The sequence below is a fragment of the Phyllobacterium trifolii genome (assembly GCF_014192095.1).
Lineage (GTDB): Bacteria > Pseudomonadota > Alphaproteobacteria > Rhizobiales > Rhizobiaceae > Phyllobacterium > Phyllobacterium trifolii.
In genome coordinates this window covers 57,672-170,408 of the sequence record NZ_JACHXN010000010.1, presented here as the reverse complement: position 1 = coordinate 170,408, position 112,737 = coordinate 57,672, and the positions used below count along the sequence as shown (strand labels likewise).

At 57.0% G+C, this 112,737-nt stretch carries 118 protein-coding genes and 1 pseudogene (2 of these 119 running past the window's edge); 64 read left to right on the top strand and 55 right to left on the bottom strand.

Annotation, left to right across the window (positions count from 1 at the left end):
• Together FHS21_RS16645 and FHS21_RS16640 are read right to left on the bottom strand one after the other, a co-directional pair.
• Positions 1–838: the 5' portion of a D-TA family PLP-dependent enzyme gene (locus FHS21_RS16645; RefSeq protein ID WP_183663119.1), read on the bottom strand. The gene continues 221 nt to the left of window position 1, outside the view; 838 of the gene's 1,059 nt are visible here — the first part of the coding sequence; its start codon is at positions 836–838; its stop codon lies off the left edge, out of view.
• A gap of 1 nt (position 839) precedes the next feature.
• On the bottom strand, positions 840–1,625 hold the full coding sequence (locus FHS21_RS16640; protein ID WP_183663116.1) for an SDR family oxidoreductase: 786 nt from the start codon (positions 1,623–1,625) through the stop codon (positions 840–842).
• Positions 1,626–1,833: 208 nt separating this feature from the next.
• On the opposite strand from FHS21_RS16640, the gene FHS21_RS16635 reads away from it, so the two are divergent.
• From FHS21_RS16635 to FHS21_RS16575, 13 genes are all read left to right on the top strand, one after another.
• The gene (locus tag FHS21_RS16635) at positions 1,834–2,202 is read left to right on the top strand and encodes a RidA family protein (protein ID WP_181872577.1); all 369 of its coding nucleotides are present in this window, start codon (positions 1,834–1,836) and stop codon (positions 2,200–2,202) included.
• Between the two features lie 10 nt (positions 2,203–2,212).
• A complete protein-coding gene (locus FHS21_RS16630) occupies positions 2,213–3,682 on the top strand; it encodes a M81 family metallopeptidase (protein WP_183663113.1) in 1,470 nt (489 codons plus the stop codon).
• Between the two features lie 503 nt (positions 3,683–4,185).
• On the top strand, positions 4,186–4,815 hold the full coding sequence (locus FHS21_RS16625; protein ID WP_183663110.1) for a TetR/AcrR family transcriptional regulator: 630 nt from the start codon (positions 4,186–4,188) through the stop codon (positions 4,813–4,815).
• A gap of 11 nt (positions 4,816–4,826) precedes the next feature.
• Positions 4,827–5,081 carry a YjiS-like domain-containing protein gene (locus FHS21_RS16620; RefSeq protein ID WP_112531424.1) on the top strand — a complete coding sequence of 85 codons (255 nt, stop codon included), beginning with the start codon at positions 4,827–4,829 and terminating at the stop codon, positions 5,079–5,081.
• A gap of 230 nt (positions 5,082–5,311) precedes the next feature.
• Entirely contained in the window at positions 5,312–6,055 is a 744-nt protein-coding gene (locus tag FHS21_RS16615; protein ID WP_246411068.1) for a FadR/GntR family transcriptional regulator, read from the top strand.
• On the top strand, positions 6,052–7,239 hold the full coding sequence (locus tag FHS21_RS16610; protein ID WP_183663104.1) for a PLP-dependent transferase: 1,188 nt from the start codon (positions 6,052–6,054) through the stop codon (positions 7,237–7,239). The genes FHS21_RS16615 and FHS21_RS16610 overlap by 4 nt, the downstream gene beginning before the upstream one ends.
• A 34-nt stretch (positions 7,240–7,273) precedes the next feature.
• Positions 7,274–8,542, top strand: coding sequence for an ABC transporter substrate-binding protein (locus FHS21_RS16605; RefSeq protein ID WP_183663261.1), 1,269 nt, complete (start codon positions 7,274–7,276; stop codon positions 8,540–8,542).
• Positions 8,543–8,656: 114 nt separating this feature from the next.
• Positions 8,657–9,586 carry a carbohydrate ABC transporter permease gene (locus FHS21_RS16600; RefSeq protein WP_183663102.1) on the top strand — a complete coding sequence of 310 codons (930 nt, stop codon included), beginning with the start codon at positions 8,657–8,659 and terminating at the stop codon, positions 9,584–9,586.
• Positions 9,583–10,431: a carbohydrate ABC transporter permease gene (locus tag FHS21_RS16595; protein WP_183663100.1), complete on the top strand. Its 849-nt coding sequence runs from the start codon at positions 9,583–9,585 to the stop codon at positions 10,429–10,431. Before FHS21_RS16600 ends, FHS21_RS16595 begins: the two co-directional genes overlap by 4 nt.
• A 6-nt stretch (positions 10,432–10,437) precedes the next feature.
• Entirely contained in the window at positions 10,438–11,505 is a 1,068-nt protein-coding gene (locus FHS21_RS16590) for an ABC transporter ATP-binding protein (protein ID WP_112531430.1), read from the top strand.
• Between the two features lie 178 nt (positions 11,506–11,683).
• On the top strand, positions 11,684–12,454 hold the full coding sequence (locus FHS21_RS16585) for an amino acid ABC transporter substrate-binding protein (protein ID WP_183663098.1): 771 nt from the start codon (positions 11,684–11,686) through the stop codon (positions 12,452–12,454).
• Positions 12,455–12,535: 81 nt separating this feature from the next.
• Positions 12,536–13,216, top strand: a complete 681-nt coding sequence (locus tag FHS21_RS16580) for an amino acid ABC transporter permease (protein WP_112531432.1) — start codon at positions 12,536–12,538, stop codon at positions 13,214–13,216.
• Positions 13,216–13,986: an amino acid ABC transporter ATP-binding protein gene (locus FHS21_RS16575; protein ID WP_183663259.1), complete on the top strand. Its 771-nt coding sequence runs from the start codon at positions 13,216–13,218 to the stop codon at positions 13,984–13,986. Before FHS21_RS16580 ends, FHS21_RS16575 begins: the two co-directional genes overlap by 1 nt.
• On the opposite strand, the pseudogene FHS21_RS31815 reads toward FHS21_RS16575, so the two are convergent.
• From FHS21_RS31815 to FHS21_RS16545, 6 genes and pseudogenes are all read right to left on the bottom strand, one after another.
• A pseudogene (locus tag FHS21_RS31815) lies at positions 13,891–14,393 on the bottom strand (beta-barrel domain-containing protein). The gene FHS21_RS16575 and the pseudogene FHS21_RS31815 sit on opposite strands and share 96 nt — an antisense overlap.
• A gap of 330 nt (positions 14,394–14,723) precedes the next feature.
• Complete coding sequence (locus FHS21_RS16565; RefSeq protein ID WP_183663096.1) at positions 14,724–16,226, bottom strand: hypothetical protein; 1,503 nt, start codon at positions 16,224–16,226, stop codon at positions 14,724–14,726.
• Position 16,227: 1 nt separating this feature from the next.
• Complete coding sequence (locus FHS21_RS16560; protein WP_183663094.1) at positions 16,228–16,683, bottom strand: GtrA family protein; 456 nt, start codon at positions 16,681–16,683, stop codon at positions 16,228–16,230.
• Complete coding sequence (locus tag FHS21_RS16555; protein ID WP_183663091.1) at positions 16,655–17,356, bottom strand: class I SAM-dependent methyltransferase; 702 nt, start codon at positions 17,354–17,356, stop codon at positions 16,655–16,657. The genes FHS21_RS16560 and FHS21_RS16555 overlap by 29 nt, the downstream gene beginning before the upstream one ends.
• The gene (locus FHS21_RS16550) at positions 17,343–18,377 is read right to left on the bottom strand and encodes a glycosyltransferase family 2 protein (RefSeq protein WP_112531437.1); all 1,035 of its coding nucleotides are present in this window, start codon (positions 18,375–18,377) and stop codon (positions 17,343–17,345) included. The genes FHS21_RS16555 and FHS21_RS16550 overlap by 14 nt, the downstream gene beginning before the upstream one ends.
• A gap of 259 nt (positions 18,378–18,636) precedes the next feature.
• Positions 18,637–18,816, bottom strand: coding sequence for a Flp family type IVb pilin (locus FHS21_RS16545; RefSeq protein ID WP_183663088.1), 180 nt, complete (start codon positions 18,814–18,816; stop codon positions 18,637–18,639).
• 370 nt (positions 18,817–19,186) lie between these two features.
• Between FHS21_RS16545 and FHS21_RS16540 the strand changes: the two genes are divergently transcribed.
• The gene (locus tag FHS21_RS16540) at positions 19,187–19,342 is read left to right on the top strand and encodes a Flp family type IVb pilin (RefSeq protein ID WP_183663084.1); all 156 of its coding nucleotides are present in this window, start codon (positions 19,187–19,189) and stop codon (positions 19,340–19,342) included.
• Between the two features lies 1 nt (position 19,343).
• Here FHS21_RS16540 and FHS21_RS16535 read toward each other — a convergent pair whose 3' ends face one another.
• The 3 genes from FHS21_RS16535 to nikR form a co-directional block, all read right to left on the bottom strand.
• Entirely contained in the window at positions 19,344–20,027 is a 684-nt protein-coding gene (locus FHS21_RS16535; RefSeq protein WP_112531439.1) for a class II aldolase/adducin family protein, read from the bottom strand.
• Between the two features lie 44 nt (positions 20,028–20,071).
• Positions 20,072–21,109, bottom strand: a complete 1,038-nt coding sequence (locus tag FHS21_RS16530; protein WP_112551772.1) for an ABC transporter substrate-binding protein — start codon at positions 21,107–21,109, stop codon at positions 20,072–20,074.
• 166 nt (positions 21,110–21,275) lie between these two features.
• Complete coding sequence (gene nikR / locus FHS21_RS16525) at positions 21,276–21,695, bottom strand: nickel-responsive transcriptional regulator NikR (protein WP_112531441.1); 420 nt, start codon at positions 21,693–21,695, stop codon at positions 21,276–21,278.
• Between the two features lie 148 nt (positions 21,696–21,843).
• On the opposite strand from nikR, the gene FHS21_RS16520 reads away from it, so the two are divergent.
• On the top strand, positions 21,844–22,896 hold the full coding sequence (locus tag FHS21_RS16520) for a HoxN/HupN/NixA family nickel/cobalt transporter (RefSeq protein WP_183663082.1): 1,053 nt from the start codon (positions 21,844–21,846) through the stop codon (positions 22,894–22,896).
• An 8-nt stretch (positions 22,897–22,904) separates the two neighbouring features.
• On the opposite strand, the gene FHS21_RS16515 is transcribed toward FHS21_RS16520, so the two are convergent.
• The 4 genes from FHS21_RS16515 to FHS21_RS16500 form a co-directional block, all read right to left on the bottom strand.
• Positions 22,905–24,425: an ethanolamine ammonia-lyase reactivating factor EutA gene (locus FHS21_RS16515; RefSeq protein WP_183663080.1), complete on the bottom strand. Its 1,521-nt coding sequence runs from the start codon at positions 24,423–24,425 to the stop codon at positions 22,905–22,907.
• Positions 24,426–24,438: 13 nt separating this feature from the next.
• Positions 24,439–25,677, bottom strand: coding sequence for a cupin domain-containing protein (locus FHS21_RS16510; protein WP_183663078.1), 1,239 nt, complete (start codon positions 25,675–25,677; stop codon positions 24,439–24,441).
• Between the two features lie 160 nt (positions 25,678–25,837).
• On the bottom strand, positions 25,838–26,620 hold the full coding sequence (locus FHS21_RS16505) for a class II aldolase/adducin family protein (RefSeq protein ID WP_183663076.1): 783 nt from the start codon (positions 26,618–26,620) through the stop codon (positions 25,838–25,840).
• 73 nt (positions 26,621–26,693) lie between these two features.
• On the bottom strand, positions 26,694–27,020 hold the full coding sequence (locus tag FHS21_RS16500; RefSeq protein WP_210283544.1) for a non-heme iron oxygenase ferredoxin subunit: 327 nt from the start codon (positions 27,018–27,020) through the stop codon (positions 26,694–26,696).
• Positions 27,021–27,228: 208 nt separating this feature from the next.
• Between FHS21_RS16500 and FHS21_RS16495 the strand changes: the two genes are divergently transcribed.
• From FHS21_RS16495 to FHS21_RS16465, 7 genes are all read left to right on the top strand, one after another.
• Positions 27,229–28,515: an aromatic ring-hydroxylating dioxygenase subunit alpha gene (locus FHS21_RS16495; protein ID WP_112531446.1), complete on the top strand. Its 1,287-nt coding sequence runs from the start codon at positions 27,229–27,231 to the stop codon at positions 28,513–28,515.
• A gap of 34 nt (positions 28,516–28,549) precedes the next feature.
• Entirely contained in the window at positions 28,550–29,071 is a 522-nt protein-coding gene (locus FHS21_RS16490) for a 3-methyl-2-oxobutanoate hydroxymethyltransferase (RefSeq protein WP_183663074.1), read from the top strand.
• Positions 29,072–29,239: 168 nt separating this feature from the next.
• Positions 29,240–30,058 carry an IclR family transcriptional regulator gene (locus tag FHS21_RS16485; protein ID WP_224506490.1) on the top strand — a complete coding sequence of 273 codons (819 nt, stop codon included), beginning with the start codon at positions 29,240–29,242 and terminating at the stop codon, positions 30,056–30,058.
• 21 nt (positions 30,059–30,079) lie between these two features.
• Entirely contained in the window at positions 30,080–31,090 is a 1,011-nt protein-coding gene (locus FHS21_RS16480; RefSeq protein ID WP_183663071.1) for a 2Fe-2S iron-sulfur cluster-binding protein, read from the top strand.
• A gap of 36 nt (positions 31,091–31,126) precedes the next feature.
• Positions 31,127–32,077 carry a LysR family transcriptional regulator gene (locus FHS21_RS16475; RefSeq protein ID WP_183663068.1) on the top strand — a complete coding sequence of 317 codons (951 nt, stop codon included), beginning with the start codon at positions 31,127–31,129 and terminating at the stop codon, positions 32,075–32,077.
• 131 nt (positions 32,078–32,208) lie between these two features.
• Positions 32,209–32,412, top strand: a complete 204-nt coding sequence (locus tag FHS21_RS16470) for a hypothetical protein (RefSeq protein WP_183663065.1) — start codon at positions 32,209–32,211, stop codon at positions 32,410–32,412.
• An 80-nt stretch (positions 32,413–32,492) separates the two neighbouring features.
• Positions 32,493–33,428: a LysR family transcriptional regulator gene (locus FHS21_RS16465; RefSeq protein WP_183663062.1), complete on the top strand. Its 936-nt coding sequence runs from the start codon at positions 32,493–32,495 to the stop codon at positions 33,426–33,428.
• Positions 33,429–33,440: 12 nt separating this feature from the next.
• On the opposite strand, the gene FHS21_RS16460 is transcribed toward FHS21_RS16465, so the two are convergent.
• The 3 genes from FHS21_RS16460 to FHS21_RS16450 are packed head-to-tail and all read right to left on the bottom strand — an operon-like array spanning position 33,441 to position 36,123.
• Complete coding sequence (locus FHS21_RS16460) at positions 33,441–34,295, bottom strand: alpha/beta fold hydrolase (protein WP_183663059.1); 855 nt, start codon at positions 34,293–34,295, stop codon at positions 33,441–33,443.
• 2 nt (positions 34,296–34,297) lie between these two features.
• Complete coding sequence (locus FHS21_RS16455) at positions 34,298–34,975, bottom strand: RraA family protein (protein ID WP_183663056.1); 678 nt, start codon at positions 34,973–34,975, stop codon at positions 34,298–34,300.
• Between the two features lie 38 nt (positions 34,976–35,013).
• Positions 35,014–36,123, bottom strand: a complete 1,110-nt coding sequence (locus FHS21_RS16450; protein WP_183663053.1) for a zinc-dependent alcohol dehydrogenase — start codon at positions 36,121–36,123, stop codon at positions 35,014–35,016.
• A 153-nt stretch (positions 36,124–36,276) separates the two neighbouring features.
• On the opposite strand from FHS21_RS16450, the gene FHS21_RS16445 reads away from it, so the two are divergent.
• Entirely contained in the window at positions 36,277–36,573 is a 297-nt protein-coding gene (locus tag FHS21_RS16445) for a hypothetical protein (RefSeq protein WP_112531621.1), read from the top strand.
• 16 nt (positions 36,574–36,589) lie between these two features.
• Here the strand turns inward: FHS21_RS16445 and FHS21_RS16440 are convergent, their stop codons facing one another.
• The 4 genes from FHS21_RS16440 to FHS21_RS16425 all read right to left on the bottom strand — a co-directional run bounded on the left by FHS21_RS16440 (position 36,590) and on the right by FHS21_RS16425 (position 39,765).
• Positions 36,590–37,633, bottom strand: a complete 1,044-nt coding sequence (locus FHS21_RS16440; RefSeq protein ID WP_183663050.1) for an amidohydrolase family protein — start codon at positions 37,631–37,633, stop codon at positions 36,590–36,592.
• 32 nt (positions 37,634–37,665) lie between these two features.
• The gene (locus FHS21_RS16435) at positions 37,666–38,529 is read right to left on the bottom strand and encodes a substrate-binding domain-containing protein (protein WP_112531456.1); all 864 of its coding nucleotides are present in this window, start codon (positions 38,527–38,529) and stop codon (positions 37,666–37,668) included.
• A 116-nt stretch (positions 38,530–38,645) separates the two neighbouring features.
• Positions 38,646–39,185: a chromate transporter gene (locus FHS21_RS16430; RefSeq protein WP_183663047.1), complete on the bottom strand. Its 540-nt coding sequence runs from the start codon at positions 39,183–39,185 to the stop codon at positions 38,646–38,648.
• Positions 39,178–39,765, bottom strand: a complete 588-nt coding sequence (locus FHS21_RS16425; RefSeq protein WP_162702022.1) for a chromate transporter — start codon at positions 39,763–39,765, stop codon at positions 39,178–39,180. Before FHS21_RS16425 ends, FHS21_RS16430 begins: the two co-directional genes overlap by 8 nt.
• 473 nt (positions 39,766–40,238) lie before the next feature.
• On the opposite strand from FHS21_RS16425, the gene FHS21_RS16420 reads away from it, so the two are divergent.
• The 13 genes from FHS21_RS16420 (at position 40,239) to FHS21_RS16360 (ending at position 54,624) form a co-directional block, all read left to right on the top strand.
• Positions 40,239–41,750, top strand: coding sequence for a tripartite tricarboxylate transporter permease (locus tag FHS21_RS16420; protein WP_183663044.1), 1,512 nt, complete (start codon positions 40,239–40,241; stop codon positions 41,748–41,750).
• Complete coding sequence (locus tag FHS21_RS16415) at positions 41,747–42,283, top strand: tripartite tricarboxylate transporter TctB family protein (RefSeq protein WP_112531460.1); 537 nt, start codon at positions 41,747–41,749, stop codon at positions 42,281–42,283. Before FHS21_RS16420 ends, FHS21_RS16415 begins: the two co-directional genes overlap by 4 nt.
• 49 nt (positions 42,284–42,332) lie before the next feature.
• On the top strand, positions 42,333–43,337 hold the full coding sequence (locus tag FHS21_RS16410) for a Bug family tripartite tricarboxylate transporter substrate binding protein (RefSeq protein WP_112531461.1): 1,005 nt from the start codon (positions 42,333–42,335) through the stop codon (positions 43,335–43,337).
• Between the two features lie 76 nt (positions 43,338–43,413).
• The gene (locus FHS21_RS16405) at positions 43,414–45,192 is read left to right on the top strand and encodes a thiamine pyrophosphate-binding protein (protein WP_183663041.1); all 1,779 of its coding nucleotides are present in this window, start codon (positions 43,414–43,416) and stop codon (positions 45,190–45,192) included.
• A 33-nt stretch (positions 45,193–45,225) separates the two neighbouring features.
• Entirely contained in the window at positions 45,226–46,086 is an 861-nt protein-coding gene (locus FHS21_RS16400; RefSeq protein ID WP_183663038.1) for an NAD(P)-dependent oxidoreductase, read from the top strand.
• A gap of 98 nt (positions 46,087–46,184) precedes the next feature.
• Positions 46,185–47,414 (top strand): cupin domain-containing protein, encoded by a 1,230-nt coding sequence (locus FHS21_RS16395; protein WP_210283543.1) that lies wholly within the window; start codon positions 46,185–46,187, stop codon positions 47,412–47,414.
• 67 nt (positions 47,415–47,481) lie between these two features.
• Positions 47,482–48,987: an ethanolamine ammonia-lyase reactivating factor EutA gene (locus FHS21_RS16390; protein ID WP_210283542.1), complete on the top strand. Its 1,506-nt coding sequence runs from the start codon at positions 47,482–47,484 to the stop codon at positions 48,985–48,987.
• A 20-nt stretch (positions 48,988–49,007) separates the two neighbouring features.
• Positions 49,008–50,003, top strand: coding sequence for a LysR family transcriptional regulator (locus FHS21_RS16385; protein ID WP_183663034.1), 996 nt, complete (start codon positions 49,008–49,010; stop codon positions 50,001–50,003).
• Between the two features lie 72 nt (positions 50,004–50,075).
• A complete protein-coding gene (locus FHS21_RS16380) occupies positions 50,076–50,717 on the top strand; it encodes a YjbE family putative metal transport protein (protein WP_183663031.1) in 642 nt (213 codons plus the stop codon).
• 115 nt (positions 50,718–50,832) lie between these two features.
• Entirely contained in the window at positions 50,833–51,792 is a 960-nt protein-coding gene (locus tag FHS21_RS16375) for a Bug family tripartite tricarboxylate transporter substrate binding protein (protein ID WP_183663027.1), read from the top strand.
• 25 nt (positions 51,793–51,817) lie between these two features.
• The gene (locus FHS21_RS16370) at positions 51,818–53,320 is read left to right on the top strand and encodes a tripartite tricarboxylate transporter permease (RefSeq protein ID WP_112531467.1); all 1,503 of its coding nucleotides are present in this window, start codon (positions 51,818–51,820) and stop codon (positions 53,318–53,320) included.
• A complete protein-coding gene (locus FHS21_RS16365) occupies positions 53,317–53,835 on the top strand; it encodes a tripartite tricarboxylate transporter TctB family protein (protein ID WP_112531468.1) in 519 nt (172 codons plus the stop codon). Before FHS21_RS16370 ends, FHS21_RS16365 begins: the two co-directional genes overlap by 4 nt.
• A gap of 30 nt (positions 53,836–53,865) precedes the next feature.
• Positions 53,866–54,624 carry a class II aldolase/adducin family protein gene (locus tag FHS21_RS16360; protein WP_112531469.1) on the top strand — a complete coding sequence of 253 codons (759 nt, stop codon included), beginning with the start codon at positions 53,866–53,868 and terminating at the stop codon, positions 54,622–54,624.
• Between the two features lie 31 nt (positions 54,625–54,655).
• Here FHS21_RS16360 and FHS21_RS16355 read toward each other — a convergent pair whose 3' ends face one another.
• The 4 genes from FHS21_RS16355 to ltnD are packed head-to-tail and all read right to left on the bottom strand — an operon-like array spanning position 54,656 to position 57,984.
• Positions 54,656–54,940, bottom strand: a complete 285-nt coding sequence (locus tag FHS21_RS16355) for an acylphosphatase (protein WP_183663025.1) — start codon at positions 54,938–54,940, stop codon at positions 54,656–54,658.
• 33 nt (positions 54,941–54,973) lie between these two features.
• Positions 54,974–56,254, bottom strand: a complete 1,281-nt coding sequence (otnK, locus tag FHS21_RS16350; protein WP_183663022.1) for a 3-oxo-tetronate kinase — start codon at positions 56,252–56,254, stop codon at positions 54,974–54,976.
• Positions 56,255–56,257: 3 nt separating this feature from the next.
• Positions 56,258–57,034, bottom strand: a complete 777-nt coding sequence (gene otnI / locus FHS21_RS16345; RefSeq protein ID WP_183663019.1) for a 2-oxo-tetronate isomerase — start codon at positions 57,032–57,034, stop codon at positions 56,258–56,260.
• 14 nt (positions 57,035–57,048) lie between these two features.
• Complete coding sequence (gene ltnD / locus FHS21_RS16340; RefSeq protein ID WP_183663016.1) at positions 57,049–57,984, bottom strand: L-threonate dehydrogenase; 936 nt, start codon at positions 57,982–57,984, stop codon at positions 57,049–57,051.
• A gap of 190 nt (positions 57,985–58,174) precedes the next feature.
• On the opposite strand from ltnD, the gene FHS21_RS16335 reads away from it, so the two are divergent.
• The 6 genes from FHS21_RS16335 to ampC all read left to right on the top strand — a co-directional run bounded on the left by FHS21_RS16335 (position 58,175) and on the right by ampC (position 63,704).
• Positions 58,175–59,176, top strand: coding sequence for a LacI family DNA-binding transcriptional regulator (locus tag FHS21_RS16335; RefSeq protein ID WP_183663013.1), 1,002 nt, complete (start codon positions 58,175–58,177; stop codon positions 59,174–59,176).
• Between the two features lie 15 nt (positions 59,177–59,191).
• A complete protein-coding gene (gene otnC, locus FHS21_RS16330) occupies positions 59,192–59,860 on the top strand; it encodes a 3-oxo-tetronate 4-phosphate decarboxylase (RefSeq protein ID WP_183663010.1) in 669 nt (222 codons plus the stop codon).
• An 80-nt stretch (positions 59,861–59,940) separates the two neighbouring features.
• Complete coding sequence (locus FHS21_RS16325) at positions 59,941–61,011, top strand: ROK family protein (protein WP_183663007.1); 1,071 nt, start codon at positions 59,941–59,943, stop codon at positions 61,009–61,011.
• Positions 61,012–61,210: 199 nt separating this feature from the next.
• The gene (locus FHS21_RS16320) at positions 61,211–61,729 is read left to right on the top strand and encodes a DUF992 domain-containing protein (protein WP_183663004.1); all 519 of its coding nucleotides are present in this window, start codon (positions 61,211–61,213) and stop codon (positions 61,727–61,729) included.
• A gap of 118 nt (positions 61,730–61,847) precedes the next feature.
• Positions 61,848–62,447 (top strand): DUF922 domain-containing Zn-dependent protease, encoded by a 600-nt coding sequence (locus FHS21_RS16315; RefSeq protein WP_183663001.1) that lies wholly within the window; start codon positions 61,848–61,850, stop codon positions 62,445–62,447.
• Between the two features lie 60 nt (positions 62,448–62,507).
• Entirely contained in the window at positions 62,508–63,704 is a 1,197-nt protein-coding gene (gene ampC, locus FHS21_RS16310) for a class C beta-lactamase (RefSeq protein ID WP_183662998.1), read from the top strand.
• Between the two features lie 124 nt (positions 63,705–63,828).
• On the opposite strand, the gene FHS21_RS16305 is transcribed toward ampC, so the two are convergent.
• Complete coding sequence (locus FHS21_RS16305; protein ID WP_183662996.1) at positions 63,829–64,188, bottom strand: hypothetical protein; 360 nt, start codon at positions 64,186–64,188, stop codon at positions 63,829–63,831.
• Positions 64,189–64,605: 417 nt separating this feature from the next.
• On the opposite strand from FHS21_RS16305, the gene FHS21_RS16300 reads away from it, so the two are divergent.
• The 8 genes from FHS21_RS16300 to FHS21_RS16265 all read left to right on the top strand — a co-directional run bounded on the left by FHS21_RS16300 (position 64,606) and on the right by FHS21_RS16265 (position 75,327).
• The gene (locus FHS21_RS16300) at positions 64,606–65,193 is read left to right on the top strand and encodes an ANTAR domain-containing response regulator (RefSeq protein ID WP_183662994.1); all 588 of its coding nucleotides are present in this window, start codon (positions 64,606–64,608) and stop codon (positions 65,191–65,193) included.
• 11 nt (positions 65,194–65,204) lie between these two features.
• Positions 65,205–66,491 carry a CmpA/NrtA family ABC transporter substrate-binding protein gene (locus tag FHS21_RS16295; protein ID WP_183662992.1) on the top strand — a complete coding sequence of 429 codons (1,287 nt, stop codon included), beginning with the start codon at positions 65,205–65,207 and terminating at the stop codon, positions 66,489–66,491.
• Between the two features lie 355 nt (positions 66,492–66,846).
• Positions 66,847–68,145 carry a CmpA/NrtA family ABC transporter substrate-binding protein gene (locus tag FHS21_RS16290; protein ID WP_183662991.1) on the top strand — a complete coding sequence of 433 codons (1,299 nt, stop codon included), beginning with the start codon at positions 66,847–66,849 and terminating at the stop codon, positions 68,143–68,145.
• Between the two features lie 31 nt (positions 68,146–68,176).
• Positions 68,177–69,049, top strand: a complete 873-nt coding sequence (ntrB, locus tag FHS21_RS16285; RefSeq protein ID WP_376772128.1) for a nitrate ABC transporter permease — start codon at positions 68,177–68,179, stop codon at positions 69,047–69,049.
• A gap of 11 nt (positions 69,050–69,060) precedes the next feature.
• Positions 69,061–69,858, top strand: a complete 798-nt coding sequence (locus FHS21_RS16280; protein WP_112531485.1) for an ABC transporter ATP-binding protein — start codon at positions 69,061–69,063, stop codon at positions 69,856–69,858.
• Between the two features lies 1 nt (position 69,859).
• Positions 69,860–72,325 carry a nitrite reductase large subunit NirB gene (gene nirB, locus FHS21_RS16275; protein WP_183662989.1) on the top strand — a complete coding sequence of 822 codons (2,466 nt, stop codon included), beginning with the start codon at positions 69,860–69,862 and terminating at the stop codon, positions 72,323–72,325.
• A 4-nt stretch (positions 72,326–72,329) separates the two neighbouring features.
• Positions 72,330–72,662 (top strand): nitrite reductase small subunit NirD, encoded by a 333-nt coding sequence (nirD, locus tag FHS21_RS16270; protein ID WP_183662987.1) that lies wholly within the window; start codon positions 72,330–72,332, stop codon positions 72,660–72,662.
• Position 72,663: 1 nt separating this feature from the next.
• Positions 72,664–75,327, top strand: a complete 2,664-nt coding sequence (locus FHS21_RS16265; RefSeq protein ID WP_183662985.1) for a nitrate reductase — start codon at positions 72,664–72,666, stop codon at positions 75,325–75,327.
• 45 nt (positions 75,328–75,372) lie between these two features.
• Here FHS21_RS16265 and FHS21_RS16260 read toward each other — a convergent pair whose 3' ends face one another.
• Positions 75,373–75,735, bottom strand: a complete 363-nt coding sequence (locus tag FHS21_RS16260) for a CAP domain-containing protein (RefSeq protein ID WP_224506651.1) — start codon at positions 75,733–75,735, stop codon at positions 75,373–75,375.
• 338 nt (positions 75,736–76,073) lie between these two features.
• On the opposite strand from FHS21_RS16260, the gene FHS21_RS16255 reads away from it, so the two are divergent.
• The 3 genes from FHS21_RS16255 to FHS21_RS16245 all read left to right on the top strand — a co-directional run bounded on the left by FHS21_RS16255 (position 76,074) and on the right by FHS21_RS16245 (position 77,275).
• Positions 76,074–76,415, top strand: coding sequence for a hypothetical protein (locus tag FHS21_RS16255; protein WP_183662979.1), 342 nt, complete (start codon positions 76,074–76,076; stop codon positions 76,413–76,415).
• 83 nt (positions 76,416–76,498) lie between these two features.
• Entirely contained in the window at positions 76,499–76,774 is a 276-nt protein-coding gene (locus FHS21_RS16250; RefSeq protein WP_158482250.1) for a hypothetical protein, read from the top strand.
• 111 nt (positions 76,775–76,885) lie between these two features.
• Positions 76,886–77,275: a DoxX family protein gene (locus FHS21_RS16245; RefSeq protein WP_112551770.1), complete on the top strand. Its 390-nt coding sequence runs from the start codon at positions 76,886–76,888 to the stop codon at positions 77,273–77,275.
• Here FHS21_RS16245 and FHS21_RS16240 read toward each other — a convergent pair.
• The 14 genes from FHS21_RS16240 to FHS21_RS16175 form a co-directional block, all read right to left on the bottom strand.
• The gene (locus tag FHS21_RS16240; protein ID WP_112531492.1) at positions 77,272–78,048 is read right to left on the bottom strand and encodes an amino acid ABC transporter ATP-binding protein; all 777 of its coding nucleotides are present in this window, start codon (positions 78,046–78,048) and stop codon (positions 77,272–77,274) included. The genes FHS21_RS16245 and FHS21_RS16240 overlap by 4 nt on opposite strands.
• Before the next feature lie 10 nt (positions 78,049–78,058).
• Positions 78,059–78,721, bottom strand: a complete 663-nt coding sequence (locus tag FHS21_RS16235; protein WP_183662976.1) for an amino acid ABC transporter permease — start codon at positions 78,719–78,721, stop codon at positions 78,059–78,061.
• A 4-nt stretch (positions 78,722–78,725) separates the two neighbouring features.
• Positions 78,726–79,388 carry an amino acid ABC transporter permease gene (locus FHS21_RS16230; RefSeq protein WP_183662973.1) on the bottom strand — a complete coding sequence of 221 codons (663 nt, stop codon included), beginning with the start codon at positions 79,386–79,388 and terminating at the stop codon, positions 78,726–78,728.
• Positions 79,389–79,456: 68 nt separating this feature from the next.
• Complete coding sequence (locus FHS21_RS16225; protein ID WP_183662970.1) at positions 79,457–80,302, bottom strand: transporter substrate-binding protein; 846 nt, start codon at positions 80,300–80,302, stop codon at positions 79,457–79,459.
• Positions 80,303–80,518: 216 nt separating this feature from the next.
• Positions 80,519–81,022: a YciE/YciF ferroxidase family protein gene (locus FHS21_RS16220; protein WP_183662968.1), complete on the bottom strand. Its 504-nt coding sequence runs from the start codon at positions 81,020–81,022 to the stop codon at positions 80,519–80,521.
• Positions 81,023–81,146: 124 nt separating this feature from the next.
• Positions 81,147–82,019, bottom strand: a complete 873-nt coding sequence (locus tag FHS21_RS16215; protein WP_376772126.1) for an SMP-30/gluconolactonase/LRE family protein — start codon at positions 82,017–82,019, stop codon at positions 81,147–81,149.
• 2 nt (positions 82,020–82,021) lie between these two features.
• Positions 82,022–82,663, bottom strand: a complete 642-nt coding sequence (locus FHS21_RS16210) for a 2-dehydro-3-deoxy-6-phosphogalactonate aldolase (RefSeq protein ID WP_183662963.1) — start codon at positions 82,661–82,663, stop codon at positions 82,022–82,024.
• Positions 82,664–82,668: 5 nt separating this feature from the next.
• Complete coding sequence (locus tag FHS21_RS16205) at positions 82,669–83,586, bottom strand: 2-dehydro-3-deoxygalactonokinase (RefSeq protein ID WP_183662960.1); 918 nt, start codon at positions 83,584–83,586, stop codon at positions 82,669–82,671.
• On the bottom strand, positions 83,583–84,350 hold the full coding sequence (locus FHS21_RS16200) for an SDR family NAD(P)-dependent oxidoreductase (protein WP_183662957.1): 768 nt from the start codon (positions 84,348–84,350) through the stop codon (positions 83,583–83,585). Before FHS21_RS16200 ends, FHS21_RS16205 begins: the two co-directional genes overlap by 4 nt.
• A 240-nt stretch (positions 84,351–84,590) precedes the next feature.
• Positions 84,591–85,217, bottom strand: a complete 627-nt coding sequence (locus FHS21_RS16195; RefSeq protein WP_183662953.1) for a nucleoside triphosphate hydrolase — start codon at positions 85,215–85,217, stop codon at positions 84,591–84,593.
• Between the two features lie 246 nt (positions 85,218–85,463).
• Positions 85,464–86,153: a D-lyxose/D-mannose family sugar isomerase gene (locus tag FHS21_RS16190; RefSeq protein ID WP_183662949.1), complete on the bottom strand. Its 690-nt coding sequence runs from the start codon at positions 86,151–86,153 to the stop codon at positions 85,464–85,466.
• Positions 86,154–86,260: 107 nt separating this feature from the next.
• The gene (locus FHS21_RS16185; RefSeq protein WP_183662946.1) at positions 86,261–87,031 is read right to left on the bottom strand and encodes an ATP-binding cassette domain-containing protein; all 771 of its coding nucleotides are present in this window, start codon (positions 87,029–87,031) and stop codon (positions 86,261–86,263) included.
• The gene (locus FHS21_RS16180) at positions 87,031–88,110 is read right to left on the bottom strand and encodes an ABC transporter permease (RefSeq protein WP_183662943.1); all 1,080 of its coding nucleotides are present in this window, start codon (positions 88,108–88,110) and stop codon (positions 87,031–87,033) included. The genes FHS21_RS16185 and FHS21_RS16180 overlap by 1 nt, the downstream gene beginning before the upstream one ends.
• Positions 88,111–88,360: 250 nt before the next feature.
• Positions 88,361–89,377 carry a sugar ABC transporter substrate-binding protein gene (locus FHS21_RS16175; protein WP_183663250.1) on the bottom strand — a complete coding sequence of 339 codons (1,017 nt, stop codon included), beginning with the start codon at positions 89,375–89,377 and terminating at the stop codon, positions 88,361–88,363.
• A gap of 314 nt (positions 89,378–89,691) precedes the next feature.
• On the opposite strand from FHS21_RS16175, the gene FHS21_RS16170 reads away from it, so the two are divergent.
• The 3 genes from FHS21_RS16170 to FHS21_RS16160 are packed head-to-tail and all read left to right on the top strand — an operon-like array spanning position 89,692 to position 92,216.
• Positions 89,692–90,840, top strand: a complete 1,149-nt coding sequence (locus FHS21_RS16170) for an ROK family transcriptional regulator (RefSeq protein WP_112531506.1) — start codon at positions 89,692–89,694, stop codon at positions 90,838–90,840.
• Positions 90,841–91,281 carry an RbsD/FucU family protein gene (locus FHS21_RS16165; protein WP_112531507.1) on the top strand — a complete coding sequence of 147 codons (441 nt, stop codon included), beginning with the start codon at positions 90,841–90,843 and terminating at the stop codon, positions 91,279–91,281. It abuts the gene before it with no gap.
• Between the two features lie 2 nt (positions 91,282–91,283).
• The gene (locus FHS21_RS16160) at positions 91,284–92,216 is read left to right on the top strand and encodes a carbohydrate kinase family protein (RefSeq protein WP_112531508.1); all 933 of its coding nucleotides are present in this window, start codon (positions 91,284–91,286) and stop codon (positions 92,214–92,216) included.
• Between the two features lie 142 nt (positions 92,217–92,358).
• Here FHS21_RS16160 and FHS21_RS16155 read toward each other — a convergent pair whose 3' ends face one another.
• From FHS21_RS16155 to FHS21_RS16115, 9 genes are all read right to left on the bottom strand, one after another.
• On the bottom strand, positions 92,359–92,757 hold the full coding sequence (locus FHS21_RS16155; protein ID WP_210283541.1) for a type II toxin-antitoxin system VapC family toxin: 399 nt from the start codon (positions 92,755–92,757) through the stop codon (positions 92,359–92,361).
• On the bottom strand, positions 92,754–92,993 hold the full coding sequence (locus FHS21_RS16150; protein ID WP_112531509.1) for a type II toxin-antitoxin system VapB family antitoxin: 240 nt from the start codon (positions 92,991–92,993) through the stop codon (positions 92,754–92,756). Before FHS21_RS16150 ends, FHS21_RS16155 begins: the two co-directional genes overlap by 4 nt.
• Positions 92,994–93,070: 77 nt before the next feature.
• Positions 93,071–94,699: an ABC transporter ATP-binding protein gene (locus tag FHS21_RS16145; protein WP_183662940.1), complete on the bottom strand. Its 1,629-nt coding sequence runs from the start codon at positions 94,697–94,699 to the stop codon at positions 93,071–93,073.
• A complete protein-coding gene (locus tag FHS21_RS16140) occupies positions 94,674–95,813 on the bottom strand; it encodes an ABC transporter permease subunit (RefSeq protein ID WP_112531511.1) in 1,140 nt (379 codons plus the stop codon). The genes FHS21_RS16145 and FHS21_RS16140 overlap by 26 nt, the downstream gene beginning before the upstream one ends.
• The gene (oppB, locus tag FHS21_RS16135; protein ID WP_112531512.1) at positions 95,806–96,729 is read right to left on the bottom strand and encodes an oligopeptide ABC transporter permease OppB; all 924 of its coding nucleotides are present in this window, start codon (positions 96,727–96,729) and stop codon (positions 95,806–95,808) included. Before oppB ends, FHS21_RS16140 begins: the two co-directional genes overlap by 8 nt.
• A 224-nt stretch (positions 96,730–96,953) precedes the next feature.
• Positions 96,954–98,552 carry a peptide ABC transporter substrate-binding protein gene (locus FHS21_RS16130; RefSeq protein WP_183662937.1) on the bottom strand — a complete coding sequence of 533 codons (1,599 nt, stop codon included), beginning with the start codon at positions 98,550–98,552 and terminating at the stop codon, positions 96,954–96,956.
• Positions 98,553–98,790: 238 nt separating this feature from the next.
• Entirely contained in the window at positions 98,791–100,239 is a 1,449-nt protein-coding gene (locus FHS21_RS16125) for a cryptochrome/photolyase family protein (RefSeq protein ID WP_183662934.1), read from the bottom strand.
• Between the two features lie 113 nt (positions 100,240–100,352).
• Positions 100,353–101,978: a cisplatin damage response ATP-dependent DNA ligase gene (locus FHS21_RS16120; protein WP_183662932.1), complete on the bottom strand. Its 1,626-nt coding sequence runs from the start codon at positions 101,976–101,978 to the stop codon at positions 100,353–100,355.
• Complete coding sequence (locus FHS21_RS16115; RefSeq protein WP_183662929.1) at positions 101,979–102,995, bottom strand: ligase-associated DNA damage response exonuclease; 1,017 nt, start codon at positions 102,993–102,995, stop codon at positions 101,979–101,981.
• A gap of 108 nt (positions 102,996–103,103) precedes the next feature.
• Between FHS21_RS16115 and FHS21_RS16110 the strand changes: the two genes are divergently transcribed.
• Genes FHS21_RS16110 through FHS21_RS16095 form a run of 4 tightly spaced genes read left to right on the top strand, consistent with a single transcriptional unit; the run spans position 103,104 to position 106,939 of the window.
• A complete protein-coding gene (locus tag FHS21_RS16110) occupies positions 103,104–105,623 on the top strand; it encodes a ligase-associated DNA damage response DEXH box helicase (RefSeq protein ID WP_183662924.1) in 2,520 nt (839 codons plus the stop codon).
• Positions 105,624–105,640: 17 nt separating this feature from the next.
• A complete protein-coding gene (gene pdeM / locus FHS21_RS16105) occupies positions 105,641–106,336 on the top strand; it encodes a ligase-associated DNA damage response endonuclease PdeM (RefSeq protein WP_376772127.1) in 696 nt (231 codons plus the stop codon).
• Between the two features lie 59 nt (positions 106,337–106,395).
• Entirely contained in the window at positions 106,396–106,614 is a 219-nt protein-coding gene (locus FHS21_RS16100) for an AbrB/MazE/SpoVT family DNA-binding domain-containing protein (protein WP_112531518.1), read from the top strand.
• A complete protein-coding gene (locus FHS21_RS16095; RefSeq protein ID WP_183662919.1) occupies positions 106,601–106,939 on the top strand; it encodes a type II toxin-antitoxin system PemK/MazF family toxin in 339 nt (112 codons plus the stop codon). The genes FHS21_RS16100 and FHS21_RS16095 overlap by 14 nt, the downstream gene beginning before the upstream one ends.
• A gap of 5 nt (positions 106,940–106,944) precedes the next feature.
• Here the strand turns inward: FHS21_RS16095 and FHS21_RS16090 are convergent, their stop codons facing one another.
• Entirely contained in the window at positions 106,945–107,406 is a 462-nt protein-coding gene (locus FHS21_RS16090) for an Lrp/AsnC family transcriptional regulator (protein WP_112531520.1), read from the bottom strand.
• Positions 107,407–107,527: 121 nt separating this feature from the next.
• Here FHS21_RS16090 and hppD point away from each other — a divergent pair, with 121 nt between their 5' ends.
• From hppD to FHS21_RS16075, 3 genes are read left to right on the top strand one after another with little or no spacing between them, the layout of a single operon-like run.
• The gene (gene hppD / locus FHS21_RS16085; RefSeq protein WP_183662917.1) at positions 107,528–108,640 is read left to right on the top strand and encodes a 4-hydroxyphenylpyruvate dioxygenase; all 1,113 of its coding nucleotides are present in this window, start codon (positions 107,528–107,530) and stop codon (positions 108,638–108,640) included.
• A gap of 58 nt (positions 108,641–108,698) precedes the next feature.
• Entirely contained in the window at positions 108,699–108,929 is a 231-nt protein-coding gene (locus FHS21_RS16080) for a type II toxin-antitoxin system Phd/YefM family antitoxin (protein ID WP_183662915.1), read from the top strand.
• Entirely contained in the window at positions 108,926–109,303 is a 378-nt protein-coding gene (locus tag FHS21_RS16075) for a type II toxin-antitoxin system VapC family toxin (RefSeq protein ID WP_112531521.1), read from the top strand. Before FHS21_RS16080 ends, FHS21_RS16075 begins: the two co-directional genes overlap by 4 nt.
• Before the next feature lie 29 nt (positions 109,304–109,332).
• Here the strand turns inward: FHS21_RS16075 and maiA are convergent, their stop codons facing one another.
• From maiA to hmgA, 3 genes are read right to left on the bottom strand one after another with little or no spacing between them, the layout of a single operon-like run.
• Positions 109,333–109,977 (bottom strand): maleylacetoacetate isomerase, encoded by a 645-nt coding sequence (gene maiA / locus FHS21_RS16070; RefSeq protein WP_183662913.1) that lies wholly within the window; start codon positions 109,975–109,977, stop codon positions 109,333–109,335.
• Entirely contained in the window at positions 109,974–110,993 is a 1,020-nt protein-coding gene (locus FHS21_RS16065; protein ID WP_112551768.1) for a fumarylacetoacetate hydrolase family protein, read from the bottom strand. The genes maiA and FHS21_RS16065 overlap by 4 nt, the downstream gene beginning before the upstream one ends.
• Positions 110,990–112,321 carry a homogentisate 1,2-dioxygenase gene (gene hmgA, locus FHS21_RS16060; RefSeq protein WP_183662911.1) on the bottom strand — a complete coding sequence of 444 codons (1,332 nt, stop codon included), beginning with the start codon at positions 112,319–112,321 and terminating at the stop codon, positions 110,990–110,992. Before hmgA ends, FHS21_RS16065 begins: the two co-directional genes overlap by 4 nt.
• A gap of 78 nt (positions 112,322–112,399) precedes the next feature.
• On the opposite strand from hmgA, the gene FHS21_RS16055 reads away from it, so the two are divergent.
• Positions 112,400–112,737 carry the 5' portion of a MarR family winged helix-turn-helix transcriptional regulator gene (locus FHS21_RS16055; RefSeq protein WP_183662908.1) on the top strand. Its footprint extends 121 nt past the window's final position, so only the first 338 of its 459 coding nucleotides appear in the window; its start codon is at positions 112,400–112,402; its stop codon lies beyond the right edge, outside the window.

The window sequence follows — 112,737 nt, the reverse complement described above, 5'->3', positions numbered from 1 at the left end:
ACCCGAACCCATCCATTCCAAACGTATCGCTGGTAAGGGCTTTAGAACCGGCATCGACAATTACACGATTCTCCGTTGGGCGGCTGACCACCGTCGTGAGTACTGTAAGCGCGCAATCATCCCATGTGCCGACCCCTTTCGCGACCTGAAAGCGGTCCATGTAGATATACGTGCCAGGCCGATGTTCCGTTGCGCTCGTGACTTCGTGTGCCCGCCACATATCCGGAGAACCGCCATTGGAAATGATGCGCGGGTCAAGTCCGGCGGCGATGGCCTTTTGTTTGGCGGCAGACAGAAAAGCTTCATTTTCGGCAATCGCACCGGTCTTCGGATAAGTCATGAAGCCTGCGAAACGAAGGCCCCTGGCCGCATCGATCAGTTTTGCCAGCGCAACAGCTTCGTCGGCCGATTGTACGCCGCAACGTCCCATGCCGGTGTCGCATTCTACGAGTACGGTGAGCGGCTTTGCCGCATCGTTGAACGTTTCGGAAAGACCGCGGACGGTAACTTCACTGTCGGCGGTGACAGCCAGCGTGACGCGTTTATTCAGCGCCATCAGCCTGCCGAGTTTCGCTTCGCCGATAATGTTATAGGGCAGAAAGATATCCGTCAGTCCTGCATCGGCCATGACTTCTGCCTCACCAAGTTTCTGGCAGGTTATCCCGACTGCGCCCAACTCAACCTGGCGCTTGGCAAAACGCGGCAATTTATGCGTCTTGATGTGCGGACGCACCGCCAGTCCGTGTTTGTCGGCATAGGCTTGGAAGCGCTGCATGTTGGTCTCGGCGCGATCGATATCAATGAGGACAGCCGGTGTGTCGATTTCGGACAGTTTCATTTCAATCTCCAAGCACATCGTTGATGAAAGGCAGATTTCCGGCCGTCAGCCCGGCATCGACGTTAAGCGTAGCACCCGTGATACCCGATGCAGCACTCGAGCTGAGGAATACTGCTGCTTGCGCCACTTCATCAGGGGTCACCATGCGCCCAAGCGGGTAGTGCGGCAGGACTTTTGCCAGAAGCTCGGGCTCCCTTTGCAGCCGGTGATCCCACGCTGGTGTTCGTACGGAACCTGGACAGACTGCATTGGCTCGTATGCCAAATCGCCCACGCTCCACAGCGAGCGCTTTCATATAGGAGATCAATCCCGCCTTGGCCGCCGAATAGGCCGGATTACCGTAGTGGCCGAGCGCGTTGACCGAGGAGATAAACACGATATTGCCGCTGCCGCGTTTGCTCATGTTAGCGACGATGGGGGCCGTGACGTGGAATACGCCGTTCAGATTGGTGGCGATTTCCTGTTCCCATACATCGCCATCGACTTGATCGAGCGTTTCGCCGCGCGTGAAACCGGCATTGTTGATCAGTACATCCGGAACGCCACGGTCCGCGATGAAATCACCGATCGCCTTGGATGCAGCCGCTTTGTCATTGAGATCGAAAACCAGACGGTTTGAGAGAGGAAGGCTTTCAATCAGACGTCGTTGCTGATCGGCGCCGGACACAATAGCGCCCAAGCCATTGTAAGCTTCGATAAGTGCTTGGCCGATACCCCCACCGGCGCCGGTGATGAGCACGTGTTTGCCTTTGAGGCCAGGTTCACCGTGCGATGTTGGAGAAGTCATGCGCGCATCCAGTTGATTTTTTGCTCATTAATGACTGCAGATGGAAAAAAGCAATATCGAGTTTCGCCATTGTAACCAAGACAACTACCCGCGTCCTTTCGTTTGCGGCCGGGTGCTGTACCGTGGATTGGCACTATGGTATGGCCGAGCCTTCGCCGTATTTCGGGTCTGGCTACCATGAGCAGTCTGGACACAGGATAGGATCACGATCATGACCAAACAACATTTCGGCCATGCACATGTGCCGTTGTCGCCCGCAGTGCGCGCTGGGGATTTCATCTATATTTCAGGGCAGGTTCCGGTGGGCGCTGACGGCACGGTCATCGTCGGCGGTATCGAAGCCCAGACGCGACAGGTGATGGAGAACGTCAAATCCGCTTTGGCACTAGCGGGCGCAGACCTTTCCGATGTGATCAAGACCTTCGTCATTCTTGAAGACGCCCGCGAATTCGGGGCATTCAACAAGACCTACGCCACATACTTTCCCGCGAATCCGCCTGCTCGCACCACCATCGAATCCCGGCTGATGATCGATATCAAGATTGAAATAGAAGCCATCGCCTATAAGCCTCTCTGAGATCACATTCATGCGCATTTTTACCGCGTCGCTCGCGACGGAAACCAACACTTTTTCCCCTGTGCCAACAGACCGTGCCAGCTTTGAAATGGCGTTCTATGCGGGTCCGGGTGAACATCCGGAGACGCCCACCTTGTGCTCGGCGCCAATGGTGGTTTTACGGCGCAAGGCGCGCAAGGAAGGGTTCACCCTGATCGAAGGAACCGCGACCTGGGCCGAGCCCGGAGGATTGTTGCAGCGGCAAGCCTATGAGGGTCTGCGTGATGAAATCCTTGACCAGCTCAAGGCTGCGCTGCCCGTCGATGGGGTCATCCTTGGCTTGCATGGTGCCATGGTTGCGCAGGGCTATGATGACTGCGAGGGCGATCTTCTCGAGCAAATTCGCAATGTCGTCGGGCCGGATGTGCTTATCGCATCTGAACTCGATCCGCACAGCCACCTCACGACGAAGCGCGTCGCCAATGCAAATATACTTGCTGCCTTCCTCGAGTTTCCGCACACGGACTTCTACGAACGCGGCGAGCATGTAGTCGACCTTGCCATGCGCGCGCTGCGCGGCGAGATCAAGCCGGTCATTTCTACCTTCGATTGCCGTATGATCGGCGTTTATCCGACCAGCCGCGAGCCGATGCGTTCTTATGTCGATCGTCTGAAGGCCCTGCAGGGCCGCGATGGCATCCTGTCTGTCTCGCTCATTCATGGCTTCATGGCTGGAGATGTCCCCGAGCTCGGCACTCAGCTTATGGTTATCACCGATAATGAGCCGGCAAAGGGTGCGGCGCTCGCGAAGAAATTGGGTATGGAGCTGTTCGCGATGCGTGGAACGACGGCAATGCCCATGTTCGACACGGAAGCCGGCCTGAACAAGGCCGTTGCGCTCGTTGCGCAGAAGCCGGATAAGCCGGTCGTCATTGCAGACGTCTGGGATAATCCAGGGGGCGGGGTTGCCGGAGATGGCACACTGGTTCTGCGAAGGATCATCGAACGCGGTATTGGCAACGTCGCCGTGGCGACGATCTGGGATCCGATCGCAGTGACCTTCTGTCTGGCAGCAGGCGAGGGAGCGCACATCCAGTTGCGCTTTGGCGGCAAGGCCGGGCCGGATGGCGGAGCTCCAATCGATGCGCGTGTCGAAGTGCTCAGGGCCGTGCACGAAGGCTGGCAGAGTTTCGGCCAGAGCCGGGTTACGCTTGGACCCGCAGCAGTCATTCGCCTCGAGGGCACGGATATCGAGATCATCCTCAACACCAACCGGACGCAAACCTTCGAGCCGGACATTTTCTCCAATCTCGGTATCGACCCCGGGTCGAAGGACATTCTGCTCGTCAAGTCGACGAATCATTTTCACGCGGGTTTCGAGCCTGTGGCTGCGGAAATTATTTATATCGATGCGGGCGCGCCCTATCCCTCCAATCCCAGAAAGACCGACTATCGCAAACTTTCTCGTGAAATCTGGCCTCGGGTGGAGATGCCGTTCTGAATTGTCAAAGAACCGGGTGTGGATTTCCCTTGCCACGCCCGCTTTCGCGTCTGGCCACTGCTTGCATGCTGGGAAGACGGGCGGTCGTCGAAGCGCGTCTTTGTAGAATAAAATGCGATCCGAAGACCGCCCGTCCGGCGTCTTTTGATCCCGTCCGTTCCGCTTGGGAGGCTTTGACGTTGGGTGAATTGCTTCGCCCGCTGCCGAAAGCCCCTTTCGAAGTGCTCGTCCAGCACACGCCAGTCGTAGTACCGGCAGGGGAACCCTTGGACAGAACTTCCCCGGACAGCGGGTCCGTTACCCGCCATCGGAGGCGCCGATCCTCTCCCCACTTCGAACGGCTCCGGAAGCAGTTCCCGTGGAAAGGACGGGGAGAAGAATAACCGAGGTTTGGAGGTGTTGGATAAGTTTGTGGAATTTTGTTTGGAGTGGTCTTTCGGAAGCCGTCGCCAGGTAGTTCGCCAGCCAGTGCAACGCCGCTTTTCCATACTGGTAGAGTCAGCTTGCATTTACTAGACGACTGGTCTATTATTTACAGCATGGGTAAAACCGACACACGAGCAGTTTTGATCGACGAGGGCATAAAGGCGCTTCTTTCCCACGGCTATGAAGGGGCGGGGATCGGCCCGATCCTCAAATCGGCGGGCGTGCCGAAGGGTTCGTTCTATCACTTCTTCACAAGCAAGGAAGAGTTCGCTTCTGCGGTACTCGCCTCCTATTGTAACAACAACCAGAAGGTGCGGACACAGCTTCTGCTGGAAGACAAGACGAGATCGCCGCTGCGGCGTCTGCGCGACTATTTCGAATATTATGAAAAAGAATACGGGTCGGGCGATCCAACCTGTGGTTGCCTTTTGGGCAATCTATCCCAATCCATTGCGGCACATAGCGAAGTGCTCCAGCGTGAGTTACATCGCTCGTTCACCGCTTGGCAGGGTGATTTCAGGGCCGTACTGCGCGAAGCGCGTGATGCCGGGGAATTGCCGGAATATCTTGATCCGGATGAAACCGCTGCCTTTTTGATCGACGCCTATGAGGGCGCGCTGGTCAGGATGAAGGCAGAGGGAAGCATCAAGCCCCTTCAACGGTTCAGGGCCATGACACTTGATGTCCTGCTTACACAGAAAGCATAGGAGCCAATATTATGACATATTCAGAGACGACTGGTCTACTAGAAATCCGTCGCCATCGTCAGGGCCGGAGCTTTTCTGCCAGGGACGTTGGCACGCCACCCGATCTTCTAGAGCGTCTGTTGGGCCTCATTGGCAAGGTCTTTGCTTCTGGCCTACACGCCGAACCGACGGGTGACCCGCTGACAAAGCTGAGTGATCGCCTGCTTCAGGATATCGGGCTGACACGAGCCGAGGCAATTGAACTTGATAAGAGGCGGCATACGTGAAATCCGTGCCGCCGGCGCCGTAGGTATTCGACAAGGTGACGTCTGTGCCGAATGGCGTGAGACCATTTTCGCAGCGGTGAAGATCCAGGCAATGCGAGGAAGAAATTGCCAGACGGATCTCCAGGTCCTGCAATCAGAATGATTTTGGAAAGACTCCTGGGAGCATTTGACTCCTCCTTCCATTCATGCTGAATTGGCACAATGGTCCAACCAATTCAGGTGATGCTTCGTTGATCAGTCCGATCCTTTCCCCGGTTCATACCGCATCCCGCGATGACGCGGTGTTGCATGCGCTGGTGGATTTCGTGACGGGAGAGGCCTTGAAGCCGGGAGACCGCTTACCGACCGAGCGTTTGCTTGCAGAACACCTGAGAGTCAGCCGTACAACCGTGCGTGAGGCGCTGACCCGCTGGCAGGAACTCGGCCTTGTCGAGAGGCGCCAGGGCAGTGGCACCTATCTGAAGGCTGCCGTTACGCGCAATATGCTGCATATGCCGCTGACGCTGCCCTCCGGCAATGATTTCAACAGTCTGATGCACACACTGGAAATTCGCCGCGGTCTCGAGGCGGAAGCCGCCGTTCTCTGTGCGGAGCGCGCTACCGATGCCGATATTGCCCTGATCGAGCAGAAGCTGATCATCATGGAAGAGGCGTTCCACGTACGCCACGGCATGTCTGCCGATGAAGACTGGGACTTTCATCTTGCTGTGTTCCGCACCTCGGGCAATCCGCTGTTCGAACAGATCATTGCAGCCATGTACGAGATGTTCCACCGGTTCTGGGAGCATCCGCTGGGGGTGCGGGATTTTGGCCACGCCAGCTTTCCCTACCATCGGACCCTTTTCAATGCGATCGCCGCACGCGACCCGATTGCCGCACGCGGCGAGGCATTGAAGCTGATTGCCACCGTCGAGGATGACCTCAAGCGCGGGGCGGCAAACCTGAAAAAGCAGAACAAGAAGAGCCAAGCATGAGCGACAACCCGTATTTTCACGACCAGGACATGATGGCGCAAGCTGCAACACTGCTTGCGCATGACGAGCCTTTCCCAGGCGGTTCCGTCGTTCCTCCGATCTATCAGACGTCGCTTTTCACCTTCGACAATTATGCGGCGATGGCCGATGCATTCGCGGGACGCAAGCGCCAGCCGATGTATTCACGCGGCGATAATCCGACGGTCATGGAGTTCGAGGCCAAGATTGCTGCACTTGAAGGGGCGGAAGCCGCTCGTGCCTTTTCGAGCGGCATGGGTGCGATCAGTGCCATGGTGCTGGCCTTTGTCGGCGCGGGCGATCGTATCGTTGCGGTGCGCAATTGCTATGGCGATGCTTACCGTTTGTTCGAACGGCTTCTGCCGCATCTTGGCATCAAAGTGGATTACGTGGACGGCTCCGATCCTGATGCAGTGGCTGCCGCCTTGCCGGGGGCAAAGCTGCTCTATCTCGAAAGCCCGAGTTCGATGATGTTCGAGCTGCAGGACATCGCGCACTATGCGAAGCTTGCCAAGCAGCACGGCATTGTAACCACGATTGACAATTCCTGGGCGACGCCGCTGTTCCAGCAGCCGATTGCCCACGGCATCGATCTGGTCATGCATTCTGCTTCGAAATATCTCGGTGGGCACAGTGACACTGTTGCCGGTGTCGTCGCCGGATCGCGCGAAATGATCGAGCGGATCAATGGCCGCACCTATTCTTATCTCGGCGCCAAGCTATCGCCATTTGAGGCATGGCTGCTGCTGCGCGGTCTGCGCACGCTGACCCTCCGGCTGCCGCATCATATGAAAAGCGGACTGACCATCGCCGAACGCCTCAAGGCGCATGGCGATGTCGAGCGCGTGATGCATCCGGTCTATTCCAATCATCCGGGTAAAGTGACGCTTAGCGGCTATTCGGGCTTGTTTTCCTTCGAAGTTACGGAGGACGTCGACGTACCGACCTTTGTCGATGCGCTGAAGCTGTTCCGCATCGGCGTCAGCTGGGGCGGTCACGAAAGTCTCGTTGTTCCGGCGCTTGCTTCCTTGCAGCAGACGCCGGATGCAAATTCGATCGGGCGCTTCGGTGTCAGCCCCCGGACGATCCGCCTTCACGTGGGACTCGAAAGTGTAGAGGAGCTTTGGGCGGACCTCGTGAACGCACTGACAAAAGCCAAACGCTGAACTTAAGAATGGGAGCTTTCTAATGCAAAAACGAATGGGAACATTTCTGGCGGGCATCGCAGCCCTGTCGATGACCGTTTCGGCGGCTTTCGCCGATACGACGATCAAGATGGTGGAGGTGATTACCAGCCCGCCGCGCACGGAACTGCTCAAGAAGCAGATCGCCAGCTTCGAACAGGCCAATCCCGGTACTAAGGTCGAGCTTGTCTCGTTACCGTGGGGGCAGGCTTTCGAAAAATTCCTGACCATGGTTCAGGCAGGCGACACGCCAGACATCGTCGAGATGCCGGAGCGCTGGATGGGTCTTTATGCAACCAATGGTCAGCTCGAGGATCTCGGGCCCTATATGACCAAATGGAAGGACGCCGGAACACTCGGCGATCGCGCCAAGCAGTTCGGCTCGGTGGTCGACAACAAGCAATACATGATCCCTTATGGCTACTATATCCGGGCCATGTTCTGGAACAAGAAGCTGTTCGCCGAAGCCGGTCTGAAAGAAGCGCCGAAGACGCTCGACGAATTCATGGAAGCCAACAAGAAGATCTCGGCGATCCAGGGCAAGTATGGCTATTGCCTGCGCGGCGGTCCCGGCGGTTTCAATGGCGTGCAGATGTTCATGAACATCGCCAATGGCAAGGGTGGATACTTCAATGCGGATGGCACAGCGACTTTGAACGAGCCAGGCGCTGTCAAGGGCCTCGAGATGCTGGCTGACATCTACAAGAACGGTTATGCGCCGAAGGATAGCGTCAGCTGGGGTTTCAACGAGGTCGTGACCGGTTTCTATTCCGGGACCTGCGCCATGCTCGATCAGGATCCGGACGCGCTGATCGGTATTGCCGAGAAGATGAAAGCGGAAGACTTTGGCGTTGCGCCGCTGCCGACCGGACCGAACGGCAAGTCCTATCCGACGCTCGGCTATGCCGGCTGGGCGATGTTTGCCAATTCGAAGGTCAAGGACGAAGCCTTTAAGTTGATGGGCACATTGTTGTCACCGGAAGACAATCTCGAATTCGCCAAGAATGTCGGTGTTATCCCTATCCACAATGGCGCCGACAAGGATCCATATTTTGGCGCTGACAGCTTCAAGGGCTGGTTTGAGGAAATGAATGACCCGAAGACATTCGAGTTCGTCACGCCTCCGACATATCTCGAGAACCTCGGCAATTTCTACGACTCCGTTTCAGTCAAGAATTTCCAGGAAGTGCTGCTTGGCCAGAAGACGCCGAAGGCCGTCGCTGACGAGTGGGCTGCATTCCTCACCGAACAGCAGCAGGCCTGGATGGCCAAGAACAAGAAATAACAAGCAATGAAAAGATGCTCCGGTGCCTATGTGCCGGAGCATGTTCTTTTTGCGCATGACCCGTTATTTGCCGGGCGAGCGTAAGAGGAGCCGACTAATGAGGGGCCGATCAACATGGTGATGCAATCGACGACGGCAGGCCTGCCGCACAACAGGGAAAGGGCCGGCAAGCGTGGCTTTGCCAGCGCGTTCGAACCATGGCTTTATTTGAGCCCTGCCATGGTTTTGCTCATGCTGGTGCTGGTGGTGCCGCTGGTCTTCGGCATCAGCTATTCCTTCCGCAAATTCTCGGCTTTCAAATCCGAATATGTCGGACTCGCGCAATATCAGGCCTTGCTGCACGATCCCAATCTCGGGCAGGCGCTGATGAATACCCTGTGGTGGACAGTCGCCAGCCTGTTTTTTCAATTCTTTCTTGGCCTCGGACTTGCTCTGCTGCTCGACAGGGATTTCGCAGGCAAGAAAATCGTGCAGGCAATCGTCTTTCTGCCTTGGGCCGTGCCGTCCTTTCTTTCGGGGCTGACATGGGCATGGCTGTTCAACCCGATCGTCGGACCTTTGCCGCACTGGCTCTATGCGCTTGGTATCCAGTCCGCTCCAACCAACATTCTCTCCAATCCCGCCACCGCGATGTGGGGGCCGATCATCGCCAATGTCTGGTTTGGGGTGCCTTTCTTTGCGATCACGCTGCTGGCGGCACTGAAATCCATCCCGGGAGAACTTCATGAGGCAGCGGCGATCGACGGCGCCAATCCATGGCAACGCTTCACCAAGGTGACACTGCCATTCCTTGCGCCGACCATCGCGATCACCGTGATGCTTCGGACGATATGGATCGCGACCTTCGCCGATCTGATCTACGTGATGACCGAGGGCGGTCCCGCCGGCGCGACCAACACAGTCGCCACCTATATCTATGTCAGCGCCTTCAAGACGCTGGACAAGGGCTATGCCTCCGCCGTTGCGGTGCTGTTGCTGGCGCTTCTCATATTATACGCCATCGTTTTGATCCGTATCCGCAAGTCACTTGTGAGGTCGTCATGATCGCAGGACGCTCACGCAACGCCCGTATTCTCGGTGGCATCGGTCTCTACACCGCAGTTGGTGCCTACGTCATTTTCGCACTGTTTCCACTGTTCTGGACGCTGAAGATTTCGGTGACGCCGCAGTCATTGCTCTATTCGGAGGGCATAACCTTGTGGCCTTCCATCTCGACATGGGAGAACTACAAGACCGTGTTGCGCGCCACGGATTTCCCGCGTTATTTCATGAACAGCGTGATTGTTTCGGTGATTACGGCCGTCCTTGTCACAATCGTCGCTTCGGCCGCTGGCTATGCCATGTCCCGGTTTTCCTTCCGGGGCAAAACCACTGTCGCGGTAACGCTGCTTCTGACCCAGACCTTTCCATTGGTCATGGTGATTCCGCCGATCTATCGCATCATGGGTCAGCTGGGGCTTACCAATAGCCTGACGGGCCTCATCATCATCTACATCGCTTTCAACATCGCCTTTGCGACCTTCCTGATGCAGTCATTCTTCGACGGCATTCCAAAGGATCTGGAAGAGGCAGCGATGATCGATGGTTGCAGCCGTTCACAGGCGCTGCGCAAGGTCATCATCCCGCTGACATTGCCGGGCATGGGTGCGACGCTCGGCTTCGTCTTCACTGCCGCGTGGAGCGAACTGCTTTTCGCGTTGATGCTTATCAGCAGCGACAGCCAGAAAACCTTCGCCGTTGGGCTTTTGACCTTCATCGGCAAATTTGCGGTCGACTGGGGTCAGATGATGGCAGCTTCGGTGCTCGCACTCATCCCCGCATGCCTGTTCTTCGCCTTCCTGCAACGATATCTCGTCACCGGTCTGACCGCTGGCGCAGTCAAGGGATAACAATCGATGGCTTCCGTCACAATCTCCAATGTCCAGAAAAACTATGGCGCCATGAATGTGCTGTCGGCAGTGGATCTCTCAATCGCCGACGGCGAGTTCGTCGTTCTCGTCGGACCCTCTGGCTGTGGCAAGTCCACACTTTTGCGGATGATCGCCGGGCTTGAGGAAATTTCGGCTGGGGAGATCAAAATTGGCGAGCGTGTCGTCAATGACGTAGCGCCAAAGGATCGTGATATCGCCATGGTGTTCCAGTCCTATGCGCTTTACCCGCATATGGATGTGGCGTCGAACATGGGCTTCAGCCTGCTGCTGCGCAAGACGGCAAAGGAACTGGTCATGAGCCGCGTCGGCAGTGCAGCCAAACGTCTGGGACTTGACGTATTGCTGCAGCGCCTTCCGCGTCAGCTTTCCGGCGGCCAGCGCCAGCGCGTTGCCATGGGCCGTGCCATCGTGCGCGATCCGAAGGTCTTCCTGTTCGACGAGCCCTTGTCAAACCTCGATGCCAAGCTCCGTGTCCATATGCGGACAGAAATCAAGGCTTTGCATCAGCAACTGAAGACCACATCGGTCTACGTCACGCACGATCAGGTGGAGGCCATGACGATGGCCGATCGCATCGTCGTCATGCATGACGGTGTCATCCAGCAGGTTGGAACGCCACTCGAACTCTATGATCATCCGGCTAACCTGTTCGTGGCAGGGTTCATCGGTTCGCCGGGTATGAATTTTCTTCCTGCTGTTGTCGGCCGCGAGGGAAAGAAGGTTGCTGCAGAACTCACCGACGGCCAGATGATCGCGTTGCGTCCTGAACTCAAGGTGGAGGATGGCGACCGGGTGACCGTTGGCATACGCCCGGAAAATATCGAGGTCGGCGGCGAGGGGCTGAAGGCAAAGATCGAGGTGATAGAGCCACTCGGTCTCTCGACGCAGTTTTATACCAAACTCGCCGACCAGCAGGTCTGCATCTTCGCCATGGGCCGCACGGATCGTGGCCCTGGGGACGCGATTGGGCTTGGTATCAAGGCGGCAGATGTGCATCTCTTCCATGGCGTGACCGGCTTGCGGATCGCATAGACGAATCCGGATAAGTATTCGTAACCGCAGGCGGAATAAAATTCCTACATTCAGCCGAAATCTGGTATTAATTTTGCCGGTCTGCTCCTGGCGGCGGCGTCGAATGCCTATACAGCGCCACGGCAAAGTGACACTTTCCGGTCACGCCCAAAGCAAATTACAAACGGATGGAAACACAATGAACTGGTTGAAATCACTCCTCGTCGTCAGTGCCCTTGCAATCGTGCCTGCCCAGGCACAAGCCGCGTCCAATCTTGAGCAGATCAAGGCGGCAGGCGTTCTCAAGATCGGCACGGAAGGCACCTACGCACCGTTCACCTATCACGATGCCTCGGGCAAGCTCGTCGGTTTCGATGTGGAGATCGGTGAGGCGATTGCCAAAAATCTCGGCGTCAAGCCCGAGTTCCTCGAAGGCAAATGGGATGGCCTGATCGCCGGTCTCGACGCCAACCGCTATGACACGGTCATCAATCAGGTTGGCATCACCGAGGAGCGCAAGGCAAAGTATGATTTCTCCGAGCCTTACATTGCTTCAAAGGCAGTTTTGATCGTCAAGAGCGACAACGAGGAGATCAAGGGCTTTGCTGATCTAAAGGGCAAGAAGTCTGCGCAATCGCTCTCCAGCAATTTCGGCAAGATCGCCCAAGAAGCCGGTGCAGAGCTGGTTGGAACAGACGGTTTCGACCAGTCGATCCAGCTGGTCCTCAATGGCCGTGCCGACTCGACGATCAACGACAGTCTGTCTTTCCTTGACTTCAAGAAGCATAAGCCTGACGCCAATGTGAAGATTGCGGCGCAGCAGGAGAATGCCGATTTCTCCGGCATCATCATCCGCAAGGGTGAACCGGATCTGCTCGCCGCCATCAACAAGGCACTCGAGACGATCAAGGCGGACGGTACGTATCAAAAGATCGCCGACAAGTATTTCGGACAGGACGTTTCGAAGTAACAACCGTTTACGATCGGGATTATTTACGCTCTAAGAGGGCAGGGGGTTCGCTCCCTGCCTTTATTGTTGGGGAGAACGATTTTGACACATTGGTTGTCATTGATGCTCGAATCGCTTCCGTCGCTATTGTGGGCGGGTTTGATTTTCACCATTCCGCTGACGCTGTTGTCATTCGCGCTTGGACTTACCGTCGGTCTTATAGCTGCGCTTGTTCGGCTATTCGCACCAACTCCGTTTGCGGCGGTCGTCAAGTTCTATGTCTGGATCATTCGCGGTACGCCGCTGCTGGTCCAACTTTTCCTGATATTCTATGGCCTGCCGAGCGTTGGTATCGTGCTTGATGCGTTCACAGCCGCGCTCATCGGTTTCACCCTGAATATCGGCGCCTATACGTCGGAAATCTTGCGCGCGGTTATATCTTCGGTTCCAAAGGGCCAGTGGGAGGCCGCTTACTCGATCGGCATGAACTGGCGCCAGGCAATGCAGCGGACTATTTTGCCACAGGCGGCCAGAGTGGCTGTTCCACCGCTATCGAACACCTTTATTTCTCTTGTCAAAGACACTTCACTTGCGGCGGCCATCACTGTGCCGGAGTTGTTCCAGGCGGCTCAACGCATTGTTGCTACGACATATGAACCGCTCATTCTCTACGTGGAGGCGGCACTGATTTATCTCGCCTTGAGTTCGGTCCTGTCGTCGCTGCAAGCGCGGCTTGAAACCCGCCTCAATCGCTACGGCGGCTTCCTGGAGGCAGGATCATGATGGTCGACCTCAAGAATATCGAGAAACGCTTTGGCGACCACATGGTACTCAAAAACGTTTCCCTCAGCGTGGCCGAAGGCTCGGTCATGGCTCTCGTCGGTCCTTCCGGCGGTGGCAAAAGTACACTTCTGCGTTGCATAAACCTTCTGGAAATTCCAACATCGGGTTCAGTAGAAGTTGCCGGTGACCGGTTGGACTTTCAGCCGGGTGTGCGGATGGGCACGAAGCAGATCCAGCTGGTTCGCCGTCATACCGGCATGGTGTTTCAGAACTTCCAACTGTTTCCGCATCGTACGGTTATCGAGAACGTTACGGAGGGGCTGACCACAGTCCTCAAATGGCCAAGGGAGCGGGCGAGGGAACGGGCAATAACATTGCTTGAGAAGGTTGGGCTTGCGCATAAGGCAGAGGTCTGGCCATCGACGCTCTCCGGCGGACAGCTGCAGCGTGTGGCAATCGCCCGGGCGTTGGCGCCATCACCCAAAGTTCTTCTATGCGATGAACCGACGTCAGCGCTTGATCCCGAACTCTCCGGGGAGGTGGTCGATGTGCTCGCGCAATTGGCGCGGGAAGGTACGACAATGGTCATGGCGACGCACGATCTTCGACTGGCCTCGAGGATTGCCAATGAGGTGATCGTGCTGGATGGGGGAGTGGTCGTTGAAACGGGTTCCTCACGGGATATCTTCACCAACCCGAAACGGGAGCGCACCAAGCGCTTCATCGCTACCCTGACACACGAAGGCCATACGCATGGTGAGGGCATTTGACGGTGCATATGCTCTAGCGTGCTTCAATACCTCGTTGGTCAACCTTCGCGGAACGCGGCGCTTTGCCTGATCTATCATTGGCTTGATGAAATAGGACGCGACGCTCCTGTCGCCAGACTCGATAAATGTTTCAACGGGCATCCCCGGTACAAGTTTGATTGCGCCAATTCGTCCGACCTCGGCGGGAGTGATGGCCACGCGCACGGTGTAATGGCTGAGGCCAGTGCGGGTGTCCGTTGTCACATCTGCGGAAATTTGTTGCACGGTGCCATTGACTTCCGGAGTGGTGCGTGGCTGAAGGCGGTAAAACGCAATCCAGCCGGTTGCCCGACAAAAAGCTGATCCACATCTTGCGGCTGCACCTTCGCTTCGACGACCAGCAAATCAGCATCGGGCACAATCAACATCAGCTGTTCACTCGCGGGGACCACGCCGCCGACAGTGTGGACGGAGAGTTCGTGCACGGTGCCGGTTTGCGGCGCCCTTATGTCGATGCGTTTGAGCTGATCTTGGGCAGCAATACTGCGCTCGACATATTCTCCGATCTTCGCATCGATGTCGCGCATGTCTTGCGCGGATCAGGTCGAAACATCCTTGAAAGGCGTAAAGGACGGCAATAATAATAACCGTGAGGCCTACTACAACCTACAGTAGAACAGCACTCGTCATTAAAGTTATCAGAACCTTACTCTACAGGGAGTGTCTACATTATTGCACGCGAAATGACACGCGGCTCATCATTCCCGGATAAAGATGACGGCATTCTCATCGGAATACGCACGTCGCCAGCCGGTTAATTCGTTGAAGAAAGGGATGCGGCTGTCGCCAGTTGCTAGCAAAGCCCAGCCGATTGCATAGGTTTTCATCTGTTCTTCCAAAATCGGTTTTCCACCACTGTTGCCCGCCAACATAGTTTTCTTCATGAAGCCATTCAGAAAGAGCTGATCGGTTCGGCCATCGATGAATGTCTTGATTCCATGGAAAATCAGCGTGCCGCCAAAATTGTAGGAATTGAAGACGTTCCCGGAGAGATTGTGCTGCTGGGCAAACGCGAGCGCACCTTTTGCCGATGTCTTCGGGCTTGGTTCGACCCCTGAAACCGAGGAGAATATTGCAGCCGTAGACACGATCAATATGCCGATCGCTGCTGAAATCGAGTGAAAATGGCTGGCAAGAAATTGCTCCAGGCGGTCGAGATGCCCCTTGGCCCATTTGTGGGCCGAGACCCAAGAGAATTGTTCACCGATTTCTGCCGCGAGAATGAGCGGTACCAGCAGAACAAAAAGATAGGCAAAGCGCTGATGCGTGAGGAGGAGATGCAGATTGAAGAGGAGAAACAGTGCCTTGGGCCATCCGATTTGCACTCGTGAGACGAGCAGCCCGAGAAGAGCTACCAGGAGGAACGCCTCCATAAGGTAAGAATCCGAGGCGTTGAAGGGCTGCCATTCGTCGATATAGGCTACCGCCTCGTTGCCGTAGGCAACTGAAAAGGTCGCGAGGATGGCCTTGATACCGTAAGGGTTGAGCAAGGTCACAAGCGGGCAAAGCACCCCAAAGGCAATCCATTTGCCGAGGAGACCTGGCTTCGTCAGGCGTGTCCGCGCCAGAAAATCCAGGCCCGCGAATGCCGCTATGATGAATCCGAATGTGAATGTTGCGTGGAGATTCGCCCAAAGGCATATGAGTGGTAGCAACCACAATGGCGGGGCTCGTTCATCGCGGGCAGCGCGGAACAGCTCAGCAGTCCAGATGATGATGATGGGAAGTGTGAAGACGAGTGGACGTGCGGTCAGGATCGGACCGATGAGGAGCGACAGTATGAAGGTCAGGCCGAACGCTACCGTCGGTTTTAGGGAGGCGCTGAGATACCATGCAAGCAGGAAGACCGTTAACGTGCTCATGGCGATGGTCAATAATGTGACCCCGTTCCAGCCGTTCAGCGAATAGGCGAGTGCAAACAGTATCTGCCCAAGCCATTCTTTTGCTATCCAGGGACTGCCAGCAAAAGTATAGGAATAAGTGTCGACCGTGGGAAACGTGCCGCTTGACAGCATGTCCAAGCCCACCCGCACGTGCCACCAATTATCAGGATCCTGCAAAAGCCCGCCAGCGGCGTAAATCAGCGTTGCCGCTTTGAAAATTGCAACAATCAAACAGAAGAGCAGCCTGACGCGCTGGTCTTCTGCGGTCGAGGAGCCCGAGACGGTTGCTGCCCGTGCGCTGTAGGTGTCGTCGACCATTCTATCGGGGCTCACTTCTTCCGTTGATTGCATGCCGATTGTTAATCGAAATTGGTGTGTTTTCTGCAAACACGAAATGGACCGATCCCAGGTAGAAAAGGATTGTGTAGGCACCAATGCCCAGCAGATGAATCATCGGGCCGTCCATCAGTCCGGTTGAACGCGCCGCGAGAACAATTCCAAGATTGACCGCATAGGCCACCAGAAACGTTGCGACGTATCTTGCGATAACGCTTGGCGACGCATTTTGCTTTTTCCCGAAGGTCCACCGGTTGTTGAGGCCGAAGCTCAAGACGAGACCCGCAGCGTAGCCGATCAAGTTCGAAACGACGTCACCATTTCCAAGCCAAAGGGCAAACAGAATTACCGTGTATCCGAACGCTGTGTTCAGAACGCCAACGGATGCGAAACGCGCGATCTGCAGGTAGTCAAATGGACGATTTGACCGCGTGGACATAGTACTGCGCTCCGATCGGAATTTTGGCGAGATAGCGCTCGAGCGACCGCAGCCTCGCCAACAGACGCGGAAAAAAGATGCGGTAGACGACACGGGATCTGGACAGGCCGGCGTCAGCGATCTCTGCGCGCATATCTTTCGCCTTGATAAGAACTGCGTTCTCGTCGAACGGACAATTGCGCACAGCATGCAATGTGAGCGGGTTCCACGGATTGTGCTCGAAGAGAAAGAAGTTTCCGCCTTTTGTCAGAACCCTGCTGATTTCCTGGAGAAGGCCCAAATGGAGGTCGCCAGGGATATGATGAAAAACGCACGCAACAAATATGACGTCGAAGTGCCCGTCGTCATACGGGATCGTTCTGCCATCGAATTGCTGGAAATGCGCTTGGCCCGGGAACCGCTTCTGAGCGATATCGAGGGATTGCGAGGAAGGATCGAGCAACACTATTTCGCTCTCGGGAAACGCAGCTTTGAGATAACCCAGTGAATTGCCCACACCTCCGCCGAAATCGAGTATGCGTCGTGGTCTCACACCCGCGGATGCGAGTACGGCAGCCACGTCGTCAATCTTGTACTTGGCAAAGAAATCCGGAGTTTCACCGCTCAGACGAATGCTGGCGGCGTGCTGCTGGTGATATTCCGACGCGAACTGGTCAAATTCAGCCTCGAGCATGCACAACCTCCTTCACACGTTCCTGAAGCCGGTGAATGGGTAGATCCTGGCGAGCGCTAACTGCGTCGTAAGAGACGATCTCATTGACGAGGTAAAGCGGACGCCGCTTCGTCTCCATGTACATCCGCCCGAGATACTCGCCAAAGATACCGAGCACCAGAAGCTGAACGCTGCCAAGTATGAGGACTATGGCTGCCAGACTGGTCCAGCCGGGCAAAACGTTCCCGGCAATCCAGGAACAGAAAGTGTAACCCAGCGCGAAAAGTCCAAGAATCCCGAAGATCATGCCGAGGTGCGACGCGAAGCGGAGCGGAGCGATGGAAAAGCTTGTCATTGCGTCCATCGCCAGCAAGAGCATTTTCTTGAACGGGTAATGCGTGGTGCCAGCAAAGCGCCGGCACCTTTCATAAGGGAGGGCGACTTGCCTCAAGCCGATCCAGCTGACCATTCCGCGAATGAACCGATAACGCTCCGGCATCGAATTCAGATGATTAAGGGTCCGGCGGCTCATCAGGCGAAAATCGCCGGTGTCAGGAGCAATATCCACGTCGACCATCTTGCGCAACAACCGATAAAACATCGCCGCCGAAGCGAGTTTGAACCAGCTTTCTCCCTCGCGTTTCAGGCGTTGGCCATAGACGACATCATAGCCTTCATCCATCCTGGCCATCATTTGGCCGACAAGTTCCGGGGGATCCTGCAGATCGGCATCGAGAATAAGAATTCTTTGGCCACGACAAATATCCAGGCCTGCGCTGAGCGCAATTTGGTGGCCATAATTGCGGGCAAGATCGACTGCGACGAGGTGAGGGTCTGTTGCCGCTAAATTGAAGATCGCCTGGCGAGTGCCGTCTGTCGCACCATCGATGACGAGGACAATCTCGTAGGACTGGCCAACCTGTTGCTGACACGCCGCGGTTACGCGTCGATAAAGCTCATCGATGCCGTCCACTTCATTGTAGCAAGGGATGACGGCCGAGAGCGCAATATTCTGTGGTTGATTTAACTTTGTCTTTGGCAACGACCTTACCCCAGATTTTCACGATATTCATACTAGTTCGGGTAGAGATTAAGCATCTGACTTCGTTGCCTGATTGCCCGCACCCAAAGGTCGTATGGACAGGGTGCTTGGCAGCAGAAGGTTGCCAGTCTGGTCTCTCGATCAAACGGTGTTCTGGATTGCCGCGAACATCGATGATCGGGACAAGGCGAACTCGGGTAAACCCGGTTACAAAGATTTGGTGGAGCTGCCCGCGATCGGGCAGCTCCACCAACTAAACTTAGTTAACGGCGGTGTTTGCCATCTTGCCACCGAGCTTGGTGAACAGGCCATTGATGCCGTTGCCGAGCGTGCCTGCACCGGCAATGATGCCGACGGAGATAAGGGCAGCAATCAGGCCATATTCGATGGCAGTTGCGCCGGATTCGTCTTTAAGGAAGCGTGCGAAGAGAGTGTTCATTTGATTGCCTATCCTGTTGTTGTGCATGGTTTCGTTGAACCGTCCTCAACATAGATTTCCAGCAATTGCAGTTTCACTAATATAGATGGTTACTGAAAAGTGACTGAATTTGTTGCTTAAATTAGTTTTACGGAAGTCGATTAAATTCAGTTAAATTATTAGGTACTTGTAATTCCAACTGGATTCATCTGTCGGCCGCTTAGAATTCGAGTTGACGTGTGATCTGGTCAGAATATCCCGATTTGAGGAAAATTTTACTTAAATTGACGCGCCCGTCTAAAGTAAAAATTAACCAATAACAACAGTCTCTTTTGCTAATTTACTCAATGAGGAGGACGATTCAACGGGACTTTGAAAGGAGAGGCGAACAATGACAAAGCTCTTCGCGCGCTTCCTCAAGGACGAAACCGGCGCAAGTGCGGTTGAATACGCACTGATCGTTGCTCTGATAGCAGTTGCCATCATCGGCGCTACCAGCAAACTTGGAACCAGCATTAAAGATATGTTCGAGAAGCCCAGCCCATAGGTCAGACAGGGCCCAATTTACCCGCATGATAGTCCCAGACCTTTTGCAAGAGGTTGGGCTTCCAGAGATTGGCTGCGATCGTGGCGACCTGTTCAGGCGTCAGAACCGTTGGTGTGCCGAGGCTTTTGGCCAAATACTGCCTTTGCGTATTTTCCTCGAGGTACACTGCAAGGACGAATGCTTCGAGAATACTGGCCGCAGCGATCACCGATCCATGCGATTTCAACATTGCGATGCGATGCGCACCAAGCGTTGTGGCAAGCGCTTCACCGAGTTCCTTGGTGTTGATTGATGCTATCTCGCCAAACTGCATGATCTCGCCGATCACCGCTGCCTGCATGATCACCGGTTCAACGGGATTCCCCGTCATGCTGAAGAGCGTTGACCACAGCGGGTGAGCGTGGATGACCGAACCCACGTCCGCGCGGCGACGGTATATCTCCGAATGGATGTGGAATTCCATCGGCGGGACTGCGCCGCCATCGACCGGCTTGCCGTCGAAATCGGTCATGACGATATCGTCGATGGTGAGTGCCGAGCGGACCGATGCACCGGAATTGATCAGCATTCGATTTTCGCCAGGAACACGCCAACTGGCATGGCCGTTGAAATCTATGATTCCCGCGCGTTCGAGCATAAGGATCGCATCGACCAGCATGCGCTTCTGTTGAGTGTAGTTATCCATGTCCTGCCAGTTCCATGCCAGATTGTGTCTGAGATACCCCGCGCTTATTTTCTTTGTTGATACGGCCCCAGTTCCTTGACTGCTGCATCGGCGAACGACGCGTCGAGGATTTGGGCGACAGTTGCGCTTGCCGGTACGAGACCTTCGCTCTGGAAGTATTTGAGATCGTTTTCAAGGCTGGCGGTGTTGAGCTTGCCGTCGGGATCGATGCCTTGCGGGACAATGGCGCGATAGACGGAAGCATCCTTGATCGGTGTATATTCGGTCAATATGGAGATCACTTCGTCCGCGGCCGGGCCGGCCAGCTTGCCGTTGGCAAGCGCGTCATTGTAGTCGCGAAGCGCATGGATATAGGCGCGCATGAATGCTTTTGCGGCATCGGGCTGTTCCCCGATGAACTCTGCCGAGTACAGGACAACCGCGAGCTGGTGATTGGGGTAAATCTCGTCATCGCCCATGATACGAACGGCGGCACCACGGCGTACGGCTTCTGTTGCGGAAGGTTCGGTTGTCAAAGCCGCGTCAACGGCCTTGTTCTCCAGCGCGATGATATGTTGGGGAAATGAGAGGAATACACGCTCGACATCGCTGGGTTTAAGCCCCGCCTTTTTCAACGCCTCGTTCATGGTCGATGTCGATGCGCTGCCAGTGGCACTGCCCGCAACCTTCATGCCTTTGAGATCGGCGAGCGACTTGTACTTGCCGCTTTCCACGAGATCCTTGCGAACCAGAAGTGGCTGATAGCCGTAACCTGGGGGCGTCGAACCCTTGTCGGCGACAACCTTGATTCCGATCCCTCGTGCCACGGCATTGTACAATCCTGCCGATACCGAGCCGCCGGCAACGTCGAGTTGGCCGGCTCCAAGCGGAGCAACCATCTTCGCGCCGGAATCGAAGGGCACGAACTCCGCCTCGATACCTTCTTCGCGGAAGTAGCCTTTTTTGTCGGCGATGAAGAAAGCGATATCACTGCTGGCGTTGACGATACCGATTTTCACCTTGGTGAGTTCCGCCGCCATCGCGCTCATCGCATTCAATGACAAACAGGCGATGAGCGCTGCTCCCAGCAAAAGTTTCTTCATGATGCCACTCCCGATATCCGTGCAACCACAGACGCAGCCAACTGTTCCGCTATAAAGAACAACGTTCCTCTAAAACGAGCTTAGCATTGTGAAGGATGATGTCAACCTGACGCGAGCGCGCACACATGCTCACCACCTTGCGGAACCCTGGAGCAATGTTCTCAAGTCAAAGCTGGCTTTTTGGCAATCCCGCCGGCACCACGTGCAGATGTCCGTACCTTACTGCACGCTCCGAAATGACGTGTTCAGCGAAATGCTGAACCTGGTCCGGCGGTCCTTTGAGGACACCGATTTCGAGGCAGTTGTCATGATCGAGATGGACATGCATGCTCGATACCGCAAGTGAATGATGATCATGGAAGGTATTGGTCAACCGGCGTGCAAGATCGCGTGCCCCATGATCGAAGACATAGCTCAGAACACCGATCACCTGCGTTGCTGCACCTGTTTCGATTGATGTCAGCTTCATCCCGGCCCTCGCAAGGTCGCGGATGGCCTCGGAGCGATTTTGATAGCCCTTTGCCGCGATCACCCTGTCGAGTTCCTCCATCAGATCGTCATCGAGGGTGATCGTTATTCTTTGCATCTTCGGCTCCAAGTTTTTTTAAACGGGCGAGTAAGATTTTTTCGCGTAGACATCATACTTTGCGATTTTCTATGGTTGCTTCCGATACAACGGCCCTCTGCGCATGTTTACCAGCACACGCGATACCTGGCCAGCGGAGGAGGCTTATATGATCCCCAATCCTTTCGACGATCAGCCGGCGCGGCTGAAGGCCAAGGTCATCGTGACCTATGTCATCCTGATCGCGGCCAACGTCGGCGCCTGGGCTTGGGCGTGGATTGCCTTTTCCGATCGCCCTTCATTGCTGGGGACTGCTCTTCTCGCCTACATGTTCGGTCTGCGCCATGCTTTCGACGCCGATCATATTGCCGCGATCGATAATGTCGTCCGCAAGTTGATGCAGGAGGGCAAGACGCCTTATTCGGTCGGCTTCTTCTTTTCGCTGGGGCACTCAAGCATCGTCGTCATCGCTTCCCTGATCATTGCCGCGACAGCCGCTGCGATGCAGAGCAATCTTGAATCGTTCCATGATGTCGGCGGTGTCATCGGCACATCTGTGTCGGCCGTGTTCCTCCTCATTATCGGCCTGGCCAATCTTTTTATCCTGCGGGGTATCTGGTCAGCTTTCAGCCGCGCGCGGCGCGGCGAGAAAATTGTCGACGAGGACCTCGACGCACTGCTGTCAGGACGAGGACTCATCGCTCGCATCTTCCGGCCGATTTTCCGCGTGGTTTCGCGGTCCTGGCATATGTATCCGATCGGCTTCCTGTTCGGGTTGGGTTTCGACACCGCAACGGAAATCGGCCTGCTCGGAATTTCGGCAGCGCAAGCGACGCAGGGCATGTCATTCTGGACGATCCTCGTGTTTCCTGCGCTCTTCACAGCGGGCATGTCGCTCATGGACACGACCGATAGCGTCCTGATGACTGGTGCCTATGGTTGGGCGTCGATCAACCCCATGCGCAAGCTTTGGTACAATCTGACAATCACCGGAGCGTCTGTCATCGTCGCTGTCTTTATCGGCGGCGTGGAAGCTCTTGGTCTGATCAGCGACAAGCTCGGACTTCAAGGAGCGTTCTGGCAGTTCGTTGGAGGGCTGAACGATAATCTGGCCAATTTCGGTTATGCAGTCGTCGGTATATTCGTCATGAGCTGGATCGTTTCGGTCATCGTCTATCGTGCCAAAGGCTATGACAATCTGCACGTCGAAGTATCGGCGTGAAACTTTTCTCACGCCGGTTCGACTGGTTCGAGACCCTTCTGGCCAAGGCCCATATTGGGAAATACCAGTGACTTTATGACGACGGGCACAGCGCCGGACGTTTCGAGCATGGCGCCGATATCAATGAAATCGAATTCGTCGAGCTTGATGCCGTCGATCGAGATGATTGAATTGACGCCGTCCGCACTGACGAAATGCATCCCCACCAGTCCCCCGACGTCGCTGTCGCCGACGAGGATCAGGGGGTGACCTTTGGCAAGGATCTGTGACAAGCCCTCTCGTATCCCCCGACAGAAATCATCGAGGCGCCTGTAGCTTGCCGATCCCTGCCATTCGTAGCAAATGGCCACAGGGCTGTCGCCGTGGGTCAAATCGAGCCGTGCCAGTGCTTCCTTCACCATTAAGCCAACACGTTCGGCGTCGATATCATCATCGAATGCGAATGCGGGCTTTATGACGGGAACATTGCGAACGGGCAGGGCATCGAGTGGCCTGACGAAGATCGTACTGCCGCTGACCTGTACAGTATATTGCGAGGCGCCGACGACGGTCGCCCGGATACCCTGTTCGGGACGTTCAAGGCGCGGCCTCCAGTCGTCGAGCCGCTTGCGCAATTGCCGGGCCAGCAAGGGTCCGAGATCGCTGAACCCTGCATTGGTATCGGCATAGAGAAATTCCGAAACGCCGCCGGAAATCGTGACTATGTCCGGTGGTGGTCCCTCGGGCAGGGCAGGCAGGCGATGGAGACCAGCGGTTTCGCTGCGCATTGCGCCACCCTTCATAGCTTCGAACAGGTGGTCGACCATGGACGCCGCGAGTTTTCCGGCATCCTCGGGCGTGAGAACCGCGCCGAGCACCAACGCCACACCTGCTTGTTTCGCAAAATATTTGCCGGCTTCTTCCAACCGCGTAACCCGCCGGTCAGTATCGAATGCGACGACACGCGCGCCAATGTCGATGGCACTGATATGGCGAATGGCGCCGTTTTCGCACAGTGCGAGTTTTGAGGTGCCTCCACCGATATCGACGTTGAGCACGCGCTGGCGCGTTCTGCCGGATAGAGCAACCGCGCCAGACCCGAACGCAGCCAGAGTGGTTTCGAGGCCGTCCCCCGCGCTGACCACGACAAATTTGCCGGTCTGCGCCGAAAAGATTTCGCCAATGGCGCGCGCATTGCTGCGCCTGACGGCAACGCCGGTGAGGATGAGCGCCCCCGTGTCGATATCCTCGGGCTTCAGGCCGGCGGCTTCGTATTGGGCTTCGAAAAACGATGCGAGTGCCTCCGCGTCGATAGCATCATCGCTGCGATAGGGCGTGAGCAAAACATCGGATTGGTGCAGTAGCGTCCGCTCGACTACCATGTAGCGCGTATCGAGACGCTCCAGCACGATGCGGGAGAAGGCGAGGTGAGACGTCGATGATCCAATGTCGATACCGACACTGGTCAACTGTATCTCATCCTCGAGTTCCATACTGCGGCCGATATTGGAGAAGAATATCCGGCCGCCTTCCTCTGGTTCCTCTGACATTGAAATTAGCTGCTCAGACGACGGTGGACATTTTTTTCGTCGTGTCATCCGGCGTGACGTACCATTCCGGCTTCATACGGATTTCGACCCCATTGCGGTTCAGCTTCTCCTCATATTCCTTGCGGATATAGGGGTCTTCCATCCAGTACGGGATAGCCGTGCCGCCTTCATTGACGTCGATTGCGGTATAGTCGGTGTGCTTTTCACCAGGAGCGCCGGGATCGCGGCCAGGATTATGCGGGCCGAACCACGCCATCAGGCGGAAAGGCTCCTTGGAAACACTGAAGTGCTGATGATACCAGCGCGCACCACCCGGGGCGGCGGACACCATGCCGAAAGGACCGTAATCAAGGCGCTTGATCTTGTCGGCATGGCCATCCCTCCAGGGATTGACGCCGTATTCTTCGGGCCAGGTATAGGTGTAGCCTTCGCCTTTCAGGCAGATCAGAATTGCCGCCGACGTATGTGCGTGCGCTTTCGAATAACGGCCATTCTCATGCTGGCCGATCCAGTAGTAGAAGGTGTTGTTGGTCATGAACGGCTCAACGCGGCGGTAACCTGGCGAGCGTCTGTTGTCGAGCGGCAGTTCGCAATTGACGGCGTCGGGCATGAAGTTGGTCCGCCGCATGGCGAGCCCGCGAACGGGATCCGGCTCGATTTCCTCGCGATACTTGTAAAAGTCGTCGGCTCCGGAAAAACGGTCGCGGAAGACATATGGGTTGTTGAAAACCGCATCGGCATTCTGGATCTGGTTGAGGACGTTCGGCGCCGTTGTTCCGCCAAGCAGAAGTGCCGGACTGTTGGTTGCGTTGACGATCCGATGCATGGCGTTCATCGGTATCGAGAACATCGACCCTTCCTGCCATTCGAAGACGTGTTTGCGACCTTCGCCCTCGAGCCACACCTCGGTGGAGCCGCGTCCTTCGACGACGATGTATATTTCCTCAAACATGTGCTTTTCCGGATGAAGCGCGCCCGCCGCTGGCACCTCCACCAGATGACAACCCCATTTGGTTTCTGTCCCGAGCAACTGGATATATGTGCCGCGTCCGCCGGTACGCTTCCACGGTTTCAAGGGAAGGTTTTTGACACTCGATACGCCGAGGTCGCGAAAGACAGGAATGTCTTCTTCCACCATGAACTGATCATAGGGGGTCGGCTGCTTCTTGAACTCACCGAAGCCGGCTTTCTTCGTGCCAGCGGGCTCATGCCAGTGGGTGCCGGTGCCGCCGCCTAATGGATCCTGGTGCATTGATTCCTCCTGTCGATGCATTTCCGCTGCGCCTGAAGCGCTCGCGGATGTAATATTTGCGTCAGCCTACCAGCTGCTCGGAGCGGCGGTAGCTTGATTTCGGAAAGACCATCTTTCCGGTTTTGTCCGGGCAGGGGACGTCAGCCCCCGCTGGCGTTTTCTACTTCTGTTCGCTCCAGCTCTCCGGGAACAATCCCTCGCGCAACGCGCCGCGCACATAGTAGCTCCAGAGCTTGCGAATGTGATGATCGCGGCGAAAGCTGTGGGCAAATGAATCAAGCTCGGCGTCCGTCAACGGCTTGACCTTGCCGATGGCGGCAGCGCGATAAGCCGCTTCCGCGTTCTCTACGAGATGAAGCGAATCGATGAATGCCCCGCGCACCGTCTCCGCGGTCACGATCTGGCCATGGGCGCGTATCTGCATGGCATGGTGAGCGCCGAGCGTGGCGGCGACACTGCGGCCCTGTTCACTGTTGCTGACATGGGCCGGGTCCGCATGAACGGGAATGCCGCTCCGCCAGCGTATCGCGTGATTCTTGAAGGGTAGAAGGTGCATATCTTCGACAAGGGTGAAGACATTGGTTGCATCATTATGGAAATGCGCAATCGATTTCACATCCGGTCGTGCGCGATAAATCTCACAATGAAGGAAAACTTCTGAAGGAGGTTTGACGCCTTTTGGACCTGCCACAACCTTGCCGTCCATATCGCAGACCAGAAGATCTTCGGGTGATACTTCGGCGCGGCTTTTCTCCTGGGGCTGTACGAGAAAGGTCTCGTTACCGGGCAGGAGGGCGCTGACGTGACCGCTGTATTCGAGTATTTTCAGGCTGTTCAGGAGCCGCGTGGCAATCGCGATTTCAGCTCGCAATGACGTTTCCGATGGAAGCGCTATCCCCGCCTTTTCGGGGTTTCCATCTGTTGTCCGCGCATGAGAATCCATAATCCCTCCCGTCGTGTTTCTAATAAAATCCCATATTATACAAATCTGTTATGCCCGCGATATCACATATGCTTTACACCTCGATCATCACGTCGTCGTTCTCGACGACCACTTTGTAGGTTCGCACGGGTACCATGCAGGGTGGGGCGACGACCTCGCCGGTGCGAAGATCGAATGCACCATTGTGAAAATCGCATTCGATCGTATGGCCGTCGATATATCCTTCCGACAGCGAGCCCGGGCCGTGGGTGCAGGCATCGTCTGTCACGTAGAACGTCCCATTGACGTTGAAAACGGCCAGCACGAGATCGCCGGATTCGACTCTGATGGCGCTGTCGAAATCAACATCATCCGCAGAACAAAGCCTTATCCTCGAACGCGTTTGCGTCATCTGGTTCATATCCTTTCTCCCTACTGCCGCCGCGCGCTTGACTAGCTCGCCAACAGCCTGTAGTTTTCTAAAAACGAAACAGCGTTCTGTATAAAGGAACGAGATGCAAGAATAACCGATCAGAGCGGGACGTCAACTCGAAACTGACGATTAACGTTCTGGCTCGGCCAAACAGCAGCCGGATTTCGTCGCGACTGGACGATTCGAGGAGGATTGAATGCTTAGAAAAGAACAAAACGACCTTCTGACGCAGACTGGCCCGGCCACACCCATGGGCGACATGTTTCGCTGCTACTGGATACCGGCGCTGCTTGCGGAAGAACTGCCGGCCAATGATTGTCCGCCGGTTCGCATAAAACTGCTCAGCGAACGTTTGCTGGCGTTCCGGGATAGCGAAGGCCGCTATGGACTGATCGACGAGTTTTGTGCCCACCGGGGTGTTTCATTGTGGTTTGGCCGCAACGAGAAGGGCGGATTGCGCTGCCCCTATCATGGCTGGAAGTACGACCACACGGGTCAGTGTATCGAGGTTCCGTCGGAACCCAAGGAAAGCGGCTTCTGCAACAAGATCAAGCTGAAGTCTTACCCACTCATCAAGATCGGCGATATTCTCTGGACCTATATGGGGCCGGCCGACAAAGAGCCGCCGCATCCGGAATGGGAATTTGCGCTTGTGCCACCCGAGCAGACGTTCACATCGAAGCGCTGGCAGGAGTCAAACTGGTTGCAGGCCATGGAAGGCGGCATCGATTCGAGCCATGTTTCCTTCCTTCATAGCGGAAGTCTCAACAGCGACCCGCTGTTCAAGGGTGCCCGCGGCAACAAATACAATATGGCCGACTCCAAGCCATTTTTCGAAGTCACTGACAATGAAGGCGGACTATTCATCGGCGCTCGTCGGAATGCCGAAGAGGGCCACTATTACTGGCGTGTAACGCCGTGGGTCATGCCGTCGTTCACCATGGTGCCGCCGCGCGGCAACCATCCTGTCCATGGCCATTTCTGGATCCCGATCGATGACGAGAATTGCTGGGCATGGAGCTTCGATTACCACCCAGTCCGGGCTCTGACGCCCGAAGAGCGCCAGGCAATGCTCGACGGCAAGGGCATTCATGTCACATACGTTCCTGGAACCTTCCGTCCCGCCGCCAACAAGGACAATGATTATCTCATGGATCGCGAGGCCCAGCGTCTTGGCGTAACCTATTCCGGCGTCGAAGGCATCGCCATGCAGGATGCCTCATTGCAGGAAAGCATGGGACCCATCGTCGACCGGACAAAGGAAAACCTGGTATCGACGGATAACGGGATCATCATGGCGCGTCACCGTTTGCTGAAGGCTGTCCGGGCATTCAAGGACAAAGGTATTACCCCTCCGGGTGTCGATCCTGCCCACCACCGCGTGCGGTCGGCGGCTGTCGTGTTGCCTGTCGATCAGTCTTACATCGATGCAGCCGCCGAAGCGTTGACAGTGATTGAGGGGAAAGCGCCGGCCTCTGTCTGAGCCACGGTGACGGTCCGTTCCAAAGGAGAACGATATGCAGCTTGGTCTCAGTGAAAGTGCGCGCGCTACCACGGCAGAGGAAGCCCGGTTCAGAATTGGTTACCCCAATTCCAGGCCGAGGAAGTCGCGCATCATTGCTCTCGATTCTGACAGCGTCGCGGCTCTGAAGTCGTTGGTGGATCAAGCTTCGGATGGTGCCCACTTTCTGCGATATATCGAACCAAAGGGCGCTACGAACTCGCTGAAAATGTTGTCGGTCGATGCAATACTCGAGGATATTGATGGAAAGCGGACCAATCTCGTCGACGAAATTGCCGACGCGGATGTTATCGTCATGGTCACATCCGCCGGAGCATCGGCTGAAGCCGCCGAGGTAATCGGCAACGCCTGTTTCGTGCGCAGCAAGATGACCACAGGTCTGGTCCTCAATTCGGCCAGCGTTCCTTCCGAACAGTTGAAGCGGACATTGACCACGATGCGTCCCTTCGCGGCAATGCTCGTTGTTTCGACGGGCGCTGAATATGTCAGCGAAATGCTGAGCGCGTTGCGAGTTTGAGATGCTGCTGCCAAGGGACGGAGATATTGGCACTAGCATGACCGGGGGTGGTGGGTTTCAAAGGAATTCTGGTCTCGGAATGGCTATCGAATGGGTGGTCTGGGAAATTGCGAGGGCTGTGTTATGAACGGCACTGTTGTCCACGCGATCAAACGGAACAGTGAACCCATGAACCCACCTTCCAAAGACACGTCCAGTTCAAAGAAAACGCCATCGTCCAAGCGCAATCGGCTGTCGTCCGTCACGACGGCAATACGGTTGCTGAAAGCCTTTTCAGAAGACGAGGTGGAGATCGGCGTCAGCGCATTGGCATTGAAGCTGAAGGTGGCAAAGAGCACCGTTCATCGCCTTGCCGTGACATTGGTTTCGGAAGGGCTGCTGGAGCAAAACCCGGAAACCGAGCGCTACAAACTCGGGGTCGGGTTATTCGGTCTTGGGACGCTTGTACGCCGGCGTATGAATGTTTCCAATGAAGCGCGCCCGTTTCTTTTCGACCTGCGCAAACACACCGGCGAAACCATCATCCTCGGCATCCCGACAGACATCGAAATCATGCATGTCTATGATTTGGAAAGCCCGCAGGCATTGTCGATAAAATCGGATCTCGGCGTCCGCCGCCCCGCACATTGCACGGCAGTCGGTCGCGCTATCTTTGCATTCGCCCCGGAAGAGACGATCGAACACGTTCTGGCAGGACCGCTCGCCCGCCGTACGCCGCGTACGCCGGTCGATCCCAAGCAGATACGGAAGATATTCGCCGAAGTCCGTGAGCGCGGTTATGCCATTGAAGACGAGGAAAGCGAACCGGGGATCCGGGTCATCGCTGCACCGGTCCGGGATTCAAATGGTGTGGTCGTCGCTGCTGTCGGGATTGGCGGACCCTTGCAGAGATTGTCGATCGAGGCGCTCGAAGGGTTTGCACCACCACTTTTGGAAACCGTTGCAGCGATATCGGCGCGTCTCGGATACTCGGCAAGGCATCGATAGGCAGAAATGGGAAGCCCACGCATGGCAGTCATCACGCTGAATGGAAGCGACCTCCGCTGGGAGTGCGACGAAGGCGACACGATCATGCGATCGGCACTCCGGGCAGGCCTGGGTTTTCCATATGAGTGCAATGTCGGGTCATGCGGTAATTGCCGCTTCGATCTCCTTGAAGGTGAAATCGAAGAATTGCGTGCGGATCCGCCGGGCTTGAGCGAACGGGATCGCGCGCGCGGCCGCCGACTGGGCTGCCAGGCCAGCCCCTTGTCCGATTGCGCCGTCAAGCTGCGGCTGATGCCGCAGTATGAGAGCCTTTTCAGGCCGCAACGCCAGGCTGCGACCTTGGTTGCAACGTCTGACATCACGCATGACATCCGGGAGTTTCGCTTCCGGTCGGAGGCAACGAGCCGTTTCCTTTCAGGTCAATATGCCTTGCTGCATCTGCCCGGAATACCGGGTGGTCGCGCCTATTCAATGGCGAATACCAGCAATGATGACGGGGAATGGCACTTTCAGATACGCCGTGTGCCGGGCGGCGAGGCAACAGGATACTTGTTCTCGCAACTGCGCGTTGGGGATCGTATCGAGCTCGATGGCCCCTATGGCATGGCATATCTTCGCGAGAACTCGCCGAGGGATATCGTTTGTATTGCCGGCGGTTCGGGGCTTTCACCGATGGTGTCGATCACGCGCGCGGCGGCTGTTGCACCGAGCCTTGCCGGAAGACGCATAGACTTCGTCTTCGGCGGTCGCACGGCGCAGGATATTTGCGGCAAGGAAATGCTGCAAATGCTACCGGGATTTGGTACAAATATTCACTACCATCCGGTCGTTTCCGGCATGCCTGAAGCCGATGATGGCTGGGATGGTTACAGAGGCTATGTCCATGAAGTCGCTCATAGTCTTTTCGCCGCACGGCTTCCTTCGTGCGAGATCTATTTTGCAGGTCCCCCCGCAATGGGACAAGCAATACAGAAAATGCTGGTCGATCTTGGTGTCGACTCAACCCAAGTGCATTTTGACCAGTTCTATTGATCATTTGGCTGCAACCGACAGCCGCTGAAAGCCGCAATGAAACCTCGTCAGCTGATATACTTCATAAAGGTCGTTGACGTAGGCAACATTACGAAGGCGGCGGAACAGTTGAATCTGGCGCAGACCGCTCTCGGGATACAGATACGCAATCTCGAGGAATCGCTTCATGTTCAATTGCTCGACCGCCATTCGCGGGGTGTCAGCGCGACACCCGCGGGACTTTTGCTTTACGAACGCGCGCATGAAATTCTGCAGCGGATCGAGGACACGCGCCGCGACCTGATTTCACTGGCGGGCGAGCGTGCGCGCATCAGGCTTGGTGCTACGCCAAGCATCCTGAAGCTGATTGGAACCGAACTGGTGGTGGCCGCAAAACAGCAACTGCCCGGAATCGCGTTGCATGTGGTGGAGGAGTTGAGTTTTGTCCTGACCGACGCGCTGGAGCGCGGCGAACTCGACTACGTTCTCGCCTATGACATCGAGGAGAATCCCGGTCTCAGGCGTCTTGCCCTGATGAAGGAAGACTTGCTGCATATTGCGGTACCGGGAGGAGATCCCGCCGAGGGTGGAATATCGTTCAAGCAGGCGGTTGCAGGCGATCTGGCCCTTGTGTCCAGCCGGGATATTATCTGGCGCCGTATTCATAAGACGGCCTCCCGCTTGTCGCTGGATGTAAACGTGACCTATCAGGTCCAATCGATGGAAGCAATCAAGGCGCTGATCCTTCATGGTCTTGCAGAAAGCATCATGCCGTTCGGTATTGTGTCGGAAGAAATTCAATCGGGAGCATTGATTGCCCGGCGTATCGAACGGCCGTCGGTAAGGTTGACACTCTATCTGGCTCACGCGGCCCACAAGGGGTTGAGCGACGACACTGCATTCATCGCATTTGTTGATGGAATGATCGACAGGCTCGCCGCTACAATTGGGCCGTACGCGCACCCGATTGACCGCTCGCAACCGCCGCAAATAGAAGCAGACCATTGAAGGCGATCGCATAGGCAATCGCAGCCGTTCATCTGCTATGCAAAATCGATATACCAGCCTTGCCAAAGCGTTGTTTCCGGCGTCGTCCACCTGATTTATATTGCGGTGCACAATGCCAGGAAGGACGTGTCGTGACTATACTTACCGAAGACCGCAATGCTGGAACGAGTTGGTTCCGCACCGTTCTTTCAAGCATCGCCGAAATAGCGAATTGCCTCAGCGCCGCAAAAGAGTGTGCATTGGCCATTGAAAACAGGCGCACGCCGCCGGCCTCGGCATTGCAGACCTTGGGTATTGACCCGGCGTCGCTCAAGGATGTGTTCAAGCGTAGCTAGAAGCTGATTTCGTACCGGATTTTCGAGGCTTGACGGTCAAATCCCTTTACTCAGCCATTAAGTTTTTTTATTGTGGCTGAATGAAAAACGTCACCTTTCGAAAGCTCCAGTCGCTGCTGGCGATCGAGACTCATCGAAAGATTGTAGATGCGGCGAAGGCCCTGGGGCTGACTGCACCGGCTATCACATTACAACTGAAACAGCTGGAAGAAGATGCAGGTGTGACGCTTTTCGAGCGCACGCCGCACGGCATGTTTCCGACTGAAGCCGGAAAAGTTTTCCTTGAGGCGGCGAAAGAGATCGATGAGCGTTTGCAGCGACTCGATGACGATGTCAACGCCTTTCGCCGCGTGAAGCGCGGGCATATCACGGTTGGGGCAGTATCCACGGTCAGATATTTTGCGGCGCCATTGTTTGCAGCCTTCTCCAAAGAATATCCCGATGTACATCTTGAACTGATCATCGATCGCCGGGACGAGACGATTGCCCGGCTAAAGGATCGCGCCGTCGATATCGCTCTGCTTGGACGTCCGCCGCGGGATATATCGGTTCGTGCCACCGTATTCGGCGAGCACTCACTGGTCGTTGTCAGCGCGCCCGGTCATGCCTTGGCAGGCAAGCGCGATATCACCAAAGCAGAGATTGCCAACGAACATTTCCTGCACCGGGGGAGGGGGTCCGGCACCAGAACGTTTTTCGAGCGTTTCCTGAAGGATATCCCCGGCCGGCTTGATGGCCCGAGCACGGAGATGGAAACTGTCGAGGACATCAAGCAGGCCGTCATGGCGGAGCTCGGCATTGCCTTCCTGTCGATGCAAAGCATTGCCGCCGAGGTTCAGGCGGGCCAGCTCGCCGTTCTCGATGTTGTTGGACTGCCAATTCGCCGTCAATGGTTCGCGATCAGCCGCAGCGACCGCGCAGTCACGCCTGTCATGGCGGCTTTTCAGGCGTTTCTTGCCACGCGCGGTGAAACGTTTCTGCCGAATTTTAGCGACCCGGCAAAGGTGCCCGCCTGAACGGCATCAATTTTACCTGAGAATCGCCTGCAGAAAATCGAGCACCTTGGCATTGCAGTTCGCTGCACTCTGCTCCGGGACCGGCATATCCCAATAGTCTGAGTTTGGAATACATTCCTGCAGATAGCGCGCAGCGGAAGTTGCATGCGAAGCGTCGGCGCCGGGAATGATCAACGTCGGAATATCGAGACACAGCAGATCTTCAGGTTCGGCGCCGGGAGACGTATCGCGATCGAGCAACGTTCGTACCATCCCGGCTACGATAGCCTTGTAATGGTCGAGGTTGAGCCGCGGATATTCGGCCGCAAAATCGGGAAAATTGCGGATGACCGACACCCAGGGGCCGCCTCTCGGATCTGCGCCGAAAGCCTTGTTGCTTTCCTTCGCCAGGCTGACGACAGCCTCGAGCCCGTTCTGGTTGACGAAAGCAAGGTGTTCGGCAAACCGCTGGTGACCGGTCATGCGATATCTCGCCCCGCCAACTGGCCAGAACAGGATCATGCTCAGCGTCTTTTCGGGATAGGTTGCACCGAAGGCGGAAACGGCGCTGCAGCCCATGCACCCGCCCATCAGATGGGCCTTGTCGATGCCGAGATGGTCAAGCAAGCCCTTGCCCTGTTCGACATAATGCGCCCAGGTCACCCGCTCGACGCGCCCGCCCGATTGGCCTGTTTCCCGGCGGTCAAAGACAATACAACTGTACTTCTTGGAAAGCTGATCCAGAAACTTGATCTGCGCATAAATGCCCTGGGTGGACCACTTTTCGATCGTTGCGTCGAAGCCGCCCGGCGAATACATCAGCAAAGGCTCACCCGAGCCAACAACTTCGTAGCGCGTCGATACTCCGTCGATAGTGGCCGTCGCCATTTTCAAACTCCTTCGCAACCGAGCCGCTTCAGGCTTTCATCGACCCAAAGTTTGGGATCGAGCTTGCCCGCGAGCGTATTGGCAACCGTTTTTAATTCGGCTTCATGCTTTGCCTTGGCAAGCGGATAAATCTCGCCAGTCAGTTCATATGGAACACAGAGCAGTCCGTCATCATCGCCCATGATCAGATCGCCCGGATTGATGACCATGCCATCGAGCGAGATCGGCGCGTTGATTTCGCCCGGACCGTCCTTGTAGGGACCGCGATGCGTGATGCCTGCTGCAAACACCGGAAAGCTGTTGTTCTTGATCCAGCCGTAATCACGAACGGCACCATTTATCACAACGCCGGCAACGCCGATCTGGATGGCGTGCGAAAGCATCATCTCGCCGACAAGCGCATTTGACAACTCTCCGCCGGCATCGACGACGATCACGTCGCCGGGCTTCGCCATCAGCAGTGCCTTGTGAATCATCAGATTGTCGCCGGGCCGGGTCTTTACCGTGAAAGCTGGTCCCGCCAAAGGCCCGCCTGCGTGCAACGGGCGGAGATTCGGTCCGCCCGCGGTCAGCCGCGACATGACATCGCTGACATTGGCCACCGGCAGCTCGCGAAACTGCCTGACCGTTTGTTCGTCCACCCTGCGTGTTCGTTCGAGAATTCGAAATCCATGTGCCATGGCGGTGTTCCTTTCCAGATTCTGCTTAAATATCGAGGCTATTCCCAGGGTAGCAATGATGCATGGATCACATCCGGCACGCCGTGTCCGCCGACGGACCGGATGGCGAGGGCCGCGTCCTTCAACCCGAAACGGTGGGTCGTGATCTTTTCGAGATCGAAGCGTTTGGAGGCGATCTGTTCGAGAGCAAGTTCACAGGCCTGATAGCTGTGGCCTCGGGCACTCTTGAGTGTGATCGCCTTGACGGTCATCTTCTCGAGGGGAAAGTTCGGAAATTCCTTCAGTTCGCCCTGAACGAGAATGGTGCCGGCTTTACGCACCAGAGCCTCGATGCCGAGCAGGATCGGAATCGTACCTGCACCCGCCGTACAATCCAGTGAGACATCAACGCCCTTTCCGCCTGTAATCTCCATGATGCGGGCAAGCGGGTCCTCTTTCTGCACGTCGATGACGTAGTCGGCTCCGAGCGACTTTGCCACTTCGAGGCGCGCCGCGTCCTTGGTGGTTCCGGTGACGATGATGAGCGAAGCGCCCGCCTGCTTGCATATGACGGTCTGCGAAAGCCCTTGCTGACCAGGTCCCTGGATAAGCACCGTGGAATTGTAGCCGACATTGGAATCGAAAAGTGACCATTCGACACCGTTGGCCATGGGTGTTACCAGGCCTGCAAGTTCGGGTGTCACGCCTGCCGGAACGCGGTGCACCACGGCATTCCACGGCAGATAGACGTATTGCGCAAAGCCTCCCCAGAGATGCGGGGCGCGTTCTGCACTGGTATAGCCATAGCGAATACCGTCCGGATTATTGCGCCAATCGGTGTTTTCGCAATGGCGGTATTGGCCTTGATGGCACCATTTGCATTTGCCGCACATGACATAATGCTCGACGAAAACCAGGTCGCCTTCCTTGAAGCCCTTGCGCCGGGTGAATTCACGGCCTGCCTTGGCGATATAGCCGATGTTTTCGTGGCCCATGATGGTCGGAGCATTTGAGGGCGGCGTTTTGAACAGCTTGACATCGGTCCCGCAGATACCCGCCACTTCCATCTTCAGCAGCGCCGCGTCTTCAGGAATATCGGGCATCGGATATTCGCGAATCTCCATCTGGCTTGGCCCGGTGCGGACAGCAGCTAAGACTTGTTCTGTCATTTCAAACTCCCTGGAAGTTCTCGTCGCTGACTGGCGAACATGCAAGTTCTGTCAGTGGTGCGGTTCTGCGTTCAGTTTTGACAAATTCGCGTTTGTCATCCTATTTAGATGTCCGGTACCGGCAGCATTTGCGCCGGCCCTCAGGTTGAAACCATGCTCAAATCCGCTATTCCCGACCGCGAACGACTTACCGCTATCAGGCGCGTAAAGACCTGGACGGCGGAGCGTTTCAGTCTTTCGGACGACATGACAGTCTCGGTGATCGAGGTCGCTTGCGGATTGCCCGGATGCCCGCCGCTCGAAACCATCGTGACATTCTGGACCACGAGCGATAGCCGGCACGCATTTAAGGTGTTCAAACCCATCAGCGAGGTCACGCCGGAAGACTTGCCGCCATCGTGGATGAAGCAGGCCATCGTCTCGAATGGCGATGACCTGTCCTGCTGCTGAGTGCAGTGACCTCATCTCAGTTTGCCGGCTTGGCGGGATGCCCGCGTTTCGTCAGCTGCGCGTCAAGGCGCGGATAGACCCGCCGTGCATTGCCTTCAAAAATCTTGTAGCGGCTTGGCTCGTCCAGTGTCGCAAGCTGGTCGATATAGCGCTTGGTGTCGTCATAGTAATGGCCGGTTTCCGGATCGATGCCTTTAACCGCGCCCAGCATTTCCGAGGCGAATAATATGTTGTCGACCGGGATGACCTTGGCCATCAGTTCGATGCCTGGATAGTGGTAGACACACGTGTCGAAGAAGACGTTCTTCAAAAGGTGATCGGCCAGCAGCGGTTTCTTCATCTCCTGCGCAAGACCGCGATATCGGCCCCAATGGAATGGTACTGCGCCGCCTCCGTGCGGTATGACGAATTTCAGCGTCGGAAAATCTTTGAAAAGATCGCCCTGTATGAGCTGCATGAAGGCTGTCGTATCGCCGTTGATGTAGTGCGCGCCTGTGTGATGGAAATTCGGGTTGCACGATGATGTCACGTGGATCATCGCCGGCACGTCGAGTTCGCAGAGCTTTTCGTAGAGCGGGTACCATTGAGGATCGGTAAGCGGCGGATCCGTCCAGTAGCCGCCGGACGGGTCGGGATTGAGATTGACGCCGATGAATCCAAGCTCGTTAACGAGACGCTCCAGTTCCGGAATACAGTTCTTCGGGGGAGATCCGGGATGCTGCGGCAATTGACCGACGGCGGCGAAATTATCGGGGAGCAGTTGGCAGATCCGGTAGATCAAATCATTGGAAAGTGTGGTCCACTGCATGCTGACAGCCTCGGTTCCCACATGGTGGGCCATACCCGCAGCGCGCGGCGAAAAGATCGTCAGGTCGCTGCCGCGTTCGCGTTGAAGCCTGAGTTGCGGCTCGACGGACTGGCGCAGCATGTCATCGGTGATGCCAAGATCCGTGCTCGTCGGGCGCCGCATGGGATCAGCGAGGCCGGCCAGCTGCTTGTCCCTGAACTGGTGCAGTGCCTGGGGTTCCGTGGTGTAGTGACCGTGAATATCGATGATCATGAAAATTGCCCAAGAATGAAGTTGTGTTGGATTCAGATTTTCCAGAAAAGCTCATCGACTTCGTAGGGTCGTGAACTGAGCCGTTGATCGAAGGCGTAGTCGAGCAGCGTCTGCATTGGCTTGCGTGTCGCTCCCAGTCCGTAGGGCAAAGCAGCTGTCCCCTTGGCACCGGATTTCACCCGCGCCTCTTCAAAGAGCGCCATCAGTTCACCGCCAAGCCAGGGATGCTGTTCGAGAAGTTCTTTTCTGACGGAAACGATGTGGTTGACCGGGAATATTCCCGTTTTTTCGGACCACTTCAGTGCTGCATCTTCTGCATCCCGTATGACAGGACGCACATCGGCGGGATCGACATTGCGTTCACCCATGATTGCTGCAAGTTCGCCCGACAGCAGGAGTTCACGCAGACCCTTGCCGCTGGTGTTGCGGACCGCATTTTCCGGATCCCTGTATTCGGCGACATGGGCATCTTCCATGGTCACCCATGTGATGCGATTGAGGTCCACGCCATATTCCGATTTGAGAATACCGCGGATCCAGACGCCGGTGGTCTGTGTATAGGCGCGCACGCCAACCTTCTTGTCTTGAAGTTCGGCCGGATCGCCGAGGTCCGATCCTGCAGCGCAAACCAGATTGTCGTGATGCAGCCTGCGCCAGAGCGGGATGGGAAGCGCTGTAATGGGTTTGCCCAGGTCAACGGCAACGAGGTGGGTCGTCAACGCCATCTCGCTGACATCGAGATCCCCGCCCCGGACCATCGTCCGGAAAGCCTTCGGCAGGGGATCAAACTCCTCGAACTCCAGTTTGAGACGCGGCGATTTTACGCTGCCATCCTTGAGCGGCCGCCCGTGATCGTGCTTGCCAAGGGCTATGCGTAATACCAGTGGTTCGACCATTTCTGCCTCCTCCCGCAGCTTTAATAAAGATAGCATGTTCTTCTATGAGGAACTGCGTTCTATTTTACGCATAATACCGCGAATTGCGCGCCGGTCAATTGCCGAGAAGGGCGTAACTAGATTTTGCCGGCTGCACTCAGGCAGAAATAGAGCGCTCCAACGGTGCCAAGGACCGGATAGGGACCAACCCTTGTGAGTGTGAGAAACGCCGCGGCGGCGAGAGTTGTAGCGATTTCGAAAAGACTCAGCCCCGCAGACTGCGAAACCGCCAGCCCGCCTGCGACGATCAACCCAACTGCAATCGGTGTCAGCCCTCGTTCGACGGCGCGTCCCCACGGGGAAAGGCGATGTTGCTGCCACCAGCTGCCAAAAATGCAGATCAATGCCGAGGACGGAATGAAGATCGCCAGCGTGGCGATGACTGCACCCCAGAAACCGCTGATCCCCCAGCCGATCAGCGCCACAATGAGCGTGCTAGGACCGGGCGAGGCGCGCGAGATGGCGTAGAGATCAGTGAACTGGCGGCTTGTCAGGAGGTGCTGCACATCGACGGTCTGGTGCTGCAAGCTGGCAACGATGGTCTGACCCCCGCCAAAGGAGACGAGAGAGAGCGGAACACACAAAAGGACGAGGCCGAGGAGCTTGTCGTCATCCATGCTTTTTGTCCCTGCTCAACAGGTAGGATACCAGTACGCTGGGCGGAATGCTTGCGAAGACGACTGGAACGAGCGGCCAACGCAACACACCAACCATGATAAATACGGCTAGTGCAATAATAATGGGTAGCGTCTGTCCATGCAGTCGCCGCGCCGTCTTCATCCCCATCGTCAGCGTCGATGCTATTCCGACGCAGGCAAGTCCACGCAGAACCGAATGCGTCTCGGGATACGCACTCAATTGCCGGTAAACCGTGCTCAGCAGGATGATGACAGTGAAAGCCGGCGCCACCATCGCGAATGTGGCAATGATGGCCCCTGGAAGGCCGCGCAATTTCAGGCCGATATAGACCGCGAGATTTACCGGATTGGCTCCTGGCAATATCTGGGCGATGGTTTGTGTCTGCAAGAAATTCTCATCGGTCATCCAGCCGCGCCTTTCGACGATCTCCCGATACGTCCAGGCTGCCATTCCTCCGCCAAAGGACGAAGCACCGAGTTTGAGAAAGGACACGAGCAAGGATCCGAGCGATGCGTGCGGCTCCTCTGGTGGGCTCGATGCGTCGACACGTTGTTCCAAGAAATCTTCTCCCCGCCGCAAGGCCAGCTGCCACCCGATCTCACCTGATATGCTGAAGCGGCGAGGGCGCCGATGACACTGATTGGAATCTTTGTAGCCGTGATGCCGGGGCACACAGACTTATAAAAATCACATAAAAACTTTGCCTCTAATGCAGAGGAAGTCCACGCTATTTCGCCTTAGCGGCCAACTAAGAAAAACTTAGTGCGTTGGGATTTCCCCTTATCTTCCGTGCGGCGGCGACAAACTCGTCAGCTAAGCCGCTGCGCCAGCCCACACAAAAACAACTGGTCTGAGCGTAATATTTTGCTTTGGACAAAATGCATCGGATTGACCCTAATTGGAGAGCCGCTGCCGTTTTAGCCAGCGCAATAACCGTGCATGCGCCCTGCTCGTGGAGGAGCTTAGCAGCAATTGCATGACGGACAGCAATCCAGGATTGCCGTTCGTTGGATGGGAGGATTGATACTGCAATGATCGACACCATGTTTGCCGCGCTCTACGGCCTAGTGAGCTCGCCCCACATAATGGGCCTCATGCTGATAGCCGTGATCTTCGGATTGCTGGTCGGTGTCACGCCGGGTATTGGCGGGAAGCTTTCCATCGCAATGGCCATTCCATTCGTCTACGGCATGGACAAGGTTTCAGGAGCGGTGTTCCTCCTGACGATGCACGCCGTAAACGGCACCAGCGGCCAGATATCCAGTATCATGTTCGGCATACCCGGTGACGGTGACGATGCCGCGACGACTCTCGATGGATATCCGCTAGCCAAGCAGGGGCAGGCGGCGCGGGCACTCGGTGCCAGCATCACTGCATCCGGCGTCGGGGGCATCATCGGCGCGATCGTATTCGCCATCATGATACCCGTTCTCGAACCCGTCATCCTGATGTTCAGTCCGGCAGAGTTCTTCTTGATCGCGCTTCTTGGTATCAGCTTCATCGCGTTTCTTTCCAGCGGCAAGAAGATCGTCAAAGGCCTGATCGTCGGCTTTTACGGCTTGATGCTGTCTACGATTGGCATGGACCCGATCACGGGTACGCCGCGCTATGCCGGCGACATGCTGTTCCTGTGGGATGGCGTCAGTCTCGTCACCGCCGTACTCGCTCTTTTTGCAGTGCCGGAGATGATCGCGCTCAGCACCAAGGGCGGAGCCATCTCGGCGGTGCCAATGGATAAGGGCTTCAACTATCAGCAATTGCTTTCGGGCGTCATGGAAGTGCCGCGCCATTGGTGGCTCGTCCTGCGCACGTCGGTAATCGGCGCTGTGATCGGCATGATACCGGGCCTTGGCGGTTCGACTGCTGCCTGGCTTTGCTATGGCCATGCAGTGCAAAGTTCGAAGACGCCGGAGCGTTTCGGCAAGGGCGCTATCGAAGGTGTGATCGCGCCTGAGACCGCAAGTAACGGCAAAGAAGGCGGCTCGCTGCTGCCAACCCTCTTCTTCGGTATTCCCGGAAGTTCCGGAATGGCCGTTCTGCTCGGAGCGTTCCTCATTCTCGGCATCCAGCCGGGTGCGACGATGGTCACGCAGCACCTTGACCTCGTCTGGACGTTAATATGGGCATTGGTCGTCGGCAATCTGATTGCGGTCGGCATCCTGCTCGTCGTTTGCCGCTGGGTCGCAGTGCTTACCTTCGTCAATGGCCGCTATCTGGTGCCGTTTATTCTCGTCTTCGTATCACTTGGCTGCTTCGTCAGCGATTATCAGTGGCAAAATCTCATCATCCTCGTGCTGTTCAGCGCGATTGGGTATGGCTTCCTTCGGGCCGGGTGGCCACGCTCGCCTTTCGTGATCGGTCTCGTTCTTGGAGGCAAAGCCGAAGCGTCACTCAATCAGGCGCTGCAGCTCTGGGGTTACAGCTTCTTCCTGCGTCCCATCTCGCTTGTCCTGATCGCCATGATCGTTGGACTGATGGTCTATGCGTTCTACCGCAATTTCAGGCCGCATCGCGCCAATTCAAGTGTTGGAGTGAACCTATGAAACAGCTCAGCTTCAGCACCTGGCTTACCTTCGTCATGCTCGCGATCTTCGGCACGATGGTGGCAATGGCTACTCAGTTCCCGCCGAACGCACGGTTCATGCCATTCGTGGTCGGCATTCCGGGCATCGCGCTGTGCCTGCTGCAACTCGGCATGGATCTGTTGCGCGCACCTGGCAACCAGCTGGCCGAAAACTTCCAAGCGGCATCGAAAGCTGGCGTGCCGGCCAATCTCGTCCCCGAGGAAGAGCCGGAGTTCGGTCCGCACACCGTGTCGGGCGAACTGACGATGTGGGCTTACTTTGTCGGCTTTATCGCGGCGGTCCTCGTCTTCGGCTTCTATATCAGCGTGCCGGTGATGTTGTTGTCGTTCCTCCGCAGGCAGGCCGAGGCGAGCTGGAAGTTCGCACTGTTCCTCGCGGTAACGGCGACAGTTGTTCTCTACTCAATGTTCGGCCTGCTCTTACACGTACAGCTCTTTCACGGCTTCCTGACGCCAATCGTTTTGCGGGCCCTGGGGTTCGAAGTGAGTTAACCGACTAAATATCTATTCAACAAAAGGCAGTAAAAAGGGAGGGAATGGAATGATCAGACAATCAATTCGCACGGCAGTTTTTGGTGCCGTCTTAGTCGCCGGGCTCGGGTCCGCGATAGCGCTGGCGGACGATGCCGCCGACTTCTACAAGGGTAAAACCGTTACCTATATCGTCGCGACGGCCCCCGGCGGCGGTTACGATACGAATGGCCGTCTCATCACTGAGTTCATGCAGAAGCACCTGCCGGGATCGACGTTCGTCGTGCAGAACATGCCAGGCGCCGGCCACCTCATCGGCACAAACTATATCTATGCTTCCGACCCGGACGGTCTAACCTTCGGTACTTTCAACACCGGCCTTATATATGGACAGTTGGCCGGCGATCCCGGCATCAAATTCGATCTGACCAAAATGTCCTGGATCGGCAAGGTATCCTCCGATCCGCGCGTCATAGTGGTTTCGAAGGATTCCGGAATCACGAGCTTCGATCAGCTGAAAAACCTGAAGGAACCGATAAAGTTTGCGGCCGCCGGTGTTGGCAGCGCGTCGACGATCGAAACGACGATGCTGGTCAAGTCGATCGGCCTGCCAATCCAGGTCATCACCGGCTACAACGGCAATGAAGATCAGCTGGCGATGCGCCGCGGCGAAGTGCAAGGCATCGTTGGGTCGCGCTCGACGTTCCAGCAGTTCGTCGATGACGGAAATGGCAAGTTCATCGCGCAGATCGGCGGCTCCGAGTCCGACGTTCCGCAGCTTGCCTCGATGGTTACGAGCGAGGAGGGCAAGAAGGCCATCGCGCTGGTTGAATCGCAGAGCGATATTTCGCGATTGACCGCTGGACCTGCGGGCATTCCAGCCGATCGCCTGAAAGTGCTGCGCGACGCCTATGCCGCGGCAACGTCCGATCCCGAATTTATCGCCAAAGCCAAGACGCTCGGTCTGCCGCTTGATCCGCTGATCGGCGATGCCGTGGGCGATTCGGTGAAAACGGCCATGGATCAGACGCCGGAAATCGTGCAGTTCCTCAAGGACTCGCTGAAGAAGGAATAGCAGAACTTTCTGCCGACATGGGGCGACCGGACCACCCTGGTCGCCCTAAATTTGCTCAACTGTACAAGGACTGAAGATGGATAGCTCGGCGCCAACAGCATCAGTGACGCAGAATGACGGACTCGGGTGGCAATCCGATATTATCGCTGACCTGATCAAGCAATACGGGTTTCCCTTCATAACGCTCAATCCTGGCGCCAGCTATCGCGGGCTGCATGATTCACTCGTCAACCACAATGGCGATGAGCCGCCAATGCTGCTGTGTCAGCACGAAAAAATCGCGGTCCAGATAGCGCATGGCTACGCGAAAGCGTCCGGCCAGCCTTTGGCTGTCATTGTACACAATGTCGTCGGTCTCCTGCACGCCACCATGGGTATCTACTACGCCTATACGGATCGCGCCCCGGTCTTCGTTATCGGCGCTACCGGGCCGATGGACGAGGGCAAGCGGCGACCCCGGGTCGATTGGGCCCACTCGGCGAACGTTCAGGGGACGCAGATCCGCGACTATGTGAAATGGGATTATCAGCCGGGCGGCATGGGCGGCGTTGTGGACAGTTTTGCCCGCGCTTACTCGATCATGATGACCGAGCCGCAAGGCCCGATCTACATGTGCTACGATGCCGCCTTGCAGGAAGCGCCGCTATCCGAACCGATTGCGTTGCCATCGCTGAAATCCACGAAAACACCGAGCCGGATCGCTCCCGATCCCGCCGCACTTGAAGAGGCCGCAGACCGCTTGGTCGCAGCGGATTGGCCTGTGCTGGTGCCGCAATTCGTCGGTCGCGACAAGAACGGCTATTCGGACATGGTTGCCCTTGCGGAAACGCTAGGCGCCCCCGTCGCCGACACGCAATGGCGGCTTAATTTTCCAACGGAGCATTCGCTCGACATGCGGATGAACCGGGATGTCTTCAAACAGGCCGATCTCATTACCCTGCTCGACTGCCGGGATTGGGAGCGGCCAACGCACGAAAATGATCGTATCAATCGTACGCTGAAGCCGCTATTCCCCGAGCATTGCGAGTGGCTGGATATTGGCTTTGCCGACATCGAGATTTCGAAATGGGCAACCGACTATCAGCGGTTTCCCGAATGCGCGCAGCGCGTGCTCGCCGATACGGCTCTTGCCCTGCCTGCACTGACATCGATCATTGGCAAGCGTGCCAGGGATGACGCGAAACTTGCCCGGAAAATTACGGAACGCGGGCAGGCTGTTGCCGAAATGCATGACGCACAGCGGGCGAAATGGCGTGAACAGGCAAAGGTCGATTGGGATGCAAGCCCGATCACTTTGCCCCGGCTCGCCACCGAAGTCTGGAACAAGATCCAGCACGAGGATTGGGTTTTAACGACCAACGCATTCGAGGACTGGGCGCTGAAGCTCTGGGACTTCGATACCCCCTACCGCTGGCCCGGCAAGGCGCTCGGAACAGGAACACAGATCGGCATGGCGACAGGCGTGGCGCTTGCCCATCGCGGCACCGGGCGTCTCGTTGTCGATTGCCAGACCGATGGCGATTTGCTGTTCGATGTCGGTGCTCTTTGGTTTGCGGCAAAACACAAAGTGCCGTTCCTTTGCGTCATGCACAATAACCGCGCCTATTACAACGATTGGGAGCACCAGATCACCGTGGCGCGCCAGCGAGGAACGCCCGTCGAACGCGCCTATATCGGCATGGACATCATGGATCCTGCCCCGGACTTTTCCACGATAGCCCGCGGATTTGGCTGGTACGCCGAGGGCCCGATCGAAGATGCCAAGGACATCGCCAGTGCGCTCGACCGGGCGATAGCGCAGGTCAAAAGCGGTGTTCCCGCGCTGATCGACATCATCACCCAACATGCCGGGTGAACCGTTGGAGTATCGACTTATGGGGAGGCAGACATGAGGGTTGGAGTCGTGGGAGTTGGAGAGATGGGGCTGGCGATGGCCGGCCACATACTCGACCATGACATCGAAGTTGCTGTCTTCGACGTCAACCAGGAAAAACTCGGAAAGGCTCGCGAGCGCGGCCTCGCAACGAAGGAAAGCCTCGCCCAACTGGCCGATGTGGCGGATGTGTTCATTCTTGTTGTGGCAACGGATCAACAGGTGATCGACGTTTCGCAGGAACTGGCCGAAAACGCCGCCGACGGAGCTATCATCGTCGTAGCCGCCACTATTAGCCCCGAGACAATGCTCGAGCTCGGACCGCAGATCGAAGCCAGGGGCAAGCGGTTTGTAGACGCGCCTGTCGTCTACGGAGCCTCAGGCGCCCGCGAAGGTACCCTGCTTTCGCTGTGCGGCGGTTCGGAACAAGATATCGAGCGCATTCGGCCAGTATTGATGAGCTACAGCCACGACCTCATTCACGTAGGGCCACGCGGAGCCGGTCAGATTGCCAAATCCTGCAACAACCTCCTGCATTGGGTTCACTGCGTGGCCAACTTCGAGACGCTGCTGATCGCCAAGCGTTACGGGATCGATGCACAGCGAATGCGCGAAGTGCTCCTGCAATGCCCGGGAACCAACGGCACCCTCAGCCGGTGGGACAGCACGCGCTTCACCTGGCAGGAAAAGGATATGGACGTGACGCTGGACCTTGCCCAGAAGGGCGGCCTGATGCTGCCGCTTTCCGGACAAGTCGATCAGATCATCAAGACGTTGCATGCCGATGATGTCAAAGCACTGCTGTATGGGCCTGAGGCAAGCTATCTCGGCAGGGTGGTGCGGCCATTGTCCGCGTCGGAAGGCGGCGTTGGCTGACGGGAAGACGGTTTTTCCGAAATGGCGATAGCGAAGCCCCGGCCAGAAACGGATACTTCCGCAATCAGGAATAGAAACGTAAATCGAGAGTGAGTTCTATGGCGACCAGTGCTGAAAAAGCGACGACATTTGCTTCCGAACCCGTTGCGGTTCAAGACCCGAACAATTCGAAATTTCTCGTTGATCCTTACAAGGATTGGTCGACGGGTGAGGGAATCCCTATCCATTTCGATTTTGGTCACGACCTGCTCGAACTTGAGACAGGACCATGGGATCGTTACGATGCCCGCGGTTGTTTTGCGCATACCGTAGGTATGGGCGACTTCATGGCCAACTATGTCATCGAGGTTTTGCCCGGGCGCAAGACCAGTCCCGTCAAGCACCTCTATGAAGCATTCTTCTTCGTACTCTCCGGATATGGCTCGACGACAGTCTGGCTACCGAACGGCGAAGTCCGGACCTTCGAATGGGGACCGAAGGCGCTGTTCGCCATACCGCTGAACTGCACCTACCAGATACACAACGGATCGGGGCGCGAACCGGTGCGGCTGTCCTGCACCAATGATGCACCACTGAGCATCAACCTTTATCACAATCTGGATTTCATCTTCAAAAACGACTTCGCGTTTCCCGAGCGGACCGGGCAGTCGAAGCACTTCGAAGGCGAAGGCGTGCTTTATTCCTACGGGAGCGAGTCAGCCCGCAAAATCCAGAATGTCTGGGAAACCAATTTCGTCCATGACCTCACCAGCTTCAAGCTTTACGAGTTCGAAGGACGAGGCAAGGGATCGCTCAACGTCAACTTCGTGCTCGCCGACGGTACGATGCACGCGCACGTGTCACAGATGCCCGTAGGCCGGTACAAGAAGGCACACCGCCACGCCGCGGGTACACATGTTCATGCGGTCGATGGTACGGGCTATTCGCTGCTCTGGTACGAGGGCGAGTCGGAGTTCAAGGAGTTCCCGTGGAAGCACGGCTTCATGTATACGCCGCCATTCTGGATGTATCATCAGCACTTCAACACGGGGCCTGAACCAGCGCGCTATGTCGCGTGCAGCTTGGGGAGCCGACGCTACCCCTTCATATCACTCCGGCGTAAAAGTGCGGAGGGCAAGGGCGCAACGTCTGTGAAGGACGGCGGCCGCCAGATCGAGTACGAGGATCAGGATCCGCGCGTCCATCGCAAATTCCTGGAGGCGCTCAAGGAGACGGGCGTGCCGTCTGCCATGGGCGACACCTTCGACGAAGCCGCAGTATTGGCGCTGCCCAAGGAATCGCTGACGGGTGTCATCCAGACCCCTGTTTTGGTGGGACCGGCCATCTAGTTCTTCGTTGAGGAAGTCGCGCTGACCGGTGCGACTTCCATTGCAATTCGTATAGCAGGAGCAACGCGTGCACGATTTTGATCTGGACCATGAGCACGAGGATTTGTCGGAATCCGATCAGCTGGCGATTTCGCGGTCGATTTGGGAACAGGAAAACCTCGAACTTCTCACAGTCGGTATCGATATCGGCAGTTCCACCTCGCACCTGCTGTTTGCCCGTATCGTTCTGCAGCGGGAGAAGGATGATCTGTCGAGCCGGTTTGTGGTTGTCGAACGCACTGTTCTGTGGCGATCGCCCATTCTCCTCACGCCCTTCCTGCCAGACGGCACGATCGATGCCCATGAGCTTCGCCATTTCTTCCATCATTGCTATCACGATGCCGGCTACAAGCGGGCCGATGTTGATTCAGGCGCGGTCATATTGACCGGTGAGGCGATAAAACGGACGAACGCCCGCGCGATCGATGAAATATTCGCGAATGAGTCGGGCAAATTCGTTTGCGCAACCGCTGGCCACAAACTTGAATCCATCCTGGCTGCACACGGCTCGGGCGCTACGGCTCTCTCGAGAAAACGCAATGCTTGCGGGCTTCACGTTGATATTGGAGGCGGCACGACCAAACTTGCGCTCATCGACAAGGGGGAAATCCTCAGCGTTGCCGCTTTCGCCGTCGGCGGACGTTTGCTGGCAAAAGACCAGCATGGAAAATGGTCTCGCATCGACGAGTCGGCAAGGATCGTCGCGCAATCGTTCGGTATAGAAATTTCCGGTGATGAATTGCCCGACGAAGCGTCCCGCCAAGCCATCACGAAGCGGCTCGCCGCGCTTGCGGTCGATCAGATTTTGGGACAGCCGCTTGACGATCTCGGCGAGAAATTGCTGCTGACCGACGCCTTGGAGAGAGCTGTCACGCCGACTTACATCACGTTCTCGGGCGGCGTTTCCGAATATATTTTTGGTTATGAGACCGAGGATCACGGAGACATCGCACAAACTCTGGCACAGGAGATCGTGGCGCAGCTGGGTCCGCGCATCGACGTGCCGGTTATCGACGCAGGGCAACGCATCAGGGCAACGGTCATTGGAGCGTCGCAGTTCACCGTTCAGGTTAGCGGCAAGACGCTCTACATGAGCGGCATCAAAGCATTGCCTGCCCATAATATTCCTGTCGTTCACTTGGGGACCACTTTACCCGAAGTCATCGACGCCGATGAGATCGCAGGGATTTTCAAGGCAAGTGCAGAACGTCAGGACCGGGATCTGTCACTACCCTTGGCTCTGGCATTCTCATGGAGTGGATTGCCGGACTATCCGCGGCTTCTGGCCATGGCCACCGCCATCAAGTCGGTAGCGGCACCGGCAGGACAGCGCGAGGAACTGCTGGTGTTGGTGATCGACGGCGATATCGGGCAGACGATCGGCCGTATTCTCGAGAAAGAACTCGATCTTGGATCAAACCTGGTTTCCATCGACGGCGTGCAGCTCAAGGATCTGGATTTTGTCGATCTCGGCGAATTTATCGACCCGCCCGGTGTGATCCCGGTCGTCATCAAGTCGCTGCTCTTTTCATGATCTGCAGCGGTTGACAGGCAATGGCAAAAGCCCAGGAACCGAGCCAGTCTGCCGGTGCTGCCCGGTCAAGTTTCGATGGGCTGGACCTCAATGACATCGTTATATTCACACGTGTCGTCCAGTATGGCAGCTTTACCGAAGCGGCAAAGATCTTCGCAAAGTCGCCGTCCTATATGAGCAAACACGTCACTCAGCTCGAAAATTCTCTGGCCCTGACACTGCTGCACCGCTCGACGCACAAGGTGTTTCTGACCGACGCTGGCAGTGTGCTGTTCGAACATTGCGTCCGGATACTCGCGGAACTCGATGCGGCCAAGGCGGATGCCAGCGGGCTCAGCAGTGAGCTGATCGGAAATCTCAGGATACACACCACACCGGGGGTAGGGCAGGGGCTGGTCGTCCCGGCCATCATCGATTTCAATACGGGATACCCTGCCGTGAAAGTGGAACTTACCGTCAGCGTGAATTCGGTGAGCCTCATGGAGCGAGGGGTGGACGTCGTCGTCGGCAGTCGTCATTTTGAAGATGATGAGTCGTTTCACAGCGGCCTTTTCGAACGCAAACTCGGCCCGGCCCCCTATGCCATTTGTGCGGCGCCGGGTTATTTTGTTCGCCATGGAATGCCGAATCATCCGCTCGATCTTCAAAACCACAATTGCCTTGTCCATATGACGCAGAAACGAGATCCCAAGATCTGGCAAATCAGATCCGATGGCGAGGATGTTGCCGTTCCTGTCGACGGAACGTTTCATTCCAACCTTGAGGGCGCGATTTTGCTCGCAGCGGTTGAAGGGGCCGGCATCGTGCGCCTGCCACTTTATAGCGTTGCTGCTGAAATCCAGACGGGGCAACTGGTTTCGATTTTTGACGGAGACGTCGTTTCTGATCGGGTGATCAAGGCATTCTATCCGAAGAGCCGGTTCGTACCAAAGAAGGTACGCGCATTTCTGGCCATCCTGGAAACCAGATTGAAGACGCGTATGCAGGACTATGAGAAATCGAGCGTCGCCAGTTAGCGCCTATATCAGGCGGACAATTCCCCAGACTGTGATGCGTTTCACCCACAACTAAAGCGAGACTACCCAACGATGCCGTTCCATTTAGATCAAGCCACCATTACCGCTTATTTCGAAGTGATTATGATCAACGTGCTTCTGTCAGGAGACAACGTGATCGTCATCGCCATGGCGGCGGCAGGTCTCGCCAACGATATGCGTGGCAAGGCCATTGCCGCCGGCATTGCAGCAGCTGCGGTCATTCGGATCGTTTTCGCGGTGACGGCGGTCAAGCTCCTCGCAATCACTGGTATCACATTCGCCGGCGGCCTGCTTCTCCTGTGGATCTGCTGGACGATGCTGCAGGAGCTACGTGCTTCTGGGGAGGATGATGAAGGTCATCGTGCAGCAGTCGATGGCGGCGGCGCGCTCGCCATCAAACCCAAGATGTTCCGCCAGGCCATCTTTCAGATCATACTTGCCGATGTATCCATGTCCCTCGACAATGTGCTGGCTGTCGCCGGGGCGGCCAAGGAAAATATGCACGCGCTGATATTCGGATTGATCCTGTCCGTTCTGGTGATGGGACTGGCATCGTCGTTCGTTGCGAAGCTCCTCAACAGATACAAGTGGATTGGCTGGATTGGCTTGGCGATCATCGTCTACGTCGCCCTCGACATGGTCTGGCAAGGTGGCAATGAACTCGCGACACTCTACGGGATTCACATAGCCTGATCGAATCGATCGAAGCTTGCCAGCTAATTTCCATGGGGCAGATAGCTAAAATTTGTTCTTGTCACCGCTAGGTCACGATGTGACGTTCCCCGCGGAGGACATGGAGGAGAGATTAATGAACAAGTTGCTCGCAGCACTTACCACCTGCGTCGGCATGGTGACTGCCCCTGTGGCGATGGCTGCGGATTTTCCGGCCAAGAACATCCAATTCGTCATACCCGTCAGCCCGGGCGGTGGTTTCGACACCTACGTGCGGGCCGTTGCGCCAATCCTTGAGCGTCACCTGCCGCAGTCCGTCAACATTGTCCCGACAAACATTCCAGCCGCGGGGGGTGCGCGGGGCGCCGCACAGGTCTATCGCGCAAAACCCGATGGCTACACGATCGGCATCTTCAACATACCGGGCATGCTTGTTCCACAGATCAGAGGCGACAGCGATCTGCAGTATGATCTGAAAAAGATGACCTGGCTCGGCAGTTTCGGGCAGGATGGTTACGGCGTCGGCGTGCCTACAGCGTCGCCCTATAAAACGGTCGCGGATTTGAAGGCACTTGATCGTCCGGTGAAATTCACCGCTTCAGGACCTTCGTCGACCGCCTATTCGGCGACGATGATTGCCACCGACATGCTTGGTATCAAGCGTGAAATCATCTCGGGTTACAAGGGCAGCAATGATTATGTGCTCGCGGTCATTCGCGGCGACGGGGATGCTGTGATCGGTCCTCTGCCGGTCATGGAGAAATTCGTCGAATCCGGCGAATTGCGGATCATCGGAACCTTCGAGGAAAAATCGTCGGTACCGGGCGCTCAAAACGCCATCGAAATGGGCCAGCCCGATCTGTCGAAACTGTCAGTCGGACGTCTGGTAGCCGGTCCTCCAGATCTGCCGCCAGAGGTGGCCAAGACCCTTTCCGAGAGCCTTATGGCGGCGATGCAGGACCCGGCGATGGCGACATGGTCGAAAGAAAGCGGCATTGCGGTCGAACCTGGCGATGCAGCATCCGCCAAGGGAATCTTGGAAGGCCAATTCAACTTCTACGAGCGCTACAGCAAGTATCTGGGCCCTGCCAACTAGGCTGTAATCTGTTCGAGGAATATCCATGCTTGATGTCGCGCTAACCGCTGCTGGCAACGTATTTACATTCCAGTCTCTGCTTTTCCTGACCATTGGAATGTTGATTGGGCTTGTCGTCGGTGTCGTTCCCGGTATGGGCGGCACCACTGCGCTTGCCGTATTCGGACCGATGACGGTCGGTCTTGATCCGTATTCAGCACTCTCGCTCGCCGGCGGGCTCATGGGCGCCGTATCCTTCGGTGGGTCGGTCACGTCGATCCTTATCAACCTGCCGGGTGGCGCTCCAAATGCAGCAACCTGTCTCGATGGCTATCCGCTCGCACAACAAGGCAAGGCAGGACTGGCGCTTGGTGCTTCCGCCAGCGCCTCGTCGGTGGGCGGGGTCATCGGCGTGTTCACGTTGTTGCTGGTTATTCCCATATCCAAGAAGATCGTGCTTGCCTTTGGTCCATCGGAATTCTTCCTGCTGGCAACCCTTGGCCTTGTGACGATCGCAGCCTGCGCACCAGGGCGCATGCTTCGCGCCATGATCGTCGGCGGCATCGGGCTGCTATTCGCGTTTATCGGCTTCGACAATGTCAATGGCGGGACGAGGTTCACATTTGGCATAGAGCATTTGTGGGAAGGCATCCCGCTCGCACCGGCGATGATCGGCCTGTTCGCTTTTCCTGAAATGATCGAGCTTTCGGCCAAGGGCGGCTCGATCGCCAAGGACAAGGGGCAGGTCGGCCTGACGGGAACACTCGATGGCGTCTGGGCTTCGTTCAAATATTGGAAGACCCTTCTGCGCGGTTCGCTGATCGGAACGCTAGTGGGGGCCATACCCGGCGTCGGCGGCACCGTTGCTGCGTTCCTCGCTTATTTCAGTACGGTTCAGGCATCCAAAAATCCGGAAAGCTTCGGCAAGGGCAACATCGAAGGCGTGATCGCACCGGAGGCCGCCAATAACGCCAAGGATGGCGGCAACCTCATCCCGACGCTCGCATTCGGCATTCCCGGTACAGCCGAAATGGCGGTGCTGCTCGGTGTTCTCGTGCTGCACGGGATGGAACCCGGACCAACGATGATCCTGCATCATGAGGCGGAGATCTACGGTCTTATCCTCACCCTTACGCTGTCGTCGATTCTCGCATCGGTGATCGGATTGATGATGGTCCGGCCTCTCGCGATGATTACGCGGCTCGATGCGCATATCCTGGTTCCGTCGGTCATTGCGATCTCGTTCGTCGGTGCCTACGCCAATAACTCGCTGCCCGGTGATATCGTGCTTGCCTTTGTCTTCGGCGTGATCGGTTATCTCTTGATCCGTTTCGATTATCCGCGGTTGCCGCTGGTCATCGCATTGGTGCTCGGCGAGCTTGCCGAACGCAGTTTCGCGCAGGCGATGATGATCTCGGGTGGCAGCTGGTCGATCTTCGTGACACGGCCGATTTCCGCGCTGCTGTTTGCCCTGATCGTCATGGCTTTGACCTATCCAATGATACGTACGCTCTTGCAGCGGCGCCATTCAGTCGAGGAAGTATCATGAGCGCTCCCCGAAAGAGCTTTTCGGCGCTTGCCGAGAATTTTGGCCCGCCGCTGGTGTTTCTTGCAGTTACGCTGATATTCATTGTCGCGGCCTATGGCTATCCTCCGGCTTCGCGAGAAGTCCCGCTTCTCATCGGTTATGTCCTGATCGTCTTGATTGCGCTGGATATACTTTCGCGGACCTCCACCTCGACCGGAGAATTGGTCCGGCGCTATCTCAACCCGGCAAGCGGATTGCCGGGCGTTCCGAAGTCGGCAGGCGATGAAGGCGAAGAACATCCTTCAGGGCAAAAGGAACTATTGGCCGTCGGTTGGGTCGCTGCATTTACAGCTGCCGTCATGATAGTCGGCATTCTCCCTGCAGTGCCGGCCTATGTCGCATCTTACATGATCGTCGAGGGCCGCAAGAGCGTCAAGTTCAGTATCCTGATCGCAGCTTCGATCGCACTGTTCCTTTGGCTCAGCTTCGAGATGATCCTCTCCATCCCCCTTTACCGCGGCATGCTGTTCGAATGATGCGCATGAAATCTATGCCCAGGAGCTACAATGACCATTAATCAGCCACCCCTGTCTGGAAGCGTTGAGCAGAAATTGCGCGAAGAGGTCGCCGCTTGTACGCTTATCCTCAACAGTCTCGACATTCTTGGCTATAGCGGCCATGTGAGTGCGCGGCTGCCGGACGGAAAGCATCTGTTGATCCAGTCGTTCGATCAAAGCCGTGCTTCCTTGCGGCGTGACGACCTGTTGATCTGTGATCTCGATGGTGTCGTGGTGGCCGGTCCGGAAGGTATTCGCGCCCCGGCTGAAGTGTACCTCCACACCGAAATACTCCGGGCAAGGCCGGATGTTCAGGCTGTCGCGCATTTCCACGATGATCTCGCAACGACGTTCACGATTGTTAAGAACCGGCCGCTTTTGCCTGTCAAAAACCATGCAATCCGCTGGGCGAGCGGTATTCCCGTTCACCCGGATCCAAGTCACGTGAGCGATGCCACTCTTGGCAGGGCGCTCGCGAAGACGCTGGGGCAAAAGCAGGCGCTGCAGATCAGGGCCCATGGTCAGGTGATTGTCGCCGAATCGGTCAAGCATCTCTTGATCGATTCGATCCACTTCGTTGAGAACGCCAAGGCATTGTACGACGCCCACATGCTGGGAGAGGTTGAGCCGCTTACGGCGGGCGAACTGGAAGACTTTGGACGTACGTTCAATCGCGACAGACATGTCCACAAGCTTTGGAAATATTACGCGGGAAGAGCGATCGACTCGGGTATTGTTCCCGCGGATTGGTCTTACGCGGCACCCTGAGCGTAGGGCAAATCATTGTAGGCAGGCAGTCCTAACTGACGATGTTGAAACCGTCAGCCGGCTGGTCGCCATCGACGGCTTCGCTGGTGACGCTCGAAACCGAAGCTGCTTGCGGTCCTTCTTTGAAGCGTTGCAGCATCGTGGATACAGCTTGTTCCGGCCCGGCGATGCGGGCGGTGACCGAGCCGTCACTGCCATTGCGCACCCAGCCGCTCAGGCCGAGCTTTTTTGCCTCCGACTGCGTCCAGTAGCGAAAACCTACGCCCTGCACCCTTCCGCAGATGTGAACCATCAATGCTTTGGGTTCGGTCGTCATCGCCGCCTCCATCAACTGCCCGCGCTATTGTCTTTAACGCATCATGGTCAGAGCGGTTGCAAAGAAGTCCTTGCCTCCAAAGTTTCCCGATTTGAGAGCCATGAGCATATCTTCCTGCGCATTCCCCACTGTACGCAGGACTGGCACGCCCGGTGCAATTTCGGGCCCGATCAGGAAAGCCGGAATGGCAAGCCGATCCACCACTGCGCCTGAGGTTTCGCCGCCTGCGACCACCAGACGCCGTACGCCCCTTGCCACGAGTTCGGCTGCGATAGTCGACGTTGCGGTCTCGATCGCATGGCCCGATGCCTCACGTCCGTATCGCGACTGGAGCCAGGAAACCGTTTCGGGTGACGCACTTGCCGCGATAGCGACAGGACCAGCTGAAATGCGTTCGCCAGCCCAGCTAAGAGCCGCCGCTATTTCGTCTGAACCTGCAATCAGCTTCTCGCTGTCAAGCCTCAGAACGGGCATGGACCGCTCGGCAACTTCCAGCTGCTCGAGTGTCGCCCGGGAGCAGCTGCCGGCAACAATGGCGGCCAGTCCGCCGACGGGACGCATGGCACCATCTGTCGTTCCCGTCTGCAATGGCACCTGACCGGATTTTACAAGAGCGCGGGCAAGTCCAAGCCCCAGACCGGATGCTCCGGTTGAGATCCCCATTTCGACCGCGACATCACCGAGTGTTTCGAGATCGCGTTCAACGATTGCGTCGGCGATTGCTGTGGTGAAGCCCTGCACGCGTAAGTCATCGAGACGCGCCTTCACAGCCGCTGGTCCGGCCGCGACCGTCGTCAGATCGACGAGGCCCACGGTACCCTGCGACTGCCTTGCCATGACGCGTACCAGATTGGCATCGTGCATCGGATTGAGAGGATGATCTTTCAGGGGGCTTTCGTTCAGCGGTTGTCCGTTAACGAAGAGATGGCCGAAATAGACCGTGCGCCCCGTCTCCGGAAAGGCCGGCGTCACGAAGACTGTCCCGCTTTCTGCTATGTTACGGAGTGCTTCAGTGACCGGACCGATATTGCCCGCATCCGTCGAATCGAATGTCGAGCAGATTTTGTACATTACGTGTTTGGCACCATGCCCCTCCAGCCATCGATACGCCTGCGATGCGGCGGACACAGCATCCGCTGCAGTCACGGAGCGGATCTTCAGCGCGACCACGACTGCATCGACGTCGGGCAGGTCCAACGCGGCGTCGGGTATGCCTACGGTCTGGATCGTACGCAGGCCACTTTTCGTCAGCGTATTGGCGAGATCGGACGCCCCTGTGTAATCATCCGCGATTGATCCAAGCAAGATAGCCATCGTCTAGCTCCGTCTGAAGGGTTCGAACCAGTTCAAGCCATCCAGTGTTTTGGCTCTCGGGATGTATTCGCAGCCGATGAAACCGCCATAGCCAAGCCGGTCGATCTCACCGAACAGATAGGGATAGTTCAACTCCTCCCCATCTGGCTCGTGGCGCGAGGGAACGCTGGCAATCTGGATGTGTCCGACGATCGGCATGAGGCGTCGCAAGGCCATGGCCACATCGCCGTGCATGATCTGACGATGATAGATATCGAACTGCAGTTTCAGGTTCGGCAGATCGAGTTCGGTGATGAGCTCTTCGGCTGCGCTGAAATCATTGAGGTAATATCCTGGCATGTTCCTCCCGTTGATCGGCTCGAGCAACAGGTCGATACCGGCTTCGGCAAGCTGGCCGGCTGTGTAGGTGACCGAGCGCCGGTAACAGGATGGGGCCGTCTCGTCATGGGGATCCGCAATGCCGGCCATCAGGTGCAGCCGCTTTACGCCGGTCGCCAATGCATAGTCGAGCGCCCGCTCCACATCCGACTTCAAGGCATCGAACCGCCCGGGCAGCGCGGCTATACCGCGCTCACCCGCGGCCCAGTCGCCCGGGGGAAGGTTGAACAGGGCTTGCTGAAGATTGTTGCGGACGAGCCTTTCGGAGATCGCTTCTGGCGGAAACTCGTAGGGAAACAGATATTCAACCGCAGTGAAACCGGCATCGGCAGCAGCGGCGAAGCGATCAAGGAACGGCCACTCGTTAAACATCATTGACAGGTTGGCGGCAAATACCGGCATCAGCGCTTTCCTTCTCAACCCTTGGGTTTCGCATCCGGCAGCCTTGCACCGGACAGGCTGGCATATATCCGTGCAAGAGACGCGTCATCATCGTGACCCATGCCGGCATCGGAGGCTGCCAGATACATTTGCAAAGCCGCAGCGACGAGCGGCACCGGATAACGCTCTGCCCGTGCCATATCCTGGACGATGCCAAGATCCTTGACGAAAATCTCGACCGTGCTGAGGGGTGTATAGTCTCCCGCCAGCACGTGCGGTACCCGGTTTTCGAACATCCAGGAGTTGCCGGCGGAAGCGGTAATTACCTCATATACCTTGTCGAGATCGAGCCCCTGTTTGGCAGCGAAGGTTATTGCCTCGCAGGCGGCGGCGATGTGGACGCCGGCTAGCAGCTGGTTGACCATCTTGAAGGCCGCACCGGCTCCGGCTGCATCGCCGAGTTCGTAGACCTTGCCTGCCATGGCATCAAGAGCCGTACGGGCAAGCTCGAAGGCCTGTCTGGAGCCTGACGCCATGATCGTCAGTTCGCCGCTCGCCGCCTTTGCCGCGCCTCCGGATATCGGGGCGTCCAGATAATGAAGGCCGAGAGCCTCGACTCGTTGCGCAAGATCCCGTGCGACAGCAGGATCCATCGTTGCGGACGAGATGAACACAGCGCCGGGTTTCATTGTAGCGGCGATGCCGTCTGGCCCGAACAGTATGGCCTCGGTTTGCGCACCGTTTACGACCACGGACACAACGATATCGGCACCTTTGGCGGCGCCGGCGGCTGTGGTCGCGCCACGCCCGCCATCCGCTATGAACCGATCGACGGCCGCGGGTGCAATGTCACAGCCGATCACGTCAATACCGGCATGGTGCATGGATTTGGCCATCCCCATCCCCATTGAACCAAGTCCGATTACCGCCGCCACAACGGCATTTTGGCGGACCGCATTGGGCTCTGACATAAACATATCCTCCGGTCTGGGGTTATCCGAGTGGCGCACCACGGGATCCAACGATCGCCCCTGAAGTGATAAACCACGGATGGCAGCGCTGCCAACCATAAAATGGTAGCGCTGCCAAAAAAACTTTACTAGGGAAGTAGTTGAGGCAAATGCTGTCTGTCGACCGCGCGTTGGAAAGAATAGAAGAGGGATGGGTACCTCCAGAAATCAGACGGCAGTAACGCTTGCGCAGGTCGCGGAGGCGGCCGGCGTTGGAGAAAGCACGGTTTCGCGCGTCTTAAGAAACCATGGCTCTTTTTCCGGCAAGACAAGGGATCGTGTCATGACAGCCGTTGAGCGGCTCGGTTATGTGCCGAACCGCATCGCCGGTACGCTGGCCTCGACCGGGTCTCGCCTCGTCGCCTTTGTCATACCGTCACTGTCCAATATCGTTTTTGCCGATGTTTTGAGAGGCGCGGGCGCAACGCTTGAGGAACATCAATATCAGGCGGTTTTTGCTGTCACTGATTATGATCCCGCAAGGGAGGAGGCGCTGGTTGCTTCTATGCTCGCCTGGCGGCCTGCGGCCGTGATGCTGGCAGGCTACGAACATACCGAGCGCACGATCAAAATGCTGCGCGCCGCCAATTGCCGGGTGGTGGAAATGCTCGATGTGGATGGTACCGCGCTGGACCTTGCCGTTGGCTTTTCGAACCGCGCCGCCGGCCGTGCGAGCGCCGAGTTCCTGTTGAAGCGTGGTTATCGCCGGATAGGCTATGTCGGCCATGATCTCGACCGCGATACCCGTGCCGGCAAACGCTATTCGAGCTTCTGCGAGACATTGAGTGCGAATGGCGTGCCGCTTGCAGATCGGGAAATTTATCGGGAGGCTTCGTCAGTCGAAAGAGGGCGTTTGGGTCTCGATCTTCTGCTGGCCAGAACCCCTGACCTCGACGCCGTCTACTTTTCCAATGATGATATGGCGCTCGGTGGCTATTTCCACTGTTTGGCGCTAGGAATTGTCATCCCGTCCCAACTGGCGATTTTTGGCTATAATGGCCTTGATCTCGGCCGGGTTATGCCGCAAGCCCTGTCGACGATACGCACGCCGCGCGTCGCCACCGGGCAGTTGGCGGCAAAGCTCATCGTGGACAACGCACCATCACAGGTTATCGATCTCGGTTTTGAGTTGATCGAAGGTGCAACTGCCTGACACCGGAGGATTCGAATGTCTGATGCACGCCTGCGTGAGGAAATCTGCCGATACGGGCGTTCGCTATTCGAGCGGGGGCTGACACCCGGTTCGTCGGGCAATATATCGTTGCGGCTTGATGATGGCGGCTGGCTGGTGACACCGACGAATGCCTCGCTCGGCTTTCTGGACCCGGCCCGGCTTTCTCGTCTCGATGCTGCAGGAGCCTTGGTTTCAGGCGATAAGCCGACCAAGGAAATTCCGCTGCACAGCGCCCTTTACGAGACTCGCGGAAGTGCGCGCGCGGTCGTCCATCTTCACTCGACGCACGCCGTTGCCCTGACAATGCTGCCCGAGATCGATCCACGCGCCGCACTGCCGCCAATGACACCCTATTATCTCATGCGCGCCGGCCAGACCGCCCTCGTGCCCTATTACCGGCCCGGCGATCCTGCAGTTGCCGGCGCGATCCGTGGGCTTGCGGGCAAATATTCCTCCGTGCTTCTGGCCAATCATGGCCCCGTTGTGGCCGGCGACAGTCTGGAAGCTGCCGTTTTTGCCACCGAAGAGCTGGAAGAGACAGCGAAGCTTTATCTCCTCCTGCGCAATCTCAATCCACGTTACCTCAGTCCTGCCCAGGTCGCCGATCTGATCACGACTTTCGGCCTTGATCTCCCCGTTCATGACGAGCACGATCACAAGTGAGTGCGACATCCGGCTGGAACTTCGGGTAAGCCGCCGCGTTCCTGTCACGATCATCGTAGAAATTTGTGCAAGGGGCAGGCATGACGAAACACCAGGACAACTTGAAACAGGATAATCCTGTGCCAGTTGCGCACGGCGCCCCTTCATTGCCGTCAGTAACGGTCGACGGCTACAATTTGAAGCTGCGCGACAAGGACGGTTTCATTGGCGACAAGGCCAGTAAATCGGCATTCCAGCAGAAACTAGACGATTGGCGCAAACGTATCCGAAACGGCGGCGATGATCCGCTTGGGAATACGCCGACAAAGGATCTGTCGAAGAAAGAGATCGATGCGTTGGTGCAGGGTAAGGACAAGGAAGCGGCCGCCCTCATTCTCGGCGCTGTCGATGATTTCGCCGGTGAGCTCGCCCAGGTGCTTGCCCGTTTCCTCAAGGAAAAGAGCTGGAAGGGCACTGAACGCGTCGTCGTCGGCGGGGGCATGAGAGAAAGCGCTTTCGGGGAACTGGCCATTGCCCGGGCGATGGTGCTCTTGAAATCAGATGGCTTGAAAATCGAGCTTTTGCCGATCGCGCATCATCCGGATGAAGCCGGACTTATCGGTGCAGTACAACTCATGCCCGCCTGGATGCTTGAGGGTCACGATTCGCTGATCGCCGTTGACATCGGCGGCACTAACATTCGCGCTGGTGTTGTCGAAACACGCCGCAAGGACAAAGCCGATCTATCGAAAGCCAGAGTTTGGAAATCGGAACTTTGGCGCCACGCCGATGATGAGCCCAACCGCACCACAACCGTAGAGCACATCGTAAGCGTGCTGGAACGCCTCGTCGCCAAAGCGCAAAAGGCGGGTCTTATGCCGGCGCCGGTCATTGGAATTGCTTGTCCAGGTACGATCCTGCCGGACGGTTCCATCGCGAATGGCGGGCAAAATCTTCCCGGCGGGAATTGGGAGAGCAAGAATTTCAATCTTCCGGCGGCTCTCGTTGAAGCCATTCCGAAAATCGGCGACCATCCCACCTTTGTCATCATGCACAATGACGCGGTGGTGCAGGGGCTCTCACAGGTTCCGTTCATGCGAGACGTTGAGCGTTGGGGCGTCGTGACGATAGGCACAGGCTTGGGAAATGCCCGTTTTACCAACAAGGAGTGACCAGATGAGCACAGTGGGATGCGAATTGTGGAACAGCAAATCCGACCAGCACAATGCCTTCAAAATGTCCCAATGGCGCTGAACTGTGCGGGCTGTCTGCTACTGCGCCCTCACACATCCATTGACCTATACAGCTTGCTGAATTTGTCGGCTGAACGACCGATTGCGGTGCACCGGTCATACTAAAAAGGAGAAAATCATGAAAAAGACTCTTGCGATGGCATTTACGGCAGCGTCGCTGACTCTTGCCGGCACGATGGCTGCCAATGCGGCAGACACCATCCGGACCTATCAGGAACCGGATCTGCACAGTGGTGTGAAGATCGGGTACCTCGATTGCACTATTGGCGGCGGCATTGGTTATGTGCTTGGCTCGGCCAAGGAGATTGAGTGCGATTTCCGCTCGAGCCTCAGCGGCGAACGTTCGGACCACTACAGCGGCGCAATCAAGAAGCTCGGCGTTGACGTAGGCTTCACCACACGCAGCCGGCTTATCTGGGCCGTGTTCGCACCGACAGCCGGCTACCATCATGGCTCGCTCGGCGGCATCTATCGCGGCGCTACGGCGGAAGCGACAGTTGGCGCTGGTATCGGCACCAATGTGCTGTTTGGCGGCACGGCAGGCTCGATCCATCTTCAGGCCATCAGTGTGACGGGTCAGATCGGTCTTAATCTTGCTGCCACCGGCACGTCGATGACACTCGCCTCGGCGAACTGACGGCATTGTTTTTATAGCTCCCTTTCGCCCCGGCGGAAGGGAGCAAGTCTCTAGGCGCGCCGAACGCCGATAGGTGAAGGCGTCATGTTCACGATTTTGATAATCCGGGGGGATTCTGGTGAAAACAGTCGTCCAACTTTCGTTGCTGGCTGCCTGTTGCGCCTTGTTACCCGAAATTGCACATGCCGAGTGGCAAGCAGTCGAAAAAGTAGAGAGCTACGCGGTTTCAGGAAAATCCGGCGCTGAGCTTTACGCATCGATCGGGGAGAGGGGGCCAAGAGCCGGTGACAACGGGAGCGCCATCGCGCATACGAATTTCCGCCTGACATGGTCGAGGAAATACGAGAACCAGGGCAATGCCTGCACGCTCGTCTCCGCAAAGCCCAAACTTGTAATCACTTACACTATACCGAAGCCGGCGGGAAAGCTGCCGGACGCTGTCGCCAGCAACTGGGAGACCTTTATCGCCGGGATCCGCCGTCATGAAGCCGTGCACGGCGATATGATCCGCGACATGGTAAAATCAATCGAGACTGCAACGGTCGGCTTGTCCGTGCCCGATGATCCCAAATGTACCAAGATCAGAGCGGAGATGACGAAGCGCCTTTCCGAACTGTCTCAAACCCAGCGGCAGCGCAGCCGTGATTTTGATCGAACTGAACTCAGGGAAGGCGGAAATATCCACCAGCTCATCCTCGCATTGGTCAACGGGACGTAGACAGATGCTTGTGTACCGTCACGCGGCACCGGACGTGTATTTTTTGAAGGATGAAAGCTGATGAACCTGAAACTTCTGGCTCCGATCATTGCGACTGCATTCGTTTCTATCACAGCAGCAAGCTCTGTTGGCGCAGCGGAGAATCAACGGGATGACGTCGAAGTCTGGGTAAATGACGCCGTGCAGCCGGTCATGAGCCAGTACGATATTCCAGGCATGGCTGTCGGGGTCGTTCTTGATGGGAAATCTTATATTTTCAACTATGGGAGAATGGCGAAGGAAGGCAGCAAGCCGATAACAGACAAAACGCTGTTCGAGATCGGTTCAATCAGCAAGACGTTCACCGCCACGCTGGCTACCTACGCACAAGCCAACGGAGATCTCGCCTTGACCGAGCCGGCAGGCAAGTACGTTCCAGCCCTGCAAGGCAGCCCCTTTGGCGATGTGGAAATTCTGCATCTGGCGACGCACACGCCGGGAGGCTTTCCGCTGCAAGTACCGGACAACGTCACGAACGAACGGCAGATGCTGAAATATTTCAAGGAATGGCAGCCGGCTTACCTGCCCGGCACCCACCGGACCTATGCCAATCCCAGTATTGGCATGCTCGGCTACATAACGGCGCACAGCATGAAAGGGGATTTCCCTACACTGGTCGAACAGAAGCTGTTTCGACCGATGGGCATGGCCAACAGCTATATCAACGTCCCGAGGGACAGGATGGCGGACTATGCGCAAGGGTACACGAAAGCGGGCAAGCCCGTGCGCATGAGCAATGCAGTCCTGTCATCGGAGGCTTACGGTGTGCGAACGACGGCCGCTGATCTGGTCCAGTTCCTCAAGGCAAATATGAACCTCGTGTCTCTGGATGAGAAGCTGGCGCGCGCAATAAGGGATACGCATGCCGGTTATTTCAAGGTCGGCGAGATGACCCAGGACCTCGTATGGGAACAATATAGCTATCCGGCCGCGCTTCCCGCATTGCTCGAAGGCAATTCCCAGAGAACGTCAAGGCCGGCGCTTCCCGTTGAGCGGATAAATCCTCCGATGTCACCGCGTCAGGACGTCCTCATCAACAAGACAGGATCGACGAACGGATTCGGCGCCTATGTCGCTTTCGTACCGGAGAAGCGGATGGGCATCGTGATCCTGGCCAACAGGTTCTACCCCAACGAAGACCGGGTGAAGATCGTTCACCAGCTTTTCGCCCGCTTCGACAGTGACGGTGCGCGTCATGAGCCAGCTCCCGTCGAATAAGACGTCCTCTCTGCGCATCGTTTTGGGGCGGCTAACGCGGTCCACAGCGATGCAATCGAACCAAATAGCAACGCCCCCGGGCCGTTCCCGGAGGCGTTGTCCAGATGGGAGGAAGCCGGTGTATCTAGTTTAGATGGTCCCACCGATAATACGGTTCGCCGAATAACTGACCATTCACCTTCTCGATTTTCCCCATCAATGGCCGATACTCTCCCATCGGGATCACACCATCCCTGTTGACGGCGATTGCGTCTTTACGGATCGAAGACAGTTCGGCCTTGAGACCATGGGCCTCGGCGGGTGTCATCAACCTTTGGCTGCGTTCTTGAGAAATCCGCGTGTCCGCATTGTTAACGTCGGTAAGAATGGAATTGAGCTGGCCACTTGGTACATACCGGGTAGGGCCGGGCGCCGCGAAGGCCATTGTAAGGGGAGCGGAAGTGATGAGTGCGGCAAGAGCCGCTTTCAGAATAGTTGAGCGCATTTTGCGTCTCCGGTTTTCATGGAGCGACAGGTCGCTCCATCGTCAGCCGCCCGTCTCGATCCGTCGGGTCGCGATGTGATCATCGCCGGCGGTTCCCGGGTAGCTGGCCAAGGGTAGATCTTGCAGGGGCCGGATAAAACTAGCCATAGGTATTGACGGAGGCAAACTTGAGTATGACAGTGTCGAACAGCCGATACTATCCGTCTTGGTAGAGTTGTATGCCTGCTGCTTTTTCGGCATAGGAATGCTTTGATACATGCGAATCTCACCCTGCCGATTCTCACACAAGAAATCCCGAATCCGGGATGAAAATTTCAACCCCAAGAGGAAATTTAGTTGCGCAAAGTTGATATTCTACTCCATCAGTGTGGCCTAATGTAGCATTGCACAATATTCGTGCATGCGCAAAAATAAGGCATGAATGCAGCCCTGTCGATCATGATTTTCGACGAGAACCGTATCCGCGCCGCTATTATCGAAGAGGGCTTGCGGGAGGCGGGGCATACGCACGTGGTGGTGCTGCACGATATTGTCGGACTGGCGCGGCAGATAGAAATTATCGGTCCGGATGTCATTGTTATCGATATCGAAACGCCCAACCGCGATATGCTTGAGCATTTGTTTCAGCTAACGCGCTCTGTACGCAAACCTATTGCGATGTTTGTGGATCGCTCGGATAGTTTATCTATTGAAGCGGCTGTTGAAGCTGGTGTTTCGGCCTATGTGGTCGATGGTTTGAGGAAAGAACGTGTGAAGCCCATCCTTGATATGGCCGTCAGCCGTTTCAAGGCGTTCAGCCGGTTGCAGCAGGAACTGGCCGACGCCAAGAGTGCCCTTGAGGAGCGCAAGATCATCGACCGGGCCAAAGGAATCCTGATGAAATCGCGCAAATTAACCGAAGATGAGGCCTATGCGCTTTTGCGTCAGACAGCCATGAACGAAAAGAAGAAACTTGCCGATATTGCCCAAAGCGTCGTCATGGCGGCGGCAATTCTGGGAAGTTAGGAAGAACTAGAATGAGTTTCATCCCGACCGGAATTGATCAGCACAAGAGCGGGCTAACAGCTCCTGCCACGATCCGCACGGAAAGTGCCAAGCTGGTTCGCGCCGGGTTCATCCCGCTCGTCGATGCCGCTGTTCTCATTGCCGCGTCGGAATTCGGATTTGCCGCTCGCGAAGGTATCCAGATCGACCTGGTCAAGGACGTTTCATGGGCCAATATCCGCGACCGGCTGGCGTTCCGCCAGTTCGACATCGCCCATATGCTAGCTCCGATGCCGGTCGCCTCAGCGCTAGGCCTCGGGTCCAACCCTTCTCCGGCAATTGCTCCTTTCATGCTCGGGCGTGGCGGTAACGCCATCACGCTTTCCGTAGAGCTCTATCGTCGTATGCAGGAAAAGGCAGGTCTTGCTGGACATGAAGATGCCCTGACCAATGCCAAAGCGCTCAAACTGGTAATCGAGGAAATGCGAGCAAAGGGCGAGGCTTTGCCGGTCTTGGGGATGACCTATCCCTTCTCCTCGCATAATTATGAATTGCGCTATTGGCTGTCAGCTGGCGGTCTTCATCCGGAAGAGGATGTAAAACTGGTCGTGGTGCCACCACCGATGACATCCGACGCCCTATCCGCGGGAGCGATCGACGGGTTCTGCGTAGGGGCACCGTGGAATATGGTAGCAGTGTCGCGCGAAGTCGGGCGCATCGTTGCCGTCAAGGAAGATATCTGGCCTTCCAGTCCGGAAAAGGTCATCGGCGCCAGACCGGAATGGGCAGAGCAGAATCCCGAAACACTCTCACGGTTGATTGTGGCGCTCGATCGCGCGGCAGCATGGTGCGATGTTTCGGACAACCGGCGTGAACTGGCGCAGATCTTGGCGGAACCCCGTTATCTCGACGTGCCATTCGACATTCTCCACCGGGTGCTCGTGGGACAATTCACTACTGATCCGAACGGGACCGAGCGGACTGTTCCAGAATATTTTACCTTCCATCGCCAGGGGGCCAATTTCCCGTGGATCAGTCAGGCCCAATGGATATTCAGCCAGATGGTGCGATGGGGGCAGGTCGCCTATTCGCTGGAAGCCCATCGGCAGGTTGCTTCAGCCTTCCGGCCGGATCTCTATCGCAACGCGCTTGGAAGCCGCGCCGATATCCCCGTGACGGATGTGCGCATAGAGGGAAACGCTGAGGATGACGTGTTCATCGATGGCGCCACGTTCGATCCAGAAGATATTCGTGGCTATGTTGCAAGTTTCCCAATTCGGAATACCGGCTCCGGAACCACGAACCAGAGTGACGTTTAGGACCGCACATGTTTTGTGCTGTGCACAATAAATTCGCACTCGACTGACGTTATCTGCACAAATCTGTTGCTTTGATTATTCGTAGGCCCCTCGCTTCTTGCAAGGCTAAACTAAAAAATATGTAATTTTTTCAGCTAGTTGCTGTTTTTATTAAGAGTTGGCACGCCGTTTGCATTGATAATTTTGTTCCGTCAATGACGACAGGAACCGCAGGCACCGGCATCGGGTGCTTTCAAAGACACAGACGTCGCTCGGCGAGTTCATTCTGCAGGTATGCCTGGAATGCACTCCATCCAGCGGCGTTTTTTTATGGCTCAACCGGCTGCAAAGGCCGACGCATTTCAGGGGAAATACTATGAAAGACATTCTGTCGACTGGCATGCACAGACGAAAGCTTCTGAAAGCGGGCGGAACGCTGGCACTGTTTGCTGCCGCCAAATCTGCTTTTCCTGGTGGCGCTTTTGCGGCAGCTGCCGGTCCCGAGACCACAAAGGCAACGCTTGGCTTCATTGCGCTCACCGACTCCGCACCATTGATCGTCGCCAAGGAAAAAGGTCTGTTCGCAAAATATGGCATGCCGGATGTCGAGGTAGTCAAGCAGGCCTCCTGGGGCACAACACGCGACAATCTCGTATTGGGTTCGGCCGGTAACGGTATCGACGGCGCACATATCCTCACTCCGATGCCGTACCTTATCAGTACCGGCAAGGTGACCCAGAACAATCAGCCTCTACCGATGGTCATTCTCGCGCGGCTCAATCTCGACGCGCAGGGGATCTCCGTTGGTGCCGCCTATGCGGATATCAAAGTCGGCGCGGATTCTGGTTTGCTGAAAGAGGCTTTTGCCAAGAAGAAGGCAGAGGGCAGCCCAGCCAAGGCCGCAATGACATTCCCGGGCGGTACACATGACCTCTGGATTCGTTACTGGCTCGCAGCCGGCGGAATCGACCCCGACAAGGATGTCGAAACCATCGTGGTTCCGCCGCCGCAGATGGTTGCCAACATGAAAGTCGGTACTATGGACTGTTTCTGTGTGGGTGAGCCGTGGAATGCGCAGCTTGTCAACCAAGGCATCGGTTACACAGCAATCAACACGGCGGAAATCTGGGCCAAGCATCCGGAAAAATCGTTCGCCATGCGTGCCGATTGGGTCGAGAAAAATCCCATTGCGACCAAGGCGCTGCTAATGGCCGTCCTCGAAGCCCAGCAATGGGCTGACGATATGGCGAACAAGGACGAACTGGCTGCAATCGTCGGCAAGCGCGCCTGGTTCAATGTTCCCGCTACCGATATCGCTGGACGGTTGAAGGGCGATTATGACTATGGCTCCGGGCGTGTCGAGACGGCCAGTCCGCATTTGATGAAATTCTGGCGCGATCACGCATCTTATCCGTTTCAGAGCCATGAAAAATGGTTCCTGACCGAGAATATCCGATGGGGCAAATTTGCGCCGGATACGGACATCAACGCATTGGTTGGCAAGGTCAATCGGGAGGATCTCTGGCGCGAGGCGGCATCGGCCCTTGGCGTTGCCGCAACGGATGTCCCCGCTTCGACATCGCGAGGTGCCGAGACCTTTTTCGATGGCAAAGTCTTCGACCCGGACAACCCGCAGACCTATCTCGCCAGCCTCGACATCAAACGTTTTGCGTGAAGGAACCGGTATGATTGCCAGCCCCGTACGGATGAATCCACAAAAACAGCCACACACCCAAGCAAAGGTCGTGACTTTGAGCACTCCCAGATCATCTGTTGCTCGGCGGCGCTTCCCGCAGCGGCTCTCCGCCCTTGCAGGACATATACTGCCGCCGCTGGTAACGCTGGCGTTTCTGCTGGTTCTTTGGGAAGTCATTTGCTCCTCGCCAACGGCGAGTGTTCCCTCGCCGTCGCGCGTTGTATCCGAAACCTGGGAATTGATTGTCCATCCATTCTATGTCGGACAAGGCGTCGACCAAGGTTTGTTCTGGCACATCCTCGCCAGTCTCAAGCGTGTGGCCCTCGGCTATTGCCTTGCGGCCATCGCAGGGATCGCTCTCGGTGCGCTGGTAGGTCAGAGCGACTGGGCGATGCGCGGTCTTGATCCGATCTTCCAGGTCTTGCGCACCGTTCCACCGCTGGCCTGGCTGCCGCTGTCATTGGCAGCTTTCAAGGACGGCAACCCCTCGGCAATCTTCGTGATCTTCATTACGGCCATCTGGCCGGTCATCATCAATACGGCGGTTGGTATCCGCAATATTCCGCAGGATTACCGGAACGTTGCAAGGGTGCTGCGTCTCAATCAGTTCGAGTATTTCACCAAGATCATGATCCCGGCCGCCGCGCCGTACATCTTCACGGGTTTGCGCATCGGCATCGGTCTGTCCTGGCTCGCCATTGTTGCCGCTGAAATGCTCATTGGCGGTGTCGGCATAGGCTTTTTCATCTGGGACGCATGGAACTCCTCGCGCATGAGCGACATCATTCTCGCGCTCATCTATGTCGGCATTGTTGGCTATCTCCTCGATCGTGCCATTGCGTCCATTGCCAAAGTCGTCACCCGCAACACGCTCAGCGCCTGAAGGAAATAATCATGTCAAAACCCTATCTCTCGCTCGAACAGATCGACATGGTGTTCAGTCGCGGTGGTGCGAGCACACAAGTTCTGAACCAGGTCTCCCTCGACGTCGACAAAGGTGAGTTCATATCGATTATCGGCCATTCCGGCTGCGGGAAATCGACGCTGCTCAACATTGTCGCCGGCCTGACAGAGGCAACGCGCGGCGTGGTGCTTCTTGAGGGCGTTGTCGTCGATGCACCGGGACCAGACCGGGCGGTGGTGTTTCAGAACCATTCTCTGCTTCCGTGGCTGACAGTTTATGAGAACGTCAAACTGGCCGTGGACAAGGTTTTCTCGGGCACGAAAAGCCGGGTCGAGCGGCATGAGTGGACCATGCGCAACCTCGAACTGGTTCAGATGGTTCATGCCAAGGACAAGCGCCCGTCGGAAGTATCGGGCGGCATGAAGCAGCGTGTCGGCATTGCTCGGGCATTGGCGATGGAGCCAAAAGTCCTGCTTCTCGACGAACCGTTTGGGGCTCTTGACGCACTGACACGTGCACACCTTCAGGATCAGGTGATGCAGATTCATGCCGAACTTGCCAATACAGTACTGATGATCACTCACGACGTGGATGAAGCGGTGCTTCTTTCTGATCGCATTGTCATGATGACAAACGGACCATCGGCCAAGATCGGAGAAGTCCTGGACGTACCGCTTGTTCGTCCGCGCCGCCGCATCGAACTCGCGTCGGATGCTACCTATATTCGCTGCCGCTCGGCAGTGCTGAAGTTCCTCTACGAACGTCATCGGCTTGTGGAGGCTGCGTGAGATGGAAGCACCTGAGAAAAAGCAGAAGCTGGTTATCATTGGCAACGGCATGGCACCGGGCCGCGCGCTGGAACATTTGTTCGAACTGGCGCCAGACGCTTATGACGTGACGATTTTCAATGCCGAACCGCGTGTCAATTATGATCGGATCATGTTGTCGCCGGTGCTTTCCGGCGAAAAGGCATTCGAGGAAATCATTATCCATGGCGATGGCTGGTACATCAAGCATGGGATCATGCTGTATAAGGGCCACAAGGTGGTCAATATCGACCGCGTTGCCAAAACGGTTACATCCGATGCGGGAACGACCGAACCCTACGACAAGCTTCTGATCGCCACCGGGTCTTTACCTTTTATCCTGCCGGTGCCTGGCAATAACCTTCCAGGTGTTTTGACCTATCGCGACCTCGATGACGTCAGGGCAATGCTGCTGGCGGCGCAATCGCGGGCAAAGGCCATTGTCATCGGCGGCGGATTGCTGGGTCTCGAAGCGGCGGCTGGACTCAAATCCCGCGATATGGACGTGACCGTCCTGCACGTCATGCCGACATTGATGGAGCGGCAGCTCGATCCTGCAGCGGGCTATCTCCTCGAGAAGGCGGTTGAAGCACGCGGCATCAAGGTCCTCACCAAAGCCAGCACCAAGGAGATTATCGGGGAAAAGAAAGTCGAGGGTGTCCTGCTTGCCGACGGGACGGTGCTCCCCGCCGATCTTGTGGTGATGGCTGTGGGCATCCGGCCAAGTGGTTCGCTCGCCAAGGAGGCGGGGCTTGAATGCAATCGCGGCATTGTCACGGATGCCGGAATGCGTACATCCGATCCGGACATTTTTGCCATTGGCGAATGCGCGGAAGTCGGCGGCCAGTGCTACGGACTTGTCGCACCGCTCTACGAGATGGCGCGGGTGGTTGCGGCCCAGCTTGCAGGCAATAGCGAGGCAGCCTTTGTCCATAGCGAAACGCCGACCAAGCTGAAGGTCACCGGCATTAACTTGTTTTCGGTCGGCGATCTGGGAGAGGGGGACGACCGGCAGGAAATCGTGTTGCGCGATGCCTCTGCGGGCGTTTACAAGCGCCTCGTTCTCAAGGATGACCGCATCATCGGGACCGTTCTATATGGCGAAACCTCCGATGGTGCCTGGTTCCACGATCTCACCAAAAAGCGCACCGACATTTCGGAGATGCGCGAGACCCTGATTTTCGGCCAGTCCTATCAGGGAGGGTCCCCGCTGGACCCTATGGCGGCCGTTGCAGCCTTGCCAGATGATGCGGAAATCTGCGGTTGCAACGGCATTTGTAAGGGAAAGATCACCGGCGCCATTACGGGCAAAGGACTGACATCGCTTGACGATGTGCGTGCACATACCAAGGCTTCCGCCTCCTGCGGAAGCTGCACCGGACTTGTCGAGCAGCTTTTGTCGCTGACATTAGGAGATAGCTATAACCCTTCCGCAGTCACGCCCATGTGCAGCTGTACCGATCTCGGCCATGACGATGTGCGCCGCCTGATCAAGGCAAAGAGTCTGAAATCCATTCCTGCTGTGATGCAGGAGCTTGAGTGGAAGACCTCCTGCGGCTGCGCCAAATGCCGCCCGGCGTTGAACTATTATCTCGTCTCGGATTGGCCGGATGAATATGCCGACGATTACCAGTCACGTTTCATCAATGAGCGCGTCCACGCCAATATCCAGAAAGACGGGACCTATTCGGTCGTTCCGCGCATGTGGGGTGGCATGACCAGCTCGAAGGAACTGCGTGCCATCGCCGATGTCGTCGATAAGTTCGAGATACCGGCGGTGAAGGTCACCGGTGGTCAGCGCATCGACATGCTCGGCATCAAGAAAGAAGATTTGCCCGCTGTCTGGGCCGATCTTGGCAAGGCTGGCTTCGTCTCAGGCCAGGCCTATGCCAAGGGTCTGCGCACCGTGAAGACCTGTGTCGGGACGGACTGGTGCCGGTTCGGTACGCAGGATTCCACTGGACTGGGCATCCGCATCGAGAAGTTCATGTGGGGATCGTGGACGCCAGCCAAACTGAAAATGGCGGTATCCGGCTGCCCACGCAATTGCGCCGAGGCGACCTGCAAGGACATCGGAATTATCTGCGTCGATTCAGGCTTCGAGATTCATTTTGCCGGTGCAGCCGGGCTCGATATCAAAGGAACTGAGGTTCTGGGACTTGTCCATACGGAGGATGAGGCGCTGGAGCACGTGGTGGCACTGGCTCAGATGTACCGCGAGCAGGGCCGTTATCTGGAGCGCATCTATAAATGGGCCAAGCGTGTCGGCCTCGATGAAATCCGCCGGCAGATCATGGGCGATGCGGATAAGCGCAAGGGGTATTTCGACCGCTTCGTCTTCAGCCAGAAATTTGCGCAGGTCGATCCCTGGTCCGAGCGAGTGTCCGGCGTGGACAAGCACGAGTTCCAGCCCATGGCGACCATAGCTTACCAGCAAGCAGCGGAGTGAGGGCATGAACGACTGGATTGAAATCGGTGCGCTCAACGATATTCCTCGGCGTGGCGCGCGCTGTGTGATGACACCGCAAGGCAAGATCGCCGTATTCCGCACGATGGAGGATCAGGTCTTCGCCATTGACGATCATTGTCCGCACAAAGGCGGGCCGTTGAGCCAAGGGATTGTCCATGGTGCTTCGGTGACTTGCCCGCTGCACAATTGGGTGATTTCGTTCGAAACCGGCAAGGCGCTTGGGGCCGATGAGGGCAGCGTCAAAACCATTGCGATAAAGCGCGATGGCGAGCGGATATTTGCCCTGCTTGAGCGCACTGCCGTGGCGGCGGAATAGAATGCTTGAATCCCCCGTTACCGTTCGCACCACCTGCGCTTATTGCGGAGTGGGCTGCGGCGTTCTCGCCACAAGGGAGGAGAGCGGAGCGGTTCGCATCAAGGGTGATCCCCTGCACCCTGCCAATTTCGGGCGTCTTTGCTCGAAAGGCTCCGCTCTTGGCGAGACGCTCGATCTGGAGGGGCGGCTGCTCGAACCGCAGATAGGGGGCCAGCCCGCAAGCTGGGATACAGCGCTCGATCTCGTGGCAAGCCGCTTTACTGAAACCATAAGCGAACATGGCCCTGACAGCGTAGCCTTCTATGTCTCCGGCCAATTGCTGACCGAAGATTATTATGTCGCCAACAAGCTGATGAAGGGCTTTATCGGTTCGGCCAATATCGACACCAATTCGCGGCTGTGCATGTCGTCTTCGGTGGCGGGACACAGGCGCGCTTTCGGGTCGGATACGGTTCCCGGAACCTATGAGGATCTGGATCTCGCCGATCTCATCGTCCTGACGGGCTCCAATCTTGCCTGGTGCCATCCTGTGCTCTATCAGCGCATCGCCGCTGCAAAGGTCAGGCGTCCGGAGATGCGCGTCGTGCTTATCGATCCGCGCCGCACCGTGACCGCCGATATTGCCGACATGCATCTCAAAATAAAACCGGATGGCGATACGGCATTGTTCGTCGGTCTGCTCGGGTTTCTCGCAGCGCAGGGCGCGGTCGAGCGGCATTATGTCGAGCGATACACGTCGGGGTTCGAGGCGGCATTGGCTATCGCCAACAGTCACGATCTGCGCAGCATTGCCGCACGGACCGGGATCTCTCCCGAAGAACTTCGTGCGTTTTTTGAACTGTTCACGCGAACCGAGCGAAGCGTGACGGTTTACAGCCAGGGTGTGAACCAATCCGCCAGCGGCACCGACAAGGTCAATGCCATTATCAACTGCCATCTGGCAACGGGTCGCATCGGTCGTCCGGGTATGGGGCCGTTTTCGATCACCGGTCAGCCCAATGCCATGGGCGGCCGCGAGGTTGGCGGATTGGCGAACATGCTGGCGGGCCATATGCATCTGGAAAATGCCGGGCACCGCCAGCTCGTGCAGGCGTTCTGGGACGCTCCGACCATTGCGTCGAAGCCGGGACTGAAGGCTGTCGATCTTTTTGATGCGGCGCGGGCAGGGAAGATCAAGGCGCTATGGATCATGGCGACCAATCCGGTGGATTCTATGCCGGAGGCGGATCTTGTCATCGAAGCCTTGGAAACCTGTCCTTTCGTCGTTGTTTCCGACATCAATGCGATGACAGATACGACATGCTATGCCGATGTGCTTTTGCCGGCGGCCGGTTGGGGCGAGAAAGATGGCACCGTCACAAACTCCGAGCGGTGCATTAGCCGGCAGCGTGCGTTCCTGCCGCTGCCGGGCGAGGCGAAGCCGGACTGGTGGATTGTTACACAGGTGGCCCAACGCATGGGATTTGCCCCTGGTTTTCCATATGAAAGCGCAGCGCAGATTTTTGCCGAACATGCGGCGCTTTCGGGCCACGGAAATCACGGCACACGCGACTTCGACATCAGCGCGCACTCCGCCATAGTAGACACGGACTACGATGCACTTTCGCCATTTCAATGGCCCCAGGGCAGGGATGAGCCCGCGACCGAAAAGCGCTTCTTCGGGCAAGGCGAGTTCTATACCGACGACCGCCGCGCCCGCTTCGTGGCGGTGCGACCGGCGAATGAGGAAGCAATCGATCCGCGCTTCGCCTTCACGCTGAATACCGGCCGTGTCCGCGATCATTGGCATACCATGACCCGCACAGGAAAAAGCGCGCGTCTTTCCGCCCACTTTGCCGAACCCTTTGCCGAGATCAATCCGCTCGATGCCGCAGAGCAGGGCATTGCCGACGCCAGTCTGGTCAAACTCGGTAACGATCATGGTAAGATCGTCGTCCGGGCATTGCTGACGGACCGGCAGGAGAGGGGCAATATCTTCGTGCCCATGCACTGGAACGGGCAATTTGCCGGCAATGCGCGGGTGGACAGGCTGGTTACCGCCAATGTCGATCCGGTTTCCGGGCAACCCGCTTTGAAGATGGCACGCGTCGCGGTCAAACCGTTCGCTGCCCGCTGGTATGGCTTTGCCGTATTGCATCATAAGCCTCTGCCCGATGCGGAATATTGGGCGATGGCCCTGACGGATGGAGGCTACCGGCTGGAACTGGCAGGGCATAGCGTGCCTGGGGACTGGAGCGCCTTCGCGCGGAACCTATTTCAGGCAGAGAGGGATATCGAATTGCTTGCCTACCACGATACACATCAGGATCAGCATCGCATCGCGGCATTCGATGGTGAGAGGCTGCTCGGCGCACTTTACGTGGCGCGCGAACCGGTGACAGTTTCGCGCAGCTGGGCCAGCGAACAACTGGCACGGCAATTCACAGATGCGCGACAACGCTTCCAGCTTCTGGCGGGGCGACCGGGCAAGGATGTGCCGGACAAGGGTGCAATTGTCTGCGCCTGTTTCTCGGTCGGCTGTAACGAGATTGCCTCTGCCGCCCATGAGGGTTGCACGACTGTGGAAGCAATAGGCGAACGCCTGAAGGCCGGAACCAATTGCGGGTCCTGCCGCGCCGAAATCCGCGGAGTTATCGACGCATGCAAAATCGTTGCGGCGGAATGACGTCTGCCAACGGGTGTCCTGGCTGTTCGCGGCAACACTCTGCCGTTATCCGCAAGCAAAGAAAGTCGAATAAGCTCCGTACACAGAAACTCCGGCGTATCGCATGTTGGGCCGAAGCATGTTCGTGTTGTGACCTGCGGAATTCCTCCATCCAGAAAAAAGAGCCTGTGCACTTCTATATCTAACACCGACGTTTTCCGTACACACTCCACTCAGTCCGGCTGCTTTTGCTTGGGCTGATCTCTGGCGGAAGCCATCATGGCCGATAGTTCCCCGGGCCGCTTGCTCCCGGCTATGTTGCCGTGCCAGGGCTTTCAGCGTGCCATTGGCGGCCAGCGGCGATAGGCCATGGCTCGTCCTGTAGGAATTGATAAGCGTTAGCGTCTGGGGGCCAAAATCGCCCGCCATTGCGATGGGCTGTGTCGTACCTGCACATCCAGAAACCAGAACCGCAACTGCCATCGTGTATAAGATTTTCATTCTCGGATTTCCCCCTGTGTCGTTTACTACGGCTTGAGACACTGTTGCGGCAGGGCCGCAATCAAACTTGAACCCACCGTTTTACATGTGTCTGAGGCATAAGAATGGTTATGGAACTACGGTTCTCGCTAGAAGCATAGACCGGCAATCCCAGCGAGCTCCCGAAAGAAGACGGCATTTGAAGCCCTGTAGTCATCGATAAGATATCCAAGCATGGTTGATTGTCACACAAAAGGATGGATAGTCACCAGGATGGAGACCCGAAAATGAAGCCCAACGATGACGACGAACACCTGATAGAAACGCTTTTCCGCAATGGCACGATTACCGTCGTGGGTGTGGTGCTTTCATTTTCCCTGGGCTTTCTTACGCAGTGGGCCAGCAATCCAATACCGTGGAGACTAACCGACCTGCCGACGCTGGTGGTCATAGCTATAGGTATCGTCTTTCAACTGCGTTCCCTCGCTTTACTTTTGCAAACGTCGTCACTGAAAAAAGTCGTCTACGACAAGGCAAGCCGGCTGTTTCTTAATGGCGTGATCATCACCGGGGCCGGCGTTTTTCTGGCGATCCTCATTGACACGTTCCGGTTGCTGATGGAGCGTTAACCGACACTTGCGATTGAAGGTTTGCGCCACTTGATTTGCAACCGGCCGCCTGTTGTGTTGCCGGTTATCAAGGAGACCCTTCAATGCGATTAGAGACTGACTTTCCCGATCACCGCAACGGCCGATTTTCACGCGAACCTGTGCCATCCCATTGGCCCCGGAACGTAAGGCAACTATCGCTGAAAGGCAGTGCTTTGTTCGGCATCAATGAAGAGACCGGCAATCTCTATTGGGATGGCAAGTTGATCCAGACCTCCAATCGGCTCGGCAATTTTGAGCGGGGCCTTGGCATTGTCCTGACCACAGCGATTGTTGTGATGGCTATACTTGATGCAGCCGGGTTCTTTTTCGGCCATTAGTTGCCTTCGGACAAGGACGGGACCCTGTTTTCATTCTTTGTTTCGAATAGAATGGGCATTTTCGGTGTCATTGGCAGACACCCTCGTGAAGTGTTGTTAGCGGAGGATAGTATGGAAGGTTTTCAGGCCCCTGTCGCGCTACTGGCCAGGCTGTTTCTTGCTTATATTTTTGTCATGGAAGGCTGGGGCAAGATTGCCGACTATGCCGGTACTGCCGCCTATATGGAGACCAACGGCGTTTCAGCCAAGCTGTTGCCGCTCGTCATTCTAACCGAACTCGGTGGCGGGATTCTCGTCGCTGCCGGTTTCATGACTCGCTATGCTGCTGTCGCGCTTGCCGGGTTCTGTTTGCTAACGGCTTTTTTGTTCCACACCGACTTCGGAAATCTCGAACAATTGATCAACTTTAACAAGAACATCGCCATTGCCGGGGGTTTCTTAGCTTTGTTGGCTTTTGGTCCGGGAGCGTGGTCAGTCGACGCATGGCGGAAACGAGGCTAACGCTCCCCGAAACTCGATGTCTTGAGAAATTCGGAAAGCCGTTCGCTCTTCGGCTTGTGAAACATTTCACGCGGGTTCCCCTCTTCACCGATCCGCCCCTGGTTCATGAAGATGACGCGGTTGGAGACCTCGTAAGCAAACCGCATCTCGTGGGTGACGAGCAGCATGCTCATGCCGTCTTGAGCCAGCGACTTGATGACCTGCAAGACCTCGTTGACAAGCTCGGGATCGAGCGCTGATGTCACTTCGTCGAAAAGCATCAGTCTGGGGTTCATGGCGATAGCACGCGCGATCGCCACGCGTTGCTGCTGGCCACCAGAAAGCTGGCCGGGGAAATGATCGGCACGTGAGCGCAGACCGACGCGATCGAGCCATTTCTCGGCAATGGATCGTGCTTCATCTTTGCTCAACTTCTTCACCTTCATCAGCCCGAGCATAACGTTGCGAGCGGCGCTCATATGCGGGAAGAGGTTGAATTGCTGAAAGGCCATGCCGGTCAATGCCCGCTGGCGCGCGATCTCCTTTTCCTTCTTACGGCGGCGCTGTCCACCTACCGTCTCATAGCCGATCTCCTCGCCATCGATACTGATCGAGCCGCCCTGAAATTCTTCCAGCATGTTGATACAACGCAACATGGTCGTCTTGCCGGAGCCACTCGATCCGATGATGCTGATGACGTCACCCTGCGCCATGGTGCAATCAACGCCTTTCAGGACCTCGACATCGCCGTAGCTTTTGTGCAGATCGCGGATTTCTAGAAGATGGTTTGGCATCGTTATCGCCTCAGGACGGAATAGCGGTCTTGCGTTCGACATACCGGCCGAAACGCTCGATGGCATAATTGATGATGAAATAGAGAAAGCCGGCGAAGAAATAGAATTCGAGGCTGAGAAACGATCGCGAGATAATTTCCTGCGTACGCAGCAACAACTCGGCAACGCCGATGATGGAGAGCAATGTCGATGCCTTGACCATTTCTGCGGCCGTATTCACCCAGGCAGGGAGAATCTGGCGCAACGCTTGCGGCCCGAGCACATAAGCAAAAGTTTGCGGGAACGTCAGGCCGATCGCCTTGGCAGCTTCCGTCTGACCCTTTGGGATGGCTTGAAGCGCTCCTCGGACTATCTCTCCGACATGGGAACTGCAGAACACAGCGAGGGCCAATACGCCGGCCTGAAACGGGCTGAGATCAAGACCGATCGTGCTGAGCACATAGTAGCTTGCCAGCACGAGAACCAGGACCGGCGTACCGCGAATGAAATCCGTATAGCCTCGCACGATCCAGCGCAGCGGCCGGACGCCATAGGTCAGAGCAAGGCCGACAAATATTCCAAGTAGTGTGCCAAAGCAAATCGCCAGCAGGGAAATCGAAATGGTGAAACCAAGACCCTTGAGGATCGGTATGCGGGCGAGCCAGAGAATATCGAGGAAATGAGCAATATCCATCACATCACCTCGGCACTGACAGGCGACGCTCGAGGGCACGCATCAGCGCGGCGAGGATCGAGCAGGTTATAACGTAGAGGCAGCTGGCGACGATCCAGGTCTCAATGACACGGAAGGTCTCGACATTGATCTTGCGCGCCTCGAACGTCAGCTCCGGCACGGCGATCGCCGCTGCGAGCGACGTATCCTTGAACAGCGAGATGATTGTACTGCTCAGCGACGGCAAGACATTGCGAAACATCAGCGGCGCGATGATCGAGGTCCGAATCTGGATTTCCGTAAGGCCGATGGCGAGCCCCGCTTCTCGCAGCCCAACAGGAATTGACAGCAGACCTGCTCGAAAAACCTCTGCAAGATATGCGCCGGAATAGAGTGCGAGCGTGAAGATGAAGCTTTCGATCTTGCCCAGCCGGAAACCTAGTTGTGGCAGCGCGAAATAGGTGAAGAGAACAAGCACGAGGATCGGCGTGTTGCGGATGATCGTCACGTAAATTCCGGCTGGACGCCGCGCAAAGCCGTTCTTCGATATCAGACAGAATGCCGTGAACAGGCCAATCGCTGCGCCAATCAGGATTGCACCAAAGGCCAGGGCGAGGCTGAGCGCCAGCCCTTCGAGCAGAAGATCGAAGCTTCGCCACACTGCAGCAAAATTCAGCGTATAACCCATAATGTTCCTGTTATCCGGAACGAGAAGGAAACGGCTCCGGATATTTCCGAAGCCGCAGCGTGATCGCGTTACTTGTATTCGACCGGGAAGCCGATTTGCGGAGGTGTCAGATCCTTGCCGAACCAGGTTTTGAACGATTTCGCATAGAAGTCGAACTCAACACCGGTCATTGCTTCGTGCAGCGCAGTGTTGACGAAGTTCAACCAATCCTGGTCGCCACGCTTGACGCCGCAGGCATAGGTCTGCGGGTTCCAGCCATAGCCGGCATCCTTGTAGCGGCCCTGGTTCTGGGTCATGTACCACGCAAGCGACGACTGATCTGTCGCCGCTGCGTCCGCCCGGCCGGACTCGAGGGCCTGATAGATAAGGTCAACGGATTCGTACTGGTCGACCTTGGCTTCCGGCAGAGCTGCATGAACCATGCTTTCAGCGTAGACATTTTGCAGAACGGAGATCGTGACCGCTGAGCCGGCGGCTTTCAACGCGGCATAATCGGCATATTTGCTGTCGGCCTTGAGCATGAGACCAACACCTTCCCGGTAGTAAGGAATGGTGAAAGCGATCTGCTGTGCCCGTTCGCCCGTCACTGTCATGAACTGGCAGGTGATATCGACCTTGTCCGTTGTGATATTCGGAATGCGCGCATCGGAAGATTGATTGACGAATTCGATCTTTTCCGGGCCATTAAACAGAGCTTTGGCGATGATATGACCCATGTCGACGTCAAAACCCTGAAGCTTGTCGTCTACGCTCTTGAAATGCCATGGCGCATTGGTGCTGCCAGTGCCGAGAACCAGATGACCCCGGGCCAGAACTTCATCCAGTTTGCTTTTGGTTTCCTGTGCGAACGCCGTAAGAGAAGGCAGCATCGCGAATGCAGCTACAGCTGCCGCAACACGCAGTCGGTTGGTCATCTTCGTTCCCCTATTCGTCTAGCGAATGTTTTCATTGTGATCCATTATTATGGAATATAGTACCTAATAATGGATAGCCAATAGAATGACAGTGGCTTCGACTTGTCAAGGGTCCTTGCACGATGGGAACTCGACCATTTTATTTACATGCTGTGGGCGAAAAAACAGAAAGCCCGCATCAGCGGCTGATGCGGGCTTTTGCAGAATGGCACTAAATCAGGCCGCTGCGGCGTTGACCCGGCTTTCAGCCATAGCTGTCAATGCCTTGTCCGTATTCATTTCTTCCTGGAGATTCTGCTGGAGCAGCGCCGCACAGTCGTTACGGCCGAGCTGTTTTGCCCAGGCGACAAGCGTACCATAGCGCGTGATCTCGTAGTGCTCGACCGCCTGCCCAGCGGCTATCAGCGCGGCGTCCAGAACCCGATCATCATCGACCTCGCCCGAGACATCATCAGCTTCCTCAAGAATGCCGTCGATCGCCGGGCAGTTGACGCCGGCAACGTCCACGCCATGCAATTTGAACACTTCTTCCAGACGCTCGATCTGCATCTCGGTCTCCTGAAGGTGTTTCTCGAAACCGTTCTTCAGTTCCTGATCAGAAGCCTTGTCGATCATTTCGGGCAGAGCCTTCACGATCTGGTTTTCAGCATAGTAGATGTCACGCAGCGTATGGACGAAGAGATCGTCCATCGTCTTGATATCTTTGGAAAAAAATCCCATGTCGTCCTCCTGGTTGGCCACAGCTACCCCTTCGGCAGCTTTGCAGCTTCCGCAAAAAGTAGCTCGCTCACTTGTTTACAGGGAAGTAACGATGGGTCGGAAGAATGGTTCCTCGCCCGATAAACTACAGTCGCACAGGCGGATCGAACCGGCCTTTGCCGGCAACTTCCACCAGATACGTCTTTCCCGCATCGGGATCGCTCTGGTGCATGGCGTCACTCATTTCGTGATAAGCCGTTGTCACAATGAGGTTGGCGCTATCTTCACTGATAAACGCCGGGCAGGATGGCTGGCGGACCGGCATTTCGATAGAACGGATAAGCTTTCCGGAGGGCGAAAAGACATTAATGCTGGAACCTCCCCAGCAAGCGTTCCACAAATTTCCTTCCGCATCGACCACGGACCCATCGACCCCGCCCTGCTCCCTATGCTGGTAGAACAACACGGGTTCACCGATAGGAAGGCCTGTCTCGGGATCGGTGTCGACGCGCCAAATGATGTTCTTGCCGGTGTCCGCAAAATAAGAAATACGACCATCCGGGGAAAAGCAGATCGAGTTGGGAATCGATATATCGCTGAATAACTTGCGCAATTCGCCCTGGCGATACCAATAGATCGACCCGGCTCCCTTCTGCGTCTTTCCCATTGTGCTGACCCAAAACGCTCCAGCGGGATGAACGCGCGCGTCGTTGGACCGGGTGGCAGGATTATCAGCCTCGATCGGTTGATGCATCGTTGAATGCCCGGTCTGCCGGTTGCGGATGAAAAGCCCGGTTTCGGTAGCAATCAGCTGCCGCTTCTCATCGATGACAGCAAGGGCGCTCGCCATTTGTCCTAGAGCATGAATTTCGGTCGTACCGCCAGCCAAAGGCTTCTCGAACAGACGGCCCGTGACGATATCGAACCACCACACGGTCTTCGTCAGAGGATCGTAGCCCGGCCCTTCTCCAAGCTGGACGGGCTCATCGTGGAATAGGCTTATCCTCGGTTGCTGCACAATCATCCCTCGGCAAAGATGCGATCATAGGCCTCGACCGTCGCCTTCGCGCGGTCCCGGACGAACGAAGACGTGGCACCGACTTTGTAAAGGCTCGAGCCCAAACCAAATGTGCGAACCCCGACCTCCTTATAGGCAGCAAACGTTGTCTCATCGACACCACCGACGGCACCAATCACCGTACCCTTCGGCAAAATGGCGCTGATCGCCTTGATCCCATCAGGTCCAAGTGCACTTGCAGGGAAGAATTTGAGACCGGAAGCGCCGGCCTTCAGTGCAGCCAGAGCTTCAGTTGGCGTGAAGACGCCGGGCATCGTCACCATACCTGCTTTGCCTGCCGCGGCGAGCACTTCCGGATCGACATTGGGACTTATCATCAGCCGCCCGCCAGCCGCATCGAGCCGCGCGATATCGGCCGGATCAAGCACGGTACCCGCGCCGATCAGAACGTGCCTTGGCAGTTTTTTCGCAAGCAATTCAATGGATTGGAATGGCTCCGGTGAATTCAGCGGTACTTCGATAACGTCGATCCCCGCCTCGACTAGTTCCTCGCCAATGGCCAGAACCTCATCCGGTTTGACGCCGCGCAGGATTGCGATGAGATCGCGCTTCAGCTTCGGCCACGGAGCGGAGACTTGAGACATATGAACTATCCTTTGGCCGGCCAAATGCTGGAGGCGGCTACGAAAAGGCCCTTCCTCACGGCTTCGTCGGCGTCGACGAGATCGAAATCGAGATCGGCAATATGAAGCGCCTTGCCGTAGAGCGCTGCCATCGCACCGGAAGCCACAAGTGTTACCCTGCTTCCAGATTTCGCCTTGGCTCCAGCAATTTCCGCGCCGATGAGCAGACCCGACAGACGCGATGCAGCGCCTTCCGGGGATAAATTATCGAGAAGCATGGCGGCACGAATACCGAAGAGTTCGCCAAGCATCCGTTTACCGGACAACATGAGTTCGACGGCAGCCTCGAATTGTGGATGGTCCGGCGAAGCGGATGTCGCGGCATCACCAACGGAATGGCGCAAGATCGATTGCGAGGCGAGCAGCGCGTAAAGTTCGCCCGTAAGGTAGGTGGAGAAGCTCTTCGCCCTCCCCTCTTCCAATGTGACCCACTTGGAGTGCGTCCCCGGCATCGCAATGATTCCATTGGATAAGGTGCGATCAAGGATCGCGCCGAGCAGTTGGGTTTCCTCGCCGCGCATGACATTCGGAGAGCTCCCGGATTGCGACAGTCCGGGAATGATGCGCACATCGCGGGCGATGCCTTCGATCCTCACTGCGCCGGAAAGGATGGCCTTCAGATCGGCCGGAACCGGGACGTAATTGGCTTCGACCCAACCCTGCCGCGATCCGGCCATTCCGCAGATGATGACGGGCAGATCAGCAGGCGCACCAAGCGCTGACAAATGGCCTTCCAGCGTCTCCGTAAAACCACGAGCACGGGATGTATCGAGGCCGTCATCGGAGCGTTTCTCAGCTAGAACATGCCCGTTACAGTCGACAAGCCAAAGGCGAAAACGGCTTGTTCCCCAATCACTTAGCGCATAACAGGCCGCGTTGCTCACAGGTAACCACCGTCAACAATCAGCGTCTGGGCGCTGAGCATGCGGGCAGCGTCGGAGGCAAGGAAAAGGCACGGTCCGACCATGTCGCCGGGCAGGATTTCCTCGCGCAGAACCTGCTTGTTGAGATGGACCCGGAGGCCTTCCTCCGTGACCCAGTGAGAGCGCTGGCGATCAGTCATCACCCAGCCCGGTGCGATGGCATTGACGCGAATTTTTTCCGGTCCGAGCCGCCCCGCCAACCCCTTGGTAAGGCCAATGATTCCAGCCTTGGCCGCCGTGTAGGCCGGCAGGTTGCCCTGGTTGATCATGAAGGAGGTCGAGGTGAAATTGATGATCGAACCGCCACCCGATTGACGCATGCCGGGCACGACCGCCTGTGCCGCAAAAAACTGCGGACGCAGATTAATCGACTGGTTCTTGTCCCAATACTCGACTGTCACATCGTCGATATCGTGCCGGTCATCCCAAGCCGCGTTATTGACGAGAACTGTAATTGGTCCATTGCTATCAATGGCTTGCGCAATCGCGTTCCGCAGGGCTTCGATGTTGGAAAGGTCCGCTTTTAGGTAAAGGGGCCGGTTGCCGTACTGCTTGTCCAGGGAATCTACGAGGGCCTGCGAGGCCTCCTCGGCGATATCGATAAAGGCAACACGCGAGCCTTGGGCGATGAAGCCTTCGGTGAGCGCGGCACCGATGCCCGACCCTCCCCCGGTAATGAGTACGGAACGGTCTTTCAGATCCGGAAATATGGCAGAGGGCATCATGGCAGGAAACTCACACGGAAAGTTCCACTATTGGAACGGTATTGGTGGAGCAGGATTGTCATCTTGCAAGGGTGAAAGTCAAGGGACCGAGAATGCTACCAGGCACAACCAAATTTCCCGTACTGGTTGAAAATTCTGCGGCAGAATCGCACATTCTTGCACCAGTTTCGGAACTTCTTGTGCAGGAATCGTCGAAGTTCGTGCGAAAAATGTTCTGGTTTTCGCTCTCTATCTTAAAACTCAGTTTTTGACGGTATAATCCGCCGCCCTCGACTCCTCGAGCACCAGTTCCGCATTGGGCATGTCATTGGACAAGGCACGTGCCTGAGCCGAGCCGACATTATGGCCGTGGGCGAGCCAGCGCTGCACCAGCCGGTTTTCAAGTTCGAGCCGGTCGACGTCGAGGAAGATCGTCAGGTCGAAGAGTGGCGCCAGCCGGTCCCATGGCGGCTGGTTGAGAAGGAGATAGTTGCCTTCGACGAGGAGGATGCGCTGATCCGCCTTGACGATGCCGGCCCCTGCCCTCGCCAGATCGAGCTTGCGGTCGAACAGCGGTATGACGACGTCTTCGCGTGTCTCGCGCAGCCGCCGCAACAGCACCTCGAAACCGGCAACGTCGAAGGTCGGCGGTGAGCCTTTGCGCTTGCGCAGGTCCAACGCGTCGAGAATGGCATTGTCGAGATGAAACCCATCCATCGGCACGACTACCGCTGCGTCCGCTTCTCGCAAGTTGATGGCCGCACAAAGCGAGGCGGACGCGGTGGATTTGCCGGATCCGGGAGGACCGGCAATCGCCACGATCAAGCGAGGAGTACCTGCCGCCCGGGCAAGTATCTCCGGAACCAGATCTTCGAGGGTAGTCAGCATGGTTGTGTGCTCATTGGGATATTCGATACTGTAGGTTGTATCTCCCCCCTTGTGGGGGAGAAAGGATTTTCTTGGATTTAACATTTGCTAAATCCCTAGAAAATCCAAGAGAGGGGGAGTTCAGTGAAGCAAATCCCCTCTCTTGTGATTTCTAGCACTTAGCAAGGGCTAAGATGCTGAAATCACTTTCTCTCCCGCAAGGGCAGAGATAAATCGGCATCAGCCGTCAGCGCATATCGGGAATTGTCACGCCAGCCATTTGTCGTAGTCGGAGACCAGCAAATGCAGCGGTACCTCGTCCTCGTCGATCGAGGAGAAACGGCCGATCGGTTCGCGGAAGATATTGTCGGTGAGATCGTCATTGACCGTGGAGACTTCGCCAATCAGCACGTCGCCGCCCTCGCCCCAGAATGCATGCCAGTTTCCCGGCAGAAGCGTGACGCTCTCACCCGGCTGCAGCTTCAAGAGACCACCTGCCTTCTGGCGGACGATGCGGCCGTCCGTTGCGACCTCAACGTCGGTCTTCTCATCGACGCTGCCGTCGGAATTGGAGTTGAACAGCTCGAGCACCAATGTGCCGCCGCCGCGATTGATGATGTCTTCCGCCTTGACGATATGGCGGTGCATCGGCGACAGCTGCTTCTCGCGGCTGATCATGATCTTCTCGGCGTATAGCATGCCGCCGCCCTTTTTCAGGTCTTCCTGATTGCCATTACGCGTGGTGAAGAGGAAAAGCCCAAGTTCGTCGAATTTGCCCTGGCCGTAATCGGTGATGTCCCAGCCGAGGCGCGCCTGCAGGATGGCCTTCGAATCGGTTGCGGTGCGGGTCTTCAGCTCTTCCGGAGACCAATAGGCGAAAGGCGGCATGACATAGCCGAACGAACGGATGAACTTGTCGCTTTCGCGGATGATCTCATTGACTTCAGAACGCTTCATTTCTCAAAAAAATCCTTTAACTGTAGTCGCTTAAGTGGCGCCAGGTTATCTCTCCCACTAGGGGAGAGATAACCAGCGCCATCGTTTCCATCCAAATTCGCCTCGTTTTAGCTGGGCGGCGGTGCCTTGGCGCCCGTCATGAAGGCGACGGCATCCGACATCGTATACTCCGTCGGATTGATCACGGTAAGACGCTTGCCGAGACGGTGGATGTGGATGCGGTCGGCCACTTCGAAAACGTGTGGCATGTTGTGCGAGATGAGCACAATCGGCAATCCGCGTTTTTTGACGTCCTGGATGAGTTCGAGGACCCGGCGGGATTCCTTGACGCCGAGCGCTGCCGTCGGCTCGTCCATGATGACGACCTTCGAGCCGAAGGCCGCGGCACGCGCCACCGCAACGCCCTGCCGCTGACCGCCGGAAAGTGTCTCCACTGCCTGGCTGATGTTCTGGATGGTCATCAGGCCGAGCTCGGTGAGCTTGTCCCGCGCCTTCTTTTCCATCGCCTTGCGGTCGAGCATCCTGAACCAGCTGCCCATGACGCCCGGCTTGCGGATTTCGCGGCCGAGAAACATGTTGTCGGCAATCGATAGCGCCGGTGAGAGTGCCAGGTTCTGATAGACGGTTTCGATCCCGGCGTCGCGTGCTTCCATGGGCGAGCGAAAATGGATCGGCTTGCCCTCCAGCGTCATCTCGCCTTCATCCGGACGTACTGCGCCGGAAATCGCCTTGATCAGTGATGATTTTCCGGCACCGTTATCGCCGATCACGGCAAGCACTTCGCCCGGGTAGAGGTCGAAATCCGCGTGATCGAGTGCTGTGACGCGGCCGTAGCGCTTGACCAGTCCGCGTGCGGTAAGAATGGGTTCTCTTGACATCAGCCTGCTACCTTTCTGATCCACTGGTCGATAGCGACAGCCAGGATGATCAATACACCGATGATGAGATACGTCCATTGAACGTCGGTACCGTACATGCGCATACCGAAGGAGAAGACGCCGACGATCAATGCGCCGAAGAGCATGCCCATGATGGAGCCGCGTCCGCCGAACAGCGACATGCCGCCGATCACCACAGCGGTGATGGATTCGATATTGGCGAACTGGCCGATCTGCGGGGAAACCGAGCCGTTGCGTCCGATCGATACCCAGCCGGCCAGCGCACAGATGAGACCGGCGAGCACGTAGACAGCAATGAGCACGCGCTTGGTGCTGACACCGGAGAGTTTTGCCGCCTCCGGATCATCGCCGATGGCGTAGACATGGCGGCCCCAGGCGGTGTGGTTGAGCACATACCAGAGTATGGCAATCAGCAGGATCATGATGAAGACGCCATAGGTGAAGGTGGCGCCGCCTATGGGCACCTTTTCGCCAAAGAATTGCAGGAGCTTGGCGTTCGCCTCGATATCCTGGGCACGGATCGTCTCGTTGGCTGAATAGATATAGGTCGTCGCCAGATAGATCTGCCAGGTACCGAGCGTGACGATGAAGGGTGGCAGCTTGAGATAGGCGATGAGGACGCCATTGATGAAGCCGCACAGGGCACCTAGCGCGATCCCGCACAGGATGGCCAACTCGACCGGCATGCCATAGCGGAAGGTGAACTGACCCATGATGACCGACGTCAGCACCATGATGGCGCCGACCGAAAGGTCGATACCTGCGGTCAGCACGACCAGGGTTTGGGCAGCGCCGACAATGCCGACGATAGCCACCTGCTGCAGGATGAGCGACAGCGCAAACGGAGTGAAAAAGCGCGAGCCGACAATGACCGCAAAGATCACCAGCGACAGCACCAGAACGATGAGGGGAACGGAAGCCGGGCTGGAATGAAGAAAATGCCGGATCCTTTCGAGAAGACTTTTCTCATGGGTGTCGAAGCTGGCAACAGCGGTTTCCCGTGCCACCGCGCTTTCGAATTCTTGAGGCGTTCGAGGCGTTTGCGGTGTGTCTGTCATAATGTGACCTCCTGTAAATATTCATAGCAGTCCGACAGGGACATTTATACGGTGGAGTTCTTATGCGCGAGGATGCCGATTATCTCCCGCTTGCGGGGAGAAAGCGATTTCTAAGTGCTAGAAATCGCAAGAGAGGGGATAGTGCTGGTGTACTGCAAATCCCCTCGCCTGGATCTTCCATGAATTTGGCAAAGAGGCTAAATTCAAGAAAATCCTTTCTCTCCCACAAACGGAGAAATAAGGCGCTAAATCAGCCCCAGCACTTGCTGGTGCCAGTCTTGACGTCGATGGATTCGAGGCCTTGGACAGGCTTGTCGGTGACGAGCGAAACGCCCGTGTCAAAGAAGTTTTTGCCTTCGGTCGGCTTCGGCTTTTCGCCGCTGTCGGCGAACTTCTTGATCGCTTCAATGCCGAGCGACGCCATCAGCAATGGATACTGCTGCGATGTCGCGCCGATCACGCCGGCCTCGACGTTCTTCACGCCTGGGCAGCCGCCGTCGACGGAAACGATGAGGACGTCTTTTTCCTTGCCGAAGGCCTTCAGAGCTTCATAAGCACCGGCAGCTGCAGGCTCATTGATCGTATGAACGACATTGATGCCGGGATCTTTCTGCAGAAGGTTTTCCATAGCCTTGCGGCCGCCTTCTTCATTGCCGTTGGTCACGTCATGGCCGACGATGCGCGGATCCTTTTCGTCGCCGATCTTGTTGATATCGACGACATCGATGCCGAAGCCCTTCATGAAACCCTGGTCGCGCAGAACGTCGACGGTTGGCTGCGACGGGGTCAGATCAAGGAAAGCGATCTTGGCGTCCTTGGCCTTGTCGCCGAGTGTCCCGGCAGCCCATTTGCCGATTAGCTCGCCGGCGAGGAGGTTGTCCGTGGCGAAGGTGGCATCGGCTGCGTCGGCCGGATCGAGCGGCGTGTCGAGAGCGATGACCAGGAGGCCCGCATCGCGTGCCTGCTTGACCGAGGAAACGATGCCGGCCGTATCGGACGCAGTGATCAGGATACCCTTGGCGCCATCGGCAATGCAGGTCTCGATAGCTGCTACCTGGCTTTCGCTGTCGCCGTCGATCTTGCCCGCATAGGTCTTCAGGTCAACGCCGAGTTCCTTCGACTTGGCGAGGGCACCCTCTTTCATCTTGACGAAGAACGGGTTGGTATCGGTCTTGGTGATGAGGCATGCGCCCACACCGGCGGCTTGGGCCGGAGCGGCAAAGGCAGCAATGGCCACAGCGGCGGCGCTAAAGATGGTTGATTTCAGATAAATGCTTCTACGCATGTCACTTCCTCCCAAAAAATCGCGCGGCAGCGCGACGGGCCGACACTAGTCGCGCCCTGTTCCTCGTAAACACCCCAGACAGTCCTCCGGCCAAGTGTTGAAGCGTAGCAAATACCACTCATCGCGACGTGTCAACATTAATAAATCACTCTGATTTAATATTGACAGCATTCCCCAATATCTCCATTGTCCGCCATATTCATGGGAGGACCAGGTCCTTGAGTATTCGAGTATCGGAGCGTTCCGGCACGGGAGGAACCAGGCTGACGCTTCATCACGGTACCAATCAAAGTGGCATGCGCGATCATAATGAGCGCGTGGTGCTTTCGCTTCTGCGCCAGCACGGCAGCCTCGCCAAGACGGCCATCGCCCGGATGACCGGACTTTCGGCGCAGACGAGCTCAATCATCATGCGCATGCTGGAAGCTGACGAGCTCCTGTCGCGAGAGGAGCCGCTGCGCGGACGCATCGGCCAGCCATTGATCCCCATGTCGCTCAATCCGGAAGGCGCATTTTTCTTTGGGCTGAAGATCGGACGCCGCAGTGCCGACCTGGTGCTGATCGACTTTCTCGGCCGCATCCGTTCCATGCTGCATATGCCTTATGATTATCCAACGCCGGAACCGATCTTCAGCTTCGCCGCCACGGGCATGACGCAGATGATGGAGGCGCTGACGCCAAAGCAGCGCGAACGGGTCGCGGGAATTGGCATTGCCGCTCCCTTCGAATTGTGGAAGTGGGCCGATACGGTGGGCGCACCGCAGACGGTCATGGACGAATGGCGCGACTGTGATATCCGCGAGAAGGTGGCGGCGCTTTGTTCGTTCCCGGTTTATCTGCAGAACGACATGACTGCCGCCTGCGGGGCCGAACTTGTGTTCGGCCAGACCAAGGACGTCAATGATTTCGTCTATTTCTATATCGGTTCCTTTATCGGCGGGGGCATCGTTATCAACGGCGGCCTTTATGCGGGCCGCAGTGGCAACGCTGGTGCGCTGGGCTCGATGCCGGTGCCGGGACCGGACGGTACTGCGCGCCAGCTGATTGACATCGCGTCGATCACCGCGCTGGAACGGGATGTTACCGAGCTTGGCCGGGACCCCTCGCCGCTCTGGGCTTCTCCTGAAGACTGGGGCGAGATGGGCGCGGAGCTTGACGCATGGATCGAGCGTGCGGGCAAAGCGATCGCACAGGCCGTCATCGCGTCGTCCTCGGTGGTGGACTTCGAGGCCGCCATCATCGATGGCTGGATGCCGGCAAGCGTGCGGGCGCGGATCGTCGATGCGGTGCGCAGACATGTCGAGACATTCGATCTCGAAGGCATTCAATTGCCGGCGATCTTCGAAGGAACGGTCGGCATTCACGCAAGAGCGCTCGGCGCCGCCAGTCTGCCGCTGTCGGACCGGTATCTTCTGGGACAGAAGCTTTTCAGGAAGGGCAGTTAAGTGCTTATCGGTATTCCGCCCATGCTGGGGCCTGAGCTTTTGGCGACACTGCGCGCCATGGGGCACGGCGATGAGATCGCGCTTGTCGACGGCAATTATCCGGCGCTTGAACATGCAAGACGTCTGATCCGCGCCGATGGCCTGCCGCTGGTCCCGTTGCTCGATGCCATATTGCAGGTGCTGCCGGTCGATGACTTCGTGCCGCAAGCGCTGTTTCGCGCGTCGGTGAAGGGCAAAGCTCCGCTGGCCGATCCAGTCCACGATGAAATGGAAGCGGTATGTGCCCGGCGCGTGCCGGGCTTTGCGCTGGTTGCGCTTGATGGCGATGCGCTTTATGCGCGTGTGAGAAACGCCCACACCATCATTGCGACGGGCGAGCCACGGCTTTATGCCAATATCATCATCCGCAAGGGTGTCATTTATCCAGGAAAAGAGATTTAGAAATGATTTTATGTTGCGGAGAAGCACTGATCGACATGCTGCAGCGGAAGAGCGCCGAGGGCGAACCTGCCTTTGCACCCTATGTCGGCGGCGCCGTGTTCAATACGGCAATCGCGCTGGGGCGCCTTGGCGTTCCGACCGAATTCTTCTCGGGGATTTCCTCTGACTTCTTCGGCCAGATGCTGCTCGACAGCCTGACCGCCAATCATGTCGGCACACATTATGCGCATATCTCGCAGCAGCCCACTACGCTTGCCTTCGTGCGTCTGACCGATGGCCAGGCAAGCTATATGTTCTATGATGAGAACAGCGCGGGGCGCTCGCTCGCGATCGAACATCTGCCAGCGCTCGATGACAATGTCACCGCGCTGCAGTTCGGCGCGATCAGCCTGATCCCGGAGCCTTGCGGCTCGACCTATGAGGCGCTGATGGCGCGCGAGCATGACAAGCGCGTGATCATTCTCGATCCGAACATCCGGCCAGGTTTTATCCCCGACAAGGAGAAGCACCTCGCCCGCATGCGCCGCATGATTGCCATGACCGATATCGTCAAGATTTCGGATGAAGACATGCGCTGGTTCGGCGAGAGCGGCACCATGGACGAGATTGCCCGCCGCTGGATCGTCCCGGCAGATCAGCAGGGACCGAAGGTGATCCTCGTCACCCATGGTGCGGACGGCGTGACCGGCTATACCGCCGATCTCACGGTGCATGTCGCAGCGCAGCGCGTACCGGTCGTCGATACGGTCGGCGCCGGCGATACCTTTACCGCGGGCGTTTTGACCTCGCTGCAGGAGGCCGGGGTGCTGGTGAAATCCGCCTTGACCACCCTGACCGAAGCCCAGATCCGCGGTGCATTGACCTTGGGTGTCAAGGCGGCGGCGGTGACTGTTTCGCGCGCTGGCGCCAACCCGCCGTGGCGCAACGAGCTCTAGGGTGTGTTGATATTCACGCCATGACGGTCTGCAAACGGCATTTTTCTGCGATCCGGTGCTCACGTACTTCAAGTACGTTCCGCTCCGGTTCTCGAAAACTACCGTTTTCGACTCGTCCTGATCGCTCAACGCACCCTCTTACTCAGGCGATTTCGATATCCGTAAAAGGAAAATCGTTGCCTTTGCACAATAGCTGCAGGTCATGCGCCTTGGCGCAGGCGTAGGCGAAGCAATCGCCCATGTTGAGAGCGGCCTTGTGCCGCCCGCGACCGAAGGTGTTGAACGCCTGGACAGCATTCCTGCCGATCTCTGCGGTGATGTCGACGACTCGTGCCTGAGTGGCCGTCATGAAATCATCGACCATTTCCTGTGCCTCATCGATGGGACACACCCGTTTTCGGGCGAGGCCAGTCACGGCTTCATAGAGCGCCATAGGTGAGACAAATACTGTCGAGGCTCCTGCCAAGCGCACCGCCAGCGACGAGGCGTCGTCTTCTTCATCAAGGATGGAAATTATTGCCGATGCGTCGATGAATATCATTCGTCACCAGAAAGCTCATCGAAAAACGCTTTATCCGCTTCAAGGCCAGTCTTCGGATAGGACCTGTAGCGAGCGGATATCTCAGCCAATTTGTCCAGCAACGGTGTTTTGTCAGAAATACGATCATACTCGTGCACCACGGCCTCGCGGATAGCCTCCGTCAGGCTGGTATTCTTCAATCTTGCCAAGCGCCTGACGGCTTCGTCAGTCGCCTTGTCTTTTATGGAAAACGCCATTCTATATCTCCGCGTCTATACGTATAGACGAAACTGTCTATAAAATGAGCTCTTCCCTTATCAAATGCAAGACCCAATCACTCGAGATCGAATGCAGCCGCCAAAAGGGTCTTGGTATAGGTGTTATGGGGAGTATCGAAAATATCCTCCGTTTCGCCTTCCTCGACGATCTTGCCGTTCTTCATCACGATCACATAGTCCGACATCGCTTTGATCACCGCCAGATCGTGGCTGATGAAGATGTAGGAGAGGCCATGCTTCTCCTGCAGATCGCGCAAGAGCTCGATCACCTGACCTTGTACGGAACGGTCGAGTGCCGATGTGGGTTCATCGAGAATGACCACTTTCGGCTTCAGGATCATGGCGCGGGCGATAGCGATGCGCTGACGCTGGCCGCCGGAAAACTCATGCGGATAGCGGTTGCGCGCGGCCGGATCGAGCCCGACCTCCTTCAGCGCCGCGATGGCACGCTTGTCCCGTTCGGCACGCGACAATTGCGGCTCGTGGATACGGAGGCCTTCGGTGATGATCTCGCCGACAGTCTGCCGCGGCGACAAGGATCCATAGGGGTCCTGGAACACCAGCTGCAATTCCTTGCGCAGTGGCCGCATGGCCGAGCGGTCGAAATTCGAGATGTTCTTGTCGCCGAAATGATAGTGGCCGCTGCTTGGCAGAAGCCGCAGCAGCGCCCGCCCGAGCGTCGATTTGCCGGAACCGGATTCGCCGACGATGCCGATGGTCTGTCCGCGTTTCAGCCGGACCGTAACACCATCGACGGCCCGAAAAAGCTTGGTCGCCCTGGTGAAGAATCCACCTCCGATGGCGAAGTCCACCGCCACATTGCGGCCCTCGAGGATGATCGGTGCGCTGTCTTCCGGCGGCTCCTTGGCACCGCTCGGCACGGCATCGATCAGCATTCTGGTATAGTCTTCCTTTGGATGCTCGAATATTTGCTCGATATCGCCGCGCTCCACAACTTCGCCGCGACGCATGACGACGACGCGATCGGCGAAATGTTTTACAATGCCGAGGTCGTGGGTGATGAGCACGATCGCCATGCCAAAACGCTTCTGCAGTTCTCGCAGCAGGTCGAGGATCTGCGCCTGGATGGTCACATCGAGAGCTGTGGTGGGCTCATCGGCGATGAGGAGATCCGGCTCATTGGCGAGCGCCATGGCGATCATGACGCGCTGGCGCTGGCCACCGGACATTTCGTGCGGATAGGAATTGATGCGGCGTTCGGGATCGGGAATGCCGACGAGCTTGAGTAATTCAAGCACGCGCACCTTCGCCTGTTTGAAGCTCACCCCCTTGTGATGGACGATGGGTTCGGCGATCTGCCGTCCGATGGTATAGAGCGGATCGAGCGAGGTCATCGGCTCCTGGAAGATCATTGTGATCTTGGCGCCGCGCACCTCATTGAGGCCCTTGAGCGGCAAACCGATCAGCTCCTGGCCGCGATATTTGGCCGAGCCGGTGACGCGGCCATTGTTGGCCAAGAGGCCCATGATACCCATCATGGTCTGGCTCTTGCCGGAACCGGATTCGCCCACAACTGCAAGCGTTTCACCCGGTTTTACATCGAGATCGATGCCTTTGACTGCCTTGACATCGCCGTCCGGCGTGGTGAAATCGACCTTGAGGCCGCGTACGGACAATACATTGGCTTGCATATCCATCTCAGCGGTCCTTCGGGTCGAGTGCATCGCGCAAGCCGTCGCCGATGAAGTTCAGCGAGAACAGCGTGACGACGAAGAAGATGGCGGGGAAAATCAGGTACCACGGCGAAGACTGCATCTTGTCGGCACCCGCCGAGATCAGTGCACCCCAACTGGTGAGCGGCTCCTGAACGCCGAGCCCGAGGAAGGACAGGAAGCTTTCAAGCAGGATCACTTTCGGTACAACCACCGTGACGAAGATAACGACCGGCCCAATCGTATTCGGGATGATGTGGCGCCGGATGATCTGCCAGTCCGTCAAGCCGAGGGCCTGCGCCGCGCCGATGAATTCACGTCGCTTCAAGGCGAGTGTCTGACCACGCACGATGCGCGCCATGTCCAGCCATTCGACTGCGCCGATCACCAGAAAGATGAGGATGAAACTCCGGCCGAAAAACACCACCAGAACCACTACGAGGAAGACGAATGGCAGCGAATAGAGGATTTCTATGAGACGCATCATGACATTGTCGACGCGGCCGCCCAGATAGCCGGATATGGCGCCATAGATGACGCCGATGAACAGCGATACGAGGCTGGCGAGACAGCCGATCGTGAGCGAGATTTGTCCACCCAGCATGACACGCGCCATCAGGTCACGGCCGTTTTGATCGGTGCCAAAAAGGAAATATTCGCGCTTGACGTCGCCCGTCAATTTGAGGGTCTTGCCATCCTCTTCGGTGGCGGTGACCTGCGTATTGTCGAACTCGTTGGCGCGGTCGAAATAGCGGGTCGAGCGCGGATCGATGGCCTTGTCCGCGTGGATCGTCGCGGTGAACGTATTGCCATCCACGGCAAACTCACGCAGTTCAACGCGAGCCCGATCGGCAACACCCTTCATGACGCCGTCGAGTGTGTCGGCCCTGGGCAAGGCTTCCAGGCTTGGCGGGACGTTGACGTAGGAGGGGAAAACCTCGTCATATTTATGACTGATGACGTAGGGTCCGAAGAAGGAGAACAGGGTGATCAGCAACAGCACGACGCAGCCGGCCATGGCTGCATAATTGCGGCGGAAGCGAATAACCGCGAGCTGGAACAGGCTGCGCCCTTTTGACTCTTCGGGCGGGATGATTGTGGTGGGAATACCGCTCAGATCAGTCATGGCGAACCCTCGGGTCAAGAAGGCCGTAGAGAATATCGACCAGAAGGTTGAAGACGATGACGAAGATCGCGACGAGAACGACAGTTCCCATGACGAGCGTGTAATCGCGATTGATGGCGCCCAAGACGAAATATCGACCGACGCCGGGAATGGTGAAAATCGATTCAACGACGGCAGAACCCGTCAGCAGCGCGGCGGCGCATGGCGCCAGATACGATACGACAGGAAGCAGCGCGCCCCGCATGGCGTGGGTGATGACCACCACACGTGGTGGTAGTCCATAGGCGCGCGCGGTGCGGATGTGGTCCGTGTGCAGTCCCTCGATCATCGAGCCGCGCGTCAGCCGTGCAAAGACGGCGAGCTGCGGCAGGGCAAGCGCAATCATCGGCAGGATGAGGAAGCGCCAGGAGCCGTCCCCCCAGCCACCCGCGGGCAGCAACGACAGCAGGACAGCGAAAACCAGTGTGAGTACCGGACCGACAACGAAGTTCGGCACCGTAACGCCGACCGTTGCAATGGACATGATGAGGAAATCGAGAAAGCTGTTTTGCCGGAGGGCGGCAATCGTGCCGATAATCACGCCGCCAAAAAGCGCAAGCAACAACGCATAGGAGCCGAGCGTGATCGAGTAAGGCAAACCCTTGCCGATCAGTTCGGCGATTGTGTTGTCCTTGTAGATGTAGCTTGGACCGAAATCGCCGGTGACCGCATTCTTCAGATATTGCAGATACTGGTTCCACAGCGGCTGATCGAGATGGTAGGCCTTCATCAGGTTTTCCATCGTCGCCGGCGGCAGCGGCCGTTCCAGATTGAAGGGTCCTCCTGGTGCAAAACGCATGAGGAAGAAGGATAGAGTGACGACAATGAACAGTGTCGGCACTGCGCTCGCCAGACGGCGGAGGACAAAGTGGAACATCGAGTTTAACTCTTCCTGTTGACGTGCCCGTCAGGCACGCTCACACGATAATCCCCAGAGAACTGCGTTCCGTTGCAAAGTTCAAGAACTTCCATTCGCCCGTCTCATCATGAGAGGCGGCGGGAGCATATTCCTGATCTGAGTGGTCTGGCGGAAAGCAAAAACATGGGGCCTGAGCATATGAAATGCGCAACCCGGATAATCCGGATTGCGCATTTTCAGTCTTATTCCTTGATGCTCAGGTACTTGCTCAGATGTTCGTTGTTGCCGTTGTCGCCCCAGCCCTGGACTTTGTCAGCAACGAGCCAGAAATTGGCGTCGTTGACCAGCGGAGCAATTGGCTGGTCGCGCATGATCAAAGCTTCAGCTTCGTGCAGGATCTTCGAGCGGGCTGCCGGGTCGCGTTCCTCGTAGGACTTCTTCATCAGCGCATCGAATTCCGGATTTTCATAGTGTCCGTAATTGAAGGTCTTGTTGCTGCTGACGTTGAGGTTGAGGAAGTTTTCGGCATCGGCATAGTCGGCAGTCCAGCCGGCGCGCGCGACATTGAATTTTCCGCCTTCCTGCAGATAGGCGTAGTGGGCGCTGATATCGAGATTCATCAACGTCACATTGGCGCCGAAGGTCTTCTTCCACATGTCGGCAACGGCGGTCGCTGCCTTCTGGTGGTTCGGATTGGTGTTGTAGCGGATCTCGATATTCAAAGGCTTGCCGCCTTCGCCATATCCGGCTTCCTTCATCAACTCCACTGCTTTGTCTTCACGATCAAGCTGGGACATGCTGGCAAAATCGGCCTTCGAGGGTTCGCCATAGTTTTCGAGACCCGGAGGAACGAGCGAATAAATCGGCATTTTCGAGTCGTTGAAAATATCGTGCGAGAGGAAATCGCGATCGACCGACATGGAAAGGGCCCGACGAACACGCACATCGTTGAATGGCTCGGTGCGTGTGTCGAAAGGATAATAGTATGTGGCGAAGGCAGGTGTCACATGAACCTGTTTCGGATTTGCCTTGCGCAGGCGATCGATCTGATCGGTGGAGAAGTTATAGACGAGATCGAGCTCCCCGGCCTCATAACGGCGGACGGCTGCAGCCTGATCTTCCTGCGGGTAGAAGATGACCTTGTCGAGCTTGACGTTGGCGGCATCCCAGTAGTTTTCGTTCTTGACCACGGTCAGGTGATCGTTCGGCACGTGTTCGGTAAGCTTGAATGCGCCATTGCCGACGAGCTTGCCTGGCTTGACGAAATCAGCGCCGTTCTTTTCGAAGCTTGCCTTGTTGATCGGGAGCGCTGTCTGGTGCGACAGAAGTTCGATGAAAAAGGGGGTCGGGCGCTCCAGTGTGATCTCGAGCGTCTTGTCGTTGATGGCCTTCATGCCAAGCTGATCGACGGGAACGGTCCCCTTGTTGATCGCTTCGGCATTCTTGATGGGATAGAGAATGTTCGCATAGCCAGCTGCGGTCTTCGGATCTTCGACGCGGCGCATCGAGAAGATGAAGTCTTCGGCAACCACTGGCGATCCATCGGACCACTTGGCGTTGTCGCGGATCTTGAACGTGTAGACCGTGCCATCGTCCGAAACGGTCCAGCTTTCGGCTGCGCCCGGCACGATCTTGCCGTTCGCATCATAGACGGTCAGGCCCTCATAAAGGTCCTTGACGATGAAGGCTTCGATATCGATGGAAGTCTGCGACTGGTCGAGGGTCTGCGGCTCGCCGCTATTGCCACGATGGAGCACCATTTCGGCCAAGGCGGGGCTTGCGCCCAGCATCAGCGATCCGAGCAGCAATGCCGCACGGAGATTCAGTTTCATTAAGGTCATTTTTCTGTTCCTTCCCCTCTAAGAGAATTGCGAAGGCATGAACAAAGGCCAAAAAATGGCCAAACGCAAGCAGGGGCTAATGCTTTCGTAGTAATATTTTTTCAAGGAGGGGGTTACGGGAACGTCAACGAATTGTTGCACCATATGGACCAAGGTGCCTTTTTCCGGCGTTTTTCGTGGAAAATGCGGCATAGCGTGGTGTGGACGGCAAATTCTCCGGATTGTGTGGAAAACCGGGCTACCGGGTCTTTTCGAAGGCCGCCAGGGCCTGTTTTCGGGCACGCTGATGGTCGACAATGGGCTCCGGATAGGTTTTGCCGAGGTCGACCTTTGCCTTTTTAAGGGTGTCTTCGGGCGCAGTCCAGGGCTGGTGAAGGTACTTGTCCGGCAGTGCGGCGAGCTCCGGCACGAATTCGCGCACGTAGTCGCCTTTCGGGTCGAATTTTTCGCCCTGCAGGACAGGATTGAAAATGCGGAAATAAGGTGCCGCGTCTGCGCCGGAACCAGCTACCCATTGCCAGCTCGCAGCGTTGTTCGCCGCGTCCGCGTCGACGAGCGTATCCCAAAACCACCCTTCCCCGCTCCGCCAATCGATGAGCAGATGCTTGATCAGGAACGAGGCAACGATCATGCGCACGCGGTTATGCATCCAGCCGGTCTGCCACAGCTGCCGCATGCCGGCGTCGACAATCGGATAACCGGTCTTGCCGTGTTTCCACGCACTGAGTTGGTCCGGCCGGTTCTCCCAGGGGAACACATCAAAAGCGGTGTTGTAGTTTTCCGAGCCCAGTTTTGGGTTGTTGCACAGGAGATAATAGGAAAACTCGCGCCAGCCAATTTCCTGGCGAAACTTCGAGGCCCCCGCGCGCTCTCCATCGTGCATCGGGATTTTCGTAGCGTGCCAGATCTGGAACGGCGTAATTTCACCATGGGCAAGGTGCGGCGACAAGCGTGACGTCGCTTCTATATCCGGCCTGTCGCGATCCTCAGGATAATCCCGGATCTTGTCATCGAGGAACGTGTGCAGCCGATCGAGGGCGCCGTGCTCGCCAGGGACCCAAACCTCGGCAAATCCTTTGCTCCAGTCCGGATGCTTCGGCAGCAGGACCCAATCGTCGAGCTTGTCGGAAGTCGGCCCGTGAGGCCAACGCTTCAGCGCGCGCGGCGGGGGCAACGGGTCTCGTGGATCGGGCATGGAATTCAGCGCGCGCCAGAAGGGCGTGTAGACTCGATAGGGCCCGCCGGACCCCGTCTTGAGTGCAGACGGTTCGTGGAGGATGTGGCCCTCGAAGCTCTTCGATGCAATGGCTTGGTGTGGGAGTTGAGCCTGCAGCGCCTCATCAATTTTGGCGCCGGGCGGGTCGTAGCGGCGGTTCCATACAACCATATCGGCGCCCGTTTCATTGATCAGCGTGCTGACGACCTCCTCTGTCCGGCCGCGTTTGAGCACGAGCGGAGCACCGAGCGCCTGCAGTGAAAAGTCCAGCGCGGTCAGCGAATGGTGCAGCCACCAGCGGCGGGCACCGCCGGTGGGACGGCTGTTGCCGCTAACCCTCTCGTCAAGCAAAAATACCGGAATGACCGGTTTTCCGCTATCCGATGCAGTAGAAAGCGCGCGATTGTCACCGAGCCGCAGATCGTGACGGAACAGGACAATGACGGGCTTTTCGACGTCGGAACCGCTCATCTGATAGCTGCATATCCCTGCAGAATGACAATCACACCTCGACCCTTATCGCGTTCTCGCCATGTTGACCATCAGCAACGCGCGGGCACGACGACATGTTCCTCATGCGGATTTCAATCCATGGTTTCTGAATCGCGCAGCAGGGCTTCAAGCGTTTCCAGCCGGTCGGCTTCTATGGGCGGCTTGTCCCAGCGCAGGCGCGAAATGCGTGGAAACCGCATCGCGACGCCGGATTTGTGCCGCTTGGAGCGATTGAGGCCTTCGAATGCCACCTCAAGCACAAGGCCATGTTCGGGCTCGGCCCGCACGGAGCGCACGGGGCCGAAACGCTCGGTCGTGTTGTTGCGCACGAAGGCGTCGAGCTGTTTCAGCTCTTCATCGGTAAAGCCGAAATAGGCCTTGCCGACCGGAACCAGGTATGGCTCGGTTTCCGGTCCTGTCCAGACGGCAAAAGTATAGTCCGAATAATAGCTCGAACGCTTGCCGTGGCCACGCTGGGCATAAACAAGCACGGCATCGATGATGAAGGGATCGCGCTTCCATTTGAACCACGGACCTTTTGGCCGGCCCGGCACATAGGCCGATGAGCGCTGCTTCAGCATCAGCCCTTCGATGATCGGATGCGGCGGGTTCTTGCGCAGTTCGACGAGGTCCTCGAAGTTCTCGAAAGGGACCAGTGGTGAAAGATCGAAGCGCGTTGGTTCTAGGTGTTTGACGAAGGCTTCGAGGCGGGTGCGCCGCTCGTCAAATGGAAATGCTCGGATGTCCTCCTTGCCGTCAAAAAGCAGATCGTAGAGCCGGACAAAGGCGGGATGGCTTTCCAACTGCTTTGCCGAGACAGTCTTGCGGTTGAGACGCTGCTGCAGATCGCCGAAAGCGCCGACCTCTATCCCTGTATCGACGCTGCGCGCGACGAGCAATTCGCCGTCGAGCGTGCCCTCGAAACTCATGAAATCGGCAATGTCGGGAAATGCATGGGAGATGTCATCGCCGGTGCGCGAATAGATACGGCGTTGGCCACCCTCCGCAGTCAATTGCACGCGAATGCCATCCCACTTCCACTCGGCGGCATAATCCTCCGCACTGATTCTGGCATAGTCCGGTTCCTCCAGAGGCGTCGACAGCATGACCGGGCGGAATGGCGCCGCGGCAAGGCTTTCCGGCTTGTCGGCAGTCTTCTCCAGCCAGGCGAATAGCGGTTGGTAGGGCGGCTTCAGGCCATGCCACAGCTCTTCGATCTCAGTGACATCGACTTCGCCGAATTGTGCGAGCGCTTGTTTGGCAAGCCGGGCTGAAACCCCGATGCGCATGCCGCCGGTGACGAGCTTCAGCAGCGCATACCGGGCAGATGCATCGAGCTGGTCCAGCCATTTTTCAACCAGGCGTACGGCGTCGCTACGGGATGCATGTTCCAGAGAAGTGACGATATCGCCGAGCGTCGGCACGGCATTGGCGCGGAGCGGTTCATCCGTTGACCAGACCAGCGAAATGGTTTCGGCGAGATCGCCGACGTAATCATAGGAATAGGCAAAAAGCTGCTCGTCCATACGCTCGGCGATCAAGGCACGGATCATCGCGGGCTTGACATTGGCGATGTTGAGATCGCCGGTGATGGCGGCAAGCGCGAGGCCACGATCCGGATCAGGCGTATCGCGGAAATAGTCAACGAGAAGCGTCAGCTTCCCGTTGCGCGCGGGGGTGAGGACCAGCCGATCAAGGAGTTGAGCGAATTCCTCCATTCAATCGCCCTCGTCTTCGTAGCCAACGAGATGCAGCGGTCGCGCCGCAAAATCGTTCAGCTCGCACCAGCGCACCAAAGCTTCCTCGCGTCCGTGCGTGACCCAGACCTCGCGCGGTCCAAGCTCGGTGATCGTGCCGGTAAGCTCGTCCCAGTCGCAATGGTCGGAAAGAATGATCGGCAGTTCGACACCACCCTGGCGCGCCCGCTGGCGGATTCGCATCCAGCCCGAGGCAAAGCACGAGACCGGATCGGGAAAACGCCGCGCCCAGCGATCGAGAAAGGCCGAGGGCGGCCCGATGACGATAGCGCCGGCGAAATCCTGCACGCTGCCTGTCTCGGTTGTCGCCGGTGCCAGAGCTCCGAGATCGATGCCTTGCGACTGGTAGTAGTTGCAGAGCTTCTCAAGGGCGCCGTGAATATAGATGGTCCGGTCATAGCCGGCATCGCGCAGCATGCGGATGACCCGCTGTGCCTTGCCGAGCGCATAGGCACCGACGAGATGCGAGCGCTCGGGGAACTGTTCGACGGATTTCAAAAGCTTGGCGATCTCGTCGCGGCTGTCGGGGTGGCGGAAGACCGGCAGCGCGAAGGTTGCTTCGGTGATGAAGACATCGCAAGCGATGGGTTCGAAACCGAGGCATGTCGGATCGGCGCGGCGTTTGTAGTCGCCAGAGGCGACAATACGCATGCCGTCCTTCTCCACAGCAATCTGCGCCGAACCGAGCACATGGCCTGCGGGGTGAAAACTGACGCTGACACCATTGACTTCGATGGATTTGCCAAGCTCTGCAGCCTGTGTTTCACCGGCGAAATTCGCGCCGTAGCGCAAGTCCATGATGTCGAGCGTCTGCTGCGTCGCCATCACCTTGCGGTGGCCGGAGCGGGCGTGGTCGGAATGGCCATGGGTGATCAATGCACGCTCGACGGGACGAACCGGATCAATATGGAAATCACCGGCCGGGGAATAGAGGCCGGCAGGCGTCGAACACAGCAGAGCTTCGGGACGTTTCAGCAAGACATTCCTCGGATTTACCACCTAACGAACATAGGCCGCATTTGGCTCCGCGCAATCCTGACAAACAATGTCTTGGCGCTTTGAGGCCGCACAACTACATTCGCTGCAGTGAGCACCAGCAAATCGCCCCTGGCCGAGATCGGCACCCCTCTTCTGCCACCCTCCTTCCTGAACTGGTTTCAGTCGAAGGGCTGGTCGCCGCGCGCCCATCAGCTTGCACTGTTGCAGGAATCGGAACAGGGAAATTCGACCCTCCTGATCGCACCGACAGGCGCGGGCAAGACGCTGGCCGGATTTCTGCCGGCGCTGGTCGATCTGGCGCAGCGCGGCAAGAGCAATGCGTCAAGCCGCGGCATCCATACGCTGTATATCTCGCCTCTGAAGGCGCTGGCTGTCGATATTCATCGCAACCTCGAAAAGCCTATCTCGGAGATGGGGCTGGATATCTCGCTCGAGACGCGCACCGGCGATACGCCCGCCTATAAACGGCAGCGGCAGAAACTGGCGCCGCCGGATATATTGCTGACGACGCCTGAACAACTGGCACTTCTGATCGCGGCCAAGGATGCCGGGCGCTTCTTCGAGGACCTGCGCTATGTGATCTTCGATGAGTTGCATTCCCTTGTTACGTCCAAGCGGGGCCATCTTTTGTCTCTCGGGCTGGCGAGGCTGCGGCGCCTGCAGCCGGGTGTGCAGACGATCGGACTTTCCGCCACAGTCGCCGACCCGGATGGGTTGCGGCGCTGGCTCCTGCCGCAGACAAGCGATGCACCAATGGCCAGCCTTGTCACCGTCGAGGGCGGCGCAAAACCGCACATCACCATTCTGGAATCGGACGATCATGTGCCATGGGCCGGGCATTCGGCGGTGTATGCGCTGCCTGGCATCTACGATGCGATCAAGCGGCATGGCACGACACTGATCTTCGTCAATACGCGCAGCCAGGCGGAGCGGCTGTTCCATGATCTCTGGATGGCGAACGACGACAATATGCCGATCGCGCTGCATCACGGCTCGCTCGATGTTGGCAAGCGCCGCAAGGTGGAGCAGGCCATGGCAGCCAATGCCTTGCGGGCGGTGGTCGCGACATCGACGCTCGATCTCGGCATCGACTGGGGCGACGTTGATCTCGTCATTCATGTCGGGGCACCCAAGGGTGCAAGCCGCCTCGCGCAGCGCATCGGCCGCTCCAACCACCGCATGGACGAACCCTCGCGCGCGATCCTCGTTCCGGCCAATCGCTTCGAGGTGATGGAATGTCAGGCGGCACTCGACGCCAATTATATCGGTGCGCAGGATACCCCGCCGCTGGGTGACGGTTCGCTCGACGTGCTGGCGCAGCACGTGCTCGGCATGGCCTGCGCCGAGCCGTTCCGGGCGGACGATCTCTACGCTGAAGTCACCACCGCCCTGCCCTATGCGTCGCTGCCACGCGAAACTTTCGATCGTATCGTCGATTTCGTCGCGACCGGCGGGTATGCACTGAAAAGCTATGAACGCTTCGCCAAGATCAAGCAGACCGCGGATGGCACCTGGCGCGTGACCCACCCGCGCTTTGCCCAGCAATACCGGTTGAATGTCGGTACCATTATCGAGGCGCCGAGCCTCAACGTGCGGCTCACCCGCCAGCGAGGCAAGGGCGGCAATGTGCGTGGGGGGCCGGTGCTCGGCAAGGTGGAGGAGTATTTCGTCGAGTCGCTCAGTCCAGGCGAGACCTTCTTCTTTTCCGGCCGCGTGCTGCGCTTTGAAGGTATTCGCGAGAACGAATGCATTGTCACAAACGCGGAAGGGTTCGACGCCAAGATACCGTCCTATGAAGGAGGTAAGTTTCCTTTGTCTACCTATCTTGCAAGCCAGGTTCGAGCAATGCTGGCTGATCCCGCCCGTTGGGGTGCCTTGCCTGATCAGGTCAGCGACTGGCTGCGTATCCAGAAGGAGAAATCCGTGCTGCCGCAGCCGGGCAGCCTGCTTGTCGAAACCTTTCCGCGCGGCGAGCGGTCCTACATGGTGATCTATCCGTTTGAGGGCAGGCTGGCACACCAGACGCTGGGCATGCTGCTCACCCGGCGGCTGGAACGCGCCAAGGCGCGGCCGCTCGGCTTTATCGCGACCGACTACGCCGTATCGATCTGGGGTCTGCGCGACATGGGGCGGATGTTCAAAAATGGCGAATTGCCGCTATCGGAGCTCTTCGACGCGGACATGCTCGGTGACGATCTCGAAACCTGGTTGTCGGAGAGCTTCATGCTGAAGCGCACCTTTCGCAACTGCGCGCTCATCTCCGGCCTGGTTGAAAAACGTCATCCCGGACAGGAAAAATCCGGACGGCAAGTGACGGTTTCGACCGACCTGATTTACGACGTGCTGCGTGAGCACGAGCCCGATCACATCCTCATTAAGGCGACGCGCGCCGATGCCGCAACGGGTCTTCTCGACATTCGGCGTTTGAGCGATATGCTAAGCCGAATCAAGGGTCATATCGTTCACAAGAACCTCGACCAGATCTCGCCTTTTGCCGTTCCCGTGATGATGGAAATCGGTAAGGAACGTGTCCCCGGTGAAGCGCATGAGACGCTTCTGGAAGAGATCGCCGACGAGTTGACCCGGGAAATGATGGATCATAAATGACGCCGGTGTTTCAGACGATCAAGACAGCCTTGCATGGCGCAGCCGAAGTGACCGTTGCAAGGCACAGCGGTGTTTGCGATCCGTCGGGTGCTCTTTATCTCGAAAGTGACCGCATCCTCATTGTCTCCGACCTGCATTTCGAGAAGGGCTCGTCATTTGCCCGGCGCGGCATGCTGCTGCCACCCTATGACACGGCAACGACACTGGCCGCGCTTGCGAAGATTATCGCGCGCTACAACCCAACCTGCGTGATAAGCCTCGGCGACAGTTTTCACGATGGCCAAGCGGCAGCGCGCCTGCCCGCACTCTACGCGGCGGAACTCGCTACATTGATGGAGGGGCGCGAGTGGATATGGATCACCGGCAATCATGACCCGGAACACCCGGCGGACTTGCCGGGCGAGACATTCACGGAGCTGGCCTTGGGTAATTTGGTCTTTCGGCACGAACCCTCGAAAACTCCCTGCTCCGGCGAGATCGCAGGACATTTGCACCCCGCCGCCAAGGTGGTTCGGCGCGGGCAGTCGGTGCAGCGCCGCTGTTTCGTCAGCGACCGCTCGCGCATGATCATGCCGGCTTTCGGTGCTTATGCAGGCGGAATGAATATTCTCGGCCGGGCGTTTCATGGACTGTTCGACGCGCAAACAATCACGGCCTATATGCTCGGCCATGCCCAGGTCTATCCGATGGTGCGGAAGGCGCTGTATCTCTAGCGCTTCCTTGCATTTTGTAAGGAAATTCCTTACATTTATTTTCATAAGGAGATGTGCCCATGATTACCAGCAAAATGACGAGCAAGGCGCAGACGACGATACCGCAAGCGGTACGCATGGCACTCAATCTGAGGCCCGGTGACGAAATCGCCTACCAGATCGAGGATGGCCGCGTCATTCTCATGCGCACAGAAACGGGTGCGCATGGCGATGACCCGTTTGCAACATTCTCGGAATGGGACAGCGAAGCGGACAAAAAAGCCTATGCCAACCTTTGAGGCTGGCGACGTTGTACGTGTTCCGTTTCCATACACGGATCGAAACACCCGCCAGCACCGGCCGGCCTTGGTTATTTCCGATGGCGGAATTGGCGACCATCATGAACTTCTCTGGGTTTTGATGATCACAAGCGCGGAAAACAGGCCTTGGGTGGGCGATGTTCCAATTCCGCGCCATCAGGATGCGGGGTTGCCCGCACCTTCGGTCATTCGACCGGCCAAGGTCGCAACGATTGAAATTTCACATGCCGACAAACTTGGTAGTGTGACGCAAGCGACCCTGCAACAAGTCATGCGGGGCGTTAAAGCGATCCTGAAAGCATAGGCGCCTCAAATCGGCAGACGGCCATCTTCCTTCAGCGTATCTAGTACGATGGCGGTTTTGACATGCTGGACGGATTCATGCGGCAGCAGAACCTCATTGACGAATGTCGAAAGTCCGCGCAGGTCCGGTGTCACCACTTTGATGAAATAATCCATCTCTCCAGTCAGAGCGTGGGCTTCCATGACCTGAGGCAGTTTCGAGATGAGTTCCGAAAAGCGCTGTGCGTTGTCCCGATTGTGCGTCGCCAGTGTCACAGAGATGATGTTGACGATACCGAGACCAAGCTTTTCCCGGTCGATCTCCGCCCGGTAGCCGCGAATATAGCCCTCTTCCTCCAGCCGCGTGCGGCGGCGCGAACATTGCGACGGCGAGAGGTTGATGCGCTCGGAAAGCTCATTGTTGGTCAGCCGCCCATCTTCCTGCAGGCAAATGAGAATCTTGCGGTCAGATGGATCAAGTTGCTGCATGTATGCATCTTATATCATATTTTTGCACGAAACATGCGAAATATACGCCTATGGAGCGTTGAAATGCAAGCACATTGCAAGCGGTTTGCGCGATAATGGCGGTCACCGCATGGAGGATGATATGGGCCCGTTTCCGCACGACGCACCGAAAGCCACGATCAGCAAGGATAACCCCGCTGGGACGGACGGTTTCGAATTCGTTGAATTCTCTCATCCGGAGCCGGAGCAGCTCGAAGAGCTGTTTGCGCGCATGGGTTATGTGCCTGTGGCCCGCCACAAGACCAAGAACATCACCGTCTGGCGCCAGGGCGACATCAACTACATTCTCAATGCCGAGCCGGGTTCGCATGCGACGAAGTTCGTCGACAAGCATGGCCCCTGTGCCCCTTCCATGGCCTGGCGGGTCGTGGATGCCAAGCATGCCTACAGCCATGCGGTTGCCAAGGGCGCGACACCCTATGAGGGCGACGACAAGACGCTGGATGTTCCGGCGATCGTCGGCATTGGTGGATCGATGCTGTATTTCATCGAAACCTACAGCGACAAGGGCTCTGTCTACGATGCGGAGTTCGAATGGCTTGGCGAGCGCGACCCGAAGCCGGAAGGTGTCGGATTCTATTATCTCGATCACCTCACCCATAATGTCTATCGCGGCAATATGGACAGATGGTGGGCGTTCTATCGCGAACTCTTCGGCTTCAAACAGATCCATTTCTTCGACATTGCCGGTAAATTTACCGGGCTGGTTTCGCGCGCGATAACCTCGCCCTGCGGCAAGATCCGCATCCCGTTGAATGAATCGACCGACGACAAAAGTCAGATCGAGGAATATTTGCGCAAGTACAAGGGCGAAGGCATCCAGCACATCGCTGTGGGGACGGAGGCGATCTTTGACGCGACCGACAAGCTCGCCGATAACGGGCTGAAGTTCATGCCGGGACCGCCCGAGACCTATTACGAGAAATCACACGACCGCGTAAACGGCCATGATGAGCCGATCGGGCGGATGAAGAAGCACGGAATTCTCATCGATGGCGAAGGCGTCGTCGATGGTGGCATGACGAAGATCTTGCTGCAGATTTTCTCAAAGACCGTAATCGGACCGATTTTCTTCGAGTTCATCCAGCGCAAGGGGGACGAAGGTTTTGGCGAAGGCAATTTCCGTGCTTTGTTCGAGTCGATCGAGGAGGACCAGATTCGCCGCGGCGTGATAAAAATCGCGGCAGCGGAGTAGTTCAACAGTTGCATTCCGCTCGATTATGACCTAAATTATGGTCATAAGGAGTTTTGCTGTGAACATCTCTATCGCTGAAGCCAAAGCGAAATTTTCGGAACTGATTACCCGCGCGCAGTCGGGCGAGGAGATTGTGCTCACACGACATGGCAAAGCTGTTGCCACGATTTCCCCCTTGTCTGATCCGCATAAAAAGCCTGGTAGTTTGATAGGCGCGATGAAGGGGCAAATAGAAATATCCGATGATTTCGATAAACTTGGTCCCGAGTGGGACGAGTATGTGAAGTGAGCCGTCCGCTCTATCTTATCGATACGCACGTATTGCTGTGGGCCGTCAGTGATGATCCCAGACTTTCCATACGGCAGAGGGAAATACTGCATCAAGGTGAAGACCTTATTGTGAGCGCTGTGTCTATATGGGAGATCGCCATCAAGCGAGCGTTGGGTAAGCTTTTCCTGAACGGCGATATCGTCGATGCTGTGAAATCGCGTAATATTCCATTTCTCGCGGTCAATGAAGACCATGCCGCGCGCACGGAGCATCTCGGCGATCACCATCGGGATCCATTCGACCGGCTCCTTATTGCTCAGGCGCAGGTGGAAAATCTCACCATCCTGACATCAGATGAGATATTCCGTCGCTATGATGTCATGGTGGCCTGAGCTCCGCGTCTAACAGAAGTTGAAAGGCTCTACGTCTCCTGCTTCACCTTGTCCGGATGGGCCGCTGCGAAGGCGTCGATAGCCCTGCACCGTTTGACGATTGCGCTTATACGTTTGAAGCCGCTCGTTTTAACACCCCACCGCTTGGCATTGTAAACTTGGGGAACGAGACAGAAATCTGCCATGCCGGGCGCGTTGCCGTGGCAGAATTTCCCCGTATCCGGATGGTTCAGCATGGCCTCGAATGCGAAAAGGCCCTCGGCAATGAATTTGCGCATCCAGGCGATGCGGACCTTGTCGCCACCATCAGTCAAAAACAAGATGTGGGCCATCACACCCATGTTGCAAACCGGATGTGTGTCCATGGCTATGGCATAGGAAAGTGCCCTCACCCGCTGCCGTCCCGCCGGTTCCTGCGGCAGGAAGCCTGCGTCCAGATAGATCTCATCAAGATATTCGATGATCGCCAATGACTGGGTCATCATCCGCCCGTCCATGGCGAGCGTTGGAACGAGACCTTGCGGGTTGCGGCTGAGATTGTCGGCACCCTTGTGTTCGTCCTTGAGGAGATTGACCGGCACGGTTTCATATTCGAGACGAAGACGATTGAGCGCTATACGCACACGATAACTGGCCGACGAGCGCCAGTAGTCGTAAAGGACGATGCCGTTCATGCTTCACGTCCGTAATTGATTACTTGCTGCTCGATGGCGCCGAAGATCGAATGACCATAGGGGTCCTTCATCTCGATCCGCACAAGATCACCGAAACGCAGGAACGGCGTCTGCGGGGCGCCCTCATTGATCGTCTCGATCATGCGGAGTTCTGCGATGCACGAGTAGCCCACGCCGTCCTCCTCGACGGGCCGGCCCGGTCCGCCGTCGAGCTTGTTGGAGACAGTGCCGGAGCCGACGATCGTGCCCGCACCAAGCGGCCGCGTCCTGGCGGCATGGGCGATCAGCGTGGGGAAATCGAAGGTCATGTCGATACCGGCATTGGCGCGGCCGAATGGCCTGCCGTTGAGGTCGACACGCAATGGCAGGTGCACCTTGTTGCCGTCCCAGGCATCGCCCAGTTCATCGGGCGTCACGGCAACGGGTGAAAACGCCGATGACGGTTTGGACTGGAAAAACCCGAAACCTTTCGCGAGTTCCGCCGGGATGAGCCCGCGCAGGCTGACATCATTGACCAGCATGACAAGACGGATCGCATCACGTGCCTCGTCGATACTCGCACCCATTGGCACGTCATCGACAACAACGGCGACCTCCCCTTCCATGTCGATGCCATGAGCTTCGTCTGCCATGCGGATCGGTTCGCGTGGCCCGAGGAAACTGTCGGAACCGCCCTGGTAGATCAGCGGATCTGTCCAGAAGCTCTCCGGCATCTCGGCGCCGCGCGCCTTGCGCACCAGTTCGACGTGATTGACATAGGCCGAACCATCCGCCCACTGATAGGCGCGTGGCAATGGCGCCATTGCTTCATGTTCGTGGAAGCGTCCGATGGGGACCGCACCAAGCTCAAGACTTTTGCCAAGCGCTTCCAGATGCGGTGCTATACGCGCCCAATCGTCGAGCGCCGACTGCAGGGTCGGCGCCAAGAACGAGGCATCGGTAAAGCGGGTCAGGTCCTTGGAGACAAGAACGAACTTGCCGTCGCGGGTACCATTGTCCAGGGAGGCGAGCTTCATTTGGTATTGTTCTCCTCTGGCCAGTCGCCCTCGGGCGTTCCGTTGAACCGCTTCTTCAGGTCTTTCCAGCAATCCGCGTAATTGTCCTGCAGCGATTCGAGTTCTGCGGCAAAGCGTGTCAGATGTTGCGGGAAACGTGTCTCGAACATGAACGCCAGAGTGTTCTCAAGGCGTTGCGGCTTGAGCTCCACCGTCGAAGCCTTGTTGAAACCCATCGCGTCGGGGCCATGTGCCAGCATCATATTGTGCAGGCTCATGCCGCCCGGCACGAACCCCTCCTCCTTGGCGTCGTACTGACCATATACCAGACCCATGAATTCGGACATGATATTGCGATGGTACCAAGGAGGGCGGAAACTGTGTTCTGCCACCAGCCAACGCGGCGGGAAAATCACAAAGTCGACGTTGGCCGTACCCTCTTCGCCGGGCGGGGCGGTAAGCACCGTGAAGATCGATGGGTCCGGGTGATCGAACAGGATGGCGCCGACGGGCGAAAACGTGCGCAGATCGTATTTATAAGGCGCGTAATTGCCGTGCCATGCGACGACGTCGAGCGGCGAATGGTCGAGCAGGGTTTCGTAGAACTTGCCGCACCATTTCACATGCAGACGGCACGGCGTTTCCTTCTCCTCGAAGGCTGCAACAGGCGTCTTGAAATCGCGTGGATTGGCCAGGCAATTGGCGCCGATAGGGCCACGATCAGGCAACGCGAATTTCGCGCCGTAATTCTCGCAGATATAGCCTCGCGCCTCGCCATCAAGGGCTGCAACCTTGAACATCATGCCGCGCGGGATGACGCAGATCTCCGAAGGTTCGATCTCGATGATGCCCATTTCGGTGAAGATGCGGAGCCTTCCTTTTTCCGGCACCAGAAGCATTTCGCCATCGGCATCGAAGAAATAGTCGTCTTCCATATCGCGGTTGAACGCATAGACATGCGCTGCCATCCCTGCCTGGCCATGGACATCGCCCGCCGTGGTCATGGTGCGGATGCCATCGATGAAACTCGTTGGTTCCTGCGGCATCGGCGTCGGATTCCAGCGCAACTGGCCGATTGGCAATTCATGATCATCGAGGTTGGGCGCGGTCTTCCAATGTTCGCGCTTCGATGGTGTGAACCGGCCGCTGTGCTTGACCGAAGGTCTGATACGATAGAGCCAGGAACGTTCATTGATGCCGCGCGGTGCGGTGAAGGGAGAGCCGGACAGTTGTTCGGCATAGAGCCCATAGGCGCAACGCTGGGGCGAGTTTTGCCCCTGCGGAAGAGCGCCAGGCAGAGACTCCGTTTCGAAATCATTGCCGAAGCCAGGCATGTAGTTGAGGGTCATGATCGTACCTCCCGATATTAGTTGCAAGTGTGACGATCTATTTTGTAACTATCAACCGCAAAGGGAGATTTCGCTGAAATGGAAAATGAGACGACCGAAACACCGCCGCTGGTTCTGGAGGACTTCATCCCCTACCGGCTGAACAAGGCGGCGGAGGCGGTCAGCCAGCGCTTTGCCAGTATCTATCGTGAACGATACGGGTTGACGCGGCCTGAATGGCGCACGCTGGCGACGCTTGGCCAATTCGGCGTGCTGACCGCCACGGCGATCGGCGCGCATTCCTCCATGCACAAGACGAAGGTTTCGAGGGCAGTGTTCGCGCTGCAAAAGCGCCGGTGGCTAAGTCGCAAGCGTGATGACATGGACCGGCGCATCGAGAATCTGGAACTCACACCCGCAGGGCGCAAGGCCTATAA

Coding starts and splice junctions, on each gene's coding strand:
- FHS21_RS16640 (WP_183663116.1), bottom strand. CDS start 1,625: ATGACTTCTCCAACATCGCACGGTGAACCTGGCCTCAAAGGCAAACAC.
- FHS21_RS16630 (WP_183663113.1), top strand. CDS start 2,213: ATGCGCATTTTTACCGCGTCGCTCGCGACGGAAACCAACACTTTTTCC.
- FHS21_RS16620 (WP_112531424.1), top strand. CDS start 4,827: ATGACATATTCAGAGACGACTGGTCTACTAGAAATCCGTCGCCATCGT.
- FHS21_RS16610 (WP_183663104.1), top strand. CDS start 6,052: ATGAGCGACAACCCGTATTTTCACGACCAGGACATGATGGCGCAAGCT.
- FHS21_RS16605 (WP_183663261.1), top strand. CDS start 7,274: ATGGGAACATTTCTGGCGGGCATCGCAGCCCTGTCGATGACCGTTTCG.
- FHS21_RS16600 (WP_183663102.1), top strand. CDS start 8,657: ATGGTGATGCAATCGACGACGGCAGGCCTGCCGCACAACAGGGAAAGG.
- FHS21_RS16595 (WP_183663100.1), top strand. CDS start 9,583: ATGATCGCAGGACGCTCACGCAACGCCCGTATTCTCGGTGGCATCGGT.
- FHS21_RS16590 (WP_112531430.1), top strand. CDS start 10,438: ATGGCTTCCGTCACAATCTCCAATGTCCAGAAAAACTATGGCGCCATG.
- FHS21_RS16585 (WP_183663098.1), top strand. CDS start 11,684: ATGAACTGGTTGAAATCACTCCTCGTCGTCAGTGCCCTTGCAATCGTG.
- FHS21_RS16575 (WP_183663259.1), top strand. CDS start 13,216: ATGGTCGACCTCAAGAATATCGAGAAACGCTTTGGCGACCACATGGTA.
- FHS21_RS16565 (WP_183663096.1), bottom strand. CDS start 16,226: ATGGTCGACGACACCTACAGCGCACGGGCAGCAACCGTCTCGGGCTCC.
- FHS21_RS16560 (WP_183663094.1), bottom strand. CDS start 16,683: ATGTCCACGCGGTCAAATCGTCCATTTGACTACCTGCAGATCGCGCGT.
- FHS21_RS16555 (WP_183663091.1), bottom strand. CDS start 17,356: ATGCTCGAGGCTGAATTTGACCAGTTCGCGTCGGAATATCACCAGCAG.
- FHS21_RS16545 (WP_183663088.1), bottom strand. CDS start 18,816: ATGAACACTCTCTTCGCACGCTTCCTTAAAGACGAATCCGGCGCAACT.
- FHS21_RS16540 (WP_183663084.1), top strand. CDS start 19,187: ATGACAAAGCTCTTCGCGCGCTTCCTCAAGGACGAAACCGGCGCAAGT.
- FHS21_RS16535 (WP_112531439.1), bottom strand. CDS start 20,027: ATGGATAACTACACTCAACAGAAGCGCATGCTGGTCGATGCGATCCTT.
- FHS21_RS16530 (WP_112551772.1), bottom strand. CDS start 21,109: ATGAAGAAACTTTTGCTGGGAGCAGCGCTCATCGCCTGTTTGTCATTG.
- nikR (WP_112531441.1), bottom strand. CDS start 21,695: ATGCAAAGAATAACGATCACCCTCGATGACGATCTGATGGAGGAACTC.
- FHS21_RS16520 (WP_183663082.1), top strand. CDS start 21,844: ATGATCCCCAATCCTTTCGACGATCAGCCGGCGCGGCTGAAGGCCAAG.
- FHS21_RS16515 (WP_183663080.1), bottom strand. CDS start 24,425: ATGTCAGAGGAACCAGAGGAAGGCGGCCGGATATTCTTCTCCAATATC.
- FHS21_RS16510 (WP_183663078.1), bottom strand. CDS start 25,677: ATGCACCAGGATCCATTAGGCGGCGGCACCGGCACCCACTGGCATGAG.
- FHS21_RS16505 (WP_183663076.1), bottom strand. CDS start 26,620: ATGGATTCTCATGCGCGGACAACAGATGGAAACCCCGAAAAGGCGGGG.
- FHS21_RS16500 (WP_210283544.1), bottom strand. CDS start 27,020: ATGAACCAGATGACGCAAACGCGTTCGAGGATAAGGCTTTGTTCTGCG.
- FHS21_RS16495 (WP_112531446.1), top strand. CDS start 27,229: ATGCTTAGAAAAGAACAAAACGACCTTCTGACGCAGACTGGCCCGGCC.
- FHS21_RS16490 (WP_183663074.1), top strand. CDS start 28,550: ATGCAGCTTGGTCTCAGTGAAAGTGCGCGCGCTACCACGGCAGAGGAA.
- FHS21_RS16485 (WP_224506490.1), top strand. CDS start 29,240: ATGAACCCACCTTCCAAAGACACGTCCAGTTCAAAGAAAACGCCATCG.
- FHS21_RS16480 (WP_183663071.1), top strand. CDS start 30,080: ATGGCAGTCATCACGCTGAATGGAAGCGACCTCCGCTGGGAGTGCGAC.
- FHS21_RS16475 (WP_183663068.1), top strand. CDS start 31,127: ATGAAACCTCGTCAGCTGATATACTTCATAAAGGTCGTTGACGTAGGC.
- FHS21_RS16465 (WP_183663062.1), top strand. CDS start 32,493: ATGAAAAACGTCACCTTTCGAAAGCTCCAGTCGCTGCTGGCGATCGAG.
- FHS21_RS16460 (WP_183663059.1), bottom strand. CDS start 34,295: ATGGCGACGGCCACTATCGACGGAGTATCGACGCGCTACGAAGTTGTT.
- FHS21_RS16455 (WP_183663056.1), bottom strand. CDS start 34,975: ATGGCACATGGATTTCGAATTCTCGAACGAACACGCAGGGTGGACGAA.
- FHS21_RS16450 (WP_183663053.1), bottom strand. CDS start 36,123: ATGACAGAACAAGTCTTAGCTGCTGTCCGCACCGGGCCAAGCCAGATG.
- FHS21_RS16445 (WP_112531621.1), top strand. CDS start 36,277: ATGCTCAAATCCGCTATTCCCGACCGCGAACGACTTACCGCTATCAGG.
- FHS21_RS16440 (WP_183663050.1), bottom strand. CDS start 37,633: ATGATCATCGATATTCACGGTCACTACACCACGGAACCCCAGGCACTG.
- FHS21_RS16435 (WP_112531456.1), bottom strand. CDS start 38,529: ATGGTCGAACCACTGGTATTACGCATAGCCCTTGGCAAGCACGATCAC.
- FHS21_RS16430 (WP_183663047.1), bottom strand. CDS start 39,185: ATGGATGACGACAAGCTCCTCGGCCTCGTCCTTTTGTGTGTTCCGCTC.
- FHS21_RS16420 (WP_183663044.1), top strand. CDS start 40,239: ATGATCGACACCATGTTTGCCGCGCTCTACGGCCTAGTGAGCTCGCCC.
- FHS21_RS16415 (WP_112531460.1), top strand. CDS start 41,747: ATGAAACAGCTCAGCTTCAGCACCTGGCTTACCTTCGTCATGCTCGCG.
- FHS21_RS16410 (WP_112531461.1), top strand. CDS start 42,333: ATGATCAGACAATCAATTCGCACGGCAGTTTTTGGTGCCGTCTTAGTC.
- FHS21_RS16405 (WP_183663041.1), top strand. CDS start 43,414: ATGGATAGCTCGGCGCCAACAGCATCAGTGACGCAGAATGACGGACTC.
- FHS21_RS16400 (WP_183663038.1), top strand. CDS start 45,226: ATGAGGGTTGGAGTCGTGGGAGTTGGAGAGATGGGGCTGGCGATGGCC.
- FHS21_RS16395 (WP_210283543.1), top strand. CDS start 46,185: ATGGCGACCAGTGCTGAAAAAGCGACGACATTTGCTTCCGAACCCGTT.
- FHS21_RS16385 (WP_183663034.1), top strand. CDS start 49,008: ATGGCAAAAGCCCAGGAACCGAGCCAGTCTGCCGGTGCTGCCCGGTCA.
- FHS21_RS16380 (WP_183663031.1), top strand. CDS start 50,076: ATGCCGTTCCATTTAGATCAAGCCACCATTACCGCTTATTTCGAAGTG.
- FHS21_RS16375 (WP_183663027.1), top strand. CDS start 50,833: ATGAACAAGTTGCTCGCAGCACTTACCACCTGCGTCGGCATGGTGACT.
- FHS21_RS16370 (WP_112531467.1), top strand. CDS start 51,818: ATGCTTGATGTCGCGCTAACCGCTGCTGGCAACGTATTTACATTCCAG.
- FHS21_RS16365 (WP_112531468.1), top strand. CDS start 53,317: ATGAGCGCTCCCCGAAAGAGCTTTTCGGCGCTTGCCGAGAATTTTGGC.
- FHS21_RS16360 (WP_112531469.1), top strand. CDS start 53,866: ATGACCATTAATCAGCCACCCCTGTCTGGAAGCGTTGAGCAGAAATTG.
- FHS21_RS16355 (WP_183663025.1), bottom strand. CDS start 54,940: ATGACGACCGAACCCAAAGCATTGATGGTTCACATCTGCGGAAGGGTG.
- otnK (WP_183663022.1), bottom strand. CDS start 56,254: ATGGCTATCTTGCTTGGATCAATCGCGGATGATTACACAGGGGCGTCC.
- otnI (WP_183663019.1), bottom strand. CDS start 57,034: ATGCCGGTATTTGCCGCCAACCTGTCAATGATGTTTAACGAGTGGCCG.
- ltnD (WP_183663016.1), bottom strand. CDS start 57,984: ATGTCAGAGCCCAATGCGGTCCGCCAAAATGCCGTTGTGGCGGCGGTA.
- FHS21_RS16335 (WP_183663013.1), top strand. CDS start 58,175: ATGGGTACCTCCAGAAATCAGACGGCAGTAACGCTTGCGCAGGTCGCG.
- otnC (WP_183663010.1), top strand. CDS start 59,192: ATGTCTGATGCACGCCTGCGTGAGGAAATCTGCCGATACGGGCGTTCG.
- FHS21_RS16325 (WP_183663007.1), top strand. CDS start 59,941: ATGACGAAACACCAGGACAACTTGAAACAGGATAATCCTGTGCCAGTT.
- FHS21_RS16320 (WP_183663004.1), top strand. CDS start 61,211: ATGAAAAAGACTCTTGCGATGGCATTTACGGCAGCGTCGCTGACTCTT.
- ampC (WP_183662998.1), top strand. CDS start 62,508: ATGAACCTGAAACTTCTGGCTCCGATCATTGCGACTGCATTCGTTTCT.
- FHS21_RS16305 (WP_183662996.1), bottom strand. CDS start 64,188: ATGCGCTCAACTATTCTGAAAGCGGCTCTTGCCGCACTCATCACTTCC.
- FHS21_RS16300 (WP_183662994.1), top strand. CDS start 64,606: ATGAATGCAGCCCTGTCGATCATGATTTTCGACGAGAACCGTATCCGC.
- FHS21_RS16295 (WP_183662992.1), top strand. CDS start 65,205: ATGAGTTTCATCCCGACCGGAATTGATCAGCACAAGAGCGGGCTAACA.
- FHS21_RS16290 (WP_183662991.1), top strand. CDS start 66,847: ATGAAAGACATTCTGTCGACTGGCATGCACAGACGAAAGCTTCTGAAA.
- ntrB (WP_376772128.1), top strand. CDS start 68,177: ATGAATCCACAAAAACAGCCACACACCCAAGCAAAGGTCGTGACTTTG.
- FHS21_RS16280 (WP_112531485.1), top strand. CDS start 69,061: ATGTCAAAACCCTATCTCTCGCTCGAACAGATCGACATGGTGTTCAGT.
- nirB (WP_183662989.1), top strand. CDS start 69,860: ATGGAAGCACCTGAGAAAAAGCAGAAGCTGGTTATCATTGGCAACGGC.
- nirD (WP_183662987.1), top strand. CDS start 72,330: ATGAACGACTGGATTGAAATCGGTGCGCTCAACGATATTCCTCGGCGT.
- FHS21_RS16265 (WP_183662985.1), top strand. CDS start 72,664: ATGCTTGAATCCCCCGTTACCGTTCGCACCACCTGCGCTTATTGCGGA.
- FHS21_RS16260 (WP_224506651.1), bottom strand. CDS start 75,735: ATGGCGGGCGATTTTGGCCCCCAGACGCTAACGCTTATCAATTCCTAC.
- FHS21_RS16255 (WP_183662979.1), top strand. CDS start 76,074: ATGAAGCCCAACGATGACGACGAACACCTGATAGAAACGCTTTTCCGC.
- FHS21_RS16250 (WP_158482250.1), top strand. CDS start 76,499: ATGCGATTAGAGACTGACTTTCCCGATCACCGCAACGGCCGATTTTCA.
- FHS21_RS16245 (WP_112551770.1), top strand. CDS start 76,886: ATGGAAGGTTTTCAGGCCCCTGTCGCGCTACTGGCCAGGCTGTTTCTT.
- FHS21_RS16240 (WP_112531492.1), bottom strand. CDS start 78,048: ATGCCAAACCATCTTCTAGAAATCCGCGATCTGCACAAAAGCTACGGC.
- FHS21_RS16235 (WP_183662976.1), bottom strand. CDS start 78,721: ATGGATATTGCTCATTTCCTCGATATTCTCTGGCTCGCCCGCATACCG.
- FHS21_RS16230 (WP_183662973.1), bottom strand. CDS start 79,388: ATGGGTTATACGCTGAATTTTGCTGCAGTGTGGCGAAGCTTCGATCTT.
- FHS21_RS16225 (WP_183662970.1), bottom strand. CDS start 80,302: ATGACCAACCGACTGCGTGTTGCGGCAGCTGTAGCTGCATTCGCGATG.
- FHS21_RS16220 (WP_183662968.1), bottom strand. CDS start 81,022: ATGGGATTTTTTTCCAAAGATATCAAGACGATGGACGATCTCTTCGTC.
- FHS21_RS16210 (WP_183662963.1), bottom strand. CDS start 82,663: ATGTCTCAAGTCTCCGCTCCGTGGCCGAAGCTGAAGCGCGATCTCATC.
- FHS21_RS16200 (WP_183662957.1), bottom strand. CDS start 84,350: ATGATGCCCTCTGCCATATTTCCGGATCTGAAAGACCGTTCCGTACTC.
- FHS21_RS16195 (WP_183662953.1), bottom strand. CDS start 85,217: ATGCTGACTACCCTCGAAGATCTGGTTCCGGAGATACTTGCCCGGGCG.
- FHS21_RS16190 (WP_183662949.1), bottom strand. CDS start 86,153: ATGAAGCGTTCTGAAGTCAATGAGATCATCCGCGAAAGCGACAAGTTC.
- FHS21_RS16185 (WP_183662946.1), bottom strand. CDS start 87,031: ATGTCAAGAGAACCCATTCTTACCGCACGCGGACTGGTCAAGCGCTAC.
- FHS21_RS16180 (WP_183662943.1), bottom strand. CDS start 88,110: ATGACAGACACACCGCAAACGCCTCGAACGCCTCAAGAATTCGAAAGC.
- FHS21_RS16170 (WP_112531506.1), top strand. CDS start 89,692: ATGCGCGATCATAATGAGCGCGTGGTGCTTTCGCTTCTGCGCCAGCAC.
- FHS21_RS16160 (WP_112531508.1), top strand. CDS start 91,284: ATGATTTTATGTTGCGGAGAAGCACTGATCGACATGCTGCAGCGGAAG.
- FHS21_RS16155 (WP_210283541.1), bottom strand. CDS start 92,757: ATGATATTCATCGACGCATCGGCAATAATTTCCATCCTTGATGAAGAA.
- FHS21_RS16150 (WP_112531509.1), bottom strand. CDS start 92,993: ATGGCGTTTTCCATAAAAGACAAGGCGACTGACGAAGCCGTCAGGCGC.
- FHS21_RS16145 (WP_183662940.1), bottom strand. CDS start 94,699: ATGCACTCGACCCGAAGGACCGCTGAGATGGATATGCAAGCCAATGTA.
- FHS21_RS16140 (WP_112531511.1), bottom strand. CDS start 95,813: ATGACTGATCTGAGCGGTATTCCCACCACAATCATCCCGCCCGAAGAG.
- oppB (WP_112531512.1), bottom strand. CDS start 96,729: ATGTTCCACTTTGTCCTCCGCCGTCTGGCGAGCGCAGTGCCGACACTG.
- FHS21_RS16130 (WP_183662937.1), bottom strand. CDS start 98,552: ATGACCTTAATGAAACTGAATCTCCGTGCGGCATTGCTGCTCGGATCG.
- FHS21_RS16125 (WP_183662934.1), bottom strand. CDS start 100,239: ATGAGCGGTTCCGACGTCGAAAAGCCCGTCATTGTCCTGTTCCGTCAC.
- FHS21_RS16120 (WP_183662932.1), bottom strand. CDS start 101,978: ATGGAGGAATTCGCTCAACTCCTTGATCGGCTGGTCCTCACCCCCGCG.
- FHS21_RS16100 (WP_112531518.1), top strand. CDS start 106,396: ATGATTACCAGCAAAATGACGAGCAAGGCGCAGACGACGATACCGCAA.
- FHS21_RS16095 (WP_183662919.1), top strand. CDS start 106,601: ATGCCAACCTTTGAGGCTGGCGACGTTGTACGTGTTCCGTTTCCATAC.
- FHS21_RS16090 (WP_112531520.1), bottom strand. CDS start 107,406: ATGCAGCAACTTGATCCATCTGACCGCAAGATTCTCATTTGCCTGCAG.
- hppD (WP_183662917.1), top strand. CDS start 107,528: ATGGGCCCGTTTCCGCACGACGCACCGAAAGCCACGATCAGCAAGGAT.
- maiA (WP_183662913.1), bottom strand. CDS start 109,977: ATGAACGGCATCGTCCTTTACGACTACTGGCGCTCGTCGGCCAGTTAT.
- FHS21_RS16065 (WP_112551768.1), bottom strand. CDS start 110,993: ATGAAGCTCGCCTCCCTGGACAATGGTACCCGCGACGGCAAGTTCGTT.
- hmgA (WP_183662911.1), bottom strand. CDS start 112,321: ATGACCCTCAACTACATGCCTGGCTTCGGCAATGATTTCGAAACGGAG.